The following is a 113,716-nucleotide window of genomic DNA, read 5'->3' on the forward strand; positions in this document are numbered from 1 at the left end:
GTATCGACATACCCTCTGAACTTCTCAAAAACCTGGAGGCGACTCAGGCCAATCCTTCTGTCGCCTACTTTAAAGCGCTGGAGACAGCGACTCCTGGACGTCTGATTGTGCAGAGCGAGAATCAGGAGCGTGTGTATCTCATCGATATGGAGGCCGCTGAAGACGCGCCGGCGGCAGACTACGTGATTGAGAATCCGTCCTTAGTGGCCAAGTCCACACAAACCGACAGCGAGCCGGCCGGGCTCGAAAATCCGTTTCAGATCGAGCTCACACGCTACGCCGCGCAATCGCTGTACGGTCCGGTGCGACTGGCACCTCATAACCGTGCAATCAAACAGGTTCCGGTGCCTGCGCAGCAAGTGGCCGATCTTATCCGTAGCCGCAATGGTGAATCTTTTTACTATCGCCCGGTCGCTGCCTGGCGTGGATGGAGTCATTACTTAACTGCCGTAGAGGTGATTAATCGATCCCCGTTAAAGGTCTCCCTGGATCCTCGCCTGGTACGCGGCGAATTTGACTCCATCGCCTTTCAGCACAACTGGCTTGGCCCTAAGGGCACCCTGGAGGATCGCACCACGGTCTACCTGATCAGCGATAACCCGCTGCCTCAGGCAGTAGGAGGTCTGTCTTATGGCCAATAAAGTTCGCACCAACCGCATGCCCTGGATGATCGCGGCTATCCTGCTGGTGGTTGTTATCGTGGTCGCGATCAACACCCAAACAAGCTCACCATCGGTGCCGGCGGGATCCAGGGCACCGGATGCGCCGGCGACGCCGACCATTACTGATACAGCTTCTGGCGATACAACCGAAGAGACGCTGCGTACTGTACAGGCGCAATACGGGGATCTTCGCCGGGAGCTTAAGCAGCGTGATGATCAAATCGCGACACTCAAGAAGACGGTAACGGATATGTCCACGGATAAGGGTGAAGAGATTAATTCAGCCCTTTCCGATCAGTTGTCCCAGCTGGAGCAGAAGGTCAACAGCCTGAAGGTCGGCAACTTCTCTATGGACAACCAAGGTGCCGTGCTTAAAAACTTTGGGTTCAACACTCCAGGTTTCGCGAGTGGTTCTGAGGATCCGGTCGATTACAAGATCAATGGCGAAAGTTTTGCCTTCGGCAATACCTCGCCAACTTACGAGCAAACCACCTCGGTAGAAGGTCGACCTTCTTACCGTCGCTTAAAACCGTTAAGCACGGGTTCCGAAGCCCCAAGGCCTTCGCAATCACTGGCCCCCACCGACAGTGACAGTTCACTTCCCCAGCTCAGTAATCCCATGAGCAGCGGTGAGCCCGTGTACACGATTCCGGCCAGAGCGACCTTGTTTGACGCCACGTCCATGACCGCCTTGATCGGCCGTGTGCCCATCGGTGGGCAGGTCCAAGACCCGTTCCCGGTGAAGCTCATTGTGGGCTCGGACAACATGGCCGCAAACGGCCATCAGATCCCCGGCCTTGATGGTGTGATTTTCGATGGCGTTGCCCGTGGTGACTGGTCGCTGTCGTGTGTATCGGTCGAGCTGACCGGGGCTACCTATGTGTTTGACGACGGCACGATCAATCACATGCCGCCCGATAAGACGGTAAGTGCCGACGCTCTCGGAGCCAGCTTTGGTGAAGGCCAGAGCGGTAAGAACATCGGCTATATCTCCGACCGTCAGGGCGTACCCTGCATCGCCGGCAAGCGCATCACCGACGCTTATAAGCAGGCGTCCCTCATGACAATACTGGGTGCTGCCCAAGGCTACTCCAAGTATCGCGCTGACTCATTGCGCACCACCGGTGTGGATGGCGGCACCGTCATCTCCAGTGTCACCGGTGATCGCGGCGAATACGGCGAGTGGGGTTTGGCCGCATCCGGTCTGGATAAAACCATCGATATTTTTGAGGAGCGTTTTCAGGACACCTTTGACGCCATCTATGTAGCACCTGGTCAAGAGGTGGCCATTCACGTTGCTCGCGATCTGCACATCAATCACAACAAAAACGCTCGGAGGGTGAGCTATGAATCCCTGGATTCTCCGAACAGCTTTAATTAGTGGGTTAATGGCTGTGCTGTCAGCCTGTTCGACCATTCCAGAGCCGGAAGACGACGGGCTGGATATGCGCGAAGTCTATGACCAGAAAGTCGGTGGTGGCTCTGCTCAATCACTGCCGCGAGTCGTGGGTGGTCGCGATCTGGTAGAGCCTGACCCGGACTACACCGCGTACACCCGTCAGGTTCAGAATGAAACTGACAACCTGTTTCCGGCACTTCCTAATCCAACGCTGTATCTGTACGTGCGTCCTCGCACTGTCGGGACTGACGGGCTGCCCGTGCCTGGCTATACCGTACCCTTCAAGCTGTGGCCACGGGATATTTACGGTATGCCCGGAGAGGCGCCCACTGCCAACCACAACCTTGGCGGAGGTGCCCCATGAGTGCCAGCGCCTACGATATCCTTAAGCAGCTGTTCCTGGATGGCTCCCCATTCGGTAAGAAAACGGCCACCGATGCCGACCTTGAGGGCGGCTACCGCGACAAAGCGAGCATTAGTGATTTGTTGCCGTGGCTGGGTATTGTCGGTGATGACAATGCTGTGCTGCTGGAGGATGGTTACAGCGTTGCCGGTGTTATTGAGATTAAGCCGATCAGCACCGAAGCGCGCTCCATGGATTACATGATCTCCCAGCGCGATGCGATCCAGCGTGTCCTGACACAGAGCTTCCCCGGTACCGATCGCAGCCCTTGGATCTGCCAGGTATTTGCGTTCCCGGATAAAGCGGAATTCAAACACTTGCCAGATCGGGTGCGCGACTACGCTCATAGTCGCCAGGCGAAACAAGTGGGTGACGTCCACCCCTATACCGATTGGTTCGTGGATAACGTCTTTCGGCCCCACGTTGAGGACATGAGAGCGCCTGAAGGCCTGTTCATTGATTCCTCCAGTGGCAATGAGCTGCCTTGGGGCGGGAACTATCGCCGGGTGTATATGGTGGTTTATCGGCGTTTAAGCCGCGGCATCAAATTGCGCCGCAATATGAATCCGCTCCAGGAGCTGAACACCACCCTCAAGAAATTATCGATGAACCTGCAGGTCGCCGGTATCAAATCGACTCGCCTCAAAGGGGAGACGATTCGGAACTGGCTCTTCCGTTGGTTCCGACCTGCACCTCAACAAACCGGTGGTGATACTGAGGCATTATTGGAATCCAACCGGTATGCCTCCTCGGATGATGTGGGCGAGGATGAACTGGCCACACCGTTCGATTACTCGCTGGCTGATGATGTGGTATCGCCCGATGCCAGATCGGATAAGAAAACCGGTAATTGGTACTTCGACGGACTCCCACACACCGTCCTTCAGGTAGAGCGATTATCGCATCGTCCTGAAATTGGTGTGCTGAGCGCGGAGCGCCAAGTCAGTGACAGCACCATCTGTGTACTGGACCAACTTCCCAGCTCTTCAATTGTGATTATCACATTCGTGATGCCAACACGCAGCGCGATCAAAAAGCATCTGGATATCATGGAAAAGCGCTCAAAGGCGCAAACCGAGGAAGCGGCGGCCGCAAGGCGTGCGATCGAGCACGGCCGCGAGCAGCTGCAGTCAGGCAATCTCATTCTCCCGGTGTCGATCGCCATTGCGCTACGCGCGGATGACGATATCGAACTGGAACATCAAATGGATGAAGTCACCAGCTGGTTGGGTAACAACAGTCTGGAGCTCATCGCCGGTGATGACGATGTCTACCGCTTGGATTCTTACCTGCGGTTCATACCGATGGGTTATGACCACCGCTTGGATCACATCAAGCGGCGCAACCGTTTTATGTACGCCCAGCACCTGGCAAACATCCTGCCGTTCTATGGCCGTGAAACAGGTACAGGTAATCCTTGCCTGCTGTTCTCAAACCGCGGTGGAGAACCCTTTATGGTGGATCCGCTTAACTTGAACGATCGTGCCCGAAACGCGCACTTGTTTTTGTATGGGCCCACCGGTGCAGGTAAGTCCGCCTCCCTGGTCTATCTGCAGATGATCATTATGGCCATCTACCGGCCACGGTTTGTGGTCATGGAAGCGGGTAATAGTTTTGGTTTACTCGCAGAGCTGTTCAAACAGCAAGGTTTAAGCACCGTCGACATCACACTTTCTCCGGGTGTTGCACCCTCGCTGGCGCCTTTCCAGGCCGCGCTGGAATTGGTGGATGCCAATGGCAGCATCATCAAGGCCGAAGACCTGATAGCGGTAGACGCGGACTTGGAGGAAGACGCCGACGACATTGAAGAGGAGCCTACCGAAAAGGTCGAGCGTGACCTTCTTGGTGAATTGCTCATCATCGCTCAGATCATGGTCACCGGCTGTATTGAATCCGAAGAGCGTAAGTTCAGCCGGCAAGATGGTGCCCTCCTGAAGGAGGCCATATTGGCTGCGGCCGTCGAGTGTCGGAAATCCGGCCGCGAGTATCTATTGACTGAGGACGTTATTCGGGCTCTGGATGCCACCAAAGAGAATCGGCAGGAAAAGCGCGGTCGCATCGAGGAGATGGTCGACTCCATGAAGCTTTTCACCGATGGGTTCGCGGGTGAGCTGTTTAACCGTAAAGGTGATGAGCTTCCTGACGCTGACTATATCCGTATTGATCTCGGCATCCTCGCCAGCGGCAATGACACCAAAGACAAGCTCTCCGTCGCTTACATCTCCATTATGAATCAAATCATCGCCAGGGCAAAACGCACCAAAGACGACGGTCGCGACACCATCGCTCTGACCGATGAGGCCCATGTAATCACGACCGAACGCTTACTAGCAAAATACCTGGTAACCCTGGCAAAGCTCTTGGGTCGGCGCGCCGGCGTTTGGCTCTGGATGGCCACCCAGAACATGGAAGATTTTCCCGACGAAGCGGAAAAGATTCTATCCATGTTTGAGTGGTGGTTAGTGCTTTTTGTGAATGCCAAAGAGCTCAAGGAAATCGAGAAATTCAAAACCTTCACATCCGATGAGCGCGACATGCTGCTCAACACTAAAAAAGTTCAGAAAAAGTACACGGAGGGTGTTGTTCTTGGCGACACCATGAAAGGTCTATTTCGCAATGTGCCGCCCGCGCCGTGCCTGCTGCTCGCTGGCACTGAAAAAGAAGAGAAGCGAGAGCGCCGGCTTGTCATGGATGAGTTTGGCTGCACTGAGGTGGAAGCGGCGTTCAAGCTAGCTGACAAGCTTCGTGAAGCCAGAAGGCAATCCGTATTAGAGCATCGATAAAGCTACGTATTTTTGGGGCAGATTAATGGCAATTACCGTTGCATTCAAAGAAACCGAACTTGGCATGCGTCCGTGTCATCCGAGCAATATTTGTCGAGGCGATATTTTTTATCTTGTCGAAGATGGAATAAAGAGGCCGCTTCGAAAGGCAACAGGCAATGCTCAAGAGGTGCCGGGTACCTATCGAGCAAAATGGGACATTCCGAGCATTGAAGCAAAATAAGGAGGTTTGCTGTGGGGCAAACAATAGACGAAACATTCATCAGCTGGCTTCAAGGTGCGGTCGCCAACGACACCGTTGTGATCGGCGCACATGATAGTCCTGTTCATCTCGATAAGGGCGGATTATTTTTAGAGTCTCCTGCCGTATTCAAGATGTATATGCCCAACCGTTGGCTCGATGCACAACACGAGTTTTTATCCTTAGGGTTACATACTCGATGCCCGGTTGAAAAAGGGAATTTCCACGGTCGACACCTCAACGCCACTAAACATGGAACTCTTTCTGTTCGTGTTCATAAAGTAGGTGTTGTTATCCCGTTCCACAACCTTGAAAAGGTCCTTCCCAATTTACCCGCACACCTGGTGCGTAACGAGGTACCTCAATGGGCGTAACGATCAGCAGAGTCGCGATAATGGCTGTTCTTACTCTGACCAGCTGCAGTGCGATTGCGCAAAAGAATGTCTCTGTCGAAGTTTTCTACCGTAGCACTATGCACTCCGAGCCTCAAAGCCGTGTACCAGGCGCCGACATTACGCTCTGGAACCTCGATAAGCCGAAGCTGATTAAGCGCCAGAAACCCTCCATCACGGGCACTGAACGTGTGGTGCGTGAAAAAGTCAGCGACTGGCTCGCCAGTGCCGAGGGTAAAGCTCACCTGGCCGCCGCTCGTGAATCTTATCGAGGCTTTGGCCAAGCCATGCGATATCGAATTAAAAAGGTACCGGCGATTGTCCTGGACGGTCGGCAGGTCGTCTATGGCACGACAAACGTCCGTAAAGCGCTTTTGATTTACCGGGGGAAGCAATGACCGATTCACTTTTAGAAGAGGCGAACGTAAGGGGTGCTGGCCATGTGTAAGTACTTGGTTGCAACATTGATTATGCTGTCGGTGAATGCATCTCGCGCTGACTCCATTGATACGGAAATGCTTTTACAAGCCTCCGTAGACTGTTTCGATTGTATAGACTGGAAGCCCGTTGGAGTCTGTATTTGGATGACGTGCACCCCTTGGGGTTGCGATTTTGATTACTCAATACGTTTTAAAAATTTTGTCCCAGATTTTGTAGTAACTAGCTACAGCAACGAAGAAACACCGTTCGAGGAAATGCAATCTGTCGTTGACTCATCCAATGAAATGTTTGGGTTCGCAGCGGGATTTGCCACAACACAGAGTAAGCACGTCGATCACCTCCGATTCAAAAAAACCGAGGTGTGGGGCAATCCTGGAGTGGCCATCTTTGAGCAAATGCATGATGCGTTCGACGGCATGTTCTGTAAATCAGGAATTACTACTTACAAACCGTACTACATCTGGACGGCCGATTACATCGGCTGGCATATGAACATCCCCGATATGTTCAACCCCAAGAGCTACACCGGTGCTCATGATATGGGTACCACCACGGTTAAATTTGGCAACGTATACCCTCGATGCGGTTGGTCTATCCACCCGGAGGATCCCAAAGCGGCCGCATTGTCGGCTCAGCGGGCGGGCTACATTGTCACCAACCCCAATGACAACACGCGAGTGCGGCTGGAGCCAGAAACCGACTGTGGCGATAAGTGCTGGCCGGCAGAAGAAATTATAGAAAACGATATGACCACTCATAAGTGGCAAATGCTGGTACCCAAGTACCAGACCAAGGGTGAAATTTTCGGTACCAGGTCAGGTTGGTCAAACTTTAAATACGACACTGATGAGCAGTACGCCTGGCTATTGTGGCGTCCGTATTCATGCTGTTCACGCGAGGGGGCGGTATTGATCTTCAGTATTGACCTCACCGAAGGTGAAGCCAGTTCGTTTGACGATGAAGACTTTGACGATCTAATGGAAACCGATGGGGCCGATTTTGGTAGCTCGGGTAGTGGGAGCATGATGTGATCAGTGCATCCGTCGAGTTACAAACCGGTTTGGAGGTGGCCCCCAGGGGTACGGTCACCGGGATAGCTCCCGGCAGGCTATGGATCCGCACCGATCAAGTGCGGTTTAACGGTCCCAGTACTTTAACGACCGCGCTGGGGCGCGGCCGCTCAACACAGTCCTCCTATTCAGAATGTGTTGAGAAGGGTACCAGCAGTGATCCGTACCTTCCTGGCAACCCGCTGGTGCAATACCAGGAAGGGGGCCACCTCCGCTTTTATACCGACCCCGAGGGGCTTATGCAATGAATAAGGCGGCCATTGAAGCGTACCTAAGGCTCGGTATGCGCCACGGTGTGCCTTTGCAGCACACACTGACGCTGATCTGTCATGCCCGCCGAGACCGGCTTAGCGAGCTTACCAAGCGATGTGGGGTGCATAGAAACACGCTGTATAAGGCGCTCGCTGGTGAAACCAAGCCCAGTAAATACCTAGTTCAGACCTTAAGCCAGGAACTAGAGGGTATAAACCCGTGGCACTACGCTCCAGGAGGTACAGATGAAAACCAATAAATTACTTTCCGCACTGATTCTTACAATGGCAGGCGTTAACGTTCTACCTGGTGTAGCGGCGGATATCGATCTCGCCAATGTTGAGATACGGCCGATCGATAATTCTGCTCTGTACTACAACATCGGTGGTGGTGAGCCTTATCTGTTTGCCTATGACCAACGGTATCACCTGAGTCTGGGTGTCGGCATGAGGTGGAGCACGGGCAACGTATGTGCCGGTTTTGATCCTGAAGCATCTATCAAAAACACACTGCGAGATGCCGAACGGAGCTTGTATGGCTACGTGGATGATGTGATCTCCAGCATTCCAACACTGGTCGCAAGTTGGGGGATTTCGCGATTGCAGGAAGCCAATCCAGGTATTTACGATCTGATCACGAAAGGCCTGGTCGACGCGAAGGAAGAATACAATCTGAGTGTTAAATCCTGTGAGGCGATGGTCAACGATGTCTCAAATGGCGAAAACCCGGTCGACGGTTGGGTCTCTATCGGTACTCGCGACAGCTGGAATGAGCAGTCCTCACAACCGGATGCCGGCGCCGCCGAAAAAGAAGTTGAGCGCACGGCCGGCAATGAAGGGATCCAAGGGCCAGACGGTATTCAGCTCGGTGGACGCTGGCAAGAGCCTATTCGTACCGTCGGTGATGTGGTTGGAGCGGGTTACAACCACTTAAACCCAGGCTCGACCGACCCACGAATCGAAAAGTTATGGTCCCACCGTGATGATGCGGTCGATTGGGTGACCAGCGTTGTGGGTGAGAAAGAAGTCAAAGTCTGCAAAAGCTGCTCTCCTAAGCTTAAAACGCAAATTGGTCAAGGCCTCCGAACAAAGATCAAAGAGGAACGTGAAGAGATTGCTCCCGAGCTAGGCACACTGGTAGGCATGTCCAGCCAGCCCACAAAAGATGAGCTCGATGAGATCAGTGCACCTGGCATGGGTATTATGGTTACTGAGGATCTGATTCGAGCATTACGCGAAGAGGAAAATACAGCCGAGCGATCCATATTAGGGGCACGCCTGGCCACTGAATTGGCCCTGGCTAGAACCGTGGAAAAAGCACTGGTGGCTATGGATCTGATCAAGGCTGGCCGGCAGGAGCCAAATGTCGCTGCCAATGCCGAATACCAAAAAGAAGCCGATAAGGTTCTCTCGCGCCTTCAGGCTGAAATCGACGGCATTCTTTATGAGAAAAATGTTAAGCAACAGGTCTTTGCCAAAACAGCTCAGGTTCTTATGGAGCGACGTTCAATTCGCATGCAATCGGGCGATGCCGGAGCAGCTGTAGGCTTTCCCAACTCGCCTGACATTCAGCCGTTCAGCGGTGGGGTAAGAAACTAATGTCTGCATCCACTGGTCGCTGGAAAAAACGTCTGGTTTATTCGGCTTCTACTGTAGCCATCTTGGGGATTCTCGTCGCTCTCGGTTTCTGGATGATCCAATCACCAGAGCGCGCTCAATCATTGGGCACCTTCGCTGAGGCATCTTTTTGGTGGCTTACAGTATCTCGGTGGCTTGCCTATACCCTGCTGATTATTAGTTGGCCGAGAATAAGCCTTTGGCTCGCAAAGTCATTTGTAGAAAGAGAAGATCATCACCAAGTCTTTGACTATGCCATGCGGTGGCGATGGCCATTACTGCGTGTGCTCGTTGTCTATGAGCTGCTTTTTCCGTTTAACATAATTGGTTCACTGGGGAGCTTGGCATGATCGTCAATGACGCTTTTGAGCTCTACACCACCGTCATGGGTTGGCATATCAATAATGGTTTGTTCACGTTAATGATGGGCACCGGGATCATCCTGATCCCATTTGCCTTCATCATCGGTGGCAATATCATCGATGCGAGAAACAACCGAGACAAAGACGATATCGGTGTATCGTTTTTCAATAGAACAGAAATGCAACTCTATGTGGCATTTTTTGTTTTATTGCTTTGCGTCAACCCAATGATCAATCTTTCTGTCAGCAATGTGAGAGCCATGGACACCACCTGTTCACCCGGTGAAGGGGGATCGACACCAGACGTGGAACAGAACGATTACGGTAACACAGGCACCACCTATGACCAGGTGCAAGAACTCGATTTAGGCGGCGATACAATCAAAATACCGGTACTGTGGTACGTATGGGATTATGTAGCATCATCGCTGTCCTTGAGCGCGAAGTCCGCTCTTCCTTGCCAGACCGATATTCGAAGAATCTCTACGGCCGCAACCACATCCCGCATTGAAAATCCTGACCTTGCCGATGAGTTCGGTATGTTTATGCGAGATTGCTGGCGCCCCAGTTTCAATCGCTACCTACGAGAGAAGCCAGGATTAGCGACCCATGGTATGGGTACGACAACGCCAGACGATGTGAAATGGGCTGGCAGTCAGATTTTCCTAGCGGGTCAGCCGTACTATCGTCATTTTAGGGCGGAAGAAGGCTTATCCAGTTTTCCCTATGTCGCCTCAAGAGACGAAGCTAAAGCCACTAATGCAATCTTGTCTGACGGTAAGGGTTTCCCGTTCTGTGATGAATGGTGGGAAAGCCCCTATAACGGGCTTCGCGATCGTCTGGTGAGGCATTTCAAAGTCGAGCATTCAGATCTTGCCGAGTTCTGGCCTGAATACGTTCAGTCGCAGATTGACAATGGTGTAACCCCACGACCTACCTATGACGACATGTTGCTTCAGACCATCCTTATGAGTGATCACGATACAGTGCGTATGCAGCAATCGAATCGCTACCCTCGCGATGAATCATGGGGCGATGTAGCCTCAGACGCTGCCCAGCGTGGCGTAGCCGTTGTTGCCGATGCATCCTCTCTCGGCGATCGCAGCAAAGCGCTTATGACTCAAACAGCCGCGCCGATGCTGCGAGCCATTTTACTAATGGTCATTACTTTCTTAATTCCAATTTTATTGACTGCCAGTGGTTACAGTGTCGGGGCTGTTGTGACACTGATGCTGATTAAATTTTCAGTGTATTTCTGGGCCTTCTTATTCGCAGTGGCTGCCTGGATTGATAACTACTTATTGTCTGCCTGGAGTGGCGTAGTCGGTGGTGATTTAAGTCGCTGGATTCTTGTTTCTTCAAACGGTGGAAAAATGGATATGGCGGTATCAGCGCTTAATTTTATTACGCGATGGATGCACATCTTACTCCCAATAATATTTACATCGCTGATGGGAGCGGTGGGCGCTAAAGCTGGAGATGCTAGTTCATCTTTAGCTGGTGTTGGAGCGAATAATGCCGGTAATGCTGCTTCGCGGGCGCCTGCTGATGCCAAAGTTATCGCAAATGCTGGAGTGGGTGTTGGAAAGTCGATTGGAGGAAAACTAACGAAAAACTAACTAGTGAATAATCTGACCAAAAGTAAAAACCGACCAGTTAGTTCATTGATAATAATCGTTCCAACGCTGAGGGTTGTGTCCAGGCTCAAATGGTGCCGGACCAGGGTCGCTAGAATGGTAATCGGAAGTTTCCTCTTTCGCACTTGGCAGAGCGGAGCCAATAGCGAGTAGAGAAGTTATGGCTAGATACAAAACCCGAACCAATGAGCCAAATACGAACCACAGCGCTTTACCCGCCCAGCGAACAGCGGTCGCGGCTTTCCGTGCGAAATCTCGATCTGTGGCAGTGTCTGTGGCTTGCATGGGTAAATCCTCCTGATTGCCCTAACAGTTTAGCCGGTGGTCAATCCGTGTTCAACCACTGCTGTTGCAGTCTCAGTGAAATTGGCGTTTGAAAGAAAAGGTCGCAAGTAAAATCAATGAGTTACGTAATTTACACTAAGTTGACCTGCTTATATTTGCTCCAGAGTTTTCATTGGAACAAACAGTCGCATGGGATCGTCGGTAAATGACTCGAAGAGACCAAAGTGCTGATAGAAGCCTAAAGCGTCTTCGTCCAGGACATCCAAGATTAATCCGTACGCTGGCAACCCGGCTTTGCTCAGCGCCACGGCTTTGCGTAGCGCGTAAACAAGCGTTTTGCTGCCGAGTCCGCACCCTTTATAGCGGTCATCAACAGCCAATCGAGCCATTAACACCACGGGGATCGGATATTGCGGCAGACTCTGTTTAATCGGGATTTTCTCTCTAACAACACTGTTGGTAGCCAGGGTGAAATAGGCCGCTATGGGGGATTTTCCAGAAGCGGCCACTTCTGGCAACACATAAGTGCGGCTCAATCCAAGCTTTCCATGCTTTTCAGAGAAGCGGGACAGGAAGGTGTTCATATCCGGTTTGCCGCAGTCGAACCCCTTGAGGTCGTGCAATGCCTTACTGGCCGGGACAAAATCCTTGGCAAGAGGCAATTAAAATCCCTCTCTGTCCAGCTTTTCAGCAGCTTCGATGATTTTCTTGCTCGGCGCTTTAGCGTCTTCACATGCTTGAACAAAACGATCAAACCGCTCGTTCGTCAGCTGGATTTCACTTTGGGACTTCAGGCGTTCAATAGCGTCGTTGCGGACCAGGTTAGCAAGGTAGTCCGTCAGGCTATAGCCGCTGGCCAATGCAGCTCGCTCCGCCAAAACCTTAAGTTCGGCGGGGAAGCGGGCCTCTATTCGTTCTGTCTTTGTTGCCATAAGAAACCTCCACGATTTGCCACACTATATCATACGGCAGATTGCCGTACAAAAATCAATTTTACCTATGCGAGGAAGCACCAATGAATCTCGTTATCGTCGAGTCACCCGGTAAAGTCAAAAAGATCAGTCAGATTCTTGGTTCAGGCTGGGAAGTCCAGGCCAGTGTTGGTCATGTTCGGGACCTTCCCGAGAAGGAAATGGGCGTAGAAGCACCAGAATACCGGCCAAAGTACGTGCCCACGACCAGGGGTAAAGATGTTCTGGCCAAACTCAGAAAGGCCGTACAGCGCGCCGATGAGGTGTATCTGGCAACGGATATGGATAGGGAAGGGGAGGCCATTGCCTGGCATCTGCAGCAGGCTCTCAAACTCAAGGAGCCCAAGCGGATTGTCTTCTCAGAGATTACGGCAAAAGCCATCAAAGCAGCGATCAGTAAGCCTGGAAAGATCAATTACCGTCGTGTAGCTGCCCAGGAGGGCCGTCGCGTCCTGGATAGGCTCGTGGGTTACCGGGTATCACCCAAGCTCGGAGATGTGACCAAACAGCGAGGCCTCTCCGCAGGCAGAGTGCAGTCACCGGCCGTGCGCATCGTTGCTGATCGTGAACGAGCCATTCAAGCCTTTGTCACCACAGATCACTATGGTGCACGGTGGAATCTCGGTGGCTGGTTTGCTGACTGGGACGCCAAGCCGTTCCTCCTGGAGGGGCAGGAATACCTGCTTGACCGCTCCCTGGCCGAATGGGTGGCAAATGTCACGGAGGCGTCTGTAATCGCTTGTGAGGAGACTCAGGAGTCCAAGGCACCTCCAGCACCGTTCATCACCTCTACGCTGCAGCAAGCGGCCTCCAGCCGCCTCAAGATGAAGCCGAAGGCCACAATGGCCGCCGCTCAGAAGCTCTACGAACAAGGCCACATCACCTACATGCGAACTGACACACCCAATTTATCAGAGGAGGCGTTCGCACAGATCCAGGATTACGGCCGAGCGAATGGGTTGCCCGTCGTCGATCGTCAACGCACTTGGAAAGCCAAAGGTGACGCCCAGGAGGCGCACGAAGCCGTCCGGCCGACTCACATTGACCTGGTCGAAGCTGGCGAGACCTCGGATCAGCAACAGCTGTATAAGCTGATCTGGCAGCGTACCTTGGCCTCGCAGCTGCAGGCAGCCAAATACGCGGTGCGCACGGTCAAACTCCGTGCCGGCGAGCAGCTGCAGGGTAAGCCCGTCGAATGTGTGACCAAAGGCCGTACCGAGCTCAATCCGGGCTGGAAGACGGTCTATGCCGACGATGCGCCGGCGTCTAAACAAGACCCTGAGGAAGCGGCCAATCCGGTACCCAAGCTGCAGGAGGGCCAGCTGGTCAACATTGCTGAGGGCAAAGTCCTGGATAAGCGTACCAAGCCACCTTCGCGCTTCACCGAGGCACAGCTGATCAAAGAGCTGGAGAAGCAAGGTATTGGCCGACCATCGACCTACGCCGCGATCATGGAGAACATCATGTCCCGCGGATATGTCACTTATGACTCGGCCGGCAAGTACCTTGTACCGACCGATACTGGGTACCTGGTGGTCGACTGCCTGGTCGCCAGTCGTTTCAGTTTTATCGAGCTGGATTTCACAAAGTCCATTGAGGCCCAGCTGGACGAGGTCGCGGAAGGTCGCGCCGGCTACAAGGGTGTGATCGCGACTCTGGATAATCGATTGACCGCCGAGCTCACCAATATGGATACGGTCAAAGTCGAGGTGCCGGCCGGAATGAATCACCCGTGCCCGGAGTGCGGGGAGCAGCTGACTCGCCGCCCGGGTAAATCCAGCAAGAAAGCCTGGTGGGGTTGCTCTGGCTACCCTGAGTGCAAAGTGACTCTGCCAGACAAGAATGGTAAGCCAGGCAAACCTAAAGAACGGGAAGTGTCTGAAACACCTTGCCCGAAATGCGGGAAGGAGCTGGTTCGCCGGAAGAAAGGCGGCAAGTCCGGCTATGACTTTTGGGGTTGTAGTGGATTTCCGAAATGTGATGGGAGGATAAATAATGAGTGATAGGGCTAAACACTGCAGGGCGAGCTGCAGCGTGACGTCTTGCCCATTCGCCTATACGGATGAAAGCGAAATGATACAGAATTATGGGTGCATACCGACGCCCTTTGAGATTCTAGCCATGCGTGTAACTCATGGAAAGACATGGGCATGTCATTCAGAGCCGACAAAGCCCTGCCTTGGAGTACTAAAGGAGCTCAACAGCCTTGGTGTACTTAACAAAATTATTGATACAAAGCTGATTACAGAGCTAGATTCATGGCATCACTTTACTTCTGGAACAGATGAAATACTCGAAGCATGGCTAAAAACTTCAGACAATACAGTCAGATAAGTAATTGTGGAGAAATTCCGGCACCAAGAGAAAATAGCTACTTCAATTCTAATGTGGAGAAATTCCGGTAGTCCGGGTTGTCCTAGAATTAACATGCTAAAGTGCACGTATTCTCTAGCCTCCAGGTCGATGGTCACGCATACTGAGGACGCTATTATGGAGAAATTCCGGTACCAGCCCAGCACAAAAGCACCGGTTTAATGTGGAGAGATTCCGGTATTGCCATCGCGCGCAATCTGGATCTTATTATATTGATCACACAATCAATCTAGAGCTGTAGACCATGCCAAACCAACCTAAGCCCCTCCCTGCGAAGAAACACAACGGCGACAAACATACCTCAAGCCAAAGCGCTGCAGAGGCAATAGCCGAGGCAATAAGAAATCCAACGGCCGAAGATCTAAAGCGGTTTCGGGCTTACATTAAAAACCACTGACCGGATATTTCATCCACTGTCAGCGGCAAATTGACTCGCAAGGTACTCCATCCCCGTCGCCATCGATGGGCAAACCGCACTTAGCCAAGTAAAACTTAGCCTCACTACATGACGCCATCTCGCTACAGGTCCGCTTCTGCCCACAACGGCCATCTATTGGCGCGTTGTTGGTATTCGATCTGGCTTGCCCTGAGCGCCTATCTGCCCGCCATTCCCATGGCGCCTGGACCTGATCAGACTGAAGGGCCCACAGGCCACGCATTGAGGCTTTCGCTTCACTCTCTAGCTCGATTAGACGTTGGTCTGTGAGATATTTTAGATACGCCCAAGCGTAACCCTCAGCGACCATTTCACGGTTTATATTTCTGCCAGCGAGCATGACCACACCGATAGTGCGACCGTACCGGTCTTTCTCTTTCGATAACACCAACACATCCCGGCCGGCAATCTTCTTGGTCAGAGCCTTCTTAGAAGCCCCGCCAAATGGTTGGCTTTTTTCAGGGGCATCGATACCGTCCAATCGTATTTTGGTTTGAGTATTGTTTTCGGAAAGCACTTTTATCGTGTCGCCGTCTGTCACGGACACAACTCGGCCATGAATATTCTGCGCGAGTGCGGCGGGAATCGAAAGTATAAGTACGACGAATACAGTTGCGTTGACTCGCAGCATAGTTGAGGCCAGCAGAATTATTCCAAAAAAATCGTTCGTCTAAATTTTCGTATCGGACGGGTGGCGAGTTTTGACCATTCTAGACCTAAAGAGGAATTGGTGATGCACGACCTGTGTTCCGCGCCAACGGTAAATGCCCTAGCTTATTGGAAGTTTACAATTCATCTTTAGGCATTGATATCATAAAGCGCGTTGTTTCATTCTCCGAAGAGACATTTATCACACCTCCATGGCTCTCTATAATCGTCTTAACGATGGCTAAGCCCAACCCTGACCCTTCTCCTTGATGTTGCCTTGAGGGATCAACCCGATAAAATCGGTCAAAAAGTTTTGGTAGATGTTCAGCAGCAATACTCTGCCCTGAGTTCTCAATGATCAAATGAGCTTTTTGGCCTAGCCGTTCAACGATCACATTGATTGTCCCATTTTCCGGTGTATAACGCAGAGCATTAGATAAAAGGTTAGATATCGCTCGGCGCAGCATTGAACGGTCGGCTTTTACGTGAACATGGTCACCTCTCGCCGCGAGCTTAATATTTTTCTCTTCTGATAATGCCTCGAAAAACTCGAAGATGACCTCGACTTCCTGTCTTAAATCCAACTTCTCCAAATTAGGTTTAAGCAAGCCATTCTCGCTTTGCGCCAACCAAAGCATATCATTAACCATTTTGGTTAACCTTTCATGCTCTTCCAGGTTTGAGTAGAGTAACTCGCGATACTCCTCTAACGTTCTTGCTTTGCCCAAAGCGACTTGAGTTTGTGTCGTCAAGTTCGTAAGTGGTGTGCGCAGCTCATGAGCGATATCAGCTGAAAAGTGAGACAAGCGAGTAAAGCTGTCCTCGAGGTGACTAATCATTTGGTTAAAGGACTCAACCAACGGCTGCAACTCTTTTGGAACAGTGCTTTCGTTTAATCGAATATCCAGCTGATTGGCCTGCACGGAACGAATGGATTCACTTAAAGATCGTAGAGGAGCATGTCCTTGGTGAACTCCATACCAGGCTGCAAGCAATGTAATCACACCAGCCATTGACATTATCAACCATAAGTTTCGGCTAAAGTGCTCGAGAAAATACATATGGAAGTCCATATTAATGGCCGCAGCGATGAGGTAATCCTGTCCGTCAATATTTACCTCTGTCATTGCTCCCCGATATATTTTTTCATCGATATTCCAACTGACGAGATTGTTTGCCTTGATAACCTTAACCGGATTATTGAAAGCAGCTCTGGAGGGAAATACGGCTTCATCTGAACGATAAACCAGTGCATACGATTCATCCCAAACCTGATAATACACACCGTGGTGACCCGACACGGCATGTGGTAACGTGTCAACGGCGTATCGACCAGAAAGAACAGCTTTTTCTAGTGCCTTTTCAACAGCACGACTTATAACAACCAGCTCGTCAGCATCTTGTTCGGCAAAATGTTGTTCAACCGACTCTTGAACGAGGTGGCCGATCGTAATAAGGTTTAGACTGATCGCAAGCGCAACAAACAGCATCACCCTATTATTCAGTGAAAAAGGTCGCGCCAATTTGAAACCAATAGTCACCTACTCATTCTCCACATCGAGTTTGTAACCCATGCCACGAACGGTATGAATTAATTTTGGCTCAAAACCTTCATCAATCTTTCTTCTCAAGCGACGAATAGCGACATCAATGACATTGGTATCGGAGTCAAAATTCATGTCCCATACTTGGGATGCGATCAATGAACGTGGAAGAACCTCTCCCTGACGCCGAACAAGCAATTCCAGCAAGCAAAACTCTTTATGACTGAGACTTATTTTTCGGTCTCCACGAAGAGCTCGACGTTTTATAAGATCCAATCTCAAGTCCGCCACTTTCATTTCATCAGCAAGTATAGGCGCTGAACTTCTTCGCAACAGGGTTCGAACCCGAGCTAACAACTCGGCAAACGCAAACGGTTTGACCAGGTAATCATCGGCACCTAGCTCCAGCCCTTTCACTCGATCTTCAACGCTGTCGCGCGCGGTGAGAAACAGTACCGGTGTTTTGCTTCCCGACTCTCGAATCGACTCGATAATGCGCCATCCTCCTACATCGGGCAGCATCACATCGAGAATCAAAAGATCAAAATCTTCTGTCATCGCTAGATGGTGGCCATCAAGGCCGTTTCGTGCCAGTGTCACCATAAACCCGGCCTCGCTCAGGCCTTGCTGCAAATAGTCACCAGTTTTCACTTCGTCTTCAACCACTAAAAGCCGCACGCTCTGGCCCTCTTGTATGCAATTTCGTCTTAGTGGAACATTAGTCCCACTAACCCGCCAGAGAAATGACACAAAGATTACAACTTTGTCATCTTCAGGTCATGTCCCTGACAGTCTTCGGATTGTAACCTTCCAGTCACCCTCTAAAATCGAAATTTTGGATTATATATTTTTGGAAACGACATGAATCGCTTCTCTAGCTCTATTCCCAGCCCAATGAGTCGCCGACGCTTTGTTCAAGGCATCGCTGTTGGCGGTGTACTGGCAATGACACCTTCCGCCCTTTTGGCGCGAGAAACGACAAACTCGACCTCAGGTGCGGCTCCCGAACTCACTGGTACCAATATTCACCTGGAAATAGGCCAAACTCCGGTGAATTTTACTGGTGTAACCCGCATGGCTACGACCATTAACGGGTCGATTCCCGCCCCGACTCTGCGTTTTCGTGAAGGTGATGAGGTTACGATAAGAGTTACAAATCGGCTAAGTGTCCCGACTTCAATCCACTGGCACGGTATTTTATTACCGTTCGAAATGGACGGTGTTCCTGGCATCAGCTTCAAGGGCATTTCTCCAGGGGAGACGTTTGTTTATCGCTTTAAGCTTCGTCAAAGCGGAACCTATTGGTATCACAGCCATTCCGGCTTTCAAGAAATGACTGGTATGTACGGCGCGCTCATCATCGAACCTCGCTCGGGGGAAAGACACAAAACTGATCGGGACCTTGTAGTTCAGCTCTCTGACTGGACCGATGAAGATCCGATGCATGTGTTCAGTAAGCTCAAAGTCCAAGGGGACGTCTACAATTTTAACCAACCAACTTTTATTGATTTCACTCGAGATGTGTCAGATAAGGGGTTGAAGGCGGCACTAAGCAAGCGCCAGATGTGGAACCAAATGCGAATGAATCCCACAGACTTGGCGGATTTATCTGCAGCTACTCTCACATACCTCATGAATGGCACGACTCCCTCGGGCAATTGGACAGGCATATTTAAAAAAGGAGAGCGCCTACGCTTGAGGTTTATTAATGCTGCCAGCAACTCATTCTACGATGTTCGCATTCCCGGATTAAAACTGACAGTAATACAAGCCGATGGTCAAGACGTTGAGCCAGTCTCAATTGACGAATTTCGCTTTGGCCCTGGTGAGACTTACGATGTATTAGTAAGCCCCGATGAAGAGTGCTACACGATTTTCGCGCAGAGTATGGATCGTACTGGTTATGCTAGGGGCACCCTGGCTGCGCAACAAGGTTTGTCAGCACCCGTACCCGCACTGGACCCCGTTGAATGGTTAGCGATGCAAGACATGATGGGTGCAATGAGCCATGAAGGAGTGAGGCACGATATGCCTATGGCCGGAATGGATCATAGCAATATGGCAATGGATAAGATGGACCACTCAAACATGCACGGCGGTATGGCCATGGATCATAGCATGCACGGCATGCAAGACCGTGACAATGATCCGTTAGCAAAACCGTCTACCAGCGTCAATCATGCGCGAACTGAATATGGTCCTTCTGTTGATGCGCGGGTGGATACACCACGCACTAATCTCGACGATCCGGGGGTGGGGTTACGCAACCTTGTAGAGAAAGGCCTGCGCCCTCACGGGCACAAGGTGCTCACCCTGGCTGACTTAACATCCACCGACGGCGTCTTCGATGACTCTCGTATACCCGAGAAGGAGCTTGAGCTGCACCTCACCGGAAACATGGAGCGCTACACCTGGTCCTTTGATGGGCTCGAGTTCGGCCAAAGTACGCCAGTATCCCTTAAGCACGGACAACGTGTTCGAATCATATTACAAAACGACACTATGATGACTCATCCTATGCATTTACATGGGATGTGGAGCGAGTTGGAGACTGAACAGGGCGAGCTACGCGTCAGACGCCACACGATTCCTGTGCAGCCTGCTCAGCGCATCAGCTTTCTCACTACACCTCACGATCTAGGGCGCTGGGCTTGGCACTGTCACCTTTTATTCCATATGGATGCGGGCATGTTCCGTGAAGTGGTGGTGTCATGAGTATGAACTATTTCACCAGGCTAACCCATATTTCTCTAGTTTTGGCTTCGGTGCTAGCGAGCGGGGCTTATGCAGAAATGGATCACAGCAACCATGATTCGGGAGCGCACGAGATGGGTCAAGCGCAAGGTGGCAAAGCTCCTGATAATGCACGTGATCCACATGCCTATTCAGATGGTTTCACATTGACTGAGGGGCCTTATGCGTTACCTGGGCCCAGACAATTAAGGCTGGCCGATGAACATCGCTTTTGGGCAATCATCGGTGATCGCCTGGAGTACCAGGAAAAATCCGAAAGTACTGTTTTCGATTTGCAAGCGTGGTATGGAACCACCTACAACCGCTTCGTTGTGAAAACAGAAGGAGACAGTGTTGATGGTGCTCTTGAGGAGAGTTCCACCGATGTCTTTTGGAGCCGTGCCTTTAATGCGTATTTTGATGCTCAGCTAGGCGCACGGGTTGATACCTATGACGAAGGTGAAAATCGTCAATGGCTCGCGCTGGGTTTTCAAGGGCTCGCTCCTTATTGGTTTGAACTTGATGTCACCGCATATCTCGGTGACGACGGGCGATCAGCCTTGTCTGCCGAAGCTGAATACGAACTCTTGTTCACTCAACGACTGATACTGCAGCCCAGAATAGAGATAAATCTACTTGGCAAAGATGACCCTGAAAACGGACTTGGATCAGGTTTAACAAATTTGTCGGCAGGTTTGCGCCTCCGTTACGAATTTAGCCGTCAATTTGCGCCTTATATCGGCGTGGAGTGGTCGAGAGCTTTTGATGACACAGCCGATTACCTGCTAGCGGCCGGAGAAGATAAATCCAGCTCGCAATTAGTGGCTGGCCTGAAGTTTTGGTTTTGAATCAGCCAAAGAAATCATGCATTGAAATACTTTTGCATTAAAAAGGCGTATAAGTTATGCGTAAAATTTTGCTATTTATAACGAGTCTTATGTTTGCCGCATGCACTGAACACTCTGCGGATGACGCTTCACAGTCGATGCCATCAACTGAAGAAGACTTGGCATCTCCGATTGCTCTGACTGTTTACAAAACACCAACTTGCGGATGTTGTGGCCTTTGGGTTGATCATATGAAAAATGCAGGATTTTCAACAACAGTTTATGATCAAGAAAATTTAAACCCTATAAAATATAAACATAAAATTATGCCGGCTAATCAATCCTGTCATACAGGCATTATAGAAGGCTATGTGTTTGAGGGGCACATTCCTGCAACTGTCGTAAAAAGATTTTTAAAAGAAAAACCAGAAAACACCATTGGTTTGACTGTTCCGGGAATGCCATTAGGCAGCCCCGGAATGGAAGTAAACGGTCAATTTCATGAATACGATGTCCTTCTGATGAAAGAAGATGGAAGCACAAGCGTTTATGCGCACATCGACAGACCTGAATAAAACAAAGAGATCTAATTTTTGCTTTACCTGTCATCCACTTTTTTGGAGAAACTATATTATGAATATGACTACATCGATATTACTGTCAACTCTTCTTACAACGACCTTGGCTGCTCAAGCCCATGATCCCAAGGAGCACAAGAAAGATGCTGAAAACCCGGATTGTTCCGAAATGAAAAATATGGATCACAGCAAAATGGATATGGACGACCCGGTCATGAAAGCCATGATGAAAAAGTGCAAGAAAGATATGCACCATGATAATGAAAACAACGAGTCCGATTCAGATCATGCGCACGACGATAATCAAAACAAGGACGAGCACGCAGAACATAAACATTAATTGAGAGGGTGCCATGCTATCGATCTCAGCGTTCTTTAAAAGTTTATTAATCATTGTGATTGCAGCCTTCCTGGCGGGAGGGCTGTTTATTTATTCAGGACTTTATCCGATTGGAGCCGATACCCAGCACCACCCAATTACCTATTGGTTATTAGAAACGCTGCGTGAAAAATCCATCGCCCGCGCTGCAAAGGGAATTAAAATCCCAACAGACCTGGAATCCGCTGACCGGCTATTGGCTGGTGGAGCCGATTACAATGACATGTGCACAGGATGTCACTTGAAGCCGGGTAGAACAGATAGTGATTTTACCATTGGCCTGTATCCCTCACCTCGAAACCTGAGCAGCTCAGCTGACGGGAGTATCCATAGCCAAATCGCAGAGCCGACCAGTAATGAGGCTATTCGACGACAGTTTTGGATTATAAAACATGGCATTAAAGCGTCCGGCATGCCTGCGTGGGGACCAACACACAATGAAGAACGCATTTGGAATATGGTGGCGTTCCTGCAGAAACTTCCGAGCTTATCTAAATCAGAATATCAAATATTGACGGCAAGAGGAGATGTAAACGATACACACGGAACATCACATTAGCGCACCCGAAGTAAATTACTTTAGAAAGCCTTATTTATCTAACTAATTGTATTTTTTACAAGACCGCCATGAGGTTTTCGGGATTTACTCTCGCCACCTTATCATTTCAACGAGTATATTCGGCATTTGTTTTGCTTAATTGACTGTCAAATTCAAATAGCTAGGAGGCAATTTTGAGCAAGATCGCTACTCTCTACAGAATGCATACAGATGAGCATATATGCCCTTTCGGTCTGAAATCACGCGACCTACTTAAGCGGAAGGGCTATGAAATTGAGGATCATCTTCTTACTTCAAGGGAAGAAACAGAGTCCTTTAAAAGGGAGAATAATGTCAAGACAACACCGCAAACATTTATTGATGGAGAGCGAATTGGCGGCTATGATGATCTCAAAGAGTTTTTTGGCAAGACGGTAGAATCCGCCGAAGAGACAACATATAAACCGGTCGTAGCCATTTTCGCCATGACATTTTTGATGGCTTCTGCCCTGGCTTGGCGTCAACTCCAGAGCTTCGAAGTTATTTTTATTGTTGAGACTTTCATAGCTTTGAGCATGTGCGCCCTGGCTATCCAAAAGCTTCGTGATCTAAGCGCTTTCTCCCTACAGTTTATCACCTACGATTTATTGGCGATGAGGTTTGTTCCTTATGCCTATATCTATGCGGTTTTTGAGGCTTTTTCAGGTATAGGAATGCTGAGCGGAACAGCCCCTTGGCTTTTTGCACCACCTGCATTATTTATCGGTACTATTGGCGCGATTTCTGTATTTAAAGCCGTTTATATCGACAAGCGAGAGTTAAAGTGTGCCTGCGTGGGCGGCAACAGTAACGTTCCATTAGGATTCATATCATTAACAGAAAATTTAATGATGATCGCAATGGGGACTTGGATGTTACTCAAGTAGTAACTCAACAACACAAGCCAATCATTTCAACCTTGGAGGATGCCATGTCGAATTACGTTAGATTTGGACTGATGATTGCCACTTCAGTCGTGGTTATGTTTTGTTTAAAGTACCTAAGCACCTACGAAGTTAACCATGTGTTTTACAGTGAAACAAGAACATACATGGCCCTAATGATGGGGGCGGCGATGACGGTAATCATGCTTAGCTTCATGCTGTCCATGTATAAAAAGCAGAGAGTCAATGCTGGAATTTACTTAGGTAGCGTTGTGGTATTTATAGCTGCCTTATTTCTTCTCCGCTCTCAAACGACAGTACAAGACTCCTCGTACATGCGATCAATGATCCCACATCATTCCATTGCCATATTAACAAGTGAGCGTTCTGAAATTACAGATGTTCGTGTGCGAGAGCTGGCTGATGGAATTATAAAAGCCCAACGCAAAGAAATTAAAGAAATGGAGTGGCTTCTTGACGACATCTCAAAAAATGGTAAAGCAACAACTGAATTACAGGCGCGAGATCGGCCGATTCCAAACTTTGAAGGTAAACTTTAAATTCTGTATATCTTTTTACCTCATCAATGGCGTTTAAGCGTCATTGGTGGGGAACAGATTATCAAAATCACACGATACACTTAATTAGCTCATAATTTATTAGTAGCAGCCCTATCGGGCCAGATCTTGTTCCTAGCATTATTAATCTCTCGATCGACCTCACAAGTCCGTAAAGGCTGTGAGGCACCTTTCAGACCGCTAAGGAGCTGCTTAGCGTCCGCCTCAGGGTTAAGCCATTGATGGAGCTGATCGTCATCTAAGCCCAGCGGCATCCTGTGATGAATGTGCTTGAAATCATCGGAGGCCGGCTGGGTGATGATCGAGCACGACCATACCTGGTCTTGCCAGCAATCCCAGATAGCGGCGAGTTTCAGGACGTCGTCGGTGGTGATGTAATACGGCTGCTTGCCATCCGATCGGGTTTCCCACTCCACAAAACCAGCAGCCAACACTGCACCCCTACGGTGCCGTACCGCCCCCCTGAAGGCCCGGCTGCTCAGTACGGTCTCAATTTTCGCATTGAACATGCTAAATGCCTGATTAGGCGGGTCTGGCGACCAGTGCGGGTGCAGCCACCATCGCATTGGTCCTAGAGTATAACCTTGCTCAGCCCTGCAATCGCTTATTGGCCTTTTCGAGGGGCTAGGCTTCGATTCGAGTTCCTGTGTTGTCTTGCGCGGAGTGGTCAGAGAGTTCATTGAGCTGGTTCTCATAGTGGCTTTTGTCCTCATCAATAATGCGCTGGGCCTCTTCTTGTAAATGTGATATCAGGCGTGCAACGAGCTCCTTGATGGGCGGGCTTAACAGTGTCTCATCCCCCATCCGGGTGGACGCTTCTTCCTCCAGTTCTTTGAAGTGGCGATAAATGGTCTATTTGGAGCCGATGTTACCGAGTTCAATATGTACAGCGTCAGTGGAGGGATTTTCTCCCCTGGCTAGAACAATCTCACGGGCCTTCGCCACCAATGCTTTGTTAATACCGCCACGGGCCATCGGGTTTTCCTCCTGTCTATTTCGTACTGTAATACGTATTATTTAGGTCGTGTCCGAGGCTTGGTATGGGGTAAATCTGACAGAGAATAATAGTGGTTTATCTGATGCTGGAACGTTGTTTGCTCAAGCCGACGCCAAAATCTGTACAGGTACAGATCTTTCCAGGCCAAGCAAGTCATGAAGAGGTTGCTGCAAACCGCTAACCGAGTGAGTCTCTCCCTGATCTCAAATCCCATGACCTTCAAGGTGATGTATGGCTCTACTCCACACGACACAGAAAGATGACCTCGACTTCGAATGCCTCTCCGCTCTACAAGAAAACCATCGACTACGGCCTGCTGAAGGCGGCTAACTGACCGTGACAGCCAAAAGCGCGGCTACGTAAAAGGGAAAGGAGTTGTATTTCCTGAACGCTTGCTAGTAAACTCAACCGTATGAAAAAACGCTCTCTGATCCTGTTTTTAATGCTGCTAGCTGTCGCGAACCTCGTATTCGCAGCGGACTGGCATGAGCGAGTAACAGGAGATGAGTCCGCGTTGGAATATTTGGCCAATGCTGAGGGTAAACTCGGCACCGATCGCGGCAATCACTCTCACCCTCCAGGGGGGAGCTGCGTTCACAGCCATAGCTGCCATGCCCATTCCCATCTGTTTTTTGTTGAAACCAGTGGATATGGGCCCGATTTACCCTCCGCACCTCGTTGGCGAGCTGAAGACCTGCCTTTACCTCCACAGCACTTTTTGGCACCTGATGTGCCCCCCCCCATTGCCTAATTTCATGCACTAGAGATCCTCTGTCGGTTTTTGCTCGGCACCTTGCCCTATGCAGAACGGCACATTTCTATCACTGAAAATTCAGGCAGGTAATGCATGTTTATTTCTTTATTAACTCTCTCTTCTCAGAGGAGAGGGATACTAGCGGTCTGGGCTTTGCTATTGGTCATGACTGCCACGCCCGCTGTGGCGGAGCCGATGCCTCTTTCATTAAACGAAGCATTGGCCTACACATTGGAGCGCCATCCCGAGCTGGCGCAGTTTTCCTACCGTCGGCGCGCCGCAGAGGCCCGGGAGCTCCAGGCAGGTTTGATCCCCAACCCGGAACTGGCCGTTGAAGTGGAAAACATCGGCGGCAGCGGCCGCTTTGCCGGTACGGACTCGGCCGAAGCCTCGCTGGTGCTGAGCCAACTGATCGAATTGGGCGGTAAGCGCGGACAGCGCGAGGAGGTCGCCCGCTACCGTACCGATCTGGTGGACAGCGAATACCAGCAAGTCCGCTGGCAAGTGCTCGCGGAAACCGTACGCCGCTTTCTCGGGATAGCCGAAGCCCAAGAACAGATCCAACTGGCTTCACTGTCGCTAGAATTAGCAAAAGAAAGCAGGGAGACTATCCGTAAGCGTACGCAAGCGGGAACAGCCAGTGACGCTTCTCTTCAACGCTCGGCCATTTTGGTCACACGTGCGGAGCTCGCCGTAGACTCTGCCCATCAACAACTGGCGTCTGCGCGGGTGGCGTTGGCTGCTCAATGGGGCGAGAGCGAACCGAATTTTGAGCAGGTTCACGCCGATTTGTACCAACTTGTGGAGCTGCCTGATTTTAATCAGATCCGTCGCCAGCTAGAAAATGCGCCGCAACTATCTCGCTATATCACCGAAAAACGCCTACGCGAGGCGGAATTGCAGTTGGCACAAACTCGGGGTCGGCAAGACCTTCGAATCGGTGTGGGCGTCAAGCAAATGCAAGAAACCGACGATCACGCTTTTACTCTGAGCCTGTCCATGCCTATTGGAGTCAATGACCGTAACCAGGGAGAGGTCCGGGCTCGACGTGCAGAATACGAGCAACTGGCACTGGAAGAGAAAACCACACGGGTACATCTTATGGCTCGAATTCAACGGCTTTATCAGGAGCTGGAGGTATTTCGCAGCACCGCAATTCGCTTGCGGGGCGAAGCTTTACCTTCTGCTCGCGCCGCTTTTGAGAGTATTCGCAGAGGCTACCAAGAGGGTTTGTATAGTTACCTTGAGCTAGTCGATGCGGGACGGGAACGTCTGGCGGTAGAGAGTGATGCACTTAAAGCAGCTGTAAATTTTCACCAGACACTGGTGACTCTCGAACAGCTCACTGGCACGGGCCTAACCGGGCAATGGAGTCTGACTCCCAATTCAATCGATGGGGCCACCGAACCCTATGAACCCCAACCCCGTTACATTAAAGAACAAACAGGTGAATCATGAAGTCGTTAGCATTTTTCTGGATTTTTGTGATGAGTATGGCGCTGCCTTTGTCTGGAGTCAGCATCAGAGTACAGGCTCAAGAAGCCGAACACAGCGATCACGAGCATGAGCAGACGCAAAAAGAGAAAACCCATAACGACGATCATAGTGAGCATGAGGACCACGAAGAAGGTCATGATGATCACCAAGACCACGGAGAGGACGAGGGAGCCCATGATGAAGCTGGCGAGGAAGCCCACGAGGAGCATGATGAACATGGAGGACATGAAGAGCAAGGCGCCTCGATAGATCCCCAAACGCTAAGGGCGCTTGGCGCAGAAGTGAGTATCGCGAGTCCCGGAAGAGTGAGTCAAACCGTGTCTTTACCGGGTGAGGTCCGCCTGAATAAAGAGGCGGTGGCTCAGATCACCCCTCGCTACTCTGCGCAGATTGTCGATGTTAGCGCCCGAATCGGCGATTCTGTCGCCGCAGGAGATACGCTGGCCATTGGTGAAAGCTCTCAGACCCTACAACGTTTCTCGCTCAAGTCCCTAATTCGCGGCACTGTCATTGATCGTTCCGTAACGCTAGGTGAACATATCCAGCCTAGTGACGCAGCGTTCGTAGTCGCGGACCTTTCGACGCTCTGGGTCGATATTGCACTCTATCCACGACAGATTGGGCTCGTAAAAAAGGGCCAACCGGTGCGCATTTCCACGACGTTCGGCCCCGAGCCTGTCAACACCCAGATCGACTATCTCGATCCCATTGTCAGCGAACAGCTGAGGAGCGGCCTGGCTCGAATTTATCTAGATAATGCCGCAGGCCAATGGAGACCCGGCATGTTCATTGAGGCGGAGGTGACTCTGACCGAGACGGAAGCCGAAGTGGTGGTGCCTCAGACGGCGGTAATCAAGTATCAGGGCCGTCAGGTAGTGTTTGTAAAAGAGGGTGACAGTTGGCGCCCCAGGCCTGTCGTCCTAGGGGCAAGAGATCGAGATCAGGTGGTTATCCGGTCGGGCGTCTCCCCAGGTGAACAGTACGTCGCGAAAGGTGGCTTCACGCTGAAAGCGGATTTGCTCAAGAGCGAATTCGAATCGGGCCACAACCACTAGTACTCGGAGGTTTTTATGCAGGCGATAATTAGAGCGGCGTTGCAAAACCGGCTGCTGGTGGTAGTGATTGCACTGGCTTGTGTGATTGGCGGTTATGCCGCTTATCGTAGTTTACCGGTAGACGCTTACCCGGACATTTCCCCCTCATTGGTGCAGGTATTTGTTGAGACTGAAGGTCTCGCGCCGGAGGAAGTAGAAAAATATGTGACCTACCCTCTTGAAAGCTCCATGAATGGTTTACCGAAGCTAGACCACGTCAGGTCAGTATCCAATTTTGGTCTATCGGTGGTAAACATCTATTTCGAAGATGGAACCGACATTTATTTCGCCCGACAATTGGTTAGCGAACGATTGCAACAGGCCAGAGAGGCCATTCCGGATGGATTTGGTGAACCGGTTATGGGGCCGATCACCACCGGCCTGGGACAGATTCTGTTTTATGTTCTGGAGGACACCAGTGGCGAGTACAGCCGCACCGATATGCGAGAGATTCAGGACTGGATCGTCAAGTTCAACCTGCAGACGGTCAAAGGCGTCACCGAAGTACTGTCCATTGGCGGCAACGTCAAGCAGTTTCAGGTGCGCATTGATCCCAAGGCGCTGTTGCGCTATGACATCTCCTTGCCACAGGTCAAACGTCGGATCGAGGCGAACAATGCCAATGCGGGAGCCCAGTTTATCATCCAGAATGACGAGCAATACATCGTTCGCTCTGTCGGCCTCGCAGAAAACCTGGATGACTTGCGTAACATTGTGGTCAAAAGTGTTGATGGAGTGCCGGTCTACCTGCACCAACTCGGCGAGCTAACTATTGGCGGTGAAATTCGTCGAGGGTTGACCACTAAGGATGGTAAAGGCGAAGCCGTGGTAGGTATGGTGCTCAAGCTAATTGGTGCCAACACCTCTAACGTGATCAGTGCCGTGAAGGAAGAGCTGACAACCATCAATGCTAATTTGCCGGAAGGTATTCAAGTCAGTCCCTATTATGACCAGGCGCAATTGGTCGAGGCTGCCGTCTCTACTGTGACCAATGCGTTACTCCAGGGTATTGTCTTAGTCGCAATCATATTACTCGTCTTTATGGGTGGGTGGCGCCCCAGTCTGGTGGTAGCCCTATCCATTCCGTTTTCGGTGTGCTTGGCATTGATTGCCATGAAATGGTTTGGGATTTCCGCAAACCTGATGTCTCTGGGCGGCCTAGCTATTGCCATTGGCATGATGGTAGACGGCGCTGTAGTCGTGGTAGAGAACATCGACCGACTTTTGCGTGAATCGTCCTCGGATGAGTCACGCATGCACATTGTGGCGAGGGCCAGCCAGGCGGTAGCAAGACCAATACTCTTTGCCATAAGTATCATCATAGTGGTGTTCTTGCCGTTGTTCAGCTTGCAGGGTGTTGAAGGTGCCACTTTCCGGCCACTGGCATACACGGTATCTCTAGCCATGATGGGCTCGTTGATCTTTGCATTGGTAGTGGCACCGGTGATTGCTTCGCTAATCATGCGCCGCCCAAAATCAACTCAGACTTCGGATGAGCCCGGTGGCCTTATTGGCTTGATCGCCCGGGGTTACCGACCACTCGTTCAGGGCGTTATTCGCAACCGCTGGATTGGTGTGACCATTGCAGTGGTGGTTCTGACAATCGGGGGCGTTATCGGTCCACGCCTCGGCTCGGAGTTTGTACCGCGATTCAACGAAGGAGACCTATTGATCCGAGCTACTATGGCGCCCTCTATCTCGCTTGATAAAGCCAAGCAATCGATGACGCTGTTTGAACGTCAACTATTGGAGCGCTTTCCCGAAGTAACTCAGGTAGTAACCCGCATCGGTCGCGGTGAAGTCGGGGCACATGCTGACCCAGTCAATAGTGCGGAAATCTTTGTCGGACTTAAACCCAAGGAGCAATGGAAGACGGCGAAGACACTGGACGGCCTATACTCTGCAATGAGTGCCGAGTTCGAAGATTTTCCTGGCACCAAGTTCAACTTTACACAGCCGATTGCAGCCGCTGTTGATGAACTGCTAACAGGCACGAAAGCCGAGCTGGCCGCTAAGCTATTTGGCGATGATCTGGAGGTTCTGGATCGTAAAGCCACGGAGATTGCCGAGGTCATGCGCCGAGTCTCTGGTGGAGAAGATGTCCAGAAAGACCAAGTGGGTGGTACGCCTCAAGTCCAAGTTCAGTTGGACCGGAAGGCTATAGCCCGCTATAACTTGAATGTGTCGGACGTGCAGGAAACCATCAGGGTTGGTGTAGGTGGCGAGAGCGCCGGTCAGGTATTCGAAGGTATTCGTCGCTTCGATATCTATGTGCGGCTGGCAGAGTCGTCAAGAGATAAAACCGAGGTTATTCGGGACCTAAAGGTTCGCAATGAACTGGGGCAGCAGATTCCTCTCAGTGAACTCGCCAGCGTGGAAGAAGTGGTTGGTCCACGACAGGTTACCCGGGAAAATAATCAGAGATTTATCACCATTCAGGCCAACGTCCGCGACCGTGATATCGGCTCCTATGTGGCCGAGGCGGACCAGACGATTACCGAGCAGGTGGAGCTTCCACCGGGCTACTTCCTGAAATGGGGCGGCCAATTTGAACTTCAGCAGCAGGCCAACAAACGCCTGATGGTGGTAGTTCCGATTACCTTGGCGCTGGTGTTTCTGATGCTATACGCAAACTTCGGTTCTTTGCGTAATGCTCTGCTGATCATGCTCAACATTCCCCTAGCTCTGGTCGGGGGTATTGTGTCACTGTGGTTGGCGGGGTTGAGTTTGTCAGTGCCGGCCTCTGTAGGCTTTATCGCCCTATTCGGCATAGCGCTTGAAAACGGTCTGGTACTGGTCAGTTACTTAAACGAGTTGGTGCGTGATGGCGTGCCCATGGCAAAGGCCTGTGTCCAGGGCGCAATGGCGCGCTTGCGCCCGGTCGTTATGACGGCCGTCACTACCGGCCTGGGGCTCGCGCCATTGCTGTTTGCCACAGGGACGGGCAGCGAAGTTCAGCGTCCCTTAGCGGCTGTGGTTATCGGCGGGCTGTTTACCGCCACCATTCTCACGTTGGTGATTCTGCCAGCTCTCTACCCTTGGTTCGCCGATCGCTCCAACGGCGACAACTCAACGTCTTGAGGTGACACCATGCAAGAGATAAAAGCTTACATCAAAACGCGTAAACTGGAATCGGTCACTCTGGCGCTGCATCGCCTGGATGGCATTACCGGGATGAGCGTCTCCGAAGTCCGGGGTTTCGGTCGCAGCAAGGCGCAAAGCAGCGCCACGCACCCGATTGCGGGTGCGTCGGAGTTCTCCGAGCACGTGAAGGTGGAGATCGTGTGTCAGGCCCACCTTGCCGATGCCGTAGTGGAGCTGCTGAAAACCGAAGCCCATACTGGACTTAGAGGGGACGGCCGTATCTTTGTGAGCGATATCAGGCGCGCAATTCGCATTCAAGATGGTATCGAAGACACCAACGTCGTCTAAACGTTGAGTAGCAGGGGTGCTAATTAGCACCCCTGCTGCTCTTCACAAATTGTTTACTCTGAGAGGGGTCATCCCGTGGGACATGAACATAACCATAGTGCCAGTGATATGGGCGACAAACGTTTGGTCGCGGCCATTGGTGTTAATGCATTACTCACGCTCGCACAAGTTGTTGGCGGAATACTTTCAGGTAGTTTGTCGCTCATCGCTGATGCGCTCCATAATCTGAGCGATGCCGCGTCGTTGGCGATCGCGCTCATAGCACGAAAAATTGGTCGAAAACCACCCGATGCGTTCAAAACCTTCGGCTATCAACGCAGTGAAACCATAGCTGCCTTGATCAATCTGGTCACTCTGGTAATCGTGGGTTTGTATCTTGTCTACGAGGCGATAGGACGACTATTTGTTCCGCAGCCCGTCGAAGGCTGGACTATAGTTGTGGTGGCAGGTATCGCTCTAATTGTAGATCTTGCCACGGCCATACTCACCTACACGATGTCAAAAAGCAGCATGAACATAAAGGCCGCGTTCTTGCACAATGTGTCGGATGCGATGGCGTCCGTCGGTGTTGTTATAGCGGGGACCTTGATACTCCTGTACGGCTGGTACTGGACGGACACTGTGCTGACGTTGATGATCGCTGGGTACGTGCTGTGGCAAGGTTTCAGTATGCTACCGAAAACCATTCACTTACTGATGGAAGGCACACCAAACGGAGTCTCCATTGATGAGGTGATCAGCGCCATGGAACAATTGGACGATGTTGTGGGTGTCCATCATGTACATGTCTGGGAACTGGCTGAACACACAATCGCACTGGAAGCACATGTTGTCGTAAAGAAGGCTAATCTGCCCGATCTTGAACGGGTGAAGACCAATTTAAAGCGCGTGCTTCATGACCAATTTGACGTCAGCCACTCAACACTTGAAATTGAGCAGGAAGGCAGTGGCTGTGTCGACACGCAGACCAACAGAAAGCACGGCAGTGCGCAAGCATGCCCTGCGGATGCTTCCACTAACCCGACCGCGCCAACACAAAGGTGAACAATACGAGTCCACAGACACTTGCCAGAATCGATCCACTAGTATTTCTTTCTCGAAAACAAGCCAGAGTGGATGATATCTGGGGTGGCGGTCGGCAGGGGTTTGACCAACATGATCGTCAGCACTTCAGCGTCTGCCTGGAGCGCACGATCGAGGAGCTGAACGGAATTTCCTGTCTCCCCCTGGAGGATGCGCCGCCGGCTAAACGCGAAATCTACTGTACGCGATCCTTTGGCGAGAAGGCGAGTTCGATAGAGCCCATCCTGCAGGTGACATCACTCTATGCTAGGCGTGCCTGCGAAAAGCTCCGAAAGCAAAAACACCTGATGCGTGAGATCTTGGTGTTCCTGCAAACCTCGCCCTTTGCGGAAAAGCGCTACTCCAAGTCTGTGACGGTGAAATTGCCTTACCCGACCGACAACACACGCCTGATAACACGTGCCGCCAAGCAAGCAATTCAATCTCTTTACAAAGAGGGGTATCAAACCCTTAAATCAGGTGTTGGGCTGGTCGACCTCATCGATCCGGCATATGGTCAGGGAGACTTATTTCAGGTAACGCAGCCACTCCGATCGACCAAAATCATGGCGACACTGGATGCCGTGAATAAGCGGTTTGGAAGCGGAACCGCTTTCTCGGCCGCCGAGGGCTTAAAGAAAAAATGGGCGATGAGGCAGTCTTACGCATCGCCACGATACATGACCTCTTGGTCTCAAATTCCAAGAGCGATATGTTAATAATTTTTATTTCTTACGACAGAGGATGATGCTTATGACTAAAGGTAACGATTTCTTTTTTGGCGAATACTCCACCTTAGACGGTATTCCATCTTTCAGTCTTATAACGTTATGTAAGCTAGCTGGACGTGTGCCATCACGTTTTTTCACTGATTGTCTTAATAGGTTTTTACTGGAAAACAACAATGCTCTTTTAGCCCAAGACGGAAGCACCGAATCTTCTATTTCTGAGCTCGTAGGAAAATTGGATAGCGACGGTATTGGCAGCGTTCACATATACGAAAGACTTGATGGTAATCAATGTGTCAAAGGTGAGCTGGGTTGTGATTTAATCTTGGCTAATGGAGTGTTGAGCATCCACGGGTTTTGGACTACTAACTCAGAACAGCACGCAAGCATTGCCGTTAATAACTTATTAGTTCCTTTGTACCTCAAAGGATTATCCAATCGTATTCACCTACGCCAAGATGAAAATATGTTAGTACCTCTGACCACGGGTACGTCAAAGATCCATCGAAATGAAATTCTCAATATTTTCCGGTTACTAGAGTATGGCGATGGAGTCTATCGAGGGTCCGAGAAAAATCGACAAAAGTTGGATGAACACGCAAGGCAATTGGATATTTGTCGTCTAATTTCTGAAAAGAACCTTTCCTGGGTAGAATCTCAAAATTTATACCGCAAAGAAGTCGGTATGTATTTATAGATACTTAAAGCCTACTGTTAATTGAATGGCCGTCCTAATGGACGGCCAGTGGTTTTGGCTAAGCTGCAACCGGGGCCGGAAGACGCCGAACCTTCCGCCAGCTGCGTTTTACGCTGGTGAGAACTGACCGAGTAGCCTCCATAAAGCCCACTGGGCTCATGATGACATGATCCAAGGCCTCGATGCCGGCGACATTCAATGCCTCTACCAGCTCGTACTGATCCTGGAGCGGATCACCCACCTGGCTGTTTTCCAAATCAAGCATGGTGACGATCACCACTTTCTCGATACCCAGCTGAATTGCCTTGCGCAAAATATCGCGCTGAGCCGTAGCAGTTTCCATCTGCATCTCATCAGGATAAGCATCAAAAAAGCATGGCTGCAGGTTGTCATCCAGGTATAGACAGAACAGCATACGCTCTCTTGTCTTTATCGAGTGAGCCTTAACATACGCAATGGCTTTTTTGGGTGAGTCGATCACGCGACGCTTATCAATTTTCTTGTAACGATCGTAAGACATATAAGTACTCCTAAATGTAAAAGATAGAGCCCTCGATGAGGGCTCAGGATTTGAATAAAACGATGATGAAATCAGTCAATGGCTTGCCAGATGCTGCCGGCTTCTTTGTGATCGGACATGTAGTCATATAACCGAGCATAATGATCCGCCAGATCTGCATCCTGGAACTTCTCAGCAATGAAACAGTACGCATACAGAGTCACGGCCACGCCAAAAGCATCAGCACTGAGTGATCCCCGGAAGCCATTACCGAAGGGTATGGTTACCTCGAATTCACCATCGCAATGAGGGGCCATGTAAAAGCCCCCGTTGGATAAGCGATAGAACTGCCAGTACCCGGAGACTCCCTGGTAGGTCTTCGAAATAGTGCGAGCCACATCAAACACCATCAGCTCGAACTCCAGATAACACGATGGAAAGAACGACGGTAAGGTGTCGACTCGTTCCTCAGTGGGCACGGCCTCGGCCGTTACCGGTTGTACTTCAGCTGCGTTGGATTGCATAAAGCCTCCTAAGATAGGGAGACTTCCCCCCTCTGGGGGAATGTCCCCCAGTTGGGTTGTAGGCGTAACGCCCAAGATATGCCTCGGTTTCCCGTGCGGTTTTTCAGGCAAACGAACCGCTATCAAGGTGCAACTAAAGGCAGTTGCCACCGTGATTCACATCCTAAATACACCTGGTGATGCACTTAGGGTGTGCCCCTCATCGAGGGGCGTAAAAGTTAGACGGCAGTGCGCAAAGTTGCGTCCTGCGTTCCAACCGAATTGGCTGCCGTATTTTTGCGGCCGCGAAGCTTCAGATCCCAAAAACCTAAATGGTGGGCTGGTGTATGCATTACCTGGTACACCTTCCCGCTAAGCGTGTTGCCGACAACCACCTCCGCTGGAATATGCAATAGCGACAGCTGGATGAAACACATCCTGGCCGCCACTGGGTCAATATCCCAACAAGAGGCCCAAAGCTGGGTTTGCGGGTTGAATCCGGCCTCCATGAATGCCTCACTAAAGGCGATGGCCATACCTCCAGCGCCAGCGGCCGGCTCAGAGACGGTAATGAAATCTTGTCCTTCAGGAAGAGCGATATCATCACCGGCCGTTACCTTGGCCATCATCCGGCTAACCTCGTAGGGCGTGAAAAACTGCCCGATGTGATCAGAGCCCAGTTCAAGCGACATGTAGGTTGCCCCCAGGTAGTCACCGACTTGCTTTTCCAGCCCCATGACCACCTCAGCAAAGAGATGTGAGATAGCCTCAAGGTCAGATTTTTGGTACTTGCCCGCCACCTGCAGATACTCATCCTCAATGGCCTGATCGAAACGAACCGCATTTTGTAGCGTGCATGCGGATAGGATCACAAAGTCGCGGAAGACTTCGTATCGGTGCTGGTGTGGTGCAATGGTCTTGAACAAACGAACGAAGTTCGAGGTATTAAACGACATGATTCCTCCAGGAAATGACCCCTGAGGGAATCCACCTCTGCAGGGGGATTCCCTGCAGAGGAAGTGGTGAGTTTATGCTGCAACGCGCTTTGAGTTGGCAGATTGCAGAATGAGTTGGAAGGCTTTGTTTGCAGCCGCAGAGGCCTTAAACAAAAAGGTCTTATCTTCTTTGAGCTTGCCGAGCCAATGCTTCAGGTAGCAGGCGTGTTGAGTATGCTGTCCCTGAATGTTGAACTGTGCGCACAAGAACGCTGCGCCCAGCTCTGCGATTAGCTCTTCATACGCATAGCTCTCATCCTCCATGGAAAAGTTGAACGTTGTCTTATCGAAGCGATCCAGCCGAGAACGATGACCTGTTGAGTGAATGCACTCATGTGCAAAGGTCGCTGCATGATCACCAGCAGAGTGAAACCCCGTCGGCAATCGAATGAGGTCTTTGCTCGGTGAGTAGGCTGCGACATTTCCTTGCTGACTCACGTCGATCGATTCATTCGAACAATACCGCTGAAGTTGCTCGATACACAGTGTCGCCTCTTCGACAACTTCTGAGTAACCGTCCGCCTTACCTGGAAGTAAATGATCAAGCCCGTCTACCTGTTCAAGGTTGAATACCGAAAAGGTACGACGACAAGGGATTATTTTTGATTCCTCGTCGCCATCTTCGGACTCAATCTCGATGGGTTTAAAGAAAATACATCGAACCGATTTTTCTCCTTTTTTAACCTGGCCGCCTAAGGCTTGCGCCTGTTTGTAGGTGACCCAGCCATTACTGGAAAAACCTCGATCCAGTGCTTCATACCAAAGAATCAGAATGTTAATGCCGTTATAGTTCGCCTTGGTAGAGACGTTATAGGGCATCATGCCATCTTGTGAAATATCCCATGGTCGACGCCAGGGTGGAAGTTCACCACCTTCAATCAGCTCAATGATTTTGTTGGTGACTACGTCTTGAATGTCAGTTTGGTTGCTCATGGTAACCTCCGAAATTTGGAGGGACCTCCCCTGAGGGAATGTCCCTCAAGGGTGAGCTAAGTGCGAGAATTGATGACCTAAGAGTTAACGACTATTTGAACTGTGGCCATTAAACTGTTTTTTGAAATTACTTTGACGTTGGCAGGCAGCTTAGAAATATTCATGGCTTTAGGCACACGCCAATCATTAAGCTTTCGCATTGCCATCTTGAATTGCAAGTCATTCGCGAAATTGTTGCCTTTCAGCACATGGTGACTGTGCCAGTCAGGGCGAGAAAAATCCCCATTTTGAAGAACTTTCGTTTTGAATTGCAGAATCATGGTGTATCTCCGTTTGTTCGGAACACACCATCCTCAGGATGACATATCCCGAGCGGGTGATTGAAAATCTATTTGAAAGGAAGATGCCCCGTCTAAGGGTGCGGTATTTCAGGCATCACAACCGCATTTCAAGGTGCAACTAAGGGTAGTTGCCACCAGGAACTAACGCGCGAGGAATATTATATTTTTCGCGCAGATCCTTAAAATCTGGTGAATTCAAATACTGTAGCTGTAGCCGGCGCTCGGTTGGCGTGAGCTCTGCCGGCGGTGCCTTGCACAGCCCTAAAAAAGTCCAGTGGATGGGCGTTTCTCTCGACTTTCCCCGCAGAGCCAGGTCTAAGTTAACACTGGCCAGAAACGCTTCACTGTGAGGCACAGAATCAAAGTCCATTACTGCAATCCATGTTTGGTTCTAAGCTCAGCCCACACGGCTGAATTTTTATACTCAACCTGGGTTTGACGCTCCAGGGGTGTTAAGTCGGCCGGGTCCGCTTGGTACAGCTCCACAAACGTCCACGTCCTTACTTGCTCAGGTTTAAGGCTGCCTCGATCAATCATCCCTTGGATGACGTTTCCGAGATGATCGTTTGGAATACTCAAACTGTCCTGATCAATGCTCATTGGTGACCTCCATTCTATCGGTAGGGTCAGTATAGAATCGCCTGAAGTACTCTACAAGCCTGAGGCTACAGCCTCATATTGAGTTGCTACCTGATTCTGCTAGACTTAAATTTCACGCATGAAACCGGGCCAAAATGATGCTTACTGTCGCAACCACCGAAGTAAAACCAGATGGCACTGTATATCTCGACAAACGAGAGCAGAAGGCTTTAAAAGACTTGGCCGGCCTCGATCGTAAGCGGTTCTTGAGCCACGACCAATATCAACAGAGCGTGGAGATCAGCAAACAACAATTCTCCGGTGATTCGGCCGCCGAAGCGCTGCTACGGCATCTCATCGACATCAACCTTAAAAAGGGCGGCGGTGCGAACGAATAGCTCCACACCGCACTCTGACTACGCCCTGGTTTCCAATACTCTAGCCGCAGAAAATCCAATCTTATCCCCGGCATAGTACTGCTCATCCGACGATGGGGGCATAATGCCCGCCTGAAAGACCACTCTCCAGCACCGGTAGGTCCGGTACCACATGTTGCGAGTGTGGGTTTCACGATCTTTTGGCCTGGAAGCCACTGTCATCGCGTGGCGGTGACGGGACGCCAGGCTGATACGTTCCTTAGACATAAACACTCCTAACGGGATGTGGAGGTCAGAGAAGCCCTAAGGCTTCGTCTGAACCTCTACGGTCTTGATGGCTGTCACATAGACCTCAGAGAGCTCATCGCGCATCTCTGGATTGGCGTTGAGCCAGTCCAGGATTTGCTGTGCATACTCTGGATCTTGTGCCAGTTCTTTGACTTTCTTCTTGCAGTCAATGAGGTATCGAAGATCCAACAAATTAACCATTGGCCACCTCCTGAAATTGATCAGTGAGATTGGCCAAACAGTAAACTGATGGGTCAGACTCAAGCCCCGATAAGAGCTCGTCATACTCCAGTAGTGAAAGCTCACCAAAGGTCGACGTGCCACCTGTGCGGGTGTCAGAAACCTTTATGTGATACTCACCGTCAATGTGAGATTCGGCGACTCGAAAGAAGCCAATGTTGAAACGTGGGGAAGTTGCCATGGGAATGCTCCTGGTTAAGACAGGGAACACCCCATGGGGAGTATTCCCCAGTGGGCGGACAGTTTGAAAAAAGGATCGTATTGCTGCTATCACAGGCAGTGCCTGCTCAGATCCACGAACAGCTAAAAGGGTCGGCGTTTAGGCTCGCCGGCAGCACAATCAGACCACGTAAAAACCCTGACTCAAGGTCCTTAAGTGGTCCGCCTGATGACGGACCCTTTGGATATCAGCGCACAATATTGTGCTATGGCCCGCGCCTGTACGTGTCGCGGTACGTTGACCTGGCAAACTGGCATGGCCTCTGTGATAAAAACACCAGGTGTTGCCCGGTATGCTCATCACAAAGGCCTTGCCAGAAGCGATTTTAGGCCGAGGCCACGGGTGTGACCTCGGTTGACATTGGAAGGGACGATTCTCACATCGTCGAGTTTAACCAGTCAGTCAGGACGGTTGGAGGGTACCTGCTGACTGTCAACCGGAAAGGCCTGGCTGTGGGGCAGAACAGAGCCTTGTTCAGTATTTCACCGGTACGACTGAATCAAACCGCATAAGCGGCTAAGGTCCACTAAATCCGTAGTGGGACGGGAGAACTGGATTACTGAAACCGTGGTGATCACACGTCTTGAGTAATACAGCGACTCTTGCCCGAAGGCGCAGCATGTTACCAAAATCAGCTCACCAGCGGAACCTGGTGGAATAAGGGGCATGCCGGCACCGCCGGCTATGCCGCCTCCTTGGGAGCGTGGATCGCGCTACCTGATTCAATATCGAATAGCGTAGCGATGACCTCGGATGACCGGACCGTCATATCGAACTCACTGAATACCTGGATACCCCTGACTGAACGCACGACAAACCGCGCTAAGCCGCCAGAGGCGTACTGGGTAATGCATTCCCCAACGGCTCGTTGGTAGTTGGGGTAAACGGTGGACTGAGAGTTACCAATGGATGCTGTTGCTGTGCTCATACTGTGCTCCTATGCTTCGTTACGCCCAACGGGCTCCCTAAAAGGCTCAGAAAGCCTTCTAGGGAACCCGCTAAGCGGAATTCCACATGAGCGCTAAATCGCCCAGAGGGGCAAATCAGCGCGTCAGAGCACTGTAGAAGATCCAGGCAACCCGGACTGACAGCGATGCTGCCAGCCAGGTGCCTTTGGCCACTTGGATGGGAATGGACTTTCAAGCCGCGGGACGAACCCACGCTTGTTGATCACGATCCCAGCGGTAGCCCTGGCTCTTCAGTTCAGCTTTACGAGCAGCAAAATCAGGCTGATTTTTATCCAGCCTTACTACATCGCCCTGTGCAGGAGCAGCTTGGTTCTCCGGAGCTTGACGGCTCTGAGGAGCGACCCAAGCGCCCTGATCGCGGTTCCAAGAGTAGCCTGCTGCTTTCAATTCAGCTTTACGCTGCTTGAAATCAGGTGCCTCTGGATCCAGCGTCACAGAATCCGGTAAGTTGGCATTTGCCGCGGCCGGATTGGCTTGCTGCTGTTGTGGCTGATAAGAACCGCCAGCGGTTGCTTGAGCACCAGCATCATTGAATTGCTCCAGGTTCACTTGTTGGCCGTCCACCTTCAAATATTTGATGGACAGTAGACGAGCACTGGTGAACACCCGAACCTCCTGGCCTTGGCCGGGAGAACTGGCTGTGAATCGAAGATCGCCGGCTTTAAGGACGGCATTGACCTTCTTGTCACGGTCAGCGATTTCGGATTGGAACTTCTCAATGATCTTTTTAGCGGTTTTGCCAGTGACCTTCAGGTCGACAAATACCGGCTGAGCGTCTTCAGCCTTTCCTTGTAGGAAGGTGGCGCGGACCTGCAGGAACGCCTCAAATGACTGCCCCTGCTTGGGGGTAACCATCCGTGCATCGTACAGGTTGGCAAAGCCTTCCAGGTGAAGATTGAAGTAACGTTGATCGTTTGATGGGTTGTAAGACATGATATCTCTCCTGATTTTAGGAACAAAAAAGGGGAGACACCTGTCCCCAACGGGAAGATGCTCCCCATTGGGTTGGTACAACTGATTAGGCCCGAAGGCTAGATATGAACGCCGGGATGAACCCTGAGCTTGCTGCCGCGTCACGAAAGCTCTAACAAAGGTACCACTGGTAGCAGTAGCCACTATGCAATTTTGATTCTAGCAAAGTTTAGACGCTTGTAAACCCCACCTTCAAATCGAATAGTGGCCAATTTGAAGCCCGGCTCGTCGCGCCCCCCCCCCCTCGGCGAAGGAGCAGGTTTCACAAACATCTCAACACTTTACTGTTTGTGTAGACAGCCATAGTGGCTCTGTCGATAAATTCAAGGGTTGGGTCCTATGAGTAACAAACTCATTAGTCTTTGTTATCCCATGGTCTTCACTCTAACCCATTGAAATATAAGTACATTTTATAGCCTAGTGAGTGCATAGAAGACCTCGTTGAGGTCTAGTTAACCCCAATGGCTTCCTTTTCACAATGACAAAAGCTCGAAAAGGATGCGCTAACCTATTGAGCTTGATATGATTTTTTGAAAATAAACGGGAAAAAGAGGTGAATTTCTGTGTTGTGTAATCGAAATTCCGTCTAATACACTGTTAAAGCACCAAATCAGAATGGAGTAATAAATGGGGAAAGGCAAAATTGGACGAAACGACCCCTGTTGGTGTGGATCAGGAAAAAAATACAAGAAATGTCACAGGGATAGAGAGAGCGAAAAGCCCGTAGAGCCATGGGAAGCAGCCAGATCAATGCGGGATAAATTTTCTAGCAGGGTATGCTCGGCGCCAAAAAACCTTCATAAAGAGTGTGCCAAAAAGATCGTTAAAGCCCATACGGTACCCAAAAGCTCTAGCCTAAAAGCTATAGCTGTAGATGGCCATGTTCTAGGGGGCAAGTTAGGCTTTGAAAGCCTTCAGAAACATAATGGAAAGATTCGGCCTGAAAAAATAGGTATCAACAATGCTTCTACATTTACTGGCTTCTGCCAAAAACACGATGATCAACTGTTTTCTTGCTTAGAAAAAGAGGCATTCACAAAAACAGAGGAACAGTGCTTTAAGTTGGCTTTTCGCTCTTTTGCTAGAGAGTATTACACGAAATCGGCCTTAGTAAATATGTATGAAGTATATGCAGGCATGGATAAAGGAAAGCCTGCATATAGACAGGCCGAAATACAGGAACAAGCATTTTTTACAAATGTCGGAGCAGAAGCGGGACTAAGAGATAACATCTATCATAAAGAGAGGTTTGATAAAGGTCTTGAGGATAATGACTATAGCGATATAAGGGCTGTTGTTATCGAGTATGCCAGTCCATTTCCTGTTCAGGTAAGCGGATCAGTAAATCCAGATTTCAGCTTTGATAACATTAAACTTCAAGATTTATCAGATCTTGAGGTAATTCCTGACTTACTATCATTTACATCATTTTATGATGGAAATAAGAGTTACATTGTTCTCTCATGGTTGCAGCATTGCCATATTACCTGCACAGCCTTGGTAAAGTCGCTTATGTCTAAATCAAAAGAAGATATATCAACTTACTTAGTGCAATACATATTCAGTAACTTTGAAAATTATTTCCTTTCACCAAAGTGGTGGGATGAGATTTGCAGTGATGACAAAGAAAGTATTGTTGAAATATCCCATGATAATGTCAGTATGTTCGTAGAGCCTAATGGAAATAGTATATCTAGAAAAATATTAAATGCTGTGTTGCCGGAGCCAGAAAATATTGAATATATTAATTGGTAAAGATGGGCAAAGCTTTAACAAGGCCAGTCAGAGGGACTTCCGCACTGCGTGCTCCAGCCCCTGCTGGCAGCGTTAGCAAATAGAAATACATCGAACAGGAATAGTCTTTTTGAAGCAGGTTGATATTGAAAACCAATTACGAGAAGTTGTCAGCAGACTGATAACTGAAGTTGATCTCGCAACAAAGCAGGGAAGGCTTGATGTTAACCTGATTTCTGAAGACGCCTGGATACCTATCCTGAAGGAGGTTTACCAGTGCCCGAATCTTGTAAATCTGAATAGAAAACACAAGAACTTTCCCGGCATTGATTTGGGAGATGAGCAGGACAGGGTTTCCTTCCAAGTAACCTCGTCCACAGACATTGAGAAGGTCAAATCGACCTTGGAGCAGTTTAAAAAACGCAATTACAAGAATGCCTTTGACGAGCTCTATATATTCACGCTGCGTTCTAAGCAGAAAAGCTACTCTCAGGATGCGATTGATAACGTCATTTGTGATGAAATACGCTTTGATGCAAAGGAGCACATCATTGATGCTGGCGATATTTTGGCTCAAATAACCGGGTTACGATTGCCAGCACAAGAGAGAATGTTGCAGGAGTTTCGCGCAATACTAGGAGATGTGGAAGCATCGGTCAAAGAGTTAAACGCGCCCAAGAATGCTCCGTATATCTTAGTTTCAAATCTCATTGAGGTTACACCTCCAAAGGAATTGTATGTGGCCGAATTGTGCATCAACGAAGAGAGCACAATTGCAGCGGCCAAGCGCGATTTAAACTACAACGGGAGACGCCCTAACAAGCATCTATTGGTGAAACTGGCTTTACAGCTCGCTGGGTTAGATTGTCATGGCTGGGCGATATTTGAGAATCGCATTTTCACGTTCTATGACATGGAGCGTGAGTCGGCTTTCAGATCCATAGTAGACATTGGAAGTATCGAAGAGCTCACGACGGAAGATATATCACAACATGAACTCGTTGAGTATCAGAATCTATTCAAGTATCTGATGAAGGATACACTCCGGGATCAGCTTCATGCGTTCAATGTCAATTGGAGCAAGCAACAAAATCAATTTTACTTTTTGCCTGATGAAAAAGATTCTGATCAGAGAAGGGAAAAATGGGTTGGTAAAAAGCTCTCACGAAGAAGGGTTTTTGAGAAGAAATGCCAGACGAAAGACCCTGCAAAAGTAGCGTTCTTCAAGCACTTGGCGTTTGACATATCATTTATTGATGTTGACTCACAGTGGTATGCCACTGTTACCCCTAGCTGGTACTACACATGGAATCTGTACAAACGCAATCGGTTCCATGATGATCTTCTCTCAAAACAAAAGCGTCTTGAACATAACAATTCCGTCAGGGATCAAGTTAGATTCATCGGGTATTTCCTTGCTAATAGTCGTAACGATTACGATATGATCACATTTGGCGAGTTGGTCGAATTCCAATGTTTATCCAACATATCACTCGAAGAAAACGACGAGCTGGAAGAAGTGTTGGAAGAGGAGGAAGCCAATGCAAATTAAGATCCTTGAAGAGCCGAAGCTAGAGTTTTCCAATGGAACTCACATCTGCCCAAAGGCAGGTATTGAAACACTTGGCGTATATGACAAAAACGATGAATTCCGGCAAAGCGAGTTGAGACTGGGAATCGTTGGACGCGGGGAAGGTGTCGATCTGTTAGATCTCTGGATAGCAAAATGCCAAGAAGGAATAGAGGGGAAGGAGTCAAAATATTCCAATCTGTTCAGAGGGTTTGGGGGATTCACACAGCATCACGGTTTCTATGCAAAATTCCTGTATGGACCGACTCTAACCAGAACAATCCAGAAGTCAGAGTTAAACAAAACGCTAAAAATTCAATCCAGGGAAGAGCGAGTCAAGGTATGTGTTGACCTTTACTTCGATCAAATCCGGTTTCTTGCCGAGCATCGGCCTGTGGATGTCATTATTTGCGTTATCCCAAATGATATGTTCGATGCGCTGACCAAGGAGAAGGGAAAGGATGAAGATCCAGAAAACAATGCAGGCGACTCGAACGATGACAAATCCAAGAACTCATTAGAGCATAACTTCCGCCGACTACTGAAAGCGAAGACTATGCATTTGGGTAAGCCGCTACAGCTTGTTTTAGAGAAGTCATTGTCCATTGATACCGGTAATAAGGGACAACAGGATGATGCGACGAGAGCGTGGAATTTTTGTACAGCTCTTTACTACAAGGGGAACAAGACAATCCCGTGGCGATTGGTGGAGGAAACACATAAGCCTAAGACTTGCTATGTCGGAATTGGATTTTATAAAAGTCGTGACAATGAGACCGTATCAACCAGTTTGGCGCAGGTCTTTGATGAGTTTGGACATGGCGTAATTCTCAGGGGGTCTCCTGTTCAATTGGATAAAAGAGACCGCCGACCGTACATGAATGAAGAGCAAGCGTTCAAGTTGTTAATTAACGCTTTAAATGAGTATGACCACGCTTTGATGCAAATGCCTGCACGGATTGTGATTCACAAGTCCAGCAACTTCCGGGAAGAAGAAATACGGGGTTTTACGAGGTCAATAGAAAGCAAGGGTATACGAATGAAAGACTTCGTAACCATTATGGAGTCCAAAGTCCGTCTCTACAGCTACGAACAGTATCCCCCTGTGAGGGGAACATTGCTATCACTGTCGGAAAGCAAGGCCATTCTCTATACAAAAGGTGCGGTCAATTTTTACAAGACCTATCCGGGGATGTATGTTCCGTCTCCACTGGAAATTAGAGCTTTTGAACACGACTCTTCGTTGGAGGATTTATGTGAAGAAGTACTCGGGCTGACCAAGATGAACTGGAACAACACGCAATTTGACGGACGGTATCCGATCACACTGGAATGCTCGCGGAAAGTTGGGGAGATCATGAAGTATGTTGAGGCGAATGAGAAACCTCAGGTCAGCTATAGCTTTTATATGTAGTATTTTTCTTACACCTGGCCTCGCTAACAAAGCATTGCAGCGGACAAGCCGCTGAATGCGGCGTTAGCCAATATAGAGGGAAAGTATGTCTCACAGCATGATGCAAAAGGTGAACAGTTTTGCTCTCAGAGCTTTTCGAGACACCGCTGACAGAGACTACATCCATGCGCGTATGGCTTACCGCGCCGACCTGTTCCCACAGTTTCACTGGTCGGCGCTCCATGCTCTTGAAAAATACGCAAAATGCATAGCGATTCATGTCCGTGTTCCGAAGCCCAGGAACCCTATAAAGCATGAGATGGAAAGAAGCTTAGACCTTATCTCTAAAAAACTAGATATTGCCCTGACAGAGCAAACTAAGAAATTCATAAAAAGGCTTGAAGAGTTTGGAGCAAGATTTCGATACCTAGAGGTATCTTGGTTTATTAAAGATTGCGAGCTCGCGATGTTGGATCGAGCAGTGTGGGAATTACGCCGTTTCTGTAATGCTGGACTTTATGAATATTCCGGAAATCAATTTGTTTGCATATCTCAAGATAAATACGAACAAATAAAGGCCATCGATAAGCCGAACAAAAAAATACTCTCATCCCTGGTGGGTTTCTTGAGAAAACATTGGATAAAAAAGGTTCAAGAGCTAGGCCTGATCTGGTCTGGTGCAATCTTTACTACTCAACATCAAACCGGAAAAGAGTCTATATGAAAAGCTCCGTCATGGCTGAGAATTCGCCATTTTTTCTATACCCTGAAATAATTGATGAAGTGTCGAAATACACCATTGTCCCACGAGAAATACGCAATGCCTACAAGAAAGGCTAACAATGCCAGTCGCAGCGACGGTTTTTACATTGCGGCTACGCCTCCATTTCAAAACCGCGAGTGCTGGCGGCGGTAGGCTAATAAACTAAGGAGAAAAAGTATGAGCGTCCACTGTGTTTCATATGATCTAAATAAGCCGGGGCAAGATTACACTGCACTGTACGAAGAATTAAAAAAGTCCCCGGGTTATTGGCATTATTTAGACTCAACATGGTTAATATCAACAAGCGAGACGGCGACTGAGCTATTCCAGAGAATAAAGCCGCATATTGACAATAACGATACTGTCCTCGTTATTAAAGTTACAAATGAGTACAGTGGTTGGTTGCCTGAAAAAGCATGGGGCTGGCTTAAGGAACATTTGTAAGACTAGCCTAACAAGTACAGGCACGGCGACGGCATTTCCGTCGCGGCTTGGCCTTCATTACTTGGAATAGCACAGCCCAATATGCGTTGGGCTGTGGCCATATAACAAGGGGGCGTCACTGAAGGTCTATGGATGACCAGCACAACTCAGAGAGCTCGCTGCTTGGGGTGTTCCATTTTGTGTACGTTTGGTTATGGTAAACAGTAACCAGGTTCCCATCGCGTCGATACTCACAAAGGTAGTGACCGTTAAGCTCAACCACCGACATGCTTGGTTCATCGATAGCGAACTGTGAGGCGGAGCCGACAAATGCAATTTTTGAAATTTCTTCGTTTTCCATTGTGTCAGTGAAAAACTTGGATAATGACGCGGTGCCGACTGGCATATAGTCCGAAACGCGAGTTTCGAAGGTAAGCGTACAATCATTTTGAACCAGTGGGAGCTCGTCGTATAAATAGATGATACCGTCATGAATTATATCATTATGATAGGGATCTCTATGGCAGCCATCGGCTGAATACAATATTGATCCTGATGGCTTTTCAAGCTGGATGTTCATTGACTCAATAGACTCCCTAAGAACGACATGAGGGATCGTGGTGAAAACAGGATTTTCCCTGCCATTCTCATCTACGATCTGAAGAAAAACTGGTTCGTTATTTGAAGTTTCAATCGTCAGAATTGGATTATCGCTGTCAGGCAGAGATACAACGTCAATCGTACAATCACCTGTCGCCGTAAACTTATATGATCCCTCAGAAACGGTGCCATCGCAGCCCGTAACCTTTGTTGTGAAACCATAGCCTGACTCGATATCGAAAATCACTTGATCGCCGCTGTTTACTGTAGCGGTCGATGGCTCTATACGAGCGCCAGCCGTTGCTGAAGTAGTAATGATGACCTGCTCAGCGCTGGTGGGCGTGGATTCTGCCGTGATCTTGCAATTCTCAGTCGCCGACTCAATGACATAGGTGTCTTCATTAAGCAAGCCGTTACAGCCAGTAATATTCAAATCATAGCCTGGTTCGCGACTTACAAATAAATACGCACTCTCACCACTAGGAACAGATAGGTCCATAGGGGAAATTGTTGTTCCATAGCCTTCCAGGTCGACAGATATGAGATGCGGTGTCTCACTAGCGAGAGAATATGTAGCAGTAACCGTGCAATCGCCGGGTACGTTATGAACGGTTTCATATTGGCTTACTAAAGGAGCGCCGGGATTCATCGAGCGAACACCACCGCAACCTTCAATATCGGTTAGCTCAAAACGTTCATCCACTAAACCGTTAAGGGTGAATTCCATAGGAAATCCACGATAGGCAGGTATCGTTTGCTCCATGATAGAGTCACCAACAATCTCAATTATGGTCATGTCTCTATCACTTTCACTAATACTAATTGGGCGATCCTCAATATTGCCTCTCTGGTCGCCAGTAGATCCACCAGTATCCCCTCCAGAGGAGCCAGAGCCGGATCCACATCCAGCCAGGGTGATTGCAGAAATTGCTAGAAGAGCTTTTGAAATTTTCATCGAATACATCCTTTCTTGTATGACTTTCCTATAGTTTGGGGGTTGCAAAATATCTGTCAATCTGATATACAGTCTCATACGATTTATCGAATAATTTCTTTTAAATCGAGTCCTCCCCGCGCAGAAGCGTACACAATCTAAGTCGAATACCCAACCACATGGACAATAAAACCATCTTCACATGGGTGATCGTGTGAGGTGTTTGAAGTCAGTCGAATTCGACCATTGGTAACATTGGCAAGTGTCATCCCAAACGCACTATCTGAATGGCCACTATCACCAGCGTGTTTTACAGAGAGCAGTAAACTGCCCGCTGCATGAATGGTAAATGTCGAGCCGTGTGAACCGGCGAGTTCACAGCGTGCTGACACTAATGCAACCCGAGCGTCCCTAAGGTAATCACCGCCATAGTTACTATTTAGGCTTCCAGATTGATACCCTCGGCGCTGAACAAGTATTGTAGGGTTAATCGCGACCAACCTGCTTTCCTCTTTCTCTACCCAGGCGCCCATATAGCAAACCAGTAGCGATTTACGGCCAGCCTCATTAATTGCGATATTTCCTGAGTTCGCATTACAAAAACTTCCTTCACGAGCCACTTGCAAAAGGTTAAGTGCTCCGGTTTCTGTGTGATCCGCTACCACATTGTTGGCATCTACTCTGTTCGCCTCCATGTTGTGGATTATGGATAGGTCAGAAGGATCAAGCACCTTGGTAATGTCATCCCTGTCTGTGAGCATCGTCATTTCAATATTGCGCAAATTCACGGCATCCTGGTCACCACCAGCAAAGGTTCCAGTTAGCTCCCGTGAGCCGTCACGGTGGTAGTACTTATCATCAAGTGCTGCATAGGAAACTTCGTGCCCTGGAATCGGAATCACAGTGGCCACATTGGCTACACCAATTCGACGCGCGTAGGGAAGTCTTGCTAATAATCTGTTCGCATAGACGCTTTGCGCCGCACTGAACTGAACTTCAAAATCATCTCCAACATGGTTGAAGGTATAGCTGCCACCCAGTGGAGCCGCCGCCATGCTGGAGCTTAGATATCCACCAGATACTAAAGCGCCAACATTGTTTGGCCAGGCTTGAGTGTCCAGACGATGACGCCTGGCGGCGGTCAGCACGTCATGCACCTGACTAGCCGCATTATTCACAATGCGCTCAGCCCATTCTTCTTCGACTTTCGGAATCGCGAACAACGCAATCAAACCAAGGACTGCCAACGCAGCGGTCAGCTCAATCATGGTAAAGCCTTTAGACCTGAAAACCTTAATCATTGGCACACTCCTGGTTCGTACATGTGTTTAAGCTGCATGTTGTAGACATTTTCTTGGGCGGTTAGAACCGTCGGCGCAGACTCCCAAATCACTTCGCTGCCGCTATATCGCGTTCCACCCACAGTAGCGTAAAGTCTGGATGCGGACACTCCGGAAACACGGGCTTTAACCATCAACGTTTGGTCAATTTCAACGGTAAGATCAGACCCGAATGGATTATCAGCGAAAGATGATTGATCAAGCAGACCAAGACCGACCAAATGACTGATCGACGGTGTCGGACTGAACGATGCACTACTGCAATGCATGTCGTAGTACCCGTTGAGAGCGCTCATGACAAGCACGGCATTTCTTTCAAGTAGTCTATAGTTGGCATCGCGATAATAGCTTTCAGCCGCCCTGATCCCTCCAATAGCCACAAGAGATAGAACCGCGAGAACGGTCACTATCTCAAGTAAGGTAAAACCTTGCTGACGTGGATTCACGATTATCCTCTGAACGTCGTCGTCAGTGTTCCACCGGAACACGCTGCAGTCGTTGAGGATGGTGCGATCGCGTTTTCGACACGCGAACAGAAATTAGCCTCTAATCCTGTTGCTGTGATAGTGACTGTCGACCCACTGGCACTGACGGTGTAGTCACCGCCCTGAGGGTTGGCGCCGGTACAACTGGTAAACGGCATGCTGGCGTACTTCTGAGAAACGATGGTGTTACAGCTAACACCGGAGTAGCTGCTGCGGATTCCGCGCATCTTTTTGGCACCGGCAACAAGCATGGATATATCGCTGATGAGCGATTCTTCTTGCTTGCTTTCGTACATGCTGTTCACTTTGGGAACCGCGTAGAGAAGGACTAGCGCTAGTACGGCCAAGCCGACAATTATTTCTACTGCAGTTATGCCCGCCTGGCGTTTGGGTAAGAATGGTTTGTTCATGGTTAGACTCCAATTTGCATATGGTCTTTAGGGTTAAACCCTACGAGTACGGATACGATCATGATGACGTTATAAAAAGCCCATCCCCCAATGAGAAGAGCTACAAGATAAGCAGCGTAGGTGGAACGTTTCGATATGGATTTTCCGACTACATCTGCGGCCTTGTTCATTGCAGCGATCAGCTGGTCGTCATCGGCACTGGCGTAAAGATGCAGCGTCGCAATTTGCGAGTCATCCAACAAACCAGTATCCATTGCGTCCACTTCGCTTATGGCACCTTCACCCAAATTAAATTGAGATAGAGTGGCGTGATACCTTTGATAGTTATTTCCAGAATCTTTCAGGATGTTAAAAATTCGCGAGGCAGGCATACCGAACTCTTTGAGGAGCGCGAAGGTAGAAATAAACTTGCTCGCAATCGAAAGCCGGTACCCAGAAAAAATTGCTATTTGATCGATTCTGCGTCTGAAGCTGGAGATACTGTTCGCCATATACCAGCGGTATCCAATGATTAGCCCGATTCCGATCAGTGCCACCAACCACAACCAATGAACATAAAACTTGATGAGAGAGGTCATGCTGTCGAGTGTTGGATCCGATTTACCGTGAATCATCAACTTAAGACTTTCAATCACAGGCCCAACGGGGTAAATCATAATAGCGATCGTCGCAATCAAGATAATCGCGGGATAGATGGCAAGCTTGATGATTTTAGCTCGTCCCTGTGATGACACTTCCAGTGACTCAGCAATGCGCTCTAAGGCGCGTACAAACACATCTGAACCCGCTTCTTCAGTCGCCTTAAGTGCAGACAATGAAACCGGGTCAATCCACCCCTCCATAGCCGATGCAATACCACCACCTTCTTCGAGCGACGCGAGAATCAATGTGGCGACCTCCTTCTGAACGGTCGAGCCGTGTTTGAGTATGTGCTCACAGATTTCAATCGGTTGCTTCCCCACTGACATGGGACCAGCAAATGCGCGAAGAAAATCAGCCTGTTTCGCACGGCTAAACCGAAAAGACCGCTTTAAACCTTGTAATGAATCGTTGAACGAGTCGCTTAATGAGTTCAGGTTTCCGAACTCAGTAAAGTAATTATCCATGTTCAACGACCTCCAACGGCTTGTTGGTAATCGCTGCCTGACGTGACTCAATTTCAGCGATTCTTCGTGACTCAATATCTCGATCAAACTGCGCGTAATCAAAGCTGTCCGCATTGATCCCGTAAGGTGATTCCAGTGACTTCTCAACGATGATGGGACACAGTCGCCCCGAGAGGATCTTATCGGCGGCATTGTCTTCCATAGACTTCCAGCCGGTTGACTTCAGGTAATCCAACCAGCCATTCAGATCGCCATTGCGGATGTATCCGCGGCCTAGTTTGTCCAGGAAAATGATTTCGGCAATCGGGACGCGACCGCTAATCCCATGGCCATCACAATGCTGGCAATTATTCTCACCAACCGCTTTGGTTCGGATACGTTTCAGAGCTCCTGGATTGTTCTCGGCTGCCACTTTCTTAAAGTGATCCCAGACACGGCGATGATTATCCGTAGCCCTGGGGTTATCCACGACATTCTCCAAGCATTGACTGCACGCAGGACAGAGCTCGGGTACCAGACGCTGGGCGATGATGGCCCGAATTAACCCTGGGGAGGCAAGCCGACTCGGCTGGGCGCCAAGGTCCACCATTCGCTCAATGGCCACTACGGCGCTGTTGGCGTGGAGTGTAGATAACACCAAGTGGCCGGTATTCGCCTGCTGAAACGCGCTGGACTGTACTTCATGATCACGGATCTCACCGTAGACAATGACATCCGGGTCTTGACGCATCGTCGATTTTGAATAGCTTGCCCAGGAGGTCTCAGGGCGCTTTTCATTGACCTGTGTTTGGCAAACACCGGGGATTCGGTTCTCTACCGGATCCTCGTAGGTGATGATCTTCCGGGTACCGTCCTTAGCAAGGATGGTCACCCCGGCCGACAGCGCTGTTGACTTGCCCGAACCGGTAGGGCCAACGTAAAGCACAATGCCGTGAGGGAAGGCAAAGGCTTTCTCCTGCAGCGCCACCTGGCCCGAGCTGTAGCCTAGCTCCACGAATGTTGGGTTCTTACCTTCGCCATCGGCCGACAGTAACCGTAGAACTATGCTGATACCCTTGGGATCATCCATGGGCTGGTGGGCGTAACGGATCTTCACTTTACGCAGGCGGCCACCCACGCTGATCTCTACCGTGACACTGGCGTCCACCGGAATGTTGACGTCAAAGGGCTTTGGTGACGTACCCCCGGTGCGGTAGGACTCGAAGTTCACAATCAGAGCCCCTAATTTGCGGCCCTGTTCTGCGGTTAGGCGAAAGCTGGTACCCGTCTGCTCTACCAGCTTTCCCAGCACCCTGAACTTGACGATCGAGCGTCCCAGGATCTCATCGGTCTCAATGTGCACATCGGAAGATCCGGCCTGGTAGGCCGACTGAACCAGAATATCCAGGAGTCGCTGGATAGCGGAACGCTCAACGTTGTTTAACTCACTTTGAGTAGGTTCTTCGGCGGCGCCTTGAGGTACGGCATTATTCGATCGCAACATCGAGACGATTTGTTGCTCCGCGGGACGAATAGTGACGTCCAGACCGTGGGAGGTCTTTAAAAAATCCTTGGCTCTCCTGGCCGTCTGTAAGCCTTTGTGGGTTATGTCTGCTGTCAATAGCTCATCGGTATCCAGGAGCACACAAGATTGCATGTCAGCCAAATAGGAACGTAAGCGTTCGTCCTGGACCGGTGTGCCGGCGATGTCTCGCATGTCCAGAACTGGGCTGGTGCCACACATATCCGCAATGCTCTGCATATCTGATGTCATAAGGCGCTCTCGATGGTTACTTAGTATTCGACTTCATAGGCTTTACTGTCGGGTGGGAACGTCCGACCAACTTGGAATAGGCGATGGACTTGTCCACTCCGCCGTCGGTGTAGGTCAACCGTTGGCCAGAACGATCAATGTTTTTGATCGTAATGCCAGCATAGGTCTGACCTTCAGAGACAACGGTCGAGACACCATTGATCGAGGTGATCGCCCGGCCATCGGGGAGAAAAGTATTGATGGCCACCTGTGAAGGCACGTGCTCAGATTTGCTTGCCGCTGTATCAATTGTTGTGGGCTGTTGTGGGTTGTACATTGTGTTATGACTAGATAGGCTTTCGCCCTCTTTACGGCGATTCGCCAGCTCAGCCTTGGCCTTATCGACATCGACTTCCGCTATGTCTGCGTTTTTTTTATGCTCAGCGATCTTGGCGTCGTAACCGGCAACCAGCAGCTGATGTTCTTTGGTTATCAACGTTTCAGCATTGCTCGGAAGTCGGATAACCGGGTCTACGGATTGGTCTTTGTACTCTTGGACGGGCACCAAGACCGGATCGGGCACTTTGACGACTTCTTTGTCAGCCACGTTGTCCGAGTCGCCAGAGAGCTCTGAGTAACCGATGGCCGCACCAGCCACCACCAATATGCCAATAAGGACCTTCTCTGAAGTTTTCATAATTTAATTAGCACCCACGATTTTTAAATTTGCTTCAATGTTGTATGCAACGCCGGCGCGATCCACTGTCAGTGAATCGATAAACACAGGCAGATGACGAGTGGCCTTAGCCAGCTGCAGTAAGGTGTGAGAGCCCGCGCCGGATTTCTTGACTAGGACATGGCGTGAACTCCAGTGATTGCCTGGAACGGCGGTGTCAAAGTCGACACTGTCCACCACCTTGCTCGAGAACAGGTTAAATCGAACTTCTCGCTCCGACTCAGAGACGGGCGTGATCAGGTAAGGCCTTGAATTGTCTTCCAATTGAAGCGCGATATTAGCTACCGCGTTCTCCTTCGCCAGATCAACGGTAAAGTCTCTGCCGATCTGAGTTAACCGATTTTCGAGATCACTGATATAAGCGGAAAGTGTGGGAGAGAATTCACAACTGAGATGGCTTCCACTCAAAGAACAACTGCGCAAGTTCCAGCCTGCGATAAACTGGATGCCCTCAGTAATGGACCAAACGTCATTTAAGACGGCGGTCGCAGAGGGAGTTTGAAACTGTTGTCGGTAGTCAGCAAAGTTATCAACCACCTCCTGCTCTTTTTCGTTACCACCCAGCGTAACGAACAACACACTACCAATAGCAACGATGGCTATCAGGCCTGCCACAAGCAGGGGCTTGTTCCCGGCACTCGTATGTTTCTTTAGGGCCTCTTCCAGCGGCATTAACGTTGCGCCGGAGAATGACGACAGTTTATTGATCAGTGGGGATTCGCTGATAACCGCATTCGAGCGTTCATCGATGTCAAACTGCGTAAAACCCTTAAGATCCTCAGGCAACTCTCCGTATAGATATACCTTGTACTGATCCAGATCCCTAACAATGCTGTTCCAGAAGAGCTTGTCGGATTCACCTCGCTTTACGTGTTTTTCGTCAACATCCGATCCATGACCAACGACCACCAGGTGTGAGCCATCGTCTACCTGGTTAATCCACACAAAGTTATTGTCGTCGATATTGCTTCTGACCAGATCACCCAGTGCTACACCTTGTTCGGTGCTGAATACCAGGTTCCAATAGCCCTGACGCTCATACATGGACGCATAGGGATAGGTACTTTCATAAACTTGCTTAAACTGCTGTACCTTGCTCTGAATCTTGGAGGGCTGTTGAGCGGCTGGAATACGCTCACGTTGAGCGCCAACCACATAACGGGTATTACCGATGATGATTCCCATGACGACCTCAGATATTCCGAATGATTCGGGGCGTCACCAGCAAGTAGATATCGGTCACCCGGTGTCTGGCTCCGGCTGATGTGGAAGCCCAGCCAGTACGTATAGGGGAATCCTGCTTGCTCATGTTTTCTTCACGGCGCACAGCGGCCGCTACCACTGTGGTGCCATCGCTTACTACTTGCTGGATGTTGAAACGATTACGTTTCATTCGAGGCAGTTGGATGAAGTCAGTTTCAGTACCGATGGTCTCGGTGGGCTGCAGCTCGGACCCACTGTTACTTAGTACAACCGACACTCGGTTTTCATCAAAGACTTTGGCCATCGAATAGAGTGTGTAACCACCCTGGAGAATTCCTGGTATAAGTTCTGTCGTACTACCAACATCTGTCGTATTCGTAGTGCGAGACGCGGCCAGATAACCCTCGATATCGGCAAGCTCGACTTCGGCAACACTACCGCTGCGTGTCATGACTCGCTGTTCGGTCACAAACGACACTTGACCTTGCTGCTCAAGCGCTTTTACCAGAACATCAATAGAGCTGGATCCGGTTTGACGGCTACCGGAAAAGGCAATCGGCGCATCATTGGTGAAAACACCAAAGGGGGATTCGCCAAAAAAGTTAAGCTGACTGCTGGCGGTGTTTTTCACGGCCGTCCAATCCAAACCAACCTCGGCATTGTTTTCCGTGGTCACCTGTAGGACTTTAATTTCTAGTACAACCTGAGTGGAAAGCTCTTGAATTAACGGTTCCATATAGGAGCGAACGGTGCGCATTAAATCAGGTGTGGTTTTTACTAAAATGGTCGACGATGACTCGGAGGGAATCACCACACCGTAATCGCCTACAATGCTTTCGACCGTAGTCTTAGCATCAGTGAATGGATTTAACCCTTCTGCTTGAGTGTTGCTGAATTGATCGCGGTCAACATCAAAAGCCGACGAATCAATCGGCGTCATTTCACTCGATCCACCGTTATTGGCGTTATCGTCGCGGGGCTTTTTTTTCCCCACCATGTAGCTGTAGTTGCCGCCAGGGATTGGTAAGGTGAATGTCTCGGTTTCGTAGGCACTCCAATGTAAAGAGGTGTCGCTGGCCTCATAGGAGTAGTTGGACAGCGAAGCAATCTTGTCCAGGGCACCACGTACACTGCCACGATGGGTCATAGACAACCGGAAGGATGGATCGACGCTGTAATCGAGTTGAGCCACGATGCCGGTTTCGGTTAAAACTAGATCCAATACCTGGTCAATCGGTAAACCTGCCACATCAACGTCATACGCTAAGGGCTGGGTTACCCAAGCTGGACCTTCGGGCTCTTTGATTGGCGTTAGATTGGCGGCCGGACGCTGTACATAGATCGCCGCATCCTGGCTGGTATCGGTAGCGGCTGCGGAAATCTTGTCTTCGGCCGACTCCAGGCCTTGTTTACTGTCATTGAATGATCCCATCACGCCACAGCCCGAAACGCTGCAGGCGGCAAGCATCACCAAAGTTCGCTGAATGTATTGTCTGAATTGCATGTCTGCCCCTATTGAATCGGATTGCGATGTACGAAATACGCCGTGGTCGTACTCGGGTTAAGTCGCGCCTGAATGGGATACTCAGTTAAAAGCTCACTGAAGGCCTGACGGGGATCATCGCGTGAGATTGCGATTGGGAAGGAGGACGTAATGGGGTAGTCCTGGGCCTGCCAGCCATCCTTGAAAGGCATCTCCCAGCCAAATTCAGATAGCAGCCGCTTAGCATTGCTCTGCACGCTACCGGGCTTCACATCAAATACCACGGTGTTGAATGCATTCAGTGCTGAGTTGTCGGTAATGATCAGTGATCGATCATCTTGGCCTGATACGATGAAACCACTCAACACATCATTGAGCGCTATCGATTCGGTGCTCATCAGATCCTCTGATACTTCGATATCGTCTCCAATATTCAGCCGGTTGATATCAAAGGATTTATCTCGAACACTGTAGACCACACCATCCAAGTCAAACTTGGACTGGAGTTTCATGATCGCCGAAACCAGACTCTCGCCCTCGACCAGGGTTAGTCGGGGTGTGGATTTGACAGCTGTAGCAGGCAGCTCATGTGAGGCCCCCGTAGACGTCTCTATGAATTTTCCCGTGGGGACTTCTGCTGTTACCGAGCGGGGTGATACAGAATGTTGGGAAGGCTCCCCAGTATTGCTGTGGATGGCCACATTGGATTGCATGCTCGTAGTCGAGCCACCAATCGCGGTATTCGGCTCGAACTGTCCGGCAGCCATTCCCGTCGATCCCATCACTTCTGTTGGCGCTTTCCGGGTATAGGCCAGTCCGTCCACCTCATCGACCAGAATGTCCAGCAAGGCACTTGAAGGTGCAACGGCATCATTCAGGGTGAACGTGACTGTGCGGGATAAGTCAGAACCTTTCACTGTCCAGGAGCTTCCCGCGACCACTTGGAGAATTTCAATCAAAGGGAGAGGACCTAGCTCACGATGCGCTGCAGGCAGTGGCTGGTTTAGTAGGATTGAATCGAGATAGATACCCCGATGCGTTTGATCGGCATTGCGCCGAACGCGATAGCCCGTACCGTCAAGAACCTCATCGACTGCCTCACCGATCGTAATAACATCAGTCGCAAAGGCGGCGGCCACGGCCGTGTAGAGTGGGTTAACCGAGCTTTGAGTCGGCTCCATCACAGCCAGTGTATATCGGTCGGTCTTGATTGCTATCGGGTCTTGACCCGCCCAGCTGGCCGTTACGGAAAATGTCAGTGCTATCAGTAATAAATATCTCATAATCATCGCCGGTTTAATGTAGGGGCGTGTTCATCGCGCCCAGTTGCTCCAACCTGTACAACCCGATGTTTTTTCCAATTTCTATGTTCAGGTAGATACATGTGTTCGTTAGCTTTAGGGATCTCACAACCCCAATTCGATTGAACAGCTTTTCATCTGGGTCAATGATCTTCACGCTTTGATCCAGAGAACACTGCTGCAACTTCAATAGCTCACGTTCAAGTACCCGCAGTCTCTGCAGGAAAATAATCTTCTCCATCGCCTGCCCCCGCGATGTAGTGCATGGAAAATTAGCCTTGTGATTGTTCCTCAGCTGGATAGCCTTGATTCGCTGGCCCGGCTTTGGGCTTGTATTGAATGGATTCAATGCCCATGGGCGCGAACGAGATTGAGTCAGCGCGGACTTTTAAACGATAGATTTCTTGACCTGGCGTCGCTGGGTCATTGGATTGAAAGGACTCCATTCTCTGCTCGCCGATCACGACGATACGAGCACCTACTTTCAACAGTTCAGCCACAGCCTTCGAGCGTTTTCCCCAGAACTCCACATCCACCCAGAAGCCGTTGTCTTTGCTCCATTCTCCCGATTCATCACGCGCTTTCATGTCGGCACGAAATGAGACGTTCAAAACGGATTTTTCTTCGCCTTTAACCGGAACGGTTTTGTACTCAAATGATCCGACATTACCCTCGTGGGCAAAAATGCTGAGCGCCATGGGACATCCTCTCAATATAAATTTTTGGAGGATTGAGGATACTTAAAATTGTGAACGGGTTAGAGCTTTAAACTGAACAAGAGGTGTGCAAATTAGAAAGGAAAAAGAAACGGGGGCAAGCCCCCGTGAATAATTGCGCACTCGCTTAGTCGGTCGGACTGTAGGCAAGTGGTTTTAGTATAACCCTAGTGTAGGGGCAGACAACTATTAAATTGATCTCACTTCGTACAAATACATTTCTAAACGATTCAGATTTCAAAGCCATCGACAGATGATCGAACGAGAATTTCTTTACCACTCGAATAGGGGCTAACTTCACCAGCAATATTGTCTTTCCAGACTTGTGCGGCGACCAAAGATTTGAATATCGCTAGATACGAATCTATTTCGACACGCAGTCTCATGCCTACTGCATCGTAGGAATACATACTTTCAGCAAATCTTGGTGACTCGTCTTGAATGCAGCTCATCATCGCGGCGACCTTTGCGCGATTATCAACACGCTCACGGACACCAGAGGTTAACCGAACAAACGAGTGAAGATTGAAACCAAATTCCTGTCCCTTGGCTAACACCCTCCATCGTAGATCACCTATGCGCACCTCTGGCACATCGAAACGCTTCACATGACTACCAGCCCTTGGGCTGTAACACAGAGTGACATACTCACACTCAGGGCCGTAGAAACGATGCCAGTCCTGCACAGCATTGCGAGCCGTCTGATCGGCTGCCTGTAGCTGCCGGACAATCTGATCTTTCCAGCGGTCAACGGAGTGACCGCCCTTATCCATTAAAAGGCCTTTTAAAGTAATGACCGCCATATGACCGATATTCCTCTCTGTCAGATATCCGATAGTGATTCTTGTCGGTCGTCCGCAGACTCACCGGTCTTGATTCGCGGCGCTAATTTTGCTCGACGCTCACCTTTACGAACATCCTCAGACAATGAGGGCATAGTCGGCTTGTGTGACTCGTATACTTTCGCCGCACGTTGAGCCACTTTGTTGTTCGCGGCCAAATCATCACGCTTAACTGATGTATTCACCCAAAGACGACTCGCTTCAAACACTGATCGAATCAATGATGAACACTTCACGATGCTGGCAGTCCAATCATCCTCAAACATGAGACCCATCTTCTTCGCGGTCATGGCAGATAACACCACTCGGTCAAACTGTGTCAGCAAGATAGCGGAACGGTAGGCCCAGGGCGAATAGAACTGAATATCCATCGTGGCCGGATCGACGCTATGGGTGTCCGGCATGTCGATACCTTGAAGTTCAGTCTCCAGCATCTCCTCGATGTGTTTCATCTGCGCCCGGATAAAGGCAGTCGCATCCTCAAACTTTGTTTCAATCTCCAACAAAGCCTGATCCGCATAGGGATCATCATTCTCACTGGCGTGCCATATCTCCGCCACATTCTTGGCGAACCGTACCAGGCCAACGATTGGATAGATGTTCTTGTCTTTATCACCACGACGCCCATAGAACAGGGCGTGTGCTTGCCGTGTTTCTAATGTGATCTTGCCACCGCCAGTCTCAAGCCTTCCAGGTCGCCCCTGAACTGACGCAGGTTTGACAATGCTGTCGGCACCGTCTGGGTGCGACCGGTTCAGATTCCGTTTAGCCTCAGCACGCAGCTCCGCTTTCTCTTCCAAGTCCAGAATCGTTTCGTTTGTCTCATGTTCCATGATTGATCCCCCTAAGGTTGTAAACTTGTACCAGTCTCACCAACGAGACCCGCGCATTTTCTTTTGCATTTCTCGGTCACTGATCATTTCTACAAAGTGACCTTCAATTTCGGATATCTCCAGTTGACCCTGTTCCAGACTCGTGGCTAACAGCATCAGCGATATTGCGCCACCGCGAATGTATCCTTCGATGTATTCGCCATCAGCGGTCGATGCCATGGACGATAAGTCTACGGCGATGTCTCGCAGTGTTCTCGGGTTAAATTGTTCCATTCTCAATCTCCAACCGTATGGGTTTTTCTAATCCACTTGCCCCAAGTGGATTATGTGTTTCACGTGGAATCATCAGCTTCCAGTTTCTTTGGATTTTTCAGGAATTCGTATATTGCACTTCACGCACACATCAGGACCATGTTGGCCGTCGGGCCTCAGGGAATGATTGCATCGTTCTTCGCGTGCTTTCATGCGTGAGTCGTTGGTTGAAAACAAGTAGCGATAGTGCCTGCGATCTAGGCTGGTCACTTTTACGACGACCACCTTAACAGGAGGTTGGTTTTCACCGCCGTAGATTTCAGTCGTCAGCCCTGGAATGGGAATGTGACCTTCGCCTACGCCGCCATACCAAACAAATTCGACTCTAGCCATTGGCCACCTCCAATCGAACTTTCGGAGTGATGTAAGTTTCAGCACTTTGGATGCTCACCGGACTCAGATTCAGAATGGGGTAACTTACCCCACTTTCGGCAGTCACCGGGATCAGCTTCGGGGTGTTGTAGGGTGCAACACTTGTCGCAGGCATCGGTCTCAGCTTCGGAGTGCGGTAAGTTACCGCACTTTGGATGTGCATCGGTCTCAGCTTCGGAGTGCGGTAAGTTACCGCACTTTGGATGTGCATCCTCATATCGCACCACCATGGCCAATCAAGAAATGCGGCTCACTATCCTCAATGGCTTCCTTCACCATCTGTCCCCACTCATCCAGCATCATGACGTTGTCCCGACGACGGTCTACCAAGGCTTTCGTGAAGCTAACGATGTTGCGGATGGGTTCAGTACCGGGATGCTTGACGTTGAAGATCATACGGCCGAAGAGTTGGCACATCACGTCACGTCGAGCGTCCTCACCAAGACCCAGCAGTACACGGCCAATCACCGGGATGTTGGTTCGATAGACTTCCCAGAGGAACAGCATGGGTTGGGTGGTATCAGCGACCAGCCAGCCGAGATGAGAGGCGGTCAGGCACTCGGCCAAGGGTATATCCAGGTCAGCGTCGTGCCGCCGTGCTGGTTCAGTGGAGGGGTGAATTCCCTTACGCGCGCGCGTAGTAATATATTTATTAATATTAATACTACTACTACCAATACTACGGGGATAAAAAATATTTTTTTCGGAGCCGTGTAAAGAATTTTCTTTCTCGGCCAAATTTTGATCAAGAGCCGTGTTAAGATTTTTAACATGGCTATTTTGATCCGCGTTAAAATTCTTATCATGGCTTTCCAAAGGCTCCTCTGAAGCCCGCATTACTTCGTTTAAAGCGATTTTCTCACCGGTATTCTCACCCTCAGCGTCAGCCAGAGCCGTGTTAAAATTTTTAACATGGCTATCGTACGCTTCACTCGTTGTGATCAAAGTGCTTTTCCCAAAAACGGCTTCTCTCAATCTGTCTTCCATGGACTCCAATTGAGTGGGGCTTCTTGGGGTCGACTCCAGCGCACTAATTTGAGCGAGAACCTGGCTGGCCAGGTTGCGATTGGCTTTACCCGCACTAGCACCACTTACCTGAGCTTCTAGGAACTGTACATACCCAGAATCCAGCTCCAGTGTGTCTGCCAAACTCAACGGTTCCTCATGAAGCAAATACACATCGCCAACAAACCGCTGAAGCTCATCGCGAACAGTACGGCAGAAGGTCATCCATCGATTGATACGCAATGTTGCCCGAGAGTTCGCTACGGTAGGTGCTGAACACACCATGGCTGCACTCAACTCCTCACGAGAGGGTACATAGCCTGGCATCTGTGGGTTTGATATAAACGCCCTCAGAACCTGCCATAGGAGTTTATCCGCCGGCCTCAGCTGACCATCAAAGATTAAGTGATTGGGCACACTATGATGAAAGTTACCGGTAAAGATGACGCCCATGCTGGTACCGGAGCTGCCGGTGGGGTTGGCGCCACCGCTGTCCATGCGTCGCTGTTGAAGCAAACTTTGCTCGGCAAATGAAATCTGCTTGATGATAGGAGACAGGTCGGACATCAAATGCCCTCCATGATCGTGTTCCACAATCTGTCGATTCCTATGCCTGTCGACTCTGAAAGAGAGCACAACTTGCGTAATTCAGACAGGTTGGAGTTTTTCAACTGTTCCCATTGGCGAAGAGCATCCAGCTCTTCAGATTCTGTCAGTGACTCGATTCGTCCGCGCTCCTGTGGCGGCAGACCCAGAGCTTGCTTGCGCTGGTCATAGTCTCTTCGACTGATACCCGTCAGCGCGTTCAGCATGGGTTGTCTTATCCCCAGTCGAATCGCTCGGTCAGTATCGGTCTCTTCGGAGTGCTCTATCTCCTGGTGATTCAGGAAATTACTGAGCGCCTTCCCGTTAAATGATACATCTACGAGGGGTGCCGGAAAGTCGGTCATACGATCCAACGCTCGTAGCGTGACAGATCGCAATAAGTCGTAGCAGGTCTCCTCAACGCCCATCTTTTTCAAGAGGGCGAAGTTGGAGGTTTGAGCAGCCGTAGCCGCGGTATACAGTGCCTCCCTGTTCAGAGAAGCCAACTGTTTCGAATTGATGGTTTTGTTGTCTCGCCCCACAGCGATACCTCCTTGCGTGATCGTGCGCATCGTTGTTTACTTCGATTCTAAAAACAGGCTCGTGTAGTCGTCGGCACAATGTTGCCTAATGGCTGCTAACGCTTTGTCAAAAGCGAGTAACCCCTGCTGGCTCTTTTTATGCTGGGCGGATGCGCCCTCGTAATCCGGCAAGGTTCTTAGCATGTTGGTGTGTATATAGGCTTGCTGGACGCCCACAATCTCGAATAGCCGCATAAACGGAAAGGGCAGCATGGCATTGATTGCTTCAACCACGTCGTCCTGACCTTTCTCGGCACAATCATGCGCAATACCGATGAACGGAATCATGAGCCCGTAAGCCCACAATTTCTGAATAGGCCTTAGCTCGGACAACATCGTCTCGAAACCACCAAACAAATCAGCCGCGATATGCCACCCGATACCAGGTGCGGTGTCGTATTCACCGTAGGTAGGCATTAAGAGGTGATCGATGTCGTGCACCTCAGCGACCATACAGCTGGCGAGATACGATTCTTGTAGAAGATCGTCCAGCGTCTTCGGCTGGAAATTTCCTTCCCGCCCCGCAATTGAAAGTTGATCGCTCCCGGCGGGAGTGTCATCTTGTGTAGAGCCTGGCGTTGCTCTGGCTGCTGTTACAGCTGGCGCTTCATTCTTGCTTGGTGTCGCAACTTGTTGCGTCGAGGCTCCAGGCGCGCTGCTAGGCTCTTGGATGGGGCGCTGTGACGGTGCCGAATTGCTGGCCTCAGGTGCAGCTGGAGCTGGTGAGCTCGAGGACTCTAGCTGAGCATTTGGATGATTAGGCTGAGGCGATTTAACACCTGAAGGCTTGCCGCCTTTCATGATGCTGAAAATCTCCGAACTGACAGCACTGAAAGGCTCGTCCACAGCGTCTGAAAATTTGATGCTCATTAACTGAAAGAAACCATCAAAATCAAAAGAGACGTCATCAAACTCTTTCAGCGTGTTCTGCCAAAGAGAATCCAAATCCTCTTTAGGCTCTTCACCGTTTTCAATCAGTGAATCCCAGTAGGCTTTAAAAGCATTTTCATAAGAACGGATTTTCTTAACGGTTGGTACGCCAGCACCTGCCCACAATAGGTCCGGAACATGCTCATGAAGTGAGTCAACTGCGTATAAAAGAACAGATAGATTGCTTGAGTCGATACCCCAACCTTTAGCTTTCATCCGGTCGGCAGCCTTACGCATGGATACCTTACCTTCTTTGTCTTCGATCAAAGCAATCCAACGCTTAGCGGCTAAGGCGCGCTCGATGAGCTTCATATCCCCGCGCAAATCGTTCTCTACCAAGTGTCCGGCTAACGACTCTTCATCGTCGACCCACGGCTTAAAAGTGACCTGGTGCCGAAAAAACTTTTCGTCGCCGGTCTCTTCCCAAAGCTCCTGCAGAGCTTGAAGACGTGTATTACCGCCGTCGGCAATTTGATACGGATCATCAACACTTTTACGAGTGACATTAAAACGATGATCGAGGCCTCTGGCCTTGATGGACGCCTTAATGTCATCGAACTTTGGGTTTACCGACTGACGCGGATTGAATTCACTGGGTACCAGTTCATCCAAAGTGACCGTGATTTCCGTTGGAATTGCGGGGTCTTTACGTATCGCTTCGACAGTGCGTGACTGTCGTTTCAGCCGCTCAGACAAATCTACAGGTTTGTTCTTAGAGGCCATGATTTAACCCTCTCCATTCTCAGTGTTTTCTATCCAGTCTCGGTCGTAGGCTTTAGCTTTCTTAAAAGCCGCCTCCAGCCTCTGCTGCTGATCCGGCGGCAAAAAGATCCCCAGGTGCTCATCGTCAATACGTCCTGGGTAGGTAAAGGTAATCTTCTGGCCTCGACAGCCAGCCTCTATCAGGTGGGAATCCTCAAAAACAGGCTCAATACTGTCGCGCATCAGCTCGTGTTCAGAGTTCAGGTTGTAAGCGTCATATTCACGCCCGCCACACCAGAGTGTGCATGCTGCGGTCAGGCGTTCGCGTGCTTGGTCCTTGTTATTGGCTACAAAGAAGACATAACCGCTTTGGATGAAAATGTCAGAAGGCTCGCAACTACTGGTTTCAACTACCGCTCGATAAATCATGACTAGGCCTCCGCTGCCGATAAGACGTCGTGGGGCTTACGGCCAGTCAATTTAGGCTGTAGCTCGTAAGCGAGCTCCAACATGGTCTCCTGCGCGCTTGGGGTCTTTCCCCGGCGCTTAGGTTCAAAGCGATGTGCCGGCTCAGAACGTCCGGCAGCTTTGTTGTAGGCGGCAATATCGGGAACAATGGTTTTAAGCACCCGGACCATGCCATCGCCAACTTCATCGAACTCCCTGCTAAGCCATTCAGCCATCTCGCGTGAGTCGTTGGTTCGCCCCATGCGGTTGATCAATGCGTTGCAGGTAGGGAGGGGGCGGCCAGCAATGGTGGTTTTCATACCTGGCGCCGGGAGCAGGGAACGCAGCATATTGACTGTGCCGGTCACAAACTCGGTCGAGTCCAAATAATTGGGTACAACAGGGCTGATTACCTCATCCGAGGCCAAAATTACGGCCTCCTGAAGCAGGCCTATGGCGCCCTGGGTATCAACAATGATGTAATCGTACTCGGTCGCCAGCTTCTGGAGTGCCATGTGGAAATACAGGACATGACTGCTGGACTCGCGAAGGAAGGGCAGGATCGGACCGCCTTTGTCGCCCTTGGAGTCATCGTTGACAATGATATCCAGATTTGGAAATCCGGTGTGGCTGATACAGCCCTCGGGGTCTGTCGTCGTAATTAATTGAGTCAGGCCTGAGTCGGCCGGGAAGGGGATATTGAAATACTTGCTCAAGTTTTGAGCGAAGTCAGTATCAATAAGAAGTGTGCGTTGCCCTAAATCTGCAAAGATTGCAGCTAGGTTCACTGAGATAGAAGTTTTACCGACTCCACCTTTGGTGGAAACTAAAGAATAGACTTTGGCCATAGAGCCCTCCAACCGTTGATTTAACGCAACGATTAAGAACTCATGGTCCAAAGAAGTGGGCTTACTACCACTTAGAAAATGGTAGCTAGGGGCGGACTTGAACCGCCGACCCCAGCATTATGAGTGCTGTGCTCTAACCAGCTGAGCTACCTAGCCACATGTCTTGAGGGCGCGTATTTTCACCACATGAGGGGTTAAAGTCAAGGGTGATTTTGAATTTTTTGTCTTCGCGCCCTGTTTTGCTTAAACGTTGAACCGGAAGTGGACGATGTCGCCGTCTTTGACGATGTAGTCTTTGCCTTCCAGGCGCCATTTGCCGGCGTCTTTGGCGCCTTGCTCGCCGCCGAGTTCAATAAAGTCTTCGTAGCTGACCACTTCGGCACGGATAAAGCCTTTTTCGAAGTCGGTGTGAATTTTACCGGCCGCTTGGGGGGCGGTGGCGCCTACGGGGATGGTCCAGGCGCGCACTTCTTTGACGCCGGCGGTAAAGTAGGTGTGTAAACCTAATAAATCGTAACCGCCGCGAATTACGCGGTTGAGGCCCGGCTCGTCCATACCGAGGGCTTCGAGAAATTCGGTTTTCTCTTCGTCGTCCAACTCGCTGATTTCCGCTTCAATTTTGTTGCAGATAGGGACCACCACGGCGTTTTCTGCGGCGGCGATAGCGCGCACTTTATCCAGGTGTGGGTTGTCCTCAAAACCGTCTTCAGCGACGTTGGCAATGTACATGGTGGGCTTGAGGGTCATCAGGCTCAGCTCACGCAACTGCTTTCTTTCGTCGTCGGTTAAATCAAACGAGCGCAGCGGTTTGGCTTCGTCCAGGTGCGGCTGAATTTTCTCCAGCAGTGCTTTCATGGCAATGGCGTGTTTGTCCTGGCCTTTGGCGGCTTTGGCAAAGCGCTGAATGGCTTTTTCCACGGTTTCCAGATCAGCCAGTGCCAGTTCGGTATTGATCACGTCAATGTCCGAAGCGGGGTTAATGGTGCCGTCAACATGAATCACGTTTTCGTCTTCAAAGCAGCGCACCACGTGGGCAATGGCATCGGTTTCGCGAATATTGGCGAGGAACTTGTTGCCCAGGCCTTCGCCCTTGGAGGCGCCAGCCACCAAGCCCGCGATGTCCACAAACTCCATGGTGGTGGCAATGACCTTCTCGGGTTTTACGATAGCGGCAATTTTGTCCTGACGGGGGTCGGGTACGGCAACTACACCAGCGTTAGGCTCAATGGTGCAAAAGGGGAAGTTTTCGGCGCCAATGCCCGCTTTGGTCAGCGCGTTAAACAGGGTGGATTTACCCACGTTGGGAAGTCCGACAATACCGCAATTAAAGCCCATGAATCTATCTCTTTACCGAATGTGAAAATAGGCCGGGATTATACATGAATTAGTGGCGAATTTATGGTCGATGGGAAGGCATAGGTTATAACGTTTGGTTGTGGGGGCTTACGGGAGAGAAGCAGCCCCCAGCCCCTATGCACGGTTAGAGGCGTCCATAGGGGCTGGTATAGGCTTAGCCTTGGTAGGCTGCCAGTAACACCTGCAGTGGGTGGGGCAGGCGTTGATTCAATAGGCGTTTAACCTGACTGCGGCAGGAGTAGCCTGTGGCGGTGAGTTTGTCGATGTTGTCGGGGTCGGTTACGACGGATTCCCAGCTCAAGGAAAATATTTTCTTTGAGGTTTCGACATTGTTGCGTTCATGCCCGTAGGTACCCGCCATGCCACAGCAGCCGGTGTCGATAACGTTGAGCGTTTGTCCGAGGGCGGCAAACAGCGTTTGCCAATCTTTGATTGACGCGGCGGCATTTGTTTTTTCCGTGCAATGGGCAAGCAGTTGATAATGACTTTTGCCAAACAGAGCGGTCGAGTTTGTTACGTCTTGGGAGGCCAGCCATTCTTGAATGAGAGCCACCTTGGGCGATTTATCACCAAGCAGTTTTGTGTATTCGCTGCGGTAGGCGAGCGTCATAGACGGCTCAATACCCACAAGAGGAATGTCGGTGTCAGCCAGAGCGTTCAGCATGCTCGCGTTATTATTGGCTGCCTTGGCGAAGTTTTTTAAAAAGCCGTGCACATGCAGTGGTTTGCCATTGGGTTTGAATGGCGCGAGCATGGGGTTAAAGCCTAATATCTGCAGTAACTTGATGGTGTCTAGTACCAGTTGAGTTTCAAAGTAGCTGGTAAAGGCATCCTGTACCAAGATAACCGTTTTGGCTTTTTGCTCATGGTTTAGTGCCGCAATGTTTTCGGTTGTTGCGTATCGTGCGCCGGCTTTTTGTAGGGCAGTATCGAGACTGACACCGGTTAGCAGTGGGCTGTCGACCATGCCTGTGGTTTTGGCCAGCACTTTTTGCATAAACGCCGGTTTCATGAGGCCGTTATAGAGCCAGGGAACTCGGGCCAAGGTGGGCATCAGGTATTCCAGCGAGCCAATAAAGTAGTCTTTTAAAGGGCGTAAATAGCGGCTGTAGTACAACTCTAAAAACTTGGCACGAAACTCTGGCACATCGACTTTAATAGGGCACTGGCCCACGCACGATTTGCAAGCCAGACAACCTTGCATAGCCGTATTCACTTCGTGAGAAAAGTCGTACTCACCGCGCTTTTTTTGAACACTATGTAAGGCGCGACTGGGCAGGCTGAGGAGAAAACTGCGCTTGCGGATTTTCTGCGTCTCTTCGACGGCATTAACTTGTCGCTCACTGAGTTGCTTTAGCCATTCTCGCATTAACGACGAGCGACCTTTGGGTGAGTGAATACGTTCGCGGGTCGCTTTCCAGGAGGGGCACATTGCGTCGTTGGGGTTCCAGTTGTAACACAGGCCATTGCCGTTACAGTGCATGCCTTCGCTGTAACCCTCCCAGACTTGAACGGGAATTTTACGATCTTGTTGACCGCGTGTACCTACCTTGTCGATGCTCATTAATTCGCTGTTATTGTCGGGCGTGGCGATTTTGCCCGGGTTCAGCTGATTATGGGGGTCAAAAGCTGCTTTTAGTGCTTGAATTTGTGGGTACAGCTCGCCAAAAAACTGCGGCGCGTATTCCGAGCGCACGCCTTTGCCGTGCTCGCCCCACAACAGGCCGTGATACTTTTGCGTGAGTGCTACGACTTTATCCGAGATTGTGCGAATCAGCTTTTCTTGCTCGGGGTCTTTCATGTCAATGGCCGGACGTACGTGCAAAACCCCGGCGTCCACATGGCCGAACATGCCGTACTGTAAGTTGTGGCTATCCAGTAGCTCGCGAAACTCAAAAATAAAATCGGCCAGGTTTTCCGGTGGCACCGCGGTATCTTCTACAAATGGAATAGGGCGAGCCTCACCCTTAGCATTACCAAGAAGCCCGACGGCTTTTTTTCGCATGCCCCATATCTTATTAACCGAGTCGTGCCCCATGGCGATGGTGTAGCCGATGCGTCCTGTGTTGTCCTTGTCGGCTTGGCTCATAGCATCAAGGGAATCGGTGAGCCGTTGAATGCCTGCTTCAAGCGCTTGCTGCGAGTCGGCAGTGTATTCTACGAGGTTAATACCTTTAATTTCCTGTCCGGGTACTGGCGGAAAAAACTCACTAACGCTGTGCCAGACAATATCGTTCATAGCCAGGTTTAATACTTTGGAGTCTACCGTCTCAATGGATGTGGGGCCGGCTTTCATTAGCTCTGTAGCATCGCGTAACGCGGCGTTAAAGTCGCGGTAGTTCACGTTAACAAGCGCAGCTACTTTAGGAATAGGCAGCACATTCAGCTTGGCTTCGGCAATGAAACCTAAGGTGCCTTCGCTGCCGCACAAAACACTGTTTAAATTAAACTCGTTTTTATCGGTGCGCACATGGGCCAGGTCGTAACCCGTAAGACAGCGGTTTAACTTTGGGAACTTGGTGGCGATTAGATCGCGGTGGCCACGCTCAATATCATCTAGCGCTCGGTACACTTCACCGATGCGTCCGGGTTGTTCACGCAGCTTGGCTAAATCGCTCTCGTCAACGGGTTCAGAATCGCAAATGCTGCCATCCAGAAGAACGGTTTTAAGGGTGAGTACATGGTCTCGAGTTTTACCGTAAAGGCACGAGCCCTGGCCCGAGGCGTCGGTGTTGATCATTCCGCCGATGGTTGCTCGGTTACTGGTGGATAGTTCAGGCGCAAAGAATAAACCGTAAGGCTTCAGAGCGGCATTTAATTGATCTTTAACCACCCCGGTTTGTACGCGAACCCAGCGCTGTTCGGGATTGATTTCCAGAATTTGATTCATATACCGCGAGATATCCACCACCAAACCGTCGGTGAGGGACTGGCCGTTGGTGCCGGTGCCCCCGCCGCGTGGGCTGAGCACCACCTGACGGAACTCTTCACGCTGGGACAGCTGGGCAATCAGCACCAAGTCGTCGATATGGCGCGGGTAAACCACCCCTTGGGGCAGCACCTGATAAATCGAATTATCCGTGGATAACACCGTGCGGTTGGCGTAATCGGGGTTGAGATCGCCGGCAAATCCTTGATTTTTAAGGGTTTCGATAAACGTTAAATAAACTGTCTGAACCGGTGAGGTTTCGCGTATACGGGGGATCATAGGCCACTGGGACTGCTGGAAGAATGAAACGGCGTATTTTACTGGCTCCAACTTACAAGAGCCAGTAAAGAGTACGTGCCGTCAGTGGCCGTGGATGTGCATCACTGAAATGAATCACTAAAAAACCGGATGAATAATGATGGTGGAGGGGTATTCCGGCGACAATTCATTGAATACGTCGGCTTGCCCATTGACGCTAGGGCTCTGCCCAGTATCGACATCGCCTAGCCCAGACCATAGCCGATAAGTAAAGGTGGCAAAGGCGTCAAAGGTTCCGAAGGTAAAGTTGAAGTCACTGTATTGGCTGACGCCGGGCGTAAAGCAGAAGTCGGGGTTGGTGGTGGTAAACGGAAGGGAAACCGGGTTGCCATCCTGTGAAAGGGTGCCACTTTTGCCCCCATCCAGAGTGAAATTAGTCATTATAAAGACCGGTTGGCTCAATCCTCGGTAGGACTGCCCCACTAAGCTGATTGGCACACAGGCCGAATTTTCATTGCCGACGATCTCTAAGTTTTCGCCGGTAGGTTCGTTATCCCACACCGGAGAAATCGACAGGCTTAGATTTTGCGCTGCGGTGGTAAGTCCCGCACTGTCACTTAAGGTGATGGCAAGTTCCAGTTCGCCCCAGTGGTGAGGGTTGAGTTTGAATTCCAGCGCGCCACTGGCGCTAATACCAATATCACCGTTGTAGAAAATATCCGACGCGCTAATGTTTAGATTACGGTTAGCGTCAGCCCGGGTGCCGTTGATAACCGTCACATTAAAGTAGGGTGTTTGATCGGCATCGCCGTCGCCAGTACTGTAAAAGCTCACCACATTTGGTATGGACACTTGGGTGAAGTTTGCCCCGCCGGGTGCCGAGTCAAAGTCAGCACCGGTTTTCTGCGTCCCCAAATCTTGCCCGTCATCTTCCAGCACTGAAATACTATAAGTACTTAAACCAAAATAGGGTGCATCGTTTACCGGGGTGATACTTAGCTCAAAGCTCTGGCTGCTCGAGTTACCGCTAGAATCGACCGCAGTAATGGTCAGGTTGGCGGTGCCCCAGGCGTTGTCTGCCCCAGTAAAGAAAAGTGAGCCATTGTCATCAATGGCAGGCTGCGAGGAAAATAGCGTAGGGTTGTCGATTGAGGTGATCGATAAACTGACTGTTTCATCAGCCTCTGAAGCGTGGCCGGGCGAGATGTCACTAATCCAGGCGTAAAGAGTTTGTGGCCCGGAGTCTTCAGCCACAGTGATGGGGGCCCCTAAAGTGAATTGAGGGGGGAAATCGCTGCAGCTGAGTAGCTCAATGGTTTCATTGGCGGCCAGTAACGTACCGGCGATAGCGCTTCCCTCCCATACATCTTCGGGGCAGGGCAAAGAGTAGCTTTTTATCTGAATCGTAGAAAGACACTGATTGGTTAACCTGGCTTGAAGCTCGTTATCGTAGTGGATGGTCTCGGTGCCGTCAGTGCAGGCGGGGCTGTCGCTGGATACGAAAAAATCAAGGACGGTGGCTTGCAGGCTGGGTTGGAACTTTATGCCTGCACCCAGCAGAAACAGCATTATCAACATGCCCATGCTTTTTCTGGACTTAAATTGTTTAAACGCAACCGTTAATATCAGCACCGTTAAAAGTACAAAGCTGATAGTGGAGGTGGCGGGCAGAGTGGTGGCGTTGGTGCTGAGGCTGCCAACAATTACCGAGCCGCCACTCTGAGCCCATATAGGGGCCGCCGTTAGGGAGCAAAATGCAGCAGTGGCGATGCAGAGGTTTTTTTTAGTCGAAAGCATAGGTTTTTGGCGAGTGATGACTTTGGCTTTAAGTGTACGAAGCTTTTGAGGTTGCCTGACTAACCTAATTAGAGGGGGGCTCCCCCCCTGGCAAGGGCGGCGAAATTCTGATGCTGCCATTTTTAAAATTCAGGTTGCTTTAACGAGTATTCAGCCGGTGTGAAAGTTGAAATCGCTATAATGACTGCACGTTATGGGCTGGCGAAGGATAATGTTCGTTAGCCGTATTCTGTTAGTGTGCAAGAGGTTTTCGTTGAAGCTCTGGCTCTGTTATGGCACAAATACTCTTACGCGATGGAATGAATAAAATGCCTATAAATTGCAGCTCCCTTCAATGAGAAAATTACCGGTGAGGGCTTTAATTGCGCCCGTTTAAGGTGTGTTTCATCAGGCTTGGATTGTTTTTAATGTCTGTAAAATGTTGGCAAATATACCCGCTGATTGCGTTTCTGTGTGTAAGCCTTGTTTCGCACGCCGAACCAATCAGGGAGGTTCCTCTGCCGGCAGATCAGGCGGTTGATAACATAGAAACAGCCAAGCTCAGCGGAAATCCGGCTGCCTCTGTCTTTTCCCGTTGGCCAGATGACTTGATCTTGGCACCTGTGCCCGGCCGCTCGTCAGAGCTGGGGTGGACCCTTACCTTAGGGGCGGGCTACTTTTTACCCCAAAAGAATATTTCTAACCCAAACTCTCTGGTGGGAGTAATGGCTATGGCTTCAGAGAATGAGAGCCATGCTGTGGGTGTGGGTGGCAGTTTTCATTTGTTGAACGACCGTTTGCGTCTGGTGATGCTGCTGGGGGATTTAACGTTCAACTATCGCTTTTGGGGTATCGGTAATAGCGCCGGTGAAAGTGGCAAGTATTTGAATGTCAGTCAAACCGGGCAAATCCTGTACAGCATGGCTATGTGGGAGTGGTTTGACAGCGTATACGCTGGCGTTGGCGTGATAGGTGGTACCTCTGAGGTCAGTTTGCGCGGCCAGCAGACCACTGCTTTTGATTTGCCGGACCCGACGATCAGCCTTGACTTGGGGGCGTTAGAGCTGCCGCTTAAGTACGACAGCCGTGATGATGTAAATTTCCCTCGCGAGGGTATCTTGGGCGAGGCCAGCGTCTACTTGTACCGCGATTGGCTGGGGTCAGATTTTACTACCGATATTTTTAAGTTAGACGGCAATGTGTACCTGCCCGCGCGAACTGGTGATGTGTTGGCCTTGCGGGCTATGTACCGCAGCGCCAGTGGCGACGCACCTTTCTTTTTACTCAGCTCGTTTGGTGGCAAAACCGATTTGCGCGGTTACGATACCGGCCGCTACCGCGACAGCGATATGTACGCGTTACAAGGTGAATACCGTTGGCGGGCAAGCGACAAATGGGTGTTAACGGGTTTTGCCGGAGTGGGTGAAGTGGCCGACTCTCCGAAAGAATTTTTCAGCAATTATTTGCCCGCCGCTGGGGTGGGGGCGCGCTTTATGTTGTCCCGTAAACACCAGGTGAGTTTATCCGCCGACTGGGCCGTAGGGAAAAACGGCTCAGAGTTCTACTTTGGTGTCGGGGAGGCGTTTTAAACAGCGGTATACGCAAATACCAGCAGTCCCCACATCGCCAGCAAAAATAGATTACTAAGCAAAAAAGCGCGCATGCGCCATAACACCTTATTGCCGCTTAAGTGAACGATGGCCTGCAATATTCTCGAAATCACGTACAGCCAGGCCAGGGCAATCATGGTAGTGCCTGTGGCGTTAATGGCCATCGCCGCCAGGCAGGCCGCGTAAAACAGCGGCGGTATTTCGAGCAAATTGTGGTAACAGCGTTGTGCTAGCACCATGCGCTCGGGCAGCTGGTCGGCGGGCAGGTTATAGGTTTTAAAGTAGCTTAACGGTACCTGCCGGTTTTTTACGGCGCTGATTCTCGCGCCCAGCATGGCAAAGGCGACGGCGAAGGTGAGTAAAACCATAGCGGCCATTGGGTAGATCATACAACCTCCTTGCTGATCAAAAAGTGCGCGGATTGGGGCGGTACTGTTAATCGGCGCTTGGAGCACTATAATAGCCCCCTTTTACGGCCCGCAACCTGCGCTGCAACAGCCTGCGGAGAATTCCAGACCAACAGGATGAAGAATATGATCATCAAGCCAAAAGTTCGCGGTTTTATCTGTATTAACGCCCACCCACAGGGCTGTGCGGCTCATGTGCAAGAACAAATCGATTACACCCGTGCGCAGGGCAGCATTGAAGGTGGCCCTAAAAATGTACTGGTGATTGGCTGCTCTACCGGTTACGGACTGGCCTCGCGTATTACTGCCGCCTTTGGCAGTGGCGCCAAAACCCTGGGCTTGTGCTTTGAAAAGCCCCCCACCGAGAAAAAAACCGCCTCGGCCGGTTACTACAACACCGCTGCATTCCACGCCGCCGCTGAAAAAGAAGGCCTGTACGCCCGCACCATTAATGGCGACGCGTTCAGCAATGAAATCAAAGCCGAGGCCATTGCTGCCATCAAAGAAGATTTGGGCAAAATTGATTTGGTGGTCTACTCGCTGGCTTCGCCCCGCCGTACCGACCCCAACACCGGTGAAACCTATAACTCGGTGCTTAAGCCAATCGGCAAAGGCTATACCGCCAAAAACCTCAATACCGATACCCTGAAAATATCCGATGTGACCGTCGAGCCGGCCACCCAGGAGGAAATTGATAACACTGTAAAAGTGATGGGTGGTGAAGATTGGGAAATGTGGCTGGACGCACTGGCCGAGGCCGATGTGCTGGCCGAGGGCGCAAAGACCGTGGCCTACACCTATTTAGGTGACAAGCTAACCTGGCCCATTTACGGCCACGCTACCATCGGTAAAGCCAAAGAAGACTTAGACCGCGCCGCCGGAGCCATCGCCGAACGCCTGGCCGATAAAAAAGTACGCGCCAATGTGGCGGTCTTGAAAGCTTTGGTTACTCAGGCCAGCTCTGCCATTCCGGTCATGCCTTTGTACATGTCTATTTTGTTTAAAGTGATGAAGGAGAAGGGCACTCACGAAGGCTGTATCGAGCAGCTGCAGCGCCTGTTTGCTGAGTGTTTGTACACCGACAGCCCGCGCCTGGACGATGCCGATCGCTTCCGCGTTGACGACAAAGAGCTGGACCCGGCAACTCAGGCTGAAGTAGAAGCTATTTGGCCAGAGGTAACCGAAGAAAACCTAATGCAAATGACCGATTACAAAACCTATAACAGCGATTTCTTAAAGCTGTTTGGTTTTGGCTTTGAGGGTGTGGATTACGAAGCCGACACCACGCCGCTGGTAGAACATAACTTCTAATCGGGCTTGGTTGTGAGGTTAGTGGGGCATTTGCGAGCGCTGCTGAGTCAGTGCTTATTTATCTTGGTAACGCTCGTTATCGGCGTGCCCCTGATAACACTGTCGCTGGTAAAGCTGCTGTTGTATCGCAGCCGCTGGCGACCAATGCTTACGCGCTGGCTGGATAAAACCGCCAGCGCGTGGATCAGCTGTAACAACTTTCATCAGCGCCTTTTGTTGCCCACAAAAATTCATGTGGATGGCCCGCTGGAGTTTGCCCGCCGGCAGTGGTTTATGCTGGTGGTAAACCATCAAAGCTGGGTGGATATTCTGGTAATTTTGCGGGTGCTGAATCGCCGTGTGCCTTACTTTAAGTTTTTTTTAAAGCAATCTCTGGCATGGATTCCTGTGTTGGGTATGGCGTTTTGGGCGCTGGATTTTCCGTTTATGCGTCGTCACAGTAAAGAGCAAGTTGCCCGTGACCCCAGACTTGCCGGTAAAGATTTAGCGACCACCCGCACACAGTGCGAACGCTACAGCAACAAACCCGTGACGATCATCAGCTACCTTGAAGGCACGCGCTTTACTCCGGAAAAACACGCGGCGCAACAGTCACCGTACAAGCATTTGCTGATTCCCAAAGCAGGGGGGCTTGCCTTTACTCTGGCGGCGATGGAAGGGCGGATTAACACGTTGTTGGATGTCACCATTTATTACCCCGGTGGGCGCCCCAGTTTTTGGCAATACTTGGGTGGAGGCGTGGACACTATACAAGTGGTGATTCAAGAGCGATCCATTGATGCCAGCTTGACCGGAGATTATGGCGACAGCAAATTCCGTGCTCATTTTCAAAACTGGGTAAACGGCATTTGGCAGGATAAAGACGAGTTGCTGGAGCGTTTAGAGCAGCAGTCCGCCAAATAAAAAATTGGTAGAAACAGGTTAAGACCGCATGAATCGAACACACTTCTCCGCTGCATTATTGCACCCGCGCTACTGGTTATTTTGGCTGGGGGCGGGCGTGTGGTTTTTGCTGGCGCAATTGCCTTATCGCTGGCAAATGTGGCTGGCCAAAAAAGCGGCGCCACTACTGTATTTGAATAAAAAGCGCATCAATTACGGCCGTATTAATTTACAACATTGCTTTCCCGACCTCAGTGAGCAGGAGCGAGAAGTGATGTTGAAAAAAAATGCCGAGTCTATGTCGGCGGCCATGTTTGAAACGGGCATCGGCTGGTTCTGGCCCCAGTGGCGCTTGCGTAAATTGCATCGAATTACGGGTAAAGAACATTTAGAGCAAGCGGAAAAAGACGGTGTGGGCGTGTTGCTGCTTACCACCCATTTCAGCACGCTGGATATCGGCAGTGCCTTTTTGGGCTGCAACACCGAGTTTGACGGTTTGTATCGCCCCCATAGCAACGCGGTTTACGATTATTTGCAGCGCAAGGGACGCGAGTCTTACTGCAAAAGCGGAATTGCCATTCCGCGCGACAGTGTGCGAACCATGATCGCCCACCTACGCCGTGGCCGCGCCGTGTGGTATGCACCCGACCGCGATCTGGGCCCTAAAAACAGTGTGTTTGTGGACTTTTTTGGCGTGCCTACGGCCATGATTACCGCCACCAGCAAAATCGTCCAACTGGGCAAAGCCCGGGTGATTCCCTTCACCCAATTTCGTCGCGATGATGGTTCTGGTTACGATTTGGTGATTCACCCGCCGTTCGAAGATTTTCCCAGTGGCGATGAGGTTGCTGATACCCAGCGTATTGCCGCGTTTATGGAAGGGGAGATTGCCAAAGCGCCCGAGCAATACTTTTGGGCGCAGCAGCGCTTTAAAACCCGCCCCGAGGGCGAAGACAGCTTTTACGAATAACGCGTAAAAAGCTAAGCGCCCGGTCAAGCATCGGGCCGACTCCAAAGATACGCTGTCACGGCGATAAAAATAGCTGCGCAGCTTGCCATCACCCAGGGCGGGATGCCTGCCACTCCCATTATCACCAGGCTCATTATCAGCAGCAGTGGCGTCAGTCGTTTGGCGTAGCGCGGTACAGCTTTGCGCTCGTGCCAGGCGCTCAGCAGGGGGCCAAATCGCGGGTGACTGTAAAGCCAGTTGTGCAGTTTGGGTGAGCCTTTGGATGCGGCCCAGGCGGCTACCAGTAAAAACGGCACCGTCGGCATGACAGGGAAAAACACACCAATCATTCCCAGTAACACACACAACCAGGCAAGAATCAGCCAGGGCAGGCGCAGTATGAGCGCCGGAGCGGGTTTGGCCTGAGGTTTATTAGGCATGGGCGTAGTGGGCTGTGGTTAACGGTAGGCTTCGGCGCCTTTGTTAATGCCTTCGTAAGCGCGAATGCGCAATTGGCTGTTAGGGTGCAGGCGCGCCGTTTCGGCGGCAATATGTTCGGCCAAGCATTCAACGGTGGTGTCGGTGTCTATGAGGTAGCAATGGCTGTGGGGAATACGCAGAGTGAATTGCCCCTGCGGCGCTTGATAGGAAAAATCCAGGTAGTCCACACCCTCAATGGTAAGGGCCTGGTGGATGTCCTCACGGGTGCCGATGTAAATATCACGCCACAGTTCGGCCCAGTGCTTTTCAAGGTTGGGGGCTTTTGCGCCATCCTGCCAAATATCAATACGCGAGCGATGGCCGTGCGCAATGCGCTGGCAATTGCCATCGTGCTTTTTCAAGCCGTGACTGTAATGGTAAAAAGCGCCGTCGATGCTCTCGGTAGAAAAGCTCAGCTCCAGCTTGTCGAGCTTTTGCGCAAAGGCGGTTTCTAACTGAGCTTCGCACCAGCGGGCGATGGACTCGGCGCTGAGCGTTTCGGCATCAACCAGGGCAATGGCCTGACGCGGACATTCAAGGCTGATCTGCTCGCCGTTAGTGAGTGTCCAGATGAGGGCGATTCGATCACCATTTTCCTGAACGCTGATATTGCTGGCGTGTGCTGGAACCGCTAAGCGATGATCCAGCTCGGTGTCCAGCCAGTTGCGCACGACTTTTTTCACCCGGCCAAAATCGCACACCATGCTCTGCTCGTTTAAGTCGCCGTGCAGGCGAATATTGGCAAGCCAAGTCTCGCCTACAATCCCGCGGGTAGGGTCAAGGTAACTGAAGTCCACGTTGGTGAGGTTGTCGACGAATAACAGCATAGTGAAGCCAGGGAGTTGAGAAGGCCGCTATGGTACCAGCAAAGCGTAAAATTCTCAGCCGCATACTTCTCAGCTGCATATAATGTTGGCTGAAAAAAGAGTGTTGGCTGAAAAAAAGCCGGCGGCGGTGGCCGCCGACGAAGGGGTTAAGCGAGTGCTTTGAGCGCCGAATCGTAATCTGGCTCGTCGGCTACCTCTGAGACCAGCTGGCTGTAGCTAACCTGGCCGTCCTCGTTAATCACGACCACGGCGCGGGCTGTCACACCGGCAAGTGGTCCGTCTACCAGCTTAACGCCGTATTGCTCGGCGAAGTCTGAGCGGAAAGCCGAGCCAGTTACGACGTTATCCAAACCTTCGGCGCCGCAGAAACGGGCCTGAGCAAAGGGCAGGTCGTGCGATACGCACACCACAGTGGTGTTGTTTAGGCTGCTGGCTTTTTCGTTAAACGTGCGTACAGACTGCGCGCAGGTGGGGGTGTCGACGCTTGGGAAAATATTCAGCACCACTTTCTGGCCTTTTAGGTCACTCAGGTTTAGCTCGCTCAGGTCGGCTTTTACCAGGGTAAAGGCGGGAGCGTTTTGACCTTGTGCAGGCAGGTCGCCGTTGGTGTTGATAGGATTGCCTTTCAGGGTAACCGTGGCCATAGTGTTCTCCATTGCATTGTGTGATTGGGTTTAACGTGTCTACACAAACCCATGTGGTGGCGTTAATGTTGAAATCAAGTACGGATAAAAAATAATGGCCTCGGCGGATGAAAATAATTTTTGGGTGCGGCGCTTGGGCGCTTTGGAGCGACTGGGTAATCGCCTGCCCGAACCGGTTGTGTTGTTTATTTGGCTGGCGGTTTTGGTGGCGCTGGCCTCGGCCGTTGCCGATGGTTTGGGCTGGCAAGTTACCATCCCCGGTGGTGGCCAGACGCTGGCTGCCAAAAGTTTGCTCTCAGCCGAGGGCGTTCAGTGGGCGCTGACCCATGCGGCCAGCAACTTTACCGGCTTTGCGCCTGTTGGAGCGGTGTTGGTGACCATGCTGGGACTGGGTGTGGCAGAGCGCTCGGGGTTGTTACAGGCTTTGCTCTTGCGCGTGGTGATGGCGGTGCGCGAGCGCTACTTAAGTTTTGCCGTGGTGTTGGCAGGTATTTTGTCTAATATCGCTTTTGATGTGGGTTACGTGTTGCTGATTCCCCTGGCCGGGTTGTTATTTCAGGCGGCAGGGCGCGCGCCTTTGGCCGGTATTGCCGCGTGCTTTGCCGGTGTGTCCGCCGGTTACAGCGCTAATTTTTTACTCGGGCCGGCGGACATTATTTTGGCGGGGCTGACCACCGAGGCCGTTCAGCTGATAGAGCCTGAAGCCGAGGTGAGCGTTGCGGCCAATTATTACTTTACCGCGGCCTCGACCCTTGTATTGGCGCTGGTGGGAATGTGGGTAACCGAGCGTATTGTCGGGCCTTATTTGTCGCGGGCGAGTCATGACGGGGGGCAGGAGACCACTGAGGCCCCGGTAATGCCTCACGCTCAGGGGTTGCGTTGGGTGCTCGCTTATACCATCGGCTTTGCCGTGTTGATTCTCGCCTTGACGTTTTCGCCCTGGGCGGTATTGGCAACCGATACTGGCTTTGCCTTACAGGCACTGGTGCCGTTAATTGCGTTATATTCCGCAGGGGCGGGTTTTGTTTACGGCAAAGTCAGCGGTCGGTTTAACCGCCCGGGCGAAGCCACTCGCGGTATGGAGCAGGCCATGGTGTCCTTGGCGGGCTATCTGGTGCTGATGTTTTTTGCCGCTCAGGCGGTGGCCTGGTTTGGCTGGAGTGGCCTGGGGCAGTTGTTGGCGGCCAGTGGTGCCAATGTGCTGGCGGGCTTTGAGGGGCAGGTAGTGTTATTGCTGCTGCTCTTTATCGTGATCAGTGCGCTGATCAATTTATTTGTGGGCAGCGCCTCGGCGAAATGGGGGCTGCTGGCGCCGGTGTTTGTGCCCATGTTGCTTCTGTTGGGGGTGGCGCCGGAGCAAACGCAAATGGCCTACCGCATCGGCGACAGCGTCACTAACATTATTACCCCTTTGATGCCTTACTTTGCGGTGGTGCTGGCATTCGCCGCCCGCTATCAGCCCAAGGTTGGTGTGGGCACCTTAATCGCAATGATGCTGCCGTACTCGCTGGCATTTTTACTGGTGTGGACCGCGATGTTTGCGCTCTGGCTATCGCTCGGTTTACCACTGGGGTTTTAAACGGCATGGTTTTTCGCCCTTGCAAAGCGGGGGCAACTTGCGGATAATGCGCGGCCTCAGCAGACAGCGTCTGTTGCTGTAATGGTGGCCCTGCCGGTCCCCTCGCAATGATTCGCCGTGAACCCCGCCAGGCCCGGAAGGGAGCAACGGTAGCGGTAAAGTCATGTGCCGGGGTGTGGCTGGTGGGGTCATCTCCAATTTCTCCCTCTGTACTTTCATCCTTTTCTGCCCGTGTTTATTTGCCGCCGGTAAAGCTATAATCCGTGCTTTTACCCGCAATAACATTGAGGAAGGCATGAGCTATCAGGTTCTGGCACGCAAGTGGCGCCCCCGTACGTTTCGCGATTTAGTGGGGCAAGAGCATGTGCTAAGGGCTCTGGTAAATGCGCTGGATCACGACCGTCTGCACCACGCCTATCTGTTTACCGGCACCCGAGGTGTGGGTAAAACCACCATTGCCCGTATTCTTGCCAAATGTTTGAACTGCGAAGTGGGGGTCAGCTCTACACCCTGCGGCCAGTGCGCCGCCTGTGTGGAGATTGCCGAAAACCGCTTTGTGGATTTGATTGAGGTGGACGCCGCCAGTCGCACCAAGGTGGAAGACACCCGCGAACTGCTGGAGAACGTGCAGTACGCGCCGACTCGTGGCCGCTATAAAGTGTACCTGATCGATGAGGTGCACATGCTTTCCACTCACTCTTTTAACGCCCTGTTAAAAACCCTGGAAGAGCCACCGCCGCACGTTAAGTTTTTGCTCGCCACTACCGACCCCCAGCGTTTACCGGTGACGATTCTTTCCCGCTGTTTGCAGTTTAATTTAAAGAACATGACGCCGGAGCTGATTACCGGGCACCTGCAGCATGTGCTGGAAACCGAGGTGGTGCCCTTTGAAGAGAGCGCTCTGTGGCAATTAGGCCGCGCGGCCGATGGCAGTATGCGCGATGCCCTGAGCCTGACCGACCAGGCCATTGCCTTTGGTTCGGGCAAAGTGGTTGAAGCCGAAGTGCGCGCTATGCTCGGCACCATTGATCGCAGCGCGGTGTACGATATTTTGCGTGCTCTGGTGGCGGGCGACGGCAAAGCCGTCCTGGATGCCGTGGCGCAAATGGCTGAGCATGCGCCAGACTTTGGCGCTGCGCTGGCCGATTTACTGTCTATACTGCACCGCATTGCTATCGCTCAGGCGCTGCCCGAGGCGGTAGATAACAGTCAGGGTGACCGCGAGCAAGTGTTAAAGCTCGCCACTGAATTACCACCGGAAGACGTGCAACTGTTCTATCAAACGGGTCTGTTGGGGCGGCGCGATTTACCTTTGGCTCCCGAACCTCGCGCGGGCTTGGAAATGGTGCTGTTGCGGATGCTGGCTTTCCGGCCACAAGGGGTGACGGATATTCCCACTCGCCGTTTGCCCGGCGCGCCAGAGCAGCAACCGGTAAGTCCACCAAGTGCCACGGCGCAGCCTGTGCCACAAACTTTGGCAACGCCACCTGTACAGGCTCAAGCCGAGCCGTCATCGTCGGCCCCGGCGGCTCCAGTCGAGCAGTCACAAACCCAACAGCAGCCAGTTACTGCGACATCTGAACCACAGACAGCGAGTCAGGCTCCGACTGATACTCCATCAACACAAGCGTCTTCTGAGTCGGTAGCACCCGAGGTCAGCCAGCAAGCGGCCGCGGTTGCCGAGGCGCCGCATGAGGCTGCACCTAACCCTGTGCCAAGCCCTGTTCCCAACACGGAGCCCCAGCAAGCTCCGGTTGCCCACCAGCCGCCACCGTTTGCTGATGAGCCGCCCCCGTGGGATGAAGCACCGGATAACCTGCCCGAGCAGGATTATCCAGAAGCAGCGGTGCCCGGCACTCAAGGACAGCCACAACCACAGTCTCAGGCGCCGAGCCCGATGGCGGCAGTAGAGCGGGTGTTGCAAGACACGGCGCCGCCAGTGCAGCCGCCGGAAACGGCGCAAACTTCAGGGCCTGCTGAACATGCTCAGCAAACCGCGCCATCCCCAGCTGCGCCGGCGCCAAAGCCCCAGGCACCTATCGAAAAAGTCACCCTAGAGGAGACGGCGCCCCACAGCTGGCCGCAAATCTTTCTCGGCTTGGATGTGGGTGGGGTTACCAAAAACATTGCCGCCAACTGTGAGTTAATTGGCAGGCAAGGCAACCAACTGCATTTTATTCTGGATGAAAACAACAGCAGTTTATTTGGCGATGGCCAGCAGCAGCGTTTGGCAGACACCTTAACCGACTATTACGGTGAGCCGGTCAAGGTGATGATTCAACCGGGAGCAGTGAATACCGAAACTCCCGCGCAGATCGCCGCCCGTAAACGCAGCGAGCGCTTGGCCGAAGCGGTTGAAGCGGTTAAGTCTGACCCCATAGTGCAGCAACTGGTAGAACATTTTGCCGCCGAGCTAAACCTGGAATCGGTACAGCCGGTAGACCCCTAACAGATTAAAGAGGTAACACCATGATGAAAGGCATGGGCGATATCATGAAGCAAGCGCAAGAGATGCAAGAGCGCATGCAAAAAATGCAGGAAGAGCTGGCCAATGCCGAGGTAGAAGGGCAGGCCGGTGCGGGCATGGTCAAAGTGATTATGACCGGCCGTCACGACGTTAAAAGCGTCAGTATCGACGACAGCCTGATGGGCGAAGACAAAGAAATGCTGGAAGATTTACTCGCCGCCGCGGTGAACGACGCCGTGCGCCGCGTTGAGACCAGCAGCAAAGAAAAAATGTCTGAAATGACCGCCGGTATGGGCATGCCCCCCGGTTTTAAAATGCCGTTTTAAGTCGGGCAGCCGCTTCTATGTTCAGCCCGTTAATTGATGAGCTAATGCAAGCGTTGCGCTGCCTGCCGGGTGTGGGGCCAAAATCGGCTCAGCGCATGGCCATGCAGCTGCTGGAGCACGACCGCGCCGGTGCAACCCGCCTTGCCGATTGCCTGAACCGCGCGGTAGAGGGGGTGGCCCGCTGTCGGCGCTGTCGCACCCTCACCGAACAGGAGCTGTGCGGCGTATGCAGCAATGAGCGCCGCGATAACACGCTGCTGTGTGTAGTAGAAACCCCGGCGGATGTGCTGGCCATCGAGCAAGCGGGCAGTTACCAGGGTAAGTACTTCGTGCTCTTGGGGCATTTGTCGCCGATTGACGGCGTTGGGCCTGAAGACATTGGTATTGATCAGCTAATAACGTTGCTGGATGCCGAACCCATTAGCGAGATTATTCTCGCCACCAACCCCACCGTTGAAGGGGAGGCCACGGCCTATTACATCAGCGAGCGCGCTCGCCGCGCCGGAGTGACTGTGTCGCGTATCGCCCACGGTGTGCCTCTGGGTGGCGAGCTTGAATACATTGACGGTGGCACTCTGGCTCACGCCTTCTCCAGCCGCCGCGCGCTATAAGCGAGCCTATGCACATTCCTACCGAACCCATTTGGGTAGACGACAACAACACCTTAGCGTCTCTGTGTCAGCGCTGGGCCCAACAGGCGGCCATTGCGGTAGACACCGAGTTTATGCGCAGCGACACCTTCTATCCTATTGCCGGCTTGATTCAGGTGGGCGATGGCCAGGGTTGCTATTTGATCGACCCCAAAGCCATCAGCGACTTTACCCCGCTTGCCGATTTATGGCGCAACCAAAAAGTCACCAAAGTGTTGCACGCCTGCTCGGAAGACTTAGAAGTTTTTGCCGTTTTACTCGATGCCTTGCCTCAGCCCATGTTTGACACCCAAGTGGCGGCAGCGTTTGCCGGGGTTGGTTTTTCACTGGGCTATGCTGCGTTGGTGCGCGAGCTGTTAGGCGTAGAGATTCCCAAAGGCGAGACACGCTCCGATTGGCTGGCAAGGCCACTAAGCAAAGCACAAACCGAATACGCCGCGCTGGATGTGGCGCATCTATTGATTGTGTACGGCAAGTTACTCAAAAGCCTGAAAGAGCAGAATCGGCTCGATTGGGCTCTGGCGGAATGCGATGCCCAAGTCAGCGCCGCCGCCGAGCCACAGGATTTAACCCAGGCTTACAGGAAAATAGGCCTAGGCTGGAAACTGCAACCGCGCGGTGTGGCCGCGCTGCAAAGTCTTTGCCTGTGGCGTGAACAAGAGGCGCGGGCGAGCAACCTACCGCGCAATCGCTTGTTAAAAGAACAGCCGCTGTTCGAGCTGGCTCGCCGCTTGCCGGACGATTACAACGCTATGCGCCGGATCGAAGGCATCCCCAAACGTACCCTTGCCGATCATGGCGACCAGTTGCTGGGTGTATTACAGCAGGCCCGTGATTTGCCCGACGACCAATTGCCAGCACGCATGGCACCGCCACTGGGGCGCGAGTATGGCACAGCCATTAAAACCATGAAGGCCTGGGTGCGCGAGCGCGCCGATGCGGTGGGTTTGCCGCCCGAGTTATTGATTCGCAAAAAAGAGTATGAACATTTGGTGCGAAGCTATGCCGACGGTGATATTAGCCTGCCAGAAAGGCTGACCGGTTGGCGTTATGATGTCATTGGCAAAGACCTGCTCGAAGTGGCGCGCCAATCGTTAGCCGCGACTTAATGTCGCCTTTTCAATAAAGGCTGCTCAGTCAGTCACGGCCCATTGCAAGACGGGGCCAGAGGAAACTATGAAAGTTATTTGCCAGATTTATCGCAGCAGCCGCGACAGCGGAATGTACTTGTACTGCCGTAAAGACCAGGGCACGACCAAAGTGCCAGAGGAGCTCATGCAGCGCTTCGGTCGCGCCGAGCCAGCTATGGTGTTAGTGCTGGACGAAAACCGCAAGCTCGCCAATGCCGATATCAGCAAAGTGCTGCAAAGCCTGGATGAAAAAGGCTACTACCTACAGCTGCCGCCGCTGCAACAAATGGACGCCGAAGCCGCCGCTGTGCGCTCGCACAACAGTAAATTAGAGTCTGGCCGATAACATGGTAGCCGAGCGGGTTTTCTGGCAGCGCAAACACCTGCACGAGATGACCGCCACCGAGTGGGAAATGCTGTGCGATGGCTGCGGCAAATGCTGTTTGCATAAGCTGGAAGACGAAGACACGGGTGATGTGTACTACACCGACATCGCCTGCCGATTGCTGGATACCCAAACCTGCCAATGTTCCGATTACCCGAGCAGGCAGCAGCAAGTGCCAGATTGTTTGGTGTTAACACCGGCGGATGTGCCCGAGTTTCAGTGGTTGCCAGACACTTGCGCGTACCGCTTATTGGCTGAGGCGAAACCCTTACCCGATTGGCACCCCTTACTCACGGGCGATGCGGATTCGACGAGACTTTCCGGTATGTCCGTTGCCGGGCAGGTGTGCCGCGAACAGGATGTTGCCGAAGACGATTACGAAGAACACATTATTTATTGGGTGGAATAATCATGGATAAGCAAATGTTGGCCTGGGCTGTATACCTCGCCGGTGGCCTCTTATTTGGGCTGGTGGTGTGGCGAATCTGCCGCAGCTGGTTGCGTTATGTGCGCCATTTTTTGCTGGTGACCTACGCTGTGTTCGTATTTACCCCTTTTAGCTTGAACCTGGCTGACAAGCCTGATGCCTACGCCCCCGCATTTTTTATTGCTGTACTCAACACCCTATTTCTGGGTGAAGACGCTGGGTTGGATGCGGCCGTTACCCTGGCGTTAATTTGGGTTGTAGCCTTGGTGTTGTCACTCATCTACCTTCTGGCCACCACCCGCTGGCGCAAGCCAAAAGAGGAAGCACCCGCGGCGGATTAAATTGCATTTTAAGGGGCCACTGCTATAACTTAGGGACATTGAACCTCTGGTAAAACAATAAGCACACAGGAGAAAGCATGGCCAATTCCTTAATCCGCGTAAGCGTACTGCTGTGGGCGGCTTTTTTCTGCTTTCACTCTCACGCTCAATCACCATCGCCAAGCGCGGCACTGGTTGACGCCGATGTTCGGTTGCTGGTGGATATATCCGGCAGCATGAAAAACACCGACCCGGACAATTTACGCCAGCCTGCGCTGGAGCTGATGGTTAAATTGTTGTCGGAATCGGCTTACGGTGGTGTCTGGACGTTCGGTGAGCAGGTGAACATGCTGGTGCCGTTTTCCCGTAGCGATGAGGACTGGCAGCGCCGCGCGCTTGAACAAACGTCACGTATCAACTCTGTCGGGTTGTTCACCAATATTGGTGAGGTATTACACAGAGCGACCGAAGTTCCGGCAAAAACCTCCAGTGCCGATGTGATTTTATTGACCGACGGTAAAATTGATGTCGACAAAAATGCCGGTGTAAATTCCCGTGAGCGCAACCGTGTATTGAGCGAATTATTACCTGAAATTGCCGAAAAAAACTTTCGCCTACATACCATTGCTCTCTCGGCTGATGCCGACAGCGAGTTACTGCAACAGTTGTCTCGCACAACGGATGGTCACCATCTGGTAGCAAAAAATGCCGACGAGTTAATGCAGGCGTATTTACAGATATTTGATCAGGCTGTACCCGCCAAACGCTTGCCACTGGAAAACAACAGGTTTTTGGTGGATGACCAGGTGAACGAGTTTACGGCGCTGGTTTTTCGCGCGCCTACTGCCGAGCCAACTCAGCTGCTGATGCCAGATGGTAAAGCCTTAAGCGCATCCAGCCACGGGGATAATACGCAGTGGTACAGCGCAGATGGTTACGACTTAATTACCATTACTAACCCTGCGGCGGGGCGTTGGCAGCTGAAGGCCCAAGAGTCGGCGCAAAATCGCGTTACGGTGGTAAGCGATCTGCAGCTGTACGTTGAATCCTTGCCCAATAATCTGTTGGCGGGCAACGCTCTTACGCTGGCTTATGCGTTACAAGAGAAAGGTAACAACCTGACCGACGCGGACTTTCTCGATTTAATAACCGCTGAGATTGTCGTGATGAACGTTACCCGCGATGTGAGCTGGAACCTAGCCTTGACCGATCAGCCCGATAAAGCGACGGGCGTGTTTACGCACGAGTTACCCACATTTAATGAGCGCGGCCAATACCGTTTGCGACTGCGAGTGGACGGTAAAACTTTTGCCCGTGAGTTTCAGCACCAGCTGCAAGTGGGGTCAATGTTTGCGGTGCAGCTTGATAAAGCGGTACAAAGCTCACAGGTAAAATATACCCTTAATGTCAAAACCGATAGCGAATTCGTCAATACGGACAAAACATCGGTTGTCGCGCATGTAAAACACTCCAGCGGCGAGAGTGAGTTGCGCGCGTTAAAAAAAGTCAGCGATACCCAATGGCAATTAACATTAACCCCAGCCAAGCCGATGCGTACGCTGATAGAGCTGAATGCCAGCGGTGAACTGACCGACGGCCGTGAATTTAACGAAGTGTTACCATCCCAGTATGTACAGTTTCCGCAAGAGGGTGATCCTTTAGTTGTTCAGGAGGATTCTGAGCTGGCGATGTTAAAGCAGCAGATTGAAACTGAACGTGCTGCCTTGGCGAATGAAGAAAGGCTGGCGGACACAGTCGCAAAGACACCTGCAGCGAAGTCTCAAACGTCGTCACCTGTTTCTGAATCGCAGGATGACAAGCAAGAAGCTGGCTTCGAGAGTGGGCCGGATAGCGCTGAAGAAACAGACGAGGGCGGTATAAATTGGCCAATGATTGCGGCCATTACATTGGGTAATCTCTTGCTGATCGGGGGGTTATACTGGGCTTATCGTCGTTTTAGCGCTAAAGATGTTCAAAGTGAGCTGGATGAAATTGAGCAGCAGCTGCAGGCGGCTCCCAATGAGCCCTCGGGGCAAGCTACTGAGCAACAGAAAAAAGAAGCGGTGGCGCTGGATGACGACAATTCGGTGAGTGTACTTGATTCATTAGATGAAAGCTCGTTACCTATGGATGACTTTAGCTTTGACGATGAGAGCGATAAAAAGTAATGTCGCTGTATGTACCAAGCGTCCCTGAATATCCCACTATTACGCGCTTATATCGACAGTGGGGTGAAAAGGCTAAATGCGGTAAACGCGATAATGTGTACTGCTGGCAAGACCAGTCTGTGGTCGCTATAGCACGCGTGTTGGAGCCGGCGCCATCGGTGTTTTTACTGCGCAATCTCACCGTGGAGCCTTCAAAACGCCGTCAAGGTCTGGGTCGATTGCTTATGGCCCAAGTGCTCACCAGGCACCAGTCGCTGTATTGTTATTGCCAACCTTATCTGTGCGAGTTTTACCAAAGCGTTGGTATGGTTCAGGCTTTTGCAGAGCAAGTGCCCGAAGCGATAGCCGCACCCTACAGGCAATACCAAAAAAACGGTAAAGACTTTATTCTTATGTCTTACTAACACCTTCCGCAGCCCTAAAGAGTAGAGGTTTTCAGCGTGTGTGAACTGCTCGGAATGTCGGCCAATGTGCCCACAGATTTATGTTTTAGTTTTACCGGGTTGCTGCAGCGCGGGGGCGGTACCGGGCCGCACCGGGACGGCTGGGGCGTGGTGTTTTACGAAGGCAAAGGCATACGCGCCTTTCGCGACAGTGCGCCCAGTGTCGATTCAGAAATCGCTCAGCTTGTCAGTCGCTTTCCCATGAAAAGCTCTATTGCTATCAGTCATATCCGCGAGGCTAACGTCGGAGCCGTCAGTCTTGAAAACACCCATCCGTTTGTTCGTGAATTGTGGGGACAAAACTGGACCTTTGCTCATAACGGCCAGCTGGCTAATGCGGCGGGCCTGCCTTTATCGGACTTTGTGCCCGTCGGCAGTACCGACAGCGAGCAGGCTTTTTGCTGGTTATTGGCGAAAATTCGTGATCGTTTCGAGTCGCCACAGCGTATTGGGCAAGACCGAACCAATTATTGGCGTCAGTTAAAACACTGGTGTGATCATTTGCGAGAAATGGGGGTGGCTAATTTATTATTCAGCGAAGGGCGTTACCTTTACGCTTATTGCTCAACCAAGCTCCATTGGCTCACCCGCAAAGCGCCTTTTGGTGAAGCGAGATTAAGCGATGCAGATTTAACGGTCGATTTTGGTGAACACACCACACCGCAGGATGTTGTTACAGTCATCGCTACCAACCCTTTAACGGCCAATGAACATTGGCAGGCCATGGAACCTGGAGAGTTGATCGTATTTGATGCAGGTCAAATTGTGTTTCAGTCGGAAGATTGATAAAAGACAAGTCTGACCCCATTGAATCTACTAATGGACACAATTGCCGAGCATGATTGTTCATTGGTGGCGGCTTAATTCACAATAGAACTGTATTTATGGAACGCATTATTAGGAGATAACTATGGATATTGATATCGGTATTGAACAAGCAGATCGCAAAGCCCTGGCCGATGGCCTGTCTCGGGTATTGGCTGATACCTATACGCTGTATTTAAAGACTCACAACTTCCACTGGAATGTGACTGGCCCGATGTTTCAGACATTGCACCTGATGTTTGAAACTCAGTACACCGAGCTGGCGGTTGCCGTCGATGACATCGCTGAGCGTATTCGCTCTCTGGGTTACCCAGCCCCCGGTACTTACAAGCAGTACGCTGAATTGTCCTCAATCAAAGAGGAGCAAGGCGTGCCCACCGCGAAAGAGATGATAGCCAGCCTTGTGGCCGGGCAAGAGGCGGTAGTGAAAACCGCTCGCGCACTGTATCCCGTCGTCGATAAGGCCAGCGATGAAGCCACCGGCGATTTGCTGACTCAGCGCATTCAGCTGCATGAGAAAACCGCCTGGATGCTGCGCTCGCTACTCGAAGAGTAAAACGCGTATTTTTTGTACAAAACGGCCTCAGGGTGCGAGCCCTGAGGCCGTTTTTTATAGGGCTCTATTTTCCTGTATCGGTATTTGGCTTGGCTCCCTAGCGCGGTACAATACCCGCCCTGTTTATTCTGGCCAGGTTTCGCCCGGCCGACGCCGGAGAAGATATGCCCGTTCTGCCCGTCAATTTAGATCAACCCCTTTCTCAGGTTTTATTGCGTGACGCCCAGCGGCTGCGCCGTAAAGCGGACGATATTCGTGCGCGGGAGAAAAGCGGTAAACCGGTGGATCAAATGACCGAGCGCTGGCAAAACGAATGGCAAGGCTCTAAAGAGCGTGCCGAGGCTCGTGCAGCCCAGGTGCCAGGGGATATCGAATTTCCCGAAACTTTACCTGTTTGTGGCAAGCGCGATGACATTGCCGCGCTCATTCGCGATCATCAGGTGGTGGTATTGGCCGGTGAGACCGGCTCGGGTAAAACCACGCAGATTCCCAAAATCTGTCTTGAGCTCGGATTGGGCGTGCGCGGTATGATCGGCCATACTCAACCGCGCCGTATAGCCGCGCAAACCGTCGCTGCGCGTGTAGCTGAAGAGTTAAAAAGCCCTCTGGGTGAAACCGTGGGTTATCAGGTGCGTTTTACGGAGCAAGCCAATGACAATACCCTGATCAAAGTGATGACGGACGGTATTTTGTTGGCCGAAATTCAACAAGATCCGTTTTTGAATCGCTACGACACCATCATTATCGATGAAGCGCACGAACGCAGCCTGAATATCGATTTTTTGCTGGGGTATTTAAAACAGCTGTTGCCGAAGCGCCGCGACTTAAAGCTGATTATTACCTCCGCTACCATTGATGTAGAACGTTTCTCCAAACACTTTGACGATGCACCGGTCATTGAAGTATCGGGTCGCACTTACCCGGTAGAGGTGTGGTATCGCCCACCGGCCGACAGCGACAGAGAAGACGCGGACGCTTATCAGGCTATTATTGATGCGGTAGAAGAAATTGACCGTCACGAGCGAAAAACAGCGAAAGGGCGTGGTGGCGATATTCTGGTTTTTTTAAGCGGCGAGCGTGAGATTCGAGAAACCGCCAAACGTTTGCGACACGCCGATTTACGACACTACGAAGTGCTGCCGTTCTACGCGCGCCTGAGCCTTGCCGAGCAAACCCGGGTGTTCTCCGGGCATAAAGGGCGGCGAATAGTGCTGGCCACCAACGTGGCAGAAACCTCGATTACCGTGCCAGGCATTCGCTACGTGATTGATACCGGGGTGGCGCGTATCAGCCGTTACAGTGTGCGCACCAAAGTTCAGCGCCTGCCCATTGAACCTATCTCCCAGGCCAGCGCTAACCAGCGCAAAGGTCGTTGCGGTCGGGTCAGCGATGGTATCTGTGTGCGCCTGTACAGCGAAGAGGACTTTCTCAGTCGCCCAGAGTTTACCGATGCGGAAATCCTGCGCACCAACTTAGGTGCAGTAATTTTGCAAATGCTGCAACTGTGTATGGGAGACATTCATAAATTCCCGTTTGTGGATGCGCCGGATTCGCGCTTGATCAACGATGGTTTTAAATTGCTGCAAGAGTTGCATGCGGTTGATCAAAAGCAAAAGCTAACCAAAGACGGTCGCCGCCTGGCGCAGTTGTCGGTAGATCCTACACTGGGGCGCATGCTTCTTGCAGCGGATACCTTAGGCGCTTTGCAAGAGGTGCTAGTTATCGTCAGTGCGCTGTCGATTCAAGACCCTCGTGAGCGGCCAGCAGAAAAACAACAGGCGGCTGACCAAATGCATAGGCGCTTTTGGGATGATCATTCTGATTTTATTGCTTACGTTAATTTATGGAACTATTACGAGCAACAGCGCCAAGAGTTATCGCAGAACCAGTTGCGCAAACTGTGCAAAAAAGAATACTTGTCTTTTTTACGCATGAGAGAGTGGCGAGATATTCATCGCCAGCTAAAGTTAATCTGCAAAAAACTCAACCTTAGCTTTAACCGCGAACCCGCCGCTTACGCTCAGGTGCATCAGGCACTGGTAACAGGCTTGCTGGGTAATGTGGGCTTTCACAACGAGGGGCGCGAGTATTTAGGTGCGCGCAACCGTAAGTTTTCAATATTCCCTGGCTCGTCTCAGCAAAAGAAACGGCCCAAGTGGCTGGTGGCTGCGCAGCTGCTAGAAACCTCTCAGCTGTTCGCCATGGATGTGGGCAAGGTGGAGCCCGAGTGGCTGCTGGATGCTGCCAAGCATTTGGTCAAACGCAACCATTTTGAGCCCCACTACGATCCGCGCTCAGGGCAGGTAAAAGCCTTTGAAAAAGTCTCCCTGTATGGCCTGACCTTAGTTGAGCGACAGCGAGTCAATTACAGTCAAATTAATCCTGTTGAATGCCGCGAAGTTTTTATTCGGGCCGCTTTAGTGGAAGGGCGCTATGTTAAGCGCGGGCAAAAGCCGCCGCCGTTTTACCGCCACAACAAAGCGCTGGTGGACGAGCTGGAAGCGTTAGAGGCGAAATCCAGGCGGCGGGATATTCTTGCCGAAGACGAAACAATTTTTGAGTTTTACAACGAGCGGATTCCATCCGAGGTGATTAACCGCGCGGGTTTTGAAGCCTGGCGCAAAGAAGCCGAGCAAGCTCAGCCAGACCTGTTGCACATTCCTCGCGAGCGCTTAATGCAGCGAGCGGTAACGGATATTACTGAGGCCCAATTTCCCGACACCTTGGAATGGCAGGGTATTCAGTTTCCGTTGTCGTATCATTTCAGCCCCGGCAGCCAGGACGATGGCGTGAGCGTGAATGTACCGGTGAGCTTGTTGCACGAGCTTCCCGAACACCGCCTGGATTGGCTGGTGCCGGGCATGCTACGGGACAAGTGTATCGACTTGATCAAAGCCTTGCCCAAACCCATCCGCAAACATTTTGTACCAGTACCCGATGTGGTCGATAAAGCTCTGGCCTCTATGTCGCCCGAGAATGTGCCGCTTACGGAAGCATTGTCTCACCAGCTAAAGCGCCAGACCTTGGTGGAAGTAAAAGACTCGGATTGGGACATCAGCAAACTTGAGGATTTTTACCGTTTCAACATCAAAGTCGTGGATGATCGAGGTAAAACCATCGCCGCCAGCCGCGATTTAGCGGATTTACGTGACCGCTATCGGGAAAAGGTACAGAGCAATATCCGCGATGCTGCCGATGACATGACCCGTGAGGGGATTACCCGTTGGGATATAGCGCTGCCGGAAACGGTAGAGCTGAAGCGCAAAGGGTTGTCCATAAGAGCCTATCCGGCCCTGCTGGATAAAAAAGACTCGGCGACGCTGGAGGTGTTGGATGACCCTCGTCAGGCACACGATAAAACTCTTGCCGGTGTCGCACGGCTGATTTTGCTGGAGTGTCGTGACACCGTTAAATACCTTAATAAAGAGCTGATGAAAGGCAAGGAGCTTGGCCTTACGGTGGTACAAATCGGTAAGCGCGATGCTGCGGTAGACGATATTTGCATGGCGGCGGCTCGCCAGCTGGGGATGCCCGACGGCACCATTCCCCGCGATGATGATGCTTTCAACGCCGCTGTAGCCAAGGTAAAGCCCGAATTGGTGGAACGGGCGCAAGCACTGGAGGCCATTTTGGTGGCTTCTTTGGCAAAAGTGGTCAGTATTAAAAAGGCACTGAAACAGAGCAAGAATGCTCTGGCGGTGGCTTTGGCGGCGGGGGATATCAGCCATCAGCTGGACGGCTTGTTCTATCCAAAAATGGTTTTCAATACGCCATTTGAATGGTTCAGCGAATACCCGCGCTACTTGGAGGCGATAAACCTGCGCTTGGAAAAAGCCGCGTTAAATGTACAGAAAGACAGGCTGATGATGGCCGAGATCGAGCCCCATCAGGCTCGTTTAGAGGCTTATTTGACCAAGCACGGGGATTACTTATTACGCGAGAATGCAGAGCTTGAGCGCTACCGCTGGGGGATTGAAGAGTTGCGGGTGTCCTTGTTTGCGCAGACGCTGAAAACACGGTTTCCCGTGTCTGGTAAACGCTTAAATAAACTCTGGCAAGATGCGACTGGATAAAACGCAATCTACTCATCGGGCAGTGATCATTGCTTGATGAACAGTGCTTCTATGGATACCCCATATCGCTGACCAAAGGCTAACGCGAGTTCTTAAGTGACCGCCTTCACTCTCTTTTTAGGCTTTCAGGGTAAAATCAAGTCAATAAAGGTGATTGATTTGATTATCTGGGGAATAGTTGTAACAACTGTGATGCCAAATCCTCTATAGTTTAACCGCTTGTTTACCGAGCCGGTTCCACTTTTTACATAATCAAATGGAGATGGTGTTATGAGTAAATCTTTCAAATCCCCCCTGGCGGCAACCGTTGGTGCAGCTTTTATTGCCGGTGCTATGTCCGCCCCTGTGGCTTCGGCGGCAGAAAACCCCTTCGCGGCTGAGCCAATGCAAAGTGGCTATAAGCTGGCTGAGCATCACGCAGAGGGTAAATGCGGTGAAGGCAAATGTGGCGAGAAAAAAGCTGACGCAGAAGGCAGATGCGGTGAGAAAAAAGCCGAGGGCGAAGGTAAGTGCGGTGAAGGCAAGTGCGGCGGCGAGAAAGCCGATAAAGAAGGCAAATGCGGTGAAGGTAAGTGCGGCGGCGAGAAAGCCGATGCCAAAGCCGATAAAGAAGGCAAGTGCGGCGAGGGGACGTGCGGTCACTAATGACTGATCACCAATTTGCCGTATCCGGCGCAGGCCTGGGGCTGCGCCGGAGCTTACTCCAGCCTTTGGCTGAGGTAGAACCGGGCGCTATCGATTTTATGGAGGTAGCACCTGAAAACTGGATAAATGTCGGTGGGCGCTGGGGTAAGCAGTTTCGTCGCTATACCGAGCGTTATCCTTTTGCCTGTCACGGTCTATCCCTTTCCATCGGTTCTCGTGACCCATTGGATGTGGAACTGCTGCGGCGTGTTAAAAGCTTTATGCGGGAGCACGGCATTCGGGGTTATTCCGAACACCTGAGCTTCTGTAGCGATCAGGGCCACCTGTACGACTTACTTCCCATCCCCTTTACCGAAGCGTCGGTCCATTATGTCGCCGCGCGAGTGCGTCAGGCCCAGGATATTCTGGGGCAGCGCATCGCTTTGGAAAATGCCTCTTATTATTGTGCGCCGGGGCAACAGCTGAGTGAGAGCGAATTCATTAACGCGGTGGTTGATGAAGCCGATTGCAGTGTGTTGTTGGATATCAACAACATCATCGTTAACAGCATAAACCATGGTTATGATGCCGAAGCGTTTTTACGCAGCTTACCCCTGCACAAGGTGGCTTATGCCCATATCGCCGGGCACTACCACGAAGCTGAAGATTTGCGTGTTGACACCCATGGCGCCCCCGTAGAGGCGCCAGCCTGGAAACTGTTAGCGACTTTTTACAAGCTGGCAGGGCCGGTTCCAACATTGCTAGAGCGGGATTTTAATATGCCTCCGGTATCTGAGCTGGTGGCAGAAGTGGGACAAATTCGCCAGTTTCAGCAGAGTTGTGAAGAGTCTGCTGCAGCAACCAGAGCCTTTGCCAAGTGAGCGAGATACAGAAACGTTTTGCCGATCACTTGCGAGATCCCGCGGTGTGTGCGGCTCCTGAAGGTATCGAAGAACGGCGTCTTAACATATACCGCGGTCTGATATACAACAATATTGAGGGGTTTATTTCTGGGGGCTTTCCCGTGTTGCGGGAAATCTTAGCCGCTGAGCATTGGCATGAAATGGTGCGTGATTTTATTGTACGTCACCAAAGCCTCAGCCCTTATTTCCTGGAGATCAGCCAGGAGTTTTTGACATACCTGCAAAATGAGCGTGAGCCAGATCCGCGCGATCCACCCTTTATGCAGGAGTTAGCGCACTATGAATGGGTCGAGCTGGCTCTGGATGTGGCCGAGCAAGAGTTGCCATCGGCAGAGGCTTGCGATGATTTGCTCTCAGAGAGTATTCAGGTATCACCACTTTTATGGTGTCTGAGCTATCAGTATCCGGTTCACCGTTTGGGGCCTGAGTATCAACCTCAAATACCTCCCGCGCAGCCCACTTTCATTTTGGTTTATCGCAATCGCGCCGATCGCGTTGAATTTATGCTGAGTAACGCCGCGACAATCCACTTCATTAAGCTACTCCAGGGCGGCAGTGGAACAGCTCGTGAGTTGCTGCATCAGTGGGCTGCCGATATGGGAAATACCACTATGGCGGGGCTTACCGGTTTTGCCGAGAGCTTGCTGTTGGATTTACAGTCCAGAGATATTTTATGGGCAAAACGCTAGCTTTTTGCCCCAAATACTCAGTTTACTGCGCAAATCCTCTCACTCATGGCTATCCTTTACGGTGAGTGGAGCAGTTATCTATTTTTAAAAATAAGACTCTTTGTAACAATAATGAAATATTTGCCCTGCAATATGCGCGATCTTTGTCATAAATATGTCACTAAAATGTCACTATTTGGACATCATTTCGTCATTAAGAGGGCTGAGGAGCGAGTTATGCGGCAATGGTTTGGGGGGCTTGTGGCCCTGTCAGTACTGGCGCAACCGGCGGTTGCAGTAACGTTATACGGCAAGGCAAATGTGTCTTTGCAGCAGGCCGACGAGGCCGGTGATCGAGAAATAGAGCTGCAGAGCAACTCATCGCGCATAGGTTTGATGGGTGATAACGCCATCGCCGAAGACGTGCTGGTGATCTACCGGTTTGAATACGAAACCAGCATCGATGACGGTGATAAAGATGGCCAGACCTTGACCCAGCGGAATATTTACCTGGGTATTCAGACAAATTACGGAACCCTGATGGGGGGGGTGTACGACTCCCCCCTTAAAACTTCCGCCTCAAAGGTGGATTTGTTCAATGATATGGAAGGCGATATCCGCAATATTTTCGCCGGTGAGAACCGCAGTAAAAACGTGGTTCAGTATGTTAGCCCAAAATCCTGGGGGCCTATCACAGCGAAAGCAGCCTATGTGACGAAAGAGACGGACGGCATTGATGGCTGGTCTACTTCTCTGGCTTATAACCAAGACGGTTTGTATCTGGCAGCGGCCATGGATAGCAACATTGAAGAGAATATAACTGGGCAAAAAACTTGGCGTATGGTTGGTTCTTATACTCTGGGCGCAGTGATGCTGGGTGGTGCCTGGGAGAAATACGAACAGCAGGATAATGAAGGCAACGGCTATTTTGCCTCGGCGCAGTGGAATATTACCGATAAGTGGGTCTTCAAAACTCAGTATGGTGAGTCGGATATTAAGGTCGAAGGGCGAGAATCTTTCAGTATTGGTGGCGATTACAAGTTCGATAAGCGCACGCGTACTTTTGTGTACTACACCCGTAATCAAGATGACATCAGTCGCGACGATGATTACCTCGGGGTAGGTATGGAGCTGAAGTTTTGAGGTTGAGTAAATTCCGGGGCTTGGGGCTGATCGCGGTTTACGGTTTATTCGTATCTGCTTTTGCTATAGGCGGTGAATGCGAACCGGCTGTAGATATGATTGATTCTAACGATGCGGTAAACCGTATTGCTGACTGTGATTACCGTGATGAAGGCCTTAACGGATGGTTGGCAAACTTGGGCTCGGGTAAGGACGAGCCCAAGCCCAAGTCATCGGTTACCAAGCAGGAAAATGCGGCTATACCGACGTCAAGATCAACAGCAGAAGGGTTTGTACTGCGTACTCAGCCTGCCGCTGATGCTTTGAGCCTCTTGCAGCAACGGTTTGGGGTGATACAGCAGGCGGCAGAACGTTGCGCTCCAGGGGTGGCAGAGGTCAGTAGGCAAGCCTATCAAATGGATGAGCGCGGTAACACCACGCTTTTGCTGGAGTTTTACTGCCATTCGTAGCTGTGTGAGCTAGCCGATTGTTTAACCGATGTGAGTTCGGTAAAATATGAACAATCGTTCATCTGGCGGGATAGCCAGATCAATATTTCTTTAGGCCGCAGGATGACTTCTTTGAACTTCATATCTCGACATCTAATGTTAGCGGTTTTACTCTTCAGCCCGTTTTCTTTGGCATCTGATGCACAAGATCCCTGGGAAGAGTTTAATCGGGCCATGTTCGCCTTCAATGATGCGGCGGATACCTATGTGCTCAAACCTGTAGCTAAGGGCTATGTAAAGGTGACCCCTGGGCCGCTGCGTCAAGGTGTTAACAATGTTTTTAACAATATTCTTGAAGTGCGCAACGTCTTTAATGACCTCTTGCAGGCCAAATTTACTCAGGCGGGTAAAGACAGCGGCCGCTTCCTAATTAATACTACGTTAGGAGTGGCGGGTATTTTTGATGTAGCCAATCACATGGGCTTGCCACGCTCCGATGGTGAAGATTTTGGTCAGACCTTGGCGAAATGGGGCGTTGCGGATGGCCCTTACCTGGTGCTGCCAGTATTTGGGCCTCGTACCTTGCGTGATGCGGCGGCCACGCCTGTCGATTGGGTAACCGATCCAAAAACCTACATCGGTCACACGCAAACGAGCTATGAAATTAAAGTGTTTGACTTGATGGATACCCGTTCACGGCTGCTGAACTTGGAGCAAGACATAGGTGCGGATAAATATGTGCTGTTTCGGGATATATATTTACAGCGACGTGAATACTTGATCAATGACGGCAAAGTTGAAGACGACTTTGGTAGCGACCTGGATGACTTTGACGATTTTTAAGAGGGGTGAATAAAGGAATCCCTTTTCCTTTGTAGTCTGGTGACTATTCAGTCGATAATTTCTGTAATTTGAAAACCTGTTGCGTAATTAGCCTCCACCGCTTCAGCTCTTATTACTTTCACTTTGGCCTTCAGTTGTGGGCTATGTCCGTGTTCAGAGTTAATATTGACCTCCCATTCAGATCCCTCTTCCAAGGGGGAGTCTAAAATAACTTGCAGGCCGCCACCGCTCAGCTCTGTACAGGTTCCTACATGGGTTATTTCACCGCTAGTAAGTTGCGCCTGAAGAGGGGCGTTGATTTTCATGCGGATAAAATCACGTTTTTCATCGTAAGAGTGATCTGAAATTGCCATAGCGCAGCCCCGTTTTTATATGCTTAATGTTAAGAGTAGCAGCGAACAGACGCCAATTCCATAGGCTTGCACCAGCGCTTATAAGGGAGTACTGTTAAGCGCCATTACGGCAGCGGGTTCCCGCTGTTTGGTTCCACAGGTAAAGTAATGATCAATTCCAGCCGTACGCTGCTTTTAATCGATGATGATAAACCGGTAAGGCACAGCATTGCCGCGTTTCTCGAAGACAGCGGATACTGTGTTCTGGAGGCCAGTGATGGCGTCGCCGGATTAAAAATCTATGCTGATCAAGACGTTGATTTGGTGATCACGGATTTGCGTATGCCGTCGATGGATGGCCTGACTGTCTTAAAAAATCTTCATGATATCTCCCGGGATATTCCCGTTATTGTTATCTCTGGTGCCGGAGTGATGAGCGATGTCGTTTCTGCTTTACGTTTAGGGGCAAGCGATTATCTGATAAAGCCGATTGTAGACATGGAGGTGCTGGTTCACTCAGTGGAAAAGGCGTTGGAGCGGCGTGATTTGTTGGCGCAGAATAAAAAGTATCGACAAAAGCTTGAGAGTGCTAACAAAGGCTTACGTGAGAACCTGCGCGTTTTAGAGCGAGATCAAGTTGCAGGCAGGCAGGTGCAAAGACGTTTGTTACCTAAACCACAAGTAACGCCAGAAGGTTATTCGATAGCTCACCATATAGCGCCATCGCTGTATTTAAGTGGCGATTTTGTTGATTATGCGCATGTCGGGCGTCGATATCTGGCTTTCTATTTGGCGGATGTTTCCGGTCACGGAGCTTCTTCTGCTTTTGTGACTATCTGGTTGAAACATTTGGTCAGTCGAATGGTGCGAGAAGAGGGGTTGTTTAGTACCGAAGAGTCCTTTGAGGCTGGTGCCAGTGCTATGCTGGCGGACATAAATCGAGAAATTAATGAAACCAGCCTGAATCATCATTTAACATTTTTTGTAGGTGTCATTGATACCTATACTGGGCAAATGCGCTACGTGGTGGCGGGACATCTGCCTATGCCAATATTGGTTATAAATGGCAAAGCAGAGTTTTTGCAAGGAAGCGGCAAGCCTGTTGGAATTTTTAAAGATGTAAGCTGGCAGGTGCATCAGCGTCAACTGCCCGAGCAATTTTCACTGGTGTGCTTCTCTGATGGTGTACTGGAAATTCTAAAAGCGGAAACTTTACAAGAAAAAGAGGCTGATTTGCTGGCATTAATGGCGCAAAAGGCGCAGAATTTAGATTCTGTCTGTGACGCTTTAGCGATTCAAGATGTAAGCGATACCCCCGATGATATCGCTATTTTGACCATTACCCGAGGTTATTAAACATGCGACCTGGCCAGATTCTGGTTGCCGATCACGATGGTGTCTTTGTGATTAAAATGTTGGGTGATGTGCGCCTGACATTATGCATCTCTTTCGATAATTTTATTGATGATATGTTTGCTCGCAGTGACTTTGCGGGTGTGCTGTTTGACTTATCCGAAGCTGAAGCTATTGATAGTACCACGCTAGGGTTAATGGCTAAGATATCAATATTAGGAGGCGAGCGAGTCAATTCACGTCCGGTTATCTATTCGACTAACCCCAGTATTAATCGTATTTTAGAAACCATGGGTTTTGCAGACATATTCACCATTGTCGATGAATTGCAAAGGCCAGTGCCCGCTGCTCAGCCGCTGAGTGCGACAGAAAATAACGATGAAGAAACGGTCAAAGCAAAAGTTATTGAGGCCCACCGGATTCTTATGGGGTTGAACCAGGAGAATCAAAAAACCTTCACCAATTTGATCAATATGTTAGAAGGGGATCAGTAATACGGTGAATAAGCCCAATTGGGCTTACACGGTGGGGTTCTCACGAGCTTGGTTTCGGGCAACCAAGAAATCTGTATGTGATAAATAAATTAACTCAGCCACTCGGCGAATTAAGCTCTCTTCGTATTTATCCAAGTCGCCATCGGCATAGGCAATTTGCCACATGGACTTAACCAGCACAAATTTTTCCTCGTGCGAAAAATGGTCATTCACCAGCTGGGTAAATTGAAATAACGAGGTCGCGTCTTGCTGCCGTTGCTCGGCACGATTTTGCAGCTCGTTCACTTCCGCATCCGAAAGTTGGTAAACCTCGGCAAGAATTTTTTTAAACGCGGCCAGCTCTGCTTCATCAAACACCCGGTCTGTGGCCGCCACTTCCATTAGTAGAGCTGCAGCGGTCATTTGCCTTTCGGTGTCGCTAAAGGTGTCCGAGTCGCCGTCTGCCTTAGACAGACGGCTCTCAAAAAAGCGGGCGATGCGATTAAGCACTGGCCAACTCTTTCAGCAGGTCTTCAAGCTTAACCTGGTCAACAGCGAAATTGCGGATACCTTCAGAAAGTTTCTCGGTGGCCATGGCATCGTCATTCATGCCAAAGCGGAACGAGCTCTCGGTATCGATCAGCTTGTCGATGCTCTCACCGGTGTTGCTGGGTGACAATACGCGCTCAAGTGAACCGGTATCTTCGTCCAGCTCTTTCAGCAGTTGTGGGCTGATGGTTAAACGGTCGCAGCCTGCCAGCGCTTCAATCTCGCCGGTGTTGCGGAAGCTTGCACCCATTACCACGGTTTCGTAGTTGTGTTGCTTGTAGTAGTTGTAGATGTGGCGCACAGATTTTACGCCCGGATCGGTTTCAGAGGTGTAGTCTTCACCGGTGGCTTTTTTGTACCAGTCCAGAATACGGCCTACGAAAGGCGAAATCAGGAATACCCCGGCGTCAGCACAGGCAGCGGCTTGGTTGAAGCCAAACAGCAGGGTCAGGTTACAGTTGATGCCTTCTTTTTCCAGCTGCTCTGCAGCGCGAATGCCTTCCCAGGTAGAGGCCAGCTTGATCAATACGCGAGACTTGTCGATGCCATTTTGCTGGTACAAGTCAATCAGGTGATGCGCCTTTTCGATGCTGGCTTTGGTGTCGAAGCTCAGGCGTGCGTCTACTTCGGTAGAGATACGGCCAGGAACCAGTTTCAGGATTTCACAGCCGATGGCAACGGCCAGGTGATCGCAGGCGTATTTCAGTTGTTCGTCAGAGCTACCGCCCTCTTTGGCCGCTGCAGCAATGCAGGCGTCCAGCAGTGACTTATAGCCAGGCAGTTGAGCGGCTTTCAGCAACAGTGACGGGTTGGTCGTGGCGTCTTGTGGTTTGTACAGCTTGATCGCTTCGATGTCACCGGTATCCGCTACCACATCGGTCATTTGCTTGAGTTGTTCGAGTTTGGTACTCACAATTTGGCTCCTAAATAGTGTATTAAAGTACTACTAGCGTGCGGCCGTTCCGGTTGCTCTCTGAATGGAGCATGTTTTTTGCGCCCGGCAGTTAGGGCCTGATGCCAGACCCTGCTGGGGTGCCGTATGGCCTTTGCGTTGCTCGCTAGATGGCCCCGCTGCTACCCCAAAACCTCAGAGGCGGTATTGTAAACGCTATTGGGAGTGGGGCAAAGCGTGGTTTTCACCTTCCACCGCCGCTAAGGCACGTGATACCACTTCTATACCCGCGCCTTTTTTGTGGGCATTTTCGCTGATAATTCGACGGAATTGTCTGGCTCCTGGCAACCCCTGATAGAGCCCGAGAATATGGCGGGTCATTTGATTGAGTCGGGTACCATGCTCCAGCTCTGTTTGCATGTAGCGTATAAATGCCTGCATAACCTCCAGGCGACTTGGTATGGGGCTGTCTTTACCGTAAATCAGTGAATCTACCCCGGCAAGCAGGTAGGGGTTGGCATACACTTCCCGGCCAAGCATTACGCCATCGACTTGCTGGAGCAGTGTTTGGCTTTGCTCTAAATGGGTGATGCCGCCATTTACGATAATTTCTAAGTCAGGGCGCTCGTGTTTTATACGTGCTACCAGTTCGTAGTTTAATGGGGGAATGTCTCGATTTTGCTTTGGGCTAAGGCCTTGCAACCAAGCCTTGCGGGCATGGACTATAAAGGTTTTACAGCCACTTTGGGCTACGATGTCAATAAAATTTAGCAGCCCATCGTAGTCCTCCATGTCGTCAATACCGATACGGTGCTTAATGGTAACAGGGATCTTGACGCGCTCAATCATGGCGCTCATGCAGTCACGAACCAGTGTCGGCTCTGCCATAAGGCAGGCACCTATACGCCCATTCTGCACTCTATCCGACGGGCAGCCACAATTGAGGTTCACTTCATTGTAACCCCAGGTTTGTGCCAGATCGGCGCAGGTGGCGAGGGCGTTTGGATCGGAGCCTCCTAGCTGCAATGCCAAGGGTTGCTCCGCACGGTGGAAGCGTAAAAAGCGTTCTTGATCGCCGTGAATCAGGGCTCCAGTGGTAACCATTTCGCTGTAGAGCACCGCCTGTTGACTGAGTAAGCGCCAAAAATACCTACAATGGCGATCGCTCCAATCCATCATCGGGGCGCAGGTGAAGCGTCGGTCGATCGAGTGGGGAGAGTTTACGTCCTGCAAAGGGGCAGCTGACCTCTTGATCTGAAAAGTTGTTTATTTTAGCGCTAATCGGCGTCTAAGGACAAAGCCAAGACTTATGACTTTGGTCTCAATTGAGCTCGGGTTGCGGCTTAAATGCACAATTGCGGCGTGTATAATAGCGCCCAACAACACCATCGATGGATAGGAGATGCTATGAAAACCCTTTATACCAGCGCCGCAATCACTGTTTTATTGGCCAGTGCGGGTAGTGCTATGGCGCAGGATGACATTGAAGAGGTGAAAACCTGGGAAGTTGCCGCCGAACTTGGGGCCATCAGCACCAGCGGGAATACAGAAACCACCTCTGTCAATGGTCGCATTGACGCTACTCAAAACCTGGATAACTGGAAAAACGAGTTTGTTGCGTCGGTTTTATACAAAGAAGACCAAATTGAAAAAGAGTCGGGCGATAAAGTCACTGAAACTACGGCCGAGAAATACTTTGGTTCAGCAAAGTCTTCTTACCTTTTTGACGATGAGTTCAGCAGTTTATTTGGTTTTGTATCCCATACCCACGACGAGTTTGGTTCGTACCGTGATTACACCGTAGCATCGGTGGGTTATGGTGCTCGGTTTATCAACAATGAGACTCTGACCCTGGATGGCGAAATCGGCCCCGGTTATTTTTGGGGTGACAAGGTCGAGGACGAAGCAAATGACATTATTGTCAGCGAAGAAGGCTTTATGGTGCGTGTTGGTGGAGAGCTGAATTGGAAAATTACCGAAAACGCCACCTTTAACCAAAAATTGGCTGCTGAAGCGGCCGATGCCAACACTCGGTATTTGAGCGACACCTCTTTGAGCACCAAAATCAGTGACAGAATGCAAATGAAGGTGGGTTATACCGTCAATCACGATACTGATGTTGCCGAAGATAAAGAAGGCACGGACACCACAACTTACATAAACCTGGTCTACAATTTTTAACGTCTAGGTTTAGCTATCCGGGTTGTACCGCACAAACCTCCAGCGCCCGTCTGTAAGCCGGGCGCTGGATGCACAGTGCCTGCCAGCGATTTACGGCGGTAAAGAGGTGAAGCTCGAGAAGATCGTCCGCCTCATAGAACCTGCTTAGGCAGTCCACCCAGGGCACGATTGCCATATCAACTATGCTGTAACTCTCGCCCAGCATATAATCGTGGCGGCTTAAATGCTTGTCCAACACGGCCAGTAGGCGGCGGGTTTCTTGACGGTAGCGTTCCAGCGGGTAAGGGTGATCGCATTGATCCTTGGCGTACTTATAAAAGTGGCCAAATTGTCCAAACATCGGGCCGATATGCCCTGCTTGAAAAAACAGCCACTGGTCGCAGGCGCTTTTACCCGCTTTATCCAGCGGCGTATAGTCGCCGGTTTTTTCGCTCAGATATTTCAATATCGCACAGGATTCCATCAAATTGATGGAATGGTGGTCCGGGCCATTGGGGTCAATAAGCGCGGGAATTTTGCTGTTTGGGTTGATGACTTTAAACGCCTCTTCGTGCTGTTCGCCCTCTAAGATGTTAATTACATGGGGCTCGTAAGGCAGGTGCATTTCTTCCAGCGCTAAGGCGACTTTTATGCCGTTAGGGGTGTTCATGGAGTACAGCTGGATACGTTCAGGAAATTGCGCCGGCCAGCGCTCTTTAACGAGGTGTAACTGCATGGCATCCTCCGCAGAAGAAGGTAGATACAAATGACTCTAACACATTGCGACAGCAGCGGCGCTGCCAGTATGGTGGATATTGCCGATAAGCCAGTCACAACCCGCGAAGCCCGGGCTGCAGCCCGGGTTACAATGTCGGCCTCAACCCTGCAAGCGATCGAAGAGAACGGGTTAAAGAAAGGGGATGTACTGGCCACGGCGCGTATTGCCGGAATCCAGGCCGCGAAAAAATGCAGTGATCTTATTCCTCTTTGTCATCCTCTGGCGCTATCAAAGGTCGCGGTGGAGTTTGCGCTGGATAAAAACGCCAATGCGGTCAATATTGAGGCTTACTGCAAATTGGCAGGGCGCACGGGCGTGGAAATGGAAGCGCTAACCGCCGCCAGTGTTGCCGCATTAACCGTTATTGATATGTGCAAAGCGCTGGATATGGGAATGGTGATTGATGGCGTATGCCTGTTGGAGAAGTCCGGCGGTCGACGTGGCCACTATGTGCGGGAGAATACATGATTCGGGTGTTATTTTTTGCCCAGTTGCGCGAATCTTTAGGGTGCGATGAGCTAAACCTGGACTATCCGGCTGCCGGATCCTTTACGGTAGAGAACTTAATGAAGCAGTTACAGGGTCGCGGTGAGCTATGGCGCTCAGCATTCGTCGAGACTAAGGTGCTGGTGGCGATTAATCAGCAAATGGTGAAGCCACAGTCCGTCATTTCCGATGGTGATGAGGTTGCTTTCTTTCCACCGGTAACCGGGGGCTGAGAAGATGCAGTGTGTTCGGGTTCAGCAGGAAGATTTTAACGTGGCAGACGAGTACCACGCGTTACTGGACGCCGCTCCTACAGCCGGTGGTGTTGTGCAGTTCATTGGCTGTGTCCGGCCGGATTACAGTGAGGACCCAGTGCAGGCCTTAGAGCTTGAGCACTACCCGGCCATGACGCAAAACGCACTTGAGAGCTTAGTCGCCACTGCCTGTGCTCGTTGGCCATTACTGGCGGCTCGTGTAATACATCGCGTGGGGAAAATCAGTGTCGGTGAGCAAATTGTGTGGGTTGCCGTGGCAGCAGCGCATCGCGATGAGGCGTTTCAAGGTGCCCGGTTTTTGATCGACAAATTAAAAACAACGGCGCCTTTTTGGAAAAAAGAGTTTCGCCAAAGTGGCTCCGTTGCCTGGGTAAATGCAAAAGCCACTGACGATCAGGCTGCCAGTGGCTGGGATTAGGTACTTTTCAGGCGCTCCCTGCTAAAGCGCTTACTCCTTAGTTGCTTACCTTCGCCCATAACGTTAGGTGGCGCGACTACTCTAACGCTTCATCAATGGAGTCGGCGGCATCTTTGCTGGTTTTTTTGGTTTTTTCCCAGCCGTCCTTACTCATCTCTTTGACTTTTTCGGCGCCGTCAGCGGTGGCATCTTTCGTATCTTCCCAGGCTTCACCTGCCGCGTCGGCAGTATCTTCGGCTAAATCATCGGCCTTTTCGCCCAGCTCGCGGGCCTTGTCAGCGGCGGCACTGGCGGCTGCCTTGGCTGTCTGCTTGGCGCTTTCATAGGTTTGTTTGGCTGACTGCTCCAATTCAGAGTCAGGTTCGCCTTCAGGGCTGCACGCACTGAGGCAAAACAGCATTGCTACGCTGGCAAAGATAATAAGGTTTTTCATGCAATGTCCTCTTCAGTAAAACCGCTTGTTGTTATCAGTCTCTGTCCCGAACCACCAGAGGGTGATTCTAGTGTATGCCATTCTGTTACCAGGCGCTGCGATTTATTGAGGCGAGGTGCGGTAAAGGGGTAACTTGGTTACAATACCCGCCATTACCTCAGTGTCTCCCCCAAACAGGTTTTATAATGTCTTTTGAGCAATTTGAAAGTTGGTCGCTGGTGCTTGGTATCGGCGGGTTAATTGCGTTTATGGTATTTATTGTCTGGGATTTGGCAAAAAAGTCTAAAGCGGGGCGGTTCGGCACTTTTATTTTGTTCTTAGCCCTAGGCTTGGGGCTGCTGGGTTTTGTAATCAAGACCGTTCTGGTTGAAGTGATGATGAAATAGCCGTTGAGGCGCCACTATGATAGACCTGTTTATCGCTACCTCTAAAGTACAAAAAGACCGCCAGGTAATGCATGATACCGATGCGCGAGTCGCCAAATACAGTCGCCGCGGCCTGGTGCTTAATTTTATCGTTTTTGCTTTGAGTTTGGCATTTGGCGACTTCTTTTATCGAGAAACTAATCTGGCCGTGGTGCTGGTAACCGGCCTTCTGTTAGTGACGTTATTGCGAAGTTATTACTTATTTCGCTTCGAAGCGTTGTACGCCCGCGCTCCGAAGCGGTGGCGAACCCAGTATTTTCTGGCTTCCTTTTTCGGTGCGATTTGGTGGAGTGTTATTCTCGTCAGCCTCACCTGGGTGCTGGGAATGCGCGAAGAAACCTTGATTATGTGGCTGTATACCGTGGTGTTCTATTCGTCGGTTGCCAACGTTTTTGCGCCCTACATTCGTTTTCTGAAAATTTATTTGTTTATCGGCATGATACCCGCTGCGGTAACCGCCATGCTTTTAGCTACGGTAGAAGGTTACTTGTACGCCGCGATCATGGTGTTGTTTTATATGATGCTGGTCCATCAGGCACGGGTTACCGGTGCCGGTTATTGGGATCGTTTGGAGGCAAACCATGTTCTCCATGAGCGTGCCCGTGGACTGGAGCACGAGCAGAAAAACTCGCGCGCGGCCATTGAGCTTAAAAATGAATTTCTGATCAATCTAGGTCATGAGTTTCGCGCTTCGTTGAATGATATTTTGGGTACGCTCTCGTTGGTTGACGAGGCGGATTTGTCCGATCGCCAGCGTGATTTACTTAAAATGGCTTCTAAAGCCGGTGAGCGCCAATTGGACTTGGTCAATAACGTGGTGGATTTTTCCAAGATCACAACCAAGTCGCTTGAGTTAGACGAATCGGTTTTTGATTTGCGTCGTTTGGTGGCAAAGCTGGTGCGTGACTTTTCGTCCGAGGCTCACCAACAAGGGGTAGAGTTGAATTATTTGCTCGATGCTGATTTGCCTGCCAGGGTGAAGGGAGATGCGGCTCGTCTTCGCCAAGTTACGGCGACCTTGCTAGGGCACGCGATCAAATTTTCTGTGACAGGCAATGTGTTTGTCGAGGTAACTTACGGAGACCATCAGAGCAACGACGGTGAGCTGCAAATTGTGATTGCAGACAGTCATTACCATCGAACAGATGAAGCCAAGGCAGAAATGGATGAAACCCGGTTGTCGGAAGCTGAACAAACCGGTCGGGTGGGTATTGGTCTGTCGATCAGTAAAGGCTTGGCGGAGTGTATGGGGGGCAGTGTGCATTTGCTGAAATCACCCTCCGGTGGCAACCGTTTGGTTATCAATGTGCAGCTGCAAACCATCAGTCACCATGGCAAGCCATTGGGTGCTGATCAGAAACTGCGAGGCAAACGATTACTTTTGGTCGATTTACCCGATCGTGTGGCTCTGAGCCTGGTGGACGAGTTAGGTAACTGGGGCGTTCTTGGGCAGACCGTGTATGGTTATGAACAAGCGGTAAGCCGACTAAAAAGCTGTAATGAAGAAGGCGAGCCCATTGATTTGGTGCTGATTTACAACCGCCTGAATAGCTTTAACGCGTTGGCGCTTTCGAAAGAGTTGGCCACCGAAGAATCCACTGCTGAGTTGCGCCAGGTTATTGCCATGAGTGTGCTTCAGCGCGATACCGAAGAAGTGCAAGAGCATTTGGCCAAATACACTCAGGTCAGCTGCCTGGAAAAGCCCATCATGTATAGGCAGTTGTACGAAGCTCTGTGTCAGCGGTTGATGTGTGGCAGTTGCGAGGTTGAGCCCGTGCCATCACCGTCTGAACCGGTAGTTCCCGTGAGTGATGGGCCTGGGGTGGCAAGAGTGCTGGTCGTGGAGGACCATCGAGTTAATCAGATGGTGGCCTCGGGGATGCTTAAAAAACTGGGTTGCTACGTACAGCTGGTAAATTCTGGCCCTGAGGCGGTCGCAATTTTAGAAAAAGAGCGCTTTGATTTGGTGCTGCTTGATAGCGAGTTACCAGAAGACTCAGGCGTGCGGGCCGTGCAAAATATTCGCGAACATGAAAAGGCGACCAACAGCCGGCGAAGGGTGCCAGTGATTGCCATGATTCCTCCCTTGACCGAGGGACAGCTTAGCGAATTATTTACCGCAGGTTTTGATGATCAACTGGCTAAACCCTTGCGCTACGAAGCACTTGAAGGTCGTTTGCAACGATGGTTGGATTTAGCAGAGAGCGGCGAAAAAGAATAAGACATGCTCGGGTGAGTTTAAAAGAGGTTGGTAAGGGCACCGCATAAGCTGACTTACGGCGGTGCTTTAGTTCTTTCTTTTACGGCTTAAATTCGGACCAAATCGGGCAGTGATCGGAAGGCTTTTCCATGCCTCGTAACTCATAATCGATACCAGCATCCACGCACTTAGGGGCGAGAGCCCGGCTTGCCAGGATTAAATCGATACGCAGGCCGCGTTTTGGGTCGCGCTCAAAGCCGCGCGAGCGATAATCAAACCAGCTAAACGTGTCGTCTTTGCTGGGGTGAATGGCTCGATAGGTATCTTCCAGCCCCCAGCTTAATAGCGTGTTTAGCCATTCCCGCTCTTCCGGTAAGAAGCTGCACTTGCCTGTGCGTAGCCAGCGCTTACGATTATCTTCGCCAATGCCAATGTCGATGTCCTGATGAGAAATATTCATATCCCCCATCATTATCAGTGGTTTATCGGCGTTGTGATCTTTTTCCAGCAGCTGGTTTAAGTCGGCGTAGTACTTTTGTTTGGCGGGAAACTTCAGTGGGTGGTCGCGGCTTTCTCCCTGAGGGAAATAGCCGTTGTACACGTAAACTTCGCCAAATTCTGGGACATCAAACAAGCCACCAATAAAGCGCTTTTGTGACTCTTCTGTGTCTGTGCTAAAGCCTTTGATGGTGTCGATAAACGGGTGCTTTGACATCAGAGCTACGCCGTAATGGGTTTTCTGTCCGTGAAAAGCCAAATGATAACCCATGGCTTCTACGTCGGCTACCGGAAACTGGTCATCGGCTACCTTCGTTTCTTGCAGGCCGATAAAGTCCGGCTGATATTTGTCAATGATGGCCTGCAGCTGATGCAGTCTTGAACGGATACTATTGATGTTAAACGAGATGACTTTCATGAGATGTTTTTACGCTGGGTGAAATAAAACGGCGGCCAAAGCCGCCGTGCCATATTAAAAGTTGGCGACCTTGGGTGCATCTTCGCTCAGTGTGCCGCGAATAAAGTCCAACAGAATGTAACCGGCCTCGGTTAAAAATGGATCTTTTGCAGGGTCTATATCTTGCGGGCCTGCGTCTCTTGCCTGGGCTTCAGGATCGCCTTCCGCATCTTCTTCGGAGGAAGTTTCGCCGCTGATGTCTTCATACGATTCGTAAAGCTCCAGCCCTTTTGCTTTGCGGCGACTGTTCTCCAGGCTTAACAGTTGATTTTCGAGTTGCTCTTTCTCGCTTAGGCGAGTTTTTTCACTCAGGGAAATGCTGTCTCGGTTAGAGTTGGCGTCCACTAACTCTTGTTCTTGGGCCAGGAATATGAAGTCAGGGTCGCTGGCGATACGCTTTTGATGGCGAGCATCGATATCGGGTAACAGCTTGGCGATATTAAAGTAATGGTCGTGTTTTACCGCGTGAATGTTGTCCCAGGGTAGGGCGTAATCGTAGCTGCTTTCGCCTACGTCCTCTGGGTCGATCAGCTCCGGTAGCTCAATATCGGGCAGTACGCCGCGATGCTGAGTGCTGTCGCCCGAGACACGGTAAAACTTGGATTCAGTAATTTTTAGCTGGCCATGTTGAAGCGGTTGCAGCGATTGAACCGACCCTTTACCAAAAGATTGGCTGCCAACAATGATACCGCGTCCGTAATCCTGAATAGCGCCGGCAAAGATTTCTGATGCCGATGCGCTGAGGCGGTTAATCAGTACTACGATGGGCCCGCGATACACTGCCTTGGAGTGAGAGCGGTAGTTGCGTGAAATTAACTGATTGGTTTGGCGGATTTGTACTACTGGACCCTGATCGATAAACAGATCCGTTAACTGGGTCGCTTCGTGCAGCGAGCCGCCGCCGTTATTGCGTAAGTCCACGATGATGCCGTCCACGTTTTCGGCTGCCAGCTCACCGAGCAATTTAAATACATCACGGGTAGTACTTTTATAGTTGGGGTCGCGATTACGGTAAGCCTCGAAGTCCATATAGAAGGTCGGAATGTCAATAACGCCGATTTTATAGCTTTGCTCAGTTTCATCGCTCAGCTCAAATACGGCTTTGCGTGCGGCCTGCTCTTCCAGTTTGACCTTGTCGCGCTTGATACTGACGATATGCGTGGTGCTGCCCGCAGCGGCCTTAGCAGGTAAAACTTCGAGTCGTACGGTGCTGTCTTTTTTGCCGCGAATTAAGTCCACCACCTCGTCCAGGCGCCAGCCGACCACATCGACAATCTCGCCGTCTTTGTCCTGACCCACACCGACAATTCGGTCAGCAGGTTTAAGTTGGCCTTGCTTGTCAGCGGGGCCAGCTGGAATAAGGCGTACGACTTTGGTGTACTCGTCTTCGCTTTGCAGCATGGCGCCAATACCTTCAAGGGACAGCGACATGTTGATGTTGAAGTTCTCAAGGGTGCGCGGCGACAGATAGTTGGTGTGTGGGTCGTAGAGCATGGTAAAGGCGTTGATGACCGCGCTAAAGGCGTCGTCACCGGTTTGCTGGCTCATGCGGCGGGCTTGATTCTTATAGCGTTTGCCCAGGACTTCACGCGCTTCATCCACGGTTTTGCCTGCGAGCTTAAGATTAAGAACATCCGCTTTTACGCGCTTGCGCCAAAGCTCTTTCGCGACGGTATCGTCTGCGGGCCAGCTGGCTTTGTCGCGATCCACTAGCAATGATTCTTCGGTGGCAAAATCAAATTGGTACTCTTTATCTTCCAGCAGTGCCAATGCGCTTTCAGTTCTTTCGATAAACCGAGTGCGATAGCGCTCATAGATGTCGAATGAAAACTGCAGTTCACCTTTTTGAAAGTCATCGTCAAACTGTTTGGCGTGCTTTTTAAACTCGTCAATATCTTTCTGGACGAAATAGCTTTTGCCCGGATCGAGCGTTTTCAGATAATTGTC

General features: G+C 50.8%; 121 protein-coding genes, 1 tRNA gene, 1 other RNA gene and 1 pseudogene (2 of these 124 only partly in view). 67 read left to right on the plus strand and 57 right to left on the minus strand.

The features are described from left to right. The 13 genes in view from D568_RS0106870 to D568_RS0106925 are tightly spaced (at most 42 nt apart) and all read left to right on the plus strand, a layout consistent with a single transcriptional unit that may run on beyond the window. Positions 1-641, plus strand: partial view of a TIGR03749 family integrating conjugative element protein gene (locus D568_RS0106870; RefSeq protein ID WP_020208850.1) — the 3' portion only. The gene continues 145 nt to the left of window position 1, outside the view; only the last 641 of its 786 coding nucleotides appear in the window; its start codon lies off the left edge, out of view; its stop codon occupies positions 639-641. After that, a complete protein-coding gene (locus D568_RS21045; protein ID WP_020208851.1) occupies positions 631-2,043 on the plus strand; it encodes a TIGR03752 family integrating conjugative element protein in 1,413 nt (470 codons plus the stop codon). Before D568_RS0106870 ends, D568_RS21045 begins: the two co-directional genes overlap by 11 nt. A gap of 7 nt (positions 2,044-2,050) precedes the next feature. Then, positions 2,051-2,425 (plus strand): hypothetical protein, encoded by a 375-nt coding sequence (locus D568_RS21050; protein ID WP_020208852.1) that lies wholly within the window; start codon positions 2,051-2,053, stop codon positions 2,423-2,425. Then, on the plus strand, positions 2,422-5,247 hold the full coding sequence (locus D568_RS19570; RefSeq protein WP_020208853.1) for a conjugative transfer ATPase: 2,826 nt from the start codon (positions 2,422-2,424) through the stop codon (positions 5,245-5,247). Before D568_RS21050 ends, D568_RS19570 begins: the two co-directional genes overlap by 4 nt. 25 nt (positions 5,248-5,272) lie before the next feature. Next, positions 5,273-5,470 (plus strand): hypothetical protein, encoded by a 198-nt coding sequence (locus D568_RS21650; RefSeq protein WP_157497734.1) that lies wholly within the window; start codon positions 5,273-5,275, stop codon positions 5,468-5,470. Between the two features lie 11 nt (positions 5,471-5,481). Continuing rightward, positions 5,482-5,862 carry a conjugal transfer nickase/helicase domain-containing protein gene (locus tag D568_RS0106890; protein ID WP_020208854.1) on the plus strand — a complete coding sequence of 127 codons (381 nt, stop codon included), beginning with the start codon at positions 5,482-5,484 and terminating at the stop codon, positions 5,860-5,862. 20 nt (positions 5,863-5,882) lie between these two features. Then, positions 5,883-6,278, plus strand: coding sequence for a DUF1525 domain-containing protein (locus tag D568_RS0106895; RefSeq protein WP_020208855.1), 396 nt, complete (start codon positions 5,883-5,885; stop codon positions 6,276-6,278). Positions 6,279-6,320: 42 nt separating this feature from the next. Next, positions 6,321-7,352 (plus strand): TIGR03756 family integrating conjugative element protein, encoded by a 1,032-nt coding sequence (locus D568_RS0106900; RefSeq protein WP_040516364.1) that lies wholly within the window; start codon positions 6,321-6,323, stop codon positions 7,350-7,352. Further along, the gene (locus D568_RS0106905; RefSeq protein ID WP_020208857.1) at positions 7,349-7,639 is read left to right on the plus strand and encodes a hypothetical protein; all 291 of its coding nucleotides are present in this window, start codon (positions 7,349-7,351) and stop codon (positions 7,637-7,639) included. Before D568_RS0106900 ends, D568_RS0106905 begins: the two co-directional genes overlap by 4 nt. Then, the gene (locus D568_RS0106910) at positions 7,636-7,902 is read left to right on the plus strand and encodes a helix-turn-helix domain-containing protein (RefSeq protein ID WP_020208858.1); all 267 of its coding nucleotides are present in this window, start codon (positions 7,636-7,638) and stop codon (positions 7,900-7,902) included. The genes D568_RS0106905 and D568_RS0106910 overlap by 4 nt, the downstream gene beginning before the upstream one ends. After that, entirely contained in the window at positions 7,889-9,241 is a 1,353-nt protein-coding gene (locus D568_RS0106915; RefSeq protein ID WP_020208859.1) for an integrating conjugative element protein, read from the plus strand. The genes D568_RS0106910 and D568_RS0106915 overlap by 14 nt, the downstream gene beginning before the upstream one ends. Further along, positions 9,241-9,609: a hypothetical protein gene (locus D568_RS0106920; RefSeq protein ID WP_020208860.1), complete on the plus strand. Its 369-nt coding sequence runs from the start codon at positions 9,241-9,243 to the stop codon at positions 9,607-9,609. The genes D568_RS0106915 and D568_RS0106920 overlap by 1 nt, the downstream gene beginning before the upstream one ends. Next, on the plus strand, positions 9,606-11,240 hold the full coding sequence (locus tag D568_RS0106925) for a conjugal transfer protein TraG N-terminal domain-containing protein (RefSeq protein WP_020208861.1): 1,635 nt from the start codon (positions 9,606-9,608) through the stop codon (positions 11,238-11,240). Before D568_RS0106920 ends, D568_RS0106925 begins: the two co-directional genes overlap by 4 nt. A 42-nt stretch (positions 11,241-11,282) precedes the next feature. On the opposite strand, the gene D568_RS0106930 is transcribed toward D568_RS0106925, so the two are convergent. From D568_RS0106930 to D568_RS0106940, 3 genes are all read right to left on the minus strand, one after another. Further along, entirely contained in the window at positions 11,283-11,543 is a 261-nt protein-coding gene (locus D568_RS0106930) for a hypothetical protein (RefSeq protein ID WP_020208862.1), read from the minus strand. A 149-nt stretch (positions 11,544-11,692) separates the two neighbouring features. Then, positions 11,693-12,205, minus strand: a complete 513-nt coding sequence (locus tag D568_RS0106935) for an N-acetyltransferase (protein WP_020208863.1) — start codon at positions 12,203-12,205, stop codon at positions 11,693-11,695. Then, positions 12,206-12,475: a type II toxin-antitoxin system TacA family antitoxin gene (locus tag D568_RS0106940; protein WP_020208864.1), complete on the minus strand. Its 270-nt coding sequence runs from the start codon at positions 12,473-12,475 to the stop codon at positions 12,206-12,208. 83 nt (positions 12,476-12,558) lie between these two features. On the opposite strand from D568_RS0106940, the gene topA reads away from it, so the two are divergent. Then, positions 12,559-14,517: a type I DNA topoisomerase gene (gene topA, locus D568_RS0106945; protein WP_020208865.1), complete on the plus strand. Its 1,959-nt coding sequence runs from the start codon at positions 12,559-12,561 to the stop codon at positions 14,515-14,517. A 786-nt stretch (positions 14,518-15,303) separates the two neighbouring features. Here topA and D568_RS0106955 read toward each other — a convergent pair. From D568_RS0106955 to D568_RS0106965, 3 genes are all read right to left on the minus strand, one after another. Next, positions 15,304-15,954, minus strand: coding sequence for a thermonuclease family protein (locus D568_RS0106955; protein ID WP_020208867.1), 651 nt, complete (start codon positions 15,952-15,954; stop codon positions 15,304-15,306). Between the two features lie 154 nt (positions 15,955-16,108). Continuing rightward, positions 16,109-17,512 (minus strand): Cu(+)/Ag(+) sensor histidine kinase, encoded by a 1,404-nt coding sequence (locus D568_RS0106960; RefSeq protein ID WP_020208868.1) that lies wholly within the window; start codon positions 17,510-17,512, stop codon positions 16,109-16,111. Then, the gene (locus tag D568_RS0106965; RefSeq protein ID WP_020208869.1) at positions 17,513-18,193 is read right to left on the minus strand and encodes a heavy metal response regulator transcription factor; all 681 of its coding nucleotides are present in this window, start codon (positions 18,191-18,193) and stop codon (positions 17,513-17,515) included. 183 nt (positions 18,194-18,376) lie between these two features. Between D568_RS0106965 and D568_RS0106970 the strand changes: the two genes are divergently transcribed. The 7 genes from D568_RS0106970 (at position 18,377) to D568_RS0107000 (ending at position 24,053) form a co-directional block, all read left to right on the plus strand. Then, a complete protein-coding gene (locus tag D568_RS0106970) occupies positions 18,377-20,230 on the plus strand; it encodes a copper resistance system multicopper oxidase (protein ID WP_020208870.1) in 1,854 nt (617 codons plus the stop codon). After that, positions 20,227-21,096: a copper resistance protein B gene (locus tag D568_RS0106975; RefSeq protein ID WP_020208871.1), complete on the plus strand. Its 870-nt coding sequence runs from the start codon at positions 20,227-20,229 to the stop codon at positions 21,094-21,096. Before D568_RS0106970 ends, D568_RS0106975 begins: the two co-directional genes overlap by 4 nt. Positions 21,097-21,152: 56 nt before the next feature. Beyond that, positions 21,153-21,650: a DUF411 domain-containing protein gene (locus D568_RS0106980; protein WP_020208872.1), complete on the plus strand. Its 498-nt coding sequence runs from the start codon at positions 21,153-21,155 to the stop codon at positions 21,648-21,650. A gap of 58 nt (positions 21,651-21,708) precedes the next feature. Beyond that, entirely contained in the window at positions 21,709-21,993 is a 285-nt protein-coding gene (locus D568_RS0106985; RefSeq protein WP_020208873.1) for a hypothetical protein, read from the plus strand. 13 nt (positions 21,994-22,006) lie between these two features. Then, entirely contained in the window at positions 22,007-22,591 is a 585-nt protein-coding gene (locus tag D568_RS0106990; RefSeq protein ID WP_020208874.1) for a c-type cytochrome, read from the plus strand. A 200-nt stretch (positions 22,592-22,791) separates the two neighbouring features. Further along, positions 22,792-23,496 carry a MauE/DoxX family redox-associated membrane protein gene (locus D568_RS0106995; protein ID WP_040516365.1) on the plus strand — a complete coding sequence of 235 codons (705 nt, stop codon included), beginning with the start codon at positions 22,792-22,794 and terminating at the stop codon, positions 23,494-23,496. A gap of 44 nt (positions 23,497-23,540) precedes the next feature. Continuing rightward, positions 23,541-24,053 carry a DUF305 domain-containing protein gene (locus tag D568_RS0107000; RefSeq protein WP_020208876.1) on the plus strand — a complete coding sequence of 171 codons (513 nt, stop codon included), beginning with the start codon at positions 23,541-23,543 and terminating at the stop codon, positions 24,051-24,053. Positions 24,054-24,142: 89 nt separating this feature from the next. Here the strand turns inward: D568_RS0107000 and D568_RS0107005 are convergent, their stop codons facing one another. Together D568_RS0107005 and D568_RS22200 are read right to left on the minus strand one after the other, a co-directional pair. Further along, complete coding sequence (locus D568_RS0107005) at positions 24,143-24,784, minus strand: SOS response-associated peptidase (protein ID WP_342661970.1); 642 nt, start codon at positions 24,782-24,784, stop codon at positions 24,143-24,145. Next, positions 24,696-24,920, minus strand: coding sequence for a DNA-binding protein (locus D568_RS22200; RefSeq protein ID WP_342661972.1), 225 nt, complete (start codon positions 24,918-24,920; stop codon positions 24,696-24,698). Before D568_RS22200 ends, D568_RS0107005 begins: the two co-directional genes overlap by 89 nt. Positions 24,921-25,480: 560 nt before the next feature. Here D568_RS22200 and D568_RS0107020 point away from each other — a divergent pair. The 8 genes from D568_RS0107020 (at position 25,481) to D568_RS0107055 (ending at position 34,332) form a co-directional block, all read left to right on the plus strand. Beyond that, positions 25,481-25,819, plus strand: coding sequence for a hypothetical protein (locus tag D568_RS0107020; RefSeq protein WP_020208880.1), 339 nt, complete (start codon positions 25,481-25,483; stop codon positions 25,817-25,819). Between the two features lie 198 nt (positions 25,820-26,017). After that, entirely contained in the window at positions 26,018-27,280 is a 1,263-nt protein-coding gene (locus tag D568_RS0107025) for a TolC family protein (protein ID WP_169334790.1), read from the plus strand. Next, entirely contained in the window at positions 27,277-28,374 is a 1,098-nt protein-coding gene (locus D568_RS0107030; protein WP_020208882.1) for an efflux RND transporter periplasmic adaptor subunit, read from the plus strand. Before D568_RS0107025 ends, D568_RS0107030 begins: the two co-directional genes overlap by 4 nt. 15 nt (positions 28,375-28,389) lie before the next feature. Next, positions 28,390-31,494: an efflux RND transporter permease subunit gene (locus D568_RS0107035; protein ID WP_020208883.1), complete on the plus strand. Its 3,105-nt coding sequence runs from the start codon at positions 28,390-28,392 to the stop codon at positions 31,492-31,494. A gap of 9 nt (positions 31,495-31,503) precedes the next feature. Further along, positions 31,504-31,845: a P-II family nitrogen regulator gene (locus tag D568_RS0107040; protein WP_020208884.1), complete on the plus strand. Its 342-nt coding sequence runs from the start codon at positions 31,504-31,506 to the stop codon at positions 31,843-31,845. Positions 31,846-31,920: 75 nt separating this feature from the next. After that, positions 31,921-32,889, plus strand: coding sequence for a cation diffusion facilitator family transporter (locus D568_RS0107045; protein WP_020208885.1), 969 nt, complete (start codon positions 31,921-31,923; stop codon positions 32,887-32,889). Between the two features lie 68 nt (positions 32,890-32,957). Then, complete coding sequence (locus D568_RS19585; protein ID WP_169334791.1) at positions 32,958-33,626, plus strand: DUF4113 domain-containing protein; 669 nt, start codon at positions 32,958-32,960, stop codon at positions 33,624-33,626. 34 nt (positions 33,627-33,660) lie between these two features. Beyond that, positions 33,661-34,332, plus strand: a complete 672-nt coding sequence (locus D568_RS0107055; RefSeq protein WP_020208887.1) for a hypothetical protein — start codon at positions 33,661-33,663, stop codon at positions 34,330-34,332. A 58-nt stretch (positions 34,333-34,390) separates the two neighbouring features. Here the strand turns inward: D568_RS0107055 and D568_RS0107060 are convergent, their stop codons facing one another. The 6 genes from D568_RS0107060 to D568_RS0107090 all read right to left on the minus strand — a co-directional run bounded on the left by D568_RS0107060 (position 34,391) and on the right by D568_RS0107090 (position 38,203). After that, a complete protein-coding gene (locus D568_RS0107060; protein ID WP_020208888.1) occupies positions 34,391-34,852 on the minus strand; it encodes a JAB domain-containing protein in 462 nt (153 codons plus the stop codon). Between the two features lie 71 nt (positions 34,853-34,923). Next, positions 34,924-35,355 carry an antirestriction protein gene (locus D568_RS0107065; protein ID WP_020208889.1) on the minus strand — a complete coding sequence of 144 codons (432 nt, stop codon included), beginning with the start codon at positions 35,353-35,355 and terminating at the stop codon, positions 34,924-34,926. A 218-nt stretch (positions 35,356-35,573) separates the two neighbouring features. Next, positions 35,574-36,290, minus strand: a complete 717-nt coding sequence (locus tag D568_RS0107070; RefSeq protein WP_020208890.1) for an N-6 DNA methylase — start codon at positions 36,288-36,290, stop codon at positions 35,574-35,576. A 72-nt stretch (positions 36,291-36,362) separates the two neighbouring features. Then, a complete protein-coding gene (locus D568_RS0107075; RefSeq protein WP_020208891.1) occupies positions 36,363-37,262 on the minus strand; it encodes an ArdC family protein in 900 nt (299 codons plus the stop codon). A 77-nt stretch (positions 37,263-37,339) separates the two neighbouring features. Next, the gene (locus tag D568_RS0107080; protein ID WP_020208892.1) at positions 37,340-37,582 is read right to left on the minus strand and encodes a hypothetical protein; all 243 of its coding nucleotides are present in this window, start codon (positions 37,580-37,582) and stop codon (positions 37,340-37,342) included. Between the two features lie 390 nt (positions 37,583-37,972). Beyond that, the gene (locus D568_RS0107090; RefSeq protein ID WP_020208894.1) at positions 37,973-38,203 is read right to left on the minus strand and encodes a hypothetical protein; all 231 of its coding nucleotides are present in this window, start codon (positions 38,201-38,203) and stop codon (positions 37,973-37,975) included. 134 nt (positions 38,204-38,337) lie between these two features. On the opposite strand from D568_RS0107090, the gene D568_RS0107095 reads away from it, so the two are divergent. Continuing rightward, entirely contained in the window at positions 38,338-38,580 is a 243-nt protein-coding gene (locus D568_RS0107095; protein WP_020208895.1) for a hypothetical protein, read from the plus strand. An 18-nt stretch (positions 38,581-38,598) separates the two neighbouring features. On the opposite strand, the gene D568_RS21655 is transcribed toward D568_RS0107095, so the two are convergent. The 5 genes from D568_RS21655 to D568_RS0107120 form a co-directional block, all read right to left on the minus strand. Beyond that, complete coding sequence (locus D568_RS21655; protein ID WP_020208896.1) at positions 38,599-38,826, minus strand: hypothetical protein; 228 nt, start codon at positions 38,824-38,826, stop codon at positions 38,599-38,601. Positions 38,827-38,862: 36 nt separating this feature from the next. After that, positions 38,863-39,048, minus strand: coding sequence for a hypothetical protein (locus D568_RS0107105; RefSeq protein WP_020208897.1), 186 nt, complete (start codon positions 39,046-39,048; stop codon positions 38,863-38,865). Continuing rightward, positions 39,041-39,268: a hypothetical protein gene (locus D568_RS0107110; protein ID WP_020208898.1), complete on the minus strand. Its 228-nt coding sequence runs from the start codon at positions 39,266-39,268 to the stop codon at positions 39,041-39,043. Before D568_RS0107110 ends, D568_RS0107105 begins: the two co-directional genes overlap by 8 nt. A gap of 721 nt (positions 39,269-39,989) precedes the next feature. Next, positions 39,990-40,235: a hypothetical protein gene (locus tag D568_RS0107115; protein ID WP_020208899.1), complete on the minus strand. Its 246-nt coding sequence runs from the start codon at positions 40,233-40,235 to the stop codon at positions 39,990-39,992. A gap of 211 nt (positions 40,236-40,446) precedes the next feature. Beyond that, positions 40,447-41,208, minus strand: a complete 762-nt coding sequence (locus D568_RS0107120; RefSeq protein WP_020208900.1) for a DUF3577 domain-containing protein — start codon at positions 41,206-41,208, stop codon at positions 40,447-40,449. A 666-nt stretch (positions 41,209-41,874) separates the two neighbouring features. Here D568_RS0107120 and D568_RS0107125 point away from each other — a divergent pair. The 5 genes from D568_RS0107125 (at position 41,875) to D568_RS0107150 (ending at position 47,151) form a co-directional block, all read left to right on the plus strand. Next, positions 41,875-43,002 carry a YecA family protein gene (locus D568_RS0107125; RefSeq protein WP_020208901.1) on the plus strand — a complete coding sequence of 376 codons (1,128 nt, stop codon included), beginning with the start codon at positions 41,875-41,877 and terminating at the stop codon, positions 43,000-43,002. Between the two features lie 109 nt (positions 43,003-43,111). Then, positions 43,112-44,533: an SMEK domain-containing protein gene (locus tag D568_RS0107130; RefSeq protein ID WP_020208902.1), complete on the plus strand. Its 1,422-nt coding sequence runs from the start codon at positions 43,112-43,114 to the stop codon at positions 44,531-44,533. Beyond that, complete coding sequence (locus D568_RS0107135; RefSeq protein WP_020208903.1) at positions 44,523-45,965, plus strand: argonaute/piwi family protein; 1,443 nt, start codon at positions 44,523-44,525, stop codon at positions 45,963-45,965. Before D568_RS0107130 ends, D568_RS0107135 begins: the two co-directional genes overlap by 11 nt. An 85-nt stretch (positions 45,966-46,050) precedes the next feature. Next, positions 46,051-46,668 carry a hypothetical protein gene (locus D568_RS21055; protein WP_020208904.1) on the plus strand — a complete coding sequence of 206 codons (618 nt, stop codon included), beginning with the start codon at positions 46,051-46,053 and terminating at the stop codon, positions 46,666-46,668. Positions 46,669-46,884: 216 nt separating this feature from the next. Then, positions 46,885-47,151 carry a hypothetical protein gene (locus D568_RS0107150; protein ID WP_020208906.1) on the plus strand — a complete coding sequence of 89 codons (267 nt, stop codon included), beginning with the start codon at positions 46,885-46,887 and terminating at the stop codon, positions 47,149-47,151. 115 nt (positions 47,152-47,266) lie between these two features. Here D568_RS0107150 and D568_RS0107155 read toward each other — a convergent pair whose 3' ends face one another. From D568_RS0107155 to D568_RS0107285, 26 genes and pseudogenes are all read right to left on the minus strand, one after another. Beyond that, positions 47,267-48,685, minus strand: a complete 1,419-nt coding sequence (locus tag D568_RS0107155; RefSeq protein ID WP_020208907.1) for a hypothetical protein — start codon at positions 48,683-48,685, stop codon at positions 47,267-47,269. Positions 48,686-48,822: 137 nt separating this feature from the next. Beyond that, positions 48,823-49,965, minus strand: coding sequence for a competence type IV pilus major pilin ComGC (locus tag D568_RS0107160; RefSeq protein ID WP_020208908.1), 1,143 nt, complete (start codon positions 49,963-49,965; stop codon positions 48,823-48,825). Then, positions 49,962-50,300 carry a hypothetical protein gene (locus D568_RS0107165; RefSeq protein ID WP_245551613.1) on the minus strand — a complete coding sequence of 113 codons (339 nt, stop codon included), beginning with the start codon at positions 50,298-50,300 and terminating at the stop codon, positions 49,962-49,964. The genes D568_RS0107160 and D568_RS0107165 overlap by 4 nt, the downstream gene beginning before the upstream one ends. Before the next feature lie 78 nt (positions 50,301-50,378). Further along, a pseudogene (locus D568_RS22245) lies at positions 50,379-50,492 on the minus strand (type II secretion system protein); the annotation flags it as partial. Next, positions 50,453-50,899 carry a hypothetical protein gene (locus D568_RS0107170; RefSeq protein WP_020208910.1) on the minus strand — a complete coding sequence of 149 codons (447 nt, stop codon included), beginning with the start codon at positions 50,897-50,899 and terminating at the stop codon, positions 50,453-50,455. The gene D568_RS0107170 and the pseudogene D568_RS22245, both read right to left, overlap by 40 nt. A gap of 2 nt (positions 50,900-50,901) precedes the next feature. Then, entirely contained in the window at positions 50,902-52,005 is a 1,104-nt protein-coding gene (locus D568_RS0107175; RefSeq protein WP_020208911.1) for a type II secretion system F family protein, read from the minus strand. Then, positions 51,998-53,758, minus strand: coding sequence for a GspE/PulE family protein (locus D568_RS21060; protein WP_051084024.1), 1,761 nt, complete (start codon positions 53,756-53,758; stop codon positions 51,998-52,000). The genes D568_RS0107175 and D568_RS21060 overlap by 8 nt, the downstream gene beginning before the upstream one ends. A gap of 16 nt (positions 53,759-53,774) precedes the next feature. Beyond that, positions 53,775-54,434 carry a hypothetical protein gene (locus D568_RS0107190; RefSeq protein ID WP_020208913.1) on the minus strand — a complete coding sequence of 220 codons (660 nt, stop codon included), beginning with the start codon at positions 54,432-54,434 and terminating at the stop codon, positions 53,775-53,777. Positions 54,435-54,437: 3 nt separating this feature from the next. Then, on the minus strand, positions 54,438-55,658 hold the full coding sequence (locus D568_RS0107195; RefSeq protein WP_020208914.1) for a hypothetical protein: 1,221 nt from the start codon (positions 55,656-55,658) through the stop codon (positions 54,438-54,440). A gap of 7 nt (positions 55,659-55,665) precedes the next feature. Next, entirely contained in the window at positions 55,666-57,180 is a 1,515-nt protein-coding gene (locus D568_RS0107200) for a hypothetical protein (RefSeq protein ID WP_020208915.1), read from the minus strand. 8 nt (positions 57,181-57,188) lie between these two features. Then, positions 57,189-58,442 (minus strand): PFGI-1 class ICE element type IV pilus protein PilL2, encoded by a 1,254-nt coding sequence (pilL2, locus tag D568_RS0107205; RefSeq protein ID WP_020208916.1) that lies wholly within the window; start codon positions 58,440-58,442, stop codon positions 57,189-57,191. Positions 58,443-58,732: 290 nt separating this feature from the next. Continuing rightward, positions 58,733-59,158: a single-stranded DNA-binding protein gene (locus D568_RS0107215; RefSeq protein ID WP_020208918.1), complete on the minus strand. Its 426-nt coding sequence runs from the start codon at positions 59,156-59,158 to the stop codon at positions 58,733-58,735. A 248-nt stretch (positions 59,159-59,406) separates the two neighbouring features. Then, positions 59,407-59,979 (minus strand): hypothetical protein, encoded by a 573-nt coding sequence (locus D568_RS0107220; RefSeq protein ID WP_020208919.1) that lies wholly within the window; start codon positions 59,977-59,979, stop codon positions 59,407-59,409. A 20-nt stretch (positions 59,980-59,999) separates the two neighbouring features. Further along, a complete protein-coding gene (locus tag D568_RS0107225; protein WP_020208920.1) occupies positions 60,000-60,851 on the minus strand; it encodes a PFL_4669 family integrating conjugative element protein in 852 nt (283 codons plus the stop codon). A 36-nt stretch (positions 60,852-60,887) separates the two neighbouring features. Next, a complete protein-coding gene (locus D568_RS0107230) occupies positions 60,888-61,124 on the minus strand; it encodes a hypothetical protein (protein WP_020208921.1) in 237 nt (78 codons plus the stop codon). 72 nt (positions 61,125-61,196) lie between these two features. Then, positions 61,197-61,496, minus strand: coding sequence for a hypothetical protein (locus tag D568_RS21660; RefSeq protein WP_020208922.1), 300 nt, complete (start codon positions 61,494-61,496; stop codon positions 61,197-61,199). Beyond that, positions 61,489-61,752 carry a hypothetical protein gene (locus tag D568_RS0107240; protein ID WP_020208923.1) on the minus strand — a complete coding sequence of 88 codons (264 nt, stop codon included), beginning with the start codon at positions 61,750-61,752 and terminating at the stop codon, positions 61,489-61,491. Before D568_RS0107240 ends, D568_RS21660 begins: the two co-directional genes overlap by 8 nt. Continuing rightward, a complete protein-coding gene (locus tag D568_RS0107245) occupies positions 61,749-63,134 on the minus strand; it encodes an STY4528 family pathogenicity island replication protein (protein ID WP_169334792.1) in 1,386 nt (461 codons plus the stop codon). The genes D568_RS0107240 and D568_RS0107245 overlap by 4 nt, the downstream gene beginning before the upstream one ends. Further along, positions 63,107-63,667: an STY4526/YPO1902 family pathogenicity island replication protein gene (locus D568_RS0107250; protein WP_169334793.1), complete on the minus strand. Its 561-nt coding sequence runs from the start codon at positions 63,665-63,667 to the stop codon at positions 63,107-63,109. Before D568_RS0107250 ends, D568_RS0107245 begins: the two co-directional genes overlap by 28 nt. Before the next feature lie 36 nt (positions 63,668-63,703). Continuing rightward, entirely contained in the window at positions 63,704-65,359 is a 1,656-nt protein-coding gene (locus tag D568_RS21065; protein ID WP_020208926.1) for a ParB family protein, read from the minus strand. A gap of 3 nt (positions 65,360-65,362) precedes the next feature. Further along, a complete protein-coding gene (locus D568_RS0107260) occupies positions 65,363-65,767 on the minus strand; it encodes a hypothetical protein (RefSeq protein WP_020208927.1) in 405 nt (134 codons plus the stop codon). 2 nt (positions 65,768-65,769) lie between these two features. After that, positions 65,770-66,633 carry a ParA family protein gene (locus tag D568_RS19605; RefSeq protein ID WP_020208928.1) on the minus strand — a complete coding sequence of 288 codons (864 nt, stop codon included), beginning with the start codon at positions 66,631-66,633 and terminating at the stop codon, positions 65,770-65,772. A 79-nt stretch (positions 66,634-66,712) separates the two neighbouring features. Beyond that, a tRNA-Met gene (locus D568_RS0107270) sits at positions 66,713-66,789 on the minus strand. Positions 66,790-66,876: 87 nt separating this feature from the next. After that, the gene (gene ychF / locus D568_RS0107275) at positions 66,877-67,968 is read right to left on the minus strand and encodes a redox-regulated ATPase YchF (protein WP_020208929.1); all 1,092 of its coding nucleotides are present in this window, start codon (positions 67,966-67,968) and stop codon (positions 66,877-66,879) included. 175 nt (positions 67,969-68,143) lie between these two features. Continuing rightward, the gene (gene ydiJ, locus D568_RS0107280; protein ID WP_020208930.1) at positions 68,144-71,197 is read right to left on the minus strand and encodes a D-2-hydroxyglutarate dehydrogenase YdiJ; all 3,054 of its coding nucleotides are present in this window, start codon (positions 71,195-71,197) and stop codon (positions 68,144-68,146) included. Positions 71,198-71,314: 117 nt separating this feature from the next. Continuing rightward, positions 71,315-72,973, minus strand: coding sequence for a hypothetical protein (locus D568_RS0107285; RefSeq protein ID WP_020208931.1), 1,659 nt, complete (start codon positions 72,971-72,973; stop codon positions 71,315-71,317). A gap of 407 nt (positions 72,974-73,380) precedes the next feature. On the opposite strand from D568_RS0107285, the gene D568_RS0107290 reads away from it, so the two are divergent. Continuing rightward, complete coding sequence (locus tag D568_RS0107290) at positions 73,381-74,541, plus strand: BamA/TamA family outer membrane protein (RefSeq protein ID WP_020208932.1); 1,161 nt, start codon at positions 73,381-73,383, stop codon at positions 74,539-74,541. Here D568_RS0107290 and D568_RS0107295 read toward each other — a convergent pair. Further along, a complete protein-coding gene (locus tag D568_RS0107295) occupies positions 74,538-74,951 on the minus strand; it encodes an MAPEG family protein (protein WP_020208933.1) in 414 nt (137 codons plus the stop codon). The genes D568_RS0107290 and D568_RS0107295 overlap by 4 nt on opposite strands. Before the next feature lie 144 nt (positions 74,952-75,095). Between D568_RS0107295 and fabV the strand changes: the two genes are divergently transcribed. Genes fabV through lpxL form a run of 3 tightly spaced genes read left to right on the plus strand, consistent with a single transcriptional unit; the run spans position 75,096 to position 78,132 of the window. Beyond that, entirely contained in the window at positions 75,096-76,280 is a 1,185-nt protein-coding gene (gene fabV, locus D568_RS0107300; RefSeq protein WP_020208934.1) for an enoyl-ACP reductase FabV, read from the plus strand. A gap of 21 nt (positions 76,281-76,301) precedes the next feature. Further along, entirely contained in the window at positions 76,302-77,183 is an 882-nt protein-coding gene (locus tag D568_RS0107305; RefSeq protein WP_020208935.1) for an acyltransferase, read from the plus strand. 28 nt (positions 77,184-77,211) lie between these two features. Next, positions 77,212-78,132, plus strand: a complete 921-nt coding sequence (lpxL, locus tag D568_RS0107310) for an LpxL/LpxP family Kdo(2)-lipid IV(A) lauroyl/palmitoleoyl acyltransferase (RefSeq protein ID WP_020208936.1) — start codon at positions 77,212-77,214, stop codon at positions 78,130-78,132. 23 nt (positions 78,133-78,155) lie between these two features. Here the strand turns inward: lpxL and D568_RS0107315 are convergent, their stop codons facing one another. From D568_RS0107315 to tpx, 3 genes are all read right to left on the minus strand, one after another. Beyond that, positions 78,156-78,551, minus strand: a complete 396-nt coding sequence (locus D568_RS0107315; protein WP_020208937.1) for a YbaN family protein — start codon at positions 78,549-78,551, stop codon at positions 78,156-78,158. An 18-nt stretch (positions 78,552-78,569) separates the two neighbouring features. Beyond that, entirely contained in the window at positions 78,570-79,418 is an 849-nt protein-coding gene (locus D568_RS0107320) for a 6-carboxytetrahydropterin synthase (RefSeq protein WP_020208938.1), read from the minus strand. 146 nt (positions 79,419-79,564) lie between these two features. Continuing rightward, a complete protein-coding gene (gene tpx / locus D568_RS0107330; RefSeq protein WP_020208939.1) occupies positions 79,565-80,062 on the minus strand; it encodes a thiol peroxidase in 498 nt (165 codons plus the stop codon). 94 nt (positions 80,063-80,156) lie between these two features. Here tpx and D568_RS0107335 point away from each other — a divergent pair, with 94 nt between their 5' ends. The 20 genes from D568_RS0107335 (at position 80,157) to D568_RS0107425 (ending at position 100,040) form a co-directional block, all read left to right on the plus strand. Then, complete coding sequence (locus D568_RS0107335; protein ID WP_020208940.1) at positions 80,157-81,641, plus strand: AbgT family transporter; 1,485 nt, start codon at positions 80,157-80,159, stop codon at positions 81,639-81,641. Positions 81,642-81,732: 91 nt separating this feature from the next. Further along, positions 81,733-81,829: signal recognition particle sRNA small type (ffs, locus tag D568_RS21395), an RNA gene on the plus strand. A gap of 107 nt (positions 81,830-81,936) precedes the next feature. Then, the gene (gene dnaX / locus D568_RS0107340) at positions 81,937-84,090 is read left to right on the plus strand and encodes a DNA polymerase III subunit gamma/tau (protein ID WP_020208941.1); all 2,154 of its coding nucleotides are present in this window, start codon (positions 81,937-81,939) and stop codon (positions 84,088-84,090) included. A 23-nt stretch (positions 84,091-84,113) separates the two neighbouring features. Continuing rightward, the gene (locus D568_RS0107345; protein WP_425401962.1) at positions 84,114-84,434 is read left to right on the plus strand and encodes a YbaB/EbfC family nucleoid-associated protein; all 321 of its coding nucleotides are present in this window, start codon (positions 84,114-84,116) and stop codon (positions 84,432-84,434) included. Positions 84,435-84,451: 17 nt separating this feature from the next. Next, positions 84,452-85,045 carry a recombination mediator RecR gene (gene recR, locus D568_RS0107350; protein WP_020208943.1) on the plus strand — a complete coding sequence of 198 codons (594 nt, stop codon included), beginning with the start codon at positions 84,452-84,454 and terminating at the stop codon, positions 85,043-85,045. An 8-nt stretch (positions 85,046-85,053) separates the two neighbouring features. Continuing rightward, positions 85,054-86,193 carry a ribonuclease D gene (rnd, locus tag D568_RS0107355; protein WP_020208944.1) on the plus strand — a complete coding sequence of 380 codons (1,140 nt, stop codon included), beginning with the start codon at positions 85,054-85,056 and terminating at the stop codon, positions 86,191-86,193. A 67-nt stretch (positions 86,194-86,260) separates the two neighbouring features. Continuing rightward, positions 86,261-86,560, plus strand: a complete 300-nt coding sequence (locus D568_RS0107360; RefSeq protein WP_020208945.1) for a YcgL domain-containing protein — start codon at positions 86,261-86,263, stop codon at positions 86,558-86,560. 1 nt (position 86,561) lies between these two features. Continuing rightward, positions 86,562-87,008, plus strand: coding sequence for a YcgN family cysteine cluster protein (locus tag D568_RS0107365; protein WP_020208946.1), 447 nt, complete (start codon positions 86,562-86,564; stop codon positions 87,006-87,008). Positions 87,009-87,010: 2 nt separating this feature from the next. Next, the gene (locus D568_RS21070) at positions 87,011-87,367 is read left to right on the plus strand and encodes a hypothetical protein (RefSeq protein ID WP_020208947.1); all 357 of its coding nucleotides are present in this window, start codon (positions 87,011-87,013) and stop codon (positions 87,365-87,367) included. A gap of 77 nt (positions 87,368-87,444) precedes the next feature. Beyond that, entirely contained in the window at positions 87,445-89,514 is a 2,070-nt protein-coding gene (locus tag D568_RS19615; RefSeq protein WP_020208948.1) for a VWA domain-containing protein, read from the plus strand. Continuing rightward, the gene (locus tag D568_RS0107380; protein ID WP_020208949.1) at positions 89,514-89,918 is read left to right on the plus strand and encodes a GNAT family N-acetyltransferase; all 405 of its coding nucleotides are present in this window, start codon (positions 89,514-89,516) and stop codon (positions 89,916-89,918) included. The genes D568_RS19615 and D568_RS0107380 overlap by 1 nt, the downstream gene beginning before the upstream one ends. Before the next feature lie 36 nt (positions 89,919-89,954). Then, positions 89,955-90,743: a class II glutamine amidotransferase gene (locus D568_RS0107385; RefSeq protein ID WP_026286904.1), complete on the plus strand. Its 789-nt coding sequence runs from the start codon at positions 89,955-89,957 to the stop codon at positions 90,741-90,743. A gap of 124 nt (positions 90,744-90,867) precedes the next feature. Next, complete coding sequence (locus tag D568_RS0107390; RefSeq protein WP_020208951.1) at positions 90,868-91,338, plus strand: Dps family protein; 471 nt, start codon at positions 90,868-90,870, stop codon at positions 91,336-91,338. A gap of 164 nt (positions 91,339-91,502) precedes the next feature. Continuing rightward, the gene (gene hrpA / locus D568_RS0107395) at positions 91,503-95,411 is read left to right on the plus strand and encodes an ATP-dependent RNA helicase HrpA (RefSeq protein ID WP_020208952.1); all 3,909 of its coding nucleotides are present in this window, start codon (positions 91,503-91,505) and stop codon (positions 95,409-95,411) included. 270 nt (positions 95,412-95,681) lie between these two features. Beyond that, positions 95,682-96,056 (plus strand): HvfA family oxazolone/thioamide-modified RiPP metallophore, encoded by a 375-nt coding sequence (locus D568_RS0107400; protein WP_020208953.1) that lies wholly within the window; start codon positions 95,682-95,684, stop codon positions 96,054-96,056. Next, a complete protein-coding gene (locus D568_RS19620) occupies positions 96,056-96,916 on the plus strand; it encodes an HvfB family MNIO-type RiPP peptide maturase (protein WP_020208954.1) in 861 nt (286 codons plus the stop codon). Before D568_RS0107400 ends, D568_RS19620 begins: the two co-directional genes overlap by 1 nt. Further along, positions 96,913-97,647 (plus strand): HvfC family RiPP maturation protein, encoded by a 735-nt coding sequence (locus D568_RS0107410; RefSeq protein ID WP_020208955.1) that lies wholly within the window; start codon positions 96,913-96,915, stop codon positions 97,645-97,647. Before D568_RS19620 ends, D568_RS0107410 begins: the two co-directional genes overlap by 4 nt. A 216-nt stretch (positions 97,648-97,863) precedes the next feature. Further along, a complete protein-coding gene (locus D568_RS0107415) occupies positions 97,864-98,769 on the plus strand; it encodes a porin (protein WP_020208956.1) in 906 nt (301 codons plus the stop codon). A 95-nt stretch (positions 98,770-98,864) separates the two neighbouring features. Further along, positions 98,865-99,218, plus strand: a complete 354-nt coding sequence (locus D568_RS0107420) for a hypothetical protein (RefSeq protein ID WP_157497740.1) — start codon at positions 98,865-98,867, stop codon at positions 99,216-99,218. A gap of 102 nt (positions 99,219-99,320) precedes the next feature. Further along, entirely contained in the window at positions 99,321-100,040 is a 720-nt protein-coding gene (locus D568_RS0107425) for an MlaA family lipoprotein (RefSeq protein WP_157497742.1), read from the plus strand. Between the two features lie 47 nt (positions 100,041-100,087). Here the strand turns inward: D568_RS0107425 and D568_RS0107430 are convergent, their stop codons facing one another. Continuing rightward, the gene (locus D568_RS0107430) at positions 100,088-100,393 is read right to left on the minus strand and encodes a PilZ domain-containing protein (protein WP_020208959.1); all 306 of its coding nucleotides are present in this window, start codon (positions 100,391-100,393) and stop codon (positions 100,088-100,090) included. A gap of 147 nt (positions 100,394-100,540) precedes the next feature. Between D568_RS0107430 and D568_RS0107435 the strand changes: the two genes are divergently transcribed. Continuing rightward, positions 100,541-101,728 carry a SpoIIE family protein phosphatase gene (locus D568_RS0107435; protein ID WP_020208960.1) on the plus strand — a complete coding sequence of 396 codons (1,188 nt, stop codon included), beginning with the start codon at positions 100,541-100,543 and terminating at the stop codon, positions 101,726-101,728. A gap of 2 nt (positions 101,729-101,730) precedes the next feature. After that, positions 101,731-102,219: an STAS domain-containing protein gene (locus D568_RS0107440; RefSeq protein ID WP_020208961.1), complete on the plus strand. Its 489-nt coding sequence runs from the start codon at positions 101,731-101,733 to the stop codon at positions 102,217-102,219. Positions 102,220-102,243: 24 nt separating this feature from the next. Here D568_RS0107440 and D568_RS0107445 read toward each other — a convergent pair whose 3' ends face one another. The 3 genes from D568_RS0107445 to dusA form a co-directional block, all read right to left on the minus strand. Beyond that, on the minus strand, positions 102,244-102,708 hold the full coding sequence (locus tag D568_RS0107445; RefSeq protein ID WP_020208962.1) for a tellurite resistance TerB family protein: 465 nt from the start codon (positions 102,706-102,708) through the stop codon (positions 102,244-102,246). Beyond that, positions 102,701-103,660 (minus strand): transaldolase, encoded by a 960-nt coding sequence (gene tal, locus D568_RS0107450; RefSeq protein ID WP_020208963.1) that lies wholly within the window; start codon positions 103,658-103,660, stop codon positions 102,701-102,703. Before tal ends, D568_RS0107445 begins: the two co-directional genes overlap by 8 nt. A 195-nt stretch (positions 103,661-103,855) precedes the next feature. After that, positions 103,856-104,872 carry a tRNA dihydrouridine(20/20a) synthase DusA gene (gene dusA, locus D568_RS0107455; protein WP_026286905.1) on the minus strand — a complete coding sequence of 339 codons (1,017 nt, stop codon included), beginning with the start codon at positions 104,870-104,872 and terminating at the stop codon, positions 103,856-103,858. Between the two features lie 174 nt (positions 104,873-105,046). On the opposite strand from dusA, the gene D568_RS0107460 reads away from it, so the two are divergent. Continuing rightward, the gene (locus D568_RS0107460) at positions 105,047-105,820 is read left to right on the plus strand and encodes a DUF481 domain-containing protein (protein WP_020208965.1); all 774 of its coding nucleotides are present in this window, start codon (positions 105,047-105,049) and stop codon (positions 105,818-105,820) included. A 13-nt stretch (positions 105,821-105,833) separates the two neighbouring features. Here D568_RS0107460 and D568_RS0107465 read toward each other — a convergent pair whose 3' ends face one another. After that, entirely contained in the window at positions 105,834-106,535 is a 702-nt protein-coding gene (locus D568_RS0107465) for a glutathione S-transferase N-terminal domain-containing protein (protein WP_020208966.1), read from the minus strand. 30 nt (positions 106,536-106,565) lie between these two features. Between D568_RS0107465 and moaC the strand changes: the two genes are divergently transcribed. Genes moaC through D568_RS0107480 form a run of 3 tightly spaced genes read left to right on the plus strand, consistent with a single transcriptional unit; the run spans position 106,566 to position 107,756 of the window. After that, complete coding sequence (gene moaC / locus D568_RS0107470) at positions 106,566-107,045, plus strand: cyclic pyranopterin monophosphate synthase MoaC (RefSeq protein WP_020208967.1); 480 nt, start codon at positions 106,566-106,568, stop codon at positions 107,043-107,045. Beyond that, complete coding sequence (gene moaD, locus D568_RS0107475) at positions 107,042-107,296, plus strand: molybdopterin converting factor subunit 1 (RefSeq protein ID WP_020208968.1); 255 nt, start codon at positions 107,042-107,044, stop codon at positions 107,294-107,296. Before moaC ends, moaD begins: the two co-directional genes overlap by 4 nt. Before the next feature lie 4 nt (positions 107,297-107,300). Continuing rightward, positions 107,301-107,756, plus strand: a complete 456-nt coding sequence (locus D568_RS0107480; RefSeq protein ID WP_020208969.1) for a molybdenum cofactor biosynthesis protein MoaE — start codon at positions 107,301-107,303, stop codon at positions 107,754-107,756. 76 nt (positions 107,757-107,832) lie between these two features. Here the strand turns inward: D568_RS0107480 and D568_RS19625 are convergent, their stop codons facing one another. Further along, a complete protein-coding gene (locus D568_RS19625) occupies positions 107,833-108,189 on the minus strand; it encodes a hypothetical protein (protein WP_020208970.1) in 357 nt (118 codons plus the stop codon). 185 nt (positions 108,190-108,374) lie between these two features. Here D568_RS19625 and D568_RS0107490 point away from each other — a divergent pair, with 185 nt between their 5' ends. After that, positions 108,375-108,575, plus strand: a complete 201-nt coding sequence (locus D568_RS0107490; RefSeq protein ID WP_020208971.1) for a DUF2788 domain-containing protein — start codon at positions 108,375-108,377, stop codon at positions 108,573-108,575. Between the two features lie 16 nt (positions 108,576-108,591). Then, positions 108,592-110,835 (plus strand): response regulator, encoded by a 2,244-nt coding sequence (locus tag D568_RS0107495; RefSeq protein ID WP_020208972.1) that lies wholly within the window; start codon positions 108,592-108,594, stop codon positions 110,833-110,835. A 79-nt stretch (positions 110,836-110,914) separates the two neighbouring features. Here D568_RS0107495 and xthA read toward each other — a convergent pair whose 3' ends face one another. Together xthA and D568_RS0107505 are read right to left on the minus strand one after the other, a co-directional pair. Further along, positions 110,915-111,730 carry an exodeoxyribonuclease III gene (xthA, locus tag D568_RS0107500; protein WP_020208973.1) on the minus strand — a complete coding sequence of 272 codons (816 nt, stop codon included), beginning with the start codon at positions 111,728-111,730 and terminating at the stop codon, positions 110,915-110,917. A 54-nt stretch (positions 111,731-111,784) separates the two neighbouring features. Further along, positions 111,785-113,716 carry the 3' portion of a carboxy terminal-processing peptidase gene (locus tag D568_RS0107505; protein WP_026286906.1) on the minus strand. 213 nt of this gene lie beyond the right edge of the window, so the window shows 1,932 of its 2,145 coding nt (coding positions 214-2,145); its start codon lies off the right edge, out of view — the gene reads right to left on this strand; its stop codon occupies positions 111,785-111,787.

The organism is Gilvimarinus chinensis DSM 19667 (assembly GCF_000377745.1).
GTDB lineage: Bacteria > Pseudomonadota > Gammaproteobacteria > Pseudomonadales > Cellvibrionaceae > Gilvimarinus > Gilvimarinus chinensis.

Coding starts and splice junctions, on each gene's coding strand:
- D568_RS0107365 (WP_020208946.1), top strand. CDS start 86,562: ATGGTAGCCGAGCGGGTTTTCTGGCAGCGCAAACACCTGCACGAGATG.
- D568_RS0107465 (WP_020208966.1), bottom strand. CDS start 106,535: ATGCAGTTACACCTCGTTAAAGAGCGCTGGCCGGCGCAATTTCCTGAA.
- D568_RS0107115 (WP_020208899.1), bottom strand. CDS start 40,235: ATGAGCACAGCAACAGCATCCATTGGTAACTCTCAGTCCACCGTTTAC.
- D568_RS0107400 (WP_020208953.1), top strand. CDS start 95,682: ATGAGTAAATCTTTCAAATCCCCCCTGGCGGCAACCGTTGGTGCAGCT.
- D568_RS0107095 (WP_020208895.1), top strand. CDS start 38,338: ATGATGCTTACTGTCGCAACCACCGAAGTAAAACCAGATGGCACTGTA.
- D568_RS0107490 (WP_020208971.1), top strand. CDS start 108,375: ATGTCTTTTGAGCAATTTGAAAGTTGGTCGCTGGTGCTTGGTATCGGC.
- D568_RS0107290 (WP_020208932.1), top strand. CDS start 73,381: ATGTCTGTAAAATGTTGGCAAATATACCCGCTGATTGCGTTTCTGTGT.
- D568_RS0107295 (WP_020208933.1), bottom strand. CDS start 74,951: ATGATCTACCCAATGGCCGCTATGGTTTTACTCACCTTCGCCGTCGCC.
- D568_RS0107260 (WP_020208927.1), bottom strand. CDS start 65,767: ATGATTTATCGAGCGGTAGTTGAAACCAGTAGTTGCGAGCCTTCTGAC.
- D568_RS0107190 (WP_020208913.1), bottom strand. CDS start 54,434: ATGAAAACTTCAGAGAAGGTCCTTATTGGCATATTGGTGGTGGCTGGT.
- D568_RS0107420 (WP_157497740.1), top strand. CDS start 98,865: ATGATTGATTCTAACGATGCGGTAAACCGTATTGCTGACTGTGATTAC.
- D568_RS19615 (WP_020208948.1), top strand. CDS start 87,445: ATGGCCAATTCCTTAATCCGCGTAAGCGTACTGCTGTGGGCGGCTTTT.
- D568_RS0107165 (WP_245551613.1), bottom strand. CDS start 50,300: ATGAGCGCTCTCAACGGGTACTACGACATGCATTGCAGTAGTGCATCG.
- D568_RS0107060 (WP_020208888.1), bottom strand. CDS start 34,852: ATGTCTTACGATCGTTACAAGAAAATTGATAAGCGTCGCGTGATCGAC.
- D568_RS0107035 (WP_020208883.1), top strand. CDS start 28,390: ATGCAGGCGATAATTAGAGCGGCGTTGCAAAACCGGCTGCTGGTGGTA.
- D568_RS0107495 (WP_020208972.1), top strand. CDS start 108,592: ATGATAGACCTGTTTATCGCTACCTCTAAAGTACAAAAAGACCGCCAG.
- D568_RS0106920 (WP_020208860.1), top strand. CDS start 9,241: ATGTCTGCATCCACTGGTCGCTGGAAAAAACGTCTGGTTTATTCGGCT.
- D568_RS21045 (WP_020208851.1), top strand. CDS start 631: ATGGCCAATAAAGTTCGCACCAACCGCATGCCCTGGATGATCGCGGCT.
- D568_RS0107480 (WP_020208969.1), top strand. CDS start 107,301: ATGCAGTGTGTTCGGGTTCAGCAGGAAGATTTTAACGTGGCAGACGAG.
- D568_RS0107005 (WP_342661970.1), bottom strand. CDS start 24,784: ATGAGGACAAAAGCCACTATGAGAACCAGCTCAATGAACTCTCTGACC.
- D568_RS0107090 (WP_020208894.1), bottom strand. CDS start 38,203: ATGAGCATTGATCAGGACAGTTTGAGTATTCCAAACGATCATCTCGGA.
- D568_RS0107040 (WP_020208884.1), top strand. CDS start 31,504: ATGCAAGAGATAAAAGCTTACATCAAAACGCGTAAACTGGAATCGGTC.
- D568_RS19620 (WP_020208954.1), top strand. CDS start 96,056: ATGACTGATCACCAATTTGCCGTATCCGGCGCAGGCCTGGGGCTGCGC.
- D568_RS0107160 (WP_020208908.1), bottom strand. CDS start 49,965: ATGATTAAGGTTTTCAGGTCTAAAGGCTTTACCATGATTGAGCTGACC.
- dnaX (WP_020208941.1), top strand. CDS start 81,937: ATGAGCTATCAGGTTCTGGCACGCAAGTGGCGCCCCCGTACGTTTCGC.
- D568_RS0107435 (WP_020208960.1), top strand. CDS start 100,541: ATGATCAATTCCAGCCGTACGCTGCTTTTAATCGATGATGATAAACCG.
- moaC (WP_020208967.1), top strand. CDS start 106,566: ATGACTCTAACACATTGCGACAGCAGCGGCGCTGCCAGTATGGTGGAT.
- D568_RS0107315 (WP_020208937.1), bottom strand. CDS start 78,551: ATGCCTAATAAACCTCAGGCCAAACCCGCTCCGGCGCTCATACTGCGC.
- D568_RS0107220 (WP_020208919.1), bottom strand. CDS start 59,979: ATGGCGGTCATTACTTTAAAAGGCCTTTTAATGGATAAGGGCGGTCAC.
- D568_RS0107000 (WP_020208876.1), top strand. CDS start 23,541: ATGTCGAATTACGTTAGATTTGGACTGATGATTGCCACTTCAGTCGTG.
- D568_RS0107170 (WP_020208910.1), bottom strand. CDS start 50,899: ATGAACAAACCATTCTTACCCAAACGCCAGGCGGGCATAACTGCAGTA.
- ychF (WP_020208929.1), bottom strand. CDS start 67,968: ATGGGCTTTAATTGCGGTATTGTCGGACTTCCCAACGTGGGTAAATCC.
- rnd (WP_020208944.1), top strand. CDS start 85,054: ATGCACATTCCTACCGAACCCATTTGGGTAGACGACAACAACACCTTA.
- D568_RS19570 (WP_020208853.1), top strand. CDS start 2,422: ATGAGTGCCAGCGCCTACGATATCCTTAAGCAGCTGTTCCTGGATGGC.
- D568_RS0107155 (WP_020208907.1), bottom strand. CDS start 48,685: ATGAAAATTTCAAAAGCTCTTCTAGCAATTTCTGCAATCACCCTGGCT.
- recR (WP_020208943.1), top strand. CDS start 84,452: ATGTTCAGCCCGTTAATTGATGAGCTAATGCAAGCGTTGCGCTGCCTG.
- D568_RS0106925 (WP_020208861.1), top strand. CDS start 9,606: ATGATCGTCAATGACGCTTTTGAGCTCTACACCACCGTCATGGGTTGG.
- D568_RS0106970 (WP_020208870.1), top strand. CDS start 18,377: ATGAATCGCTTCTCTAGCTCTATTCCCAGCCCAATGAGTCGCCGACGC.
- D568_RS0107415 (WP_020208956.1), top strand. CDS start 97,864: ATGCGGCAATGGTTTGGGGGGCTTGTGGCCCTGTCAGTACTGGCGCAA.
- D568_RS0107075 (WP_020208891.1), bottom strand. CDS start 37,262: ATGAGCAACCAAACTGACATTCAAGACGTAGTCACCAACAAAATCATT.
- D568_RS0106900 (WP_040516364.1), top strand. CDS start 6,321: ATGTGTAAGTACTTGGTTGCAACATTGATTATGCTGTCGGTGAATGCA.
- D568_RS0107425 (WP_157497742.1), top strand. CDS start 99,321: ATGACTTCTTTGAACTTCATATCTCGACATCTAATGTTAGCGGTTTTA.
- D568_RS0107135 (WP_020208903.1), top strand. CDS start 44,523: ATGCAAATTAAGATCCTTGAAGAGCCGAAGCTAGAGTTTTCCAATGGA.
- D568_RS0107230 (WP_020208921.1), bottom strand. CDS start 61,124: ATGGAACAATTTAACCCGAGAACACTGCGAGACATCGCCGTAGACTTA.
- D568_RS0106975 (WP_020208871.1), top strand. CDS start 20,227: ATGAGTATGAACTATTTCACCAGGCTAACCCATATTTCTCTAGTTTTG.
- D568_RS0106995 (WP_040516365.1), top strand. CDS start 22,792: ATGCATACAGATGAGCATATATGCCCTTTCGGTCTGAAATCACGCGAC.
- D568_RS0107120 (WP_020208900.1), bottom strand. CDS start 41,208: ATGTCTTACAACCCATCAAACGATCAACGTTACTTCAATCTTCACCTG.
- hrpA (WP_020208952.1), top strand. CDS start 91,503: ATGCCCGTTCTGCCCGTCAATTTAGATCAACCCCTTTCTCAGGTTTTA.
- D568_RS0107335 (WP_020208940.1), top strand. CDS start 80,157: ATGGCCTCGGCGGATGAAAATAATTTTTGGGTGCGGCGCTTGGGCGCT.
- D568_RS0106940 (WP_020208864.1), bottom strand. CDS start 12,475: ATGGCAACAAAGACAGAACGAATAGAGGCCCGCTTCCCCGCCGAACTT.
- D568_RS0107195 (WP_020208914.1), bottom strand. CDS start 55,658: ATGGGAATCATCATCGGTAATACCCGTTATGTGGTTGGCGCTCAACGT.
- lpxL (WP_020208936.1), top strand. CDS start 77,212: ATGAATCGAACACACTTCTCCGCTGCATTATTGCACCCGCGCTACTGG.
- D568_RS0107175 (WP_020208911.1), bottom strand. CDS start 52,005: ATGGATAATTACTTTACTGAGTTCGGAAACCTGAACTCATTAAGCGAC.
- topA (WP_020208865.1), top strand. CDS start 12,559: ATGAATCTCGTTATCGTCGAGTCACCCGGTAAAGTCAAAAAGATCAGT.
- D568_RS0106915 (WP_020208859.1), top strand. CDS start 7,889: ATGAAAACCAATAAATTACTTTCCGCACTGATTCTTACAATGGCAGGC.
- D568_RS0106990 (WP_020208874.1), top strand. CDS start 22,007: ATGCTATCGATCTCAGCGTTCTTTAAAAGTTTATTAATCATTGTGATT.
- D568_RS0107215 (WP_020208918.1), bottom strand. CDS start 59,158: ATGGCGCTCAGCATTTTTGCCCACGAGGGTAATGTCGGATCATTTGAG.
- D568_RS0106955 (WP_020208867.1), bottom strand. CDS start 15,954: ATGCTGCGAGTCAACGCAACTGTATTCGTCGTACTTATACTTTCGATT.
- D568_RS0107080 (WP_020208892.1), bottom strand. CDS start 37,582: ATGATTCTGCAATTCAAAACGAAAGTTCTTCAAAATGGGGATTTTTCT.
- D568_RS21650 (WP_157497734.1), top strand. CDS start 5,273: ATGGCAATTACCGTTGCATTCAAAGAAACCGAACTTGGCATGCGTCCG.
- D568_RS0106985 (WP_020208873.1), top strand. CDS start 21,709: ATGAATATGACTACATCGATATTACTGTCAACTCTTCTTACAACGACC.
- D568_RS21660 (WP_020208922.1), bottom strand. CDS start 61,496: ATGGCTAGAGTCGAATTTGTTTGGTATGGCGGCGTAGGCGAAGGTCAC.
- D568_RS0107065 (WP_020208889.1), bottom strand. CDS start 35,355: ATGCAATCCAACGCAGCTGAAGTACAACCGGTAACGGCCGAGGCCGTG.
- D568_RS0106930 (WP_020208862.1), bottom strand. CDS start 11,543: ATGCAAGCCACAGACACTGCCACAGATCGAGATTTCGCACGGAAAGCC.
- D568_RS0107105 (WP_020208897.1), bottom strand. CDS start 39,048: ATGGTTAATTTGTTGGATCTTCGATACCTCATTGACTGCAAGAAGAAA.
- D568_RS0107320 (WP_020208938.1), bottom strand. CDS start 79,418: ATGCTGTTATTCGTCGACAACCTCACCAACGTGGACTTCAGTTACCTT.
- D568_RS0107020 (WP_020208880.1), top strand. CDS start 25,481: ATGAAAAAACGCTCTCTGATCCTGTTTTTAATGCTGCTAGCTGTCGCG.
- D568_RS21060 (WP_051084024.1), bottom strand. CDS start 53,758: ATGACATCAGATATGCAGAGCATTGCGGATATGTGTGGCACCAGCCCA.
- pilL2 (WP_020208916.1), bottom strand. CDS start 58,442: ATGAGATATTTATTACTGATAGCACTGACATTTTCCGTAACGGCCAGC.
- D568_RS0107055 (WP_020208887.1), top strand. CDS start 33,661: ATGACTAAAGGTAACGATTTCTTTTTTGGCGAATACTCCACCTTAGAC.
- D568_RS21655 (WP_020208896.1), bottom strand. CDS start 38,826: ATGTCTAAGGAACGTATCAGCCTGGCGTCCCGTCACCGCCACGCGATG.
- D568_RS0107240 (WP_020208923.1), bottom strand. CDS start 61,752: ATGAGGATGCACATCCAAAGTGCGGTAACTTACCGCACTCCGAAGCTG.
- D568_RS0107390 (WP_020208951.1), top strand. CDS start 90,868: ATGGATATTGATATCGGTATTGAACAAGCAGATCGCAAAGCCCTGGCC.
- D568_RS0106895 (WP_020208855.1), top strand. CDS start 5,883: ATGGCTGTTCTTACTCTGACCAGCTGCAGTGCGATTGCGCAAAAGAAT.
- D568_RS21055 (WP_020208904.1), top strand. CDS start 46,051: ATGTCTCACAGCATGATGCAAAAGGTGAACAGTTTTGCTCTCAGAGCT.
- D568_RS21070 (WP_020208947.1), top strand. CDS start 87,011: ATGGATAAGCAAATGTTGGCCTGGGCTGTATACCTCGCCGGTGGCCTC.
- fabV (WP_020208934.1), top strand. CDS start 75,096: ATGATCATCAAGCCAAAAGTTCGCGGTTTTATCTGTATTAACGCCCAC.
- D568_RS0107380 (WP_020208949.1), top strand. CDS start 89,514: ATGTCGCTGTATGTACCAAGCGTCCCTGAATATCCCACTATTACGCGC.
- D568_RS0107345 (WP_425401962.1), top strand. CDS start 84,114: ATGAAAGGCATGGGCGATATCATGAAGCAAGCGCAAGAGATGCAAGAG.
- D568_RS0107440 (WP_020208961.1), top strand. CDS start 101,731: ATGCGACCTGGCCAGATTCTGGTTGCCGATCACGATGGTGTCTTTGTG.
- D568_RS0107225 (WP_020208920.1), bottom strand. CDS start 60,851: ATGGAACATGAGACAAACGAAACGATTCTGGACTTGGAAGAGAAAGCG.
- D568_RS0107285 (WP_020208931.1), bottom strand. CDS start 72,973: ATGCTTTCGACTAAAAAAAACCTCTGCATCGCCACTGCTGCATTTTGC.
- D568_RS0107110 (WP_020208898.1), bottom strand. CDS start 39,268: ATGGCAACTTCCCCACGTTTCAACATTGGCTTCTTTCGAGTCGCCGAA.
- xthA (WP_020208973.1), bottom strand. CDS start 111,730: ATGAAAGTCATCTCGTTTAACATCAATAGTATCCGTTCAAGACTGCAT.
- D568_RS19625 (WP_020208970.1), bottom strand. CDS start 108,189: ATGAAAAACCTTATTATCTTTGCCAGCGTAGCAATGCTGTTTTGCCTC.
- D568_RS0107430 (WP_020208959.1), bottom strand. CDS start 100,393: ATGGCAATTTCAGATCACTCTTACGATGAAAAACGTGATTTTATCCGC.
- D568_RS19605 (WP_020208928.1), bottom strand. CDS start 66,633: ATGGCCAAAGTCTATTCTTTAGTTTCCACCAAAGGTGGAGTCGGTAAA.
- D568_RS0107030 (WP_020208882.1), top strand. CDS start 27,277: ATGAAGTCGTTAGCATTTTTCTGGATTTTTGTGATGAGTATGGCGCTG.
- D568_RS0107150 (WP_020208906.1), top strand. CDS start 46,885: ATGAGCGTCCACTGTGTTTCATATGATCTAAATAAGCCGGGGCAAGAT.
- ydiJ (WP_020208930.1), bottom strand. CDS start 71,197: ATGATCCCCCGTATACGCGAAACCTCACCGGTTCAGACAGTTTATTTA.
- D568_RS0107460 (WP_020208965.1), top strand. CDS start 105,047: ATGAAAACCCTTTATACCAGCGCCGCAATCACTGTTTTATTGGCCAGT.
- D568_RS21050 (WP_020208852.1), top strand. CDS start 2,051: ATGGCTGTGCTGTCAGCCTGTTCGACCATTCCAGAGCCGGAAGACGAC.
- D568_RS0107200 (WP_020208915.1), bottom strand. CDS start 57,180: ATGCAATTCAGACAATACATTCAGCGAACTTTGGTGATGCTTGCCGCC.
- D568_RS0107360 (WP_020208945.1), top strand. CDS start 86,261: ATGAAAGTTATTTGCCAGATTTATCGCAGCAGCCGCGACAGCGGAATG.
- D568_RS0107025 (WP_169334790.1), top strand. CDS start 26,018: ATGCCTCTTTCATTAAACGAAGCATTGGCCTACACATTGGAGCGCCAT.
- D568_RS0106980 (WP_020208872.1), top strand. CDS start 21,153: ATGCGTAAAATTTTGCTATTTATAACGAGTCTTATGTTTGCCGCATGC.
- D568_RS0107070 (WP_020208890.1), bottom strand. CDS start 36,290: ATGTCGTTTAATACCTCGAACTTCGTTCGTTTGTTCAAGACCATTGCA.
- D568_RS21065 (WP_020208926.1), bottom strand. CDS start 65,359: ATGGCCTCTAAGAACAAACCTGTAGATTTGTCTGAGCGGCTGAAACGA.
- moaD (WP_020208968.1), top strand. CDS start 107,042: ATGATTCGGGTGTTATTTTTTGCCCAGTTGCGCGAATCTTTAGGGTGC.
- tpx (WP_020208939.1), bottom strand. CDS start 80,062: ATGGCCACGGTTACCCTGAAAGGCAATCCTATCAACACCAACGGCGAC.
- D568_RS0106910 (WP_020208858.1), top strand. CDS start 7,636: ATGAATAAGGCGGCCATTGAAGCGTACCTAAGGCTCGGTATGCGCCAC.
- D568_RS0107125 (WP_020208901.1), top strand. CDS start 41,875: ATGGGGAAAGGCAAAATTGGACGAAACGACCCCTGTTGGTGTGGATCA.